Annotated in this window: 90 protein-coding genes, 7 pseudogenes and 1 riboswitch; of the genes and pseudogenes, 57 read left to right on the top strand and 40 right to left on the bottom strand. The window is 65.3% G+C overall.

The features are described 5' to 3' along the window. The 4 genes and pseudogenes from BLU17_RS25395 to BLU17_RS25380 form a co-directional block, all read right to left on the bottom strand. A pseudogene (locus BLU17_RS25395) lies at nt 1–203 on the bottom strand (hypothetical protein); the annotation flags it as partial. Nucleotides 204–709: 506 nt separating this feature from the next. Beyond that, nucleotides 710–1732, bottom strand: a complete 1023-nt coding sequence (locus tag BLU17_RS25390; protein ID WP_092003052.1) for a ParB/RepB/Spo0J family partition protein — start codon at nt 1730–1732, stop codon at nt 710–712. Further along, on the bottom strand, nt 1722–2408 hold the full coding sequence (gene parA / locus BLU17_RS25385) for a ParA family partition ATPase (protein WP_092003049.1): 687 nt from the start codon (nt 2406–2408) through the stop codon (nt 1722–1724). The genes BLU17_RS25390 and parA overlap by 11 nt, the downstream gene beginning before the upstream one ends. 959 nt (nt 2409–3367) lie before the next feature. Further along, nucleotides 3368–4741 carry a replication initiation protein gene (locus BLU17_RS25380; protein WP_092003046.1) on the bottom strand — a complete coding sequence of 458 codons (1374 nt, stop codon included), beginning with the start codon at nt 4739–4741 and terminating at the stop codon, nt 3368–3370. 2118 nt (nt 4742–6859) lie between these two features. Between BLU17_RS25380 and BLU17_RS33320 the strand changes: the two genes are divergently transcribed. Beyond that, the gene (locus BLU17_RS33320) at nt 6860–7021 is read left to right on the top strand and encodes a hypothetical protein (RefSeq protein ID WP_176929197.1); all 162 of its coding nucleotides are present in this window, start codon (nt 6860–6862) and stop codon (nt 7019–7021) included. Between the two features lie 41 nt (nt 7022–7062). On the opposite strand, the gene BLU17_RS34625 is transcribed toward BLU17_RS33320, so the two are convergent. The 3 genes from BLU17_RS34625 to BLU17_RS33955 all read right to left on the bottom strand — a co-directional run bounded on the left by BLU17_RS34625 (nt 7063) and on the right by BLU17_RS33955 (nt 9863). Next, nucleotides 7063–7458 carry a hypothetical protein gene (locus BLU17_RS34625; RefSeq protein WP_176929196.1) on the bottom strand — a complete coding sequence of 132 codons (396 nt, stop codon included), beginning with the start codon at nt 7456–7458 and terminating at the stop codon, nt 7063–7065. A 614-nt stretch (nt 7459–8072) separates the two neighbouring features. Beyond that, entirely contained in the window at nt 8073–9071 is a 999-nt protein-coding gene (locus BLU17_RS25365; RefSeq protein WP_092003038.1) for a sodium:calcium antiporter, read from the bottom strand. A gap of 71 nt (nt 9072–9142) precedes the next feature. Next, a riboswitch (yybP-ykoY riboswitch) is annotated at nt 9143–9330 on the bottom strand. Between the two features lie 314 nt (nt 9331–9644). Next, nucleotides 9645–9863, bottom strand: coding sequence for a hypothetical protein (locus BLU17_RS33955; protein WP_092003035.1), 219 nt, complete (start codon nt 9861–9863; stop codon nt 9645–9647). A 195-nt stretch (nt 9864–10058) separates the two neighbouring features. Between BLU17_RS33955 and BLU17_RS25355 the strand changes: the two genes are divergently transcribed. From BLU17_RS25355 to ugpB, 5 genes and pseudogenes are all read left to right on the top strand, one after another. Beyond that, entirely contained in the window at nt 10059–10739 is a 681-nt protein-coding gene (locus BLU17_RS25355; RefSeq protein WP_092003033.1) for an H-NS family nucleoid-associated regulatory protein, read from the top strand. Then, nucleotides 10739–11404, top strand: a complete 666-nt coding sequence (locus BLU17_RS25350) for a cysteine hydrolase family protein (protein WP_092003029.1) — start codon at nt 10739–10741, stop codon at nt 11402–11404. Before BLU17_RS25355 ends, BLU17_RS25350 begins: the two co-directional genes overlap by 1 nt. 109 nt (nt 11405–11513) lie before the next feature. After that, complete coding sequence (locus BLU17_RS25345) at nt 11514–12218, top strand: RraA family protein (RefSeq protein ID WP_092003026.1); 705 nt, start codon at nt 11514–11516, stop codon at nt 12216–12218. Between the two features lie 179 nt (nt 12219–12397). Next, nucleotides 12398–13519: an acyltransferase family protein gene (locus tag BLU17_RS25340; RefSeq protein ID WP_092003023.1), complete on the top strand. Its 1122-nt coding sequence runs from the start codon at nt 12398–12400 to the stop codon at nt 13517–13519. 411 nt (nt 13520–13930) lie between these two features. Beyond that, a pseudogene (gene ugpB / locus BLU17_RS25335) lies at nt 13931–15223 on the top strand (sn-glycerol-3-phosphate ABC transporter substrate-binding protein UgpB). Nucleotides 15224–15371: 148 nt separating this feature from the next. Here the strand turns inward: ugpB and BLU17_RS25330 are convergent. Continuing rightward, the gene (locus BLU17_RS25330; protein ID WP_092003020.1) at nt 15372–16091 is read right to left on the bottom strand and encodes a MotA/TolQ/ExbB proton channel family protein; all 720 of its coding nucleotides are present in this window, start codon (nt 16089–16091) and stop codon (nt 15372–15374) included. A 242-nt stretch (nt 16092–16333) separates the two neighbouring features. Beyond that, nucleotides 16334–16720, bottom strand: a complete 387-nt coding sequence (locus tag BLU17_RS25325) for a DUF2946 domain-containing protein (RefSeq protein WP_092003017.1) — start codon at nt 16718–16720, stop codon at nt 16334–16336. A 154-nt stretch (nt 16721–16874) separates the two neighbouring features. Between BLU17_RS25325 and BLU17_RS25320 the strand changes: the two are divergent. The 7 genes and pseudogenes from BLU17_RS25320 to BLU17_RS25290 form a co-directional block, all read left to right on the top strand. Further along, a pseudogene (locus BLU17_RS25320) lies at nt 16875–17084 on the top strand (aldo/keto reductase); the annotation flags it as partial. A gap of 1 nt (nt 17085) precedes the next feature. Continuing rightward, nucleotides 17086–17276 (top strand): annotated as a pseudogene (locus BLU17_RS34620) (SDR family oxidoreductase); the annotation flags it as partial. Nucleotides 17277–17675: 399 nt separating this feature from the next. After that, the gene (locus BLU17_RS25310) at nt 17676–18920 is read left to right on the top strand and encodes a branched-chain amino acid ABC transporter substrate-binding protein (RefSeq protein ID WP_092003014.1); all 1245 of its coding nucleotides are present in this window, start codon (nt 17676–17678) and stop codon (nt 18918–18920) included. Nucleotides 18921–18959: 39 nt separating this feature from the next. Next, the gene (locus BLU17_RS25305; RefSeq protein ID WP_092003011.1) at nt 18960–19907 is read left to right on the top strand and encodes a branched-chain amino acid ABC transporter permease; all 948 of its coding nucleotides are present in this window, start codon (nt 18960–18962) and stop codon (nt 19905–19907) included. Between the two features lie 39 nt (nt 19908–19946). After that, nucleotides 19947–21221 (top strand): branched-chain amino acid ABC transporter permease, encoded by a 1275-nt coding sequence (locus BLU17_RS25300; protein ID WP_245747012.1) that lies wholly within the window; start codon nt 19947–19949, stop codon nt 21219–21221. Continuing rightward, the gene (locus BLU17_RS25295; protein ID WP_092003008.1) at nt 21218–21985 is read left to right on the top strand and encodes an ABC transporter ATP-binding protein; all 768 of its coding nucleotides are present in this window, start codon (nt 21218–21220) and stop codon (nt 21983–21985) included. The genes BLU17_RS25300 and BLU17_RS25295 overlap by 4 nt, the downstream gene beginning before the upstream one ends. Beyond that, nucleotides 21985–22704 (top strand): ABC transporter ATP-binding protein, encoded by a 720-nt coding sequence (locus tag BLU17_RS25290; RefSeq protein ID WP_425434140.1) that lies wholly within the window; start codon nt 21985–21987, stop codon nt 22702–22704. The genes BLU17_RS25295 and BLU17_RS25290 overlap by 1 nt, the downstream gene beginning before the upstream one ends. Before the next feature lie 50 nt (nt 22705–22754). Here BLU17_RS25290 and BLU17_RS25285 read toward each other — a convergent pair whose 3' ends face one another. Then, nucleotides 22755–24602 (bottom strand): acyl-CoA dehydrogenase, encoded by a 1848-nt coding sequence (locus BLU17_RS25285; RefSeq protein WP_092003005.1) that lies wholly within the window; start codon nt 24600–24602, stop codon nt 22755–22757. 171 nt (nt 24603–24773) lie between these two features. Between BLU17_RS25285 and BLU17_RS25280 the strand changes: the two genes are divergently transcribed. Then, on the top strand, nt 24774–25679 hold the full coding sequence (locus BLU17_RS25280) for a LysR family transcriptional regulator (protein WP_092003002.1): 906 nt from the start codon (nt 24774–24776) through the stop codon (nt 25677–25679). 74 nt (nt 25680–25753) lie between these two features. Here BLU17_RS25280 and BLU17_RS25275 read toward each other — a convergent pair. The 3 genes and pseudogenes from BLU17_RS25275 to BLU17_RS25265 all read right to left on the bottom strand — a co-directional run. Next, nucleotides 25754–25981: pseudogene (locus tag BLU17_RS25275) on the bottom strand (class II aldolase/adducin family protein); the annotation flags it as partial. Between the two features lie 21 nt (nt 25982–26002). Then, on the bottom strand, nt 26003–27550 hold the full coding sequence (locus BLU17_RS25270) for a methyl-accepting chemotaxis protein (RefSeq protein ID WP_092002998.1): 1548 nt from the start codon (nt 27548–27550) through the stop codon (nt 26003–26005). A gap of 168 nt (nt 27551–27718) precedes the next feature. Next, nucleotides 27719–29713, bottom strand: coding sequence for a putative bifunctional diguanylate cyclase/phosphodiesterase (locus tag BLU17_RS25265; RefSeq protein WP_092002995.1), 1995 nt, complete (start codon nt 29711–29713; stop codon nt 27719–27721). 152 nt (nt 29714–29865) lie between these two features. Between BLU17_RS25265 and BLU17_RS32635 the strand changes: the two genes are divergently transcribed. Then, complete coding sequence (locus BLU17_RS32635; protein WP_143189334.1) at nt 29866–30186, top strand: hypothetical protein; 321 nt, start codon at nt 29866–29868, stop codon at nt 30184–30186. A gap of 36 nt (nt 30187–30222) precedes the next feature. Here BLU17_RS32635 and BLU17_RS33310 read toward each other — a convergent pair whose 3' ends face one another. The 3 genes from BLU17_RS33310 to BLU17_RS25250 all read right to left on the bottom strand — a co-directional run bounded on the left by BLU17_RS33310 (nt 30223) and on the right by BLU17_RS25250 (nt 34444). Further along, entirely contained in the window at nt 30223–30366 is a 144-nt protein-coding gene (locus BLU17_RS33310) for a hypothetical protein (RefSeq protein WP_176929194.1), read from the bottom strand. 51 nt (nt 30367–30417) lie between these two features. Further along, entirely contained in the window at nt 30418–31737 is a 1320-nt protein-coding gene (locus BLU17_RS25255; RefSeq protein ID WP_092002989.1) for a cytochrome-c peroxidase, read from the bottom strand. A 76-nt stretch (nt 31738–31813) separates the two neighbouring features. Continuing rightward, complete coding sequence (locus tag BLU17_RS25250) at nt 31814–34444, bottom strand: alkaline phosphatase family protein (RefSeq protein ID WP_092002987.1); 2631 nt, start codon at nt 34442–34444, stop codon at nt 31814–31816. A gap of 367 nt (nt 34445–34811) precedes the next feature. Here BLU17_RS25250 and BLU17_RS33305 point away from each other — a divergent pair, with 367 nt between their 5' ends. The 11 genes from BLU17_RS33305 to BLU17_RS25200 all read left to right on the top strand — a co-directional run bounded on the left by BLU17_RS33305 (nt 34812) and on the right by BLU17_RS25200 (nt 45719). Further along, a complete protein-coding gene (locus tag BLU17_RS33305) occupies nt 34812–34979 on the top strand; it encodes a hypothetical protein (protein WP_176929193.1) in 168 nt (55 codons plus the stop codon). 280 nt (nt 34980–35259) lie between these two features. Further along, nucleotides 35260–36633 (top strand): DNA-binding protein, encoded by a 1374-nt coding sequence (locus BLU17_RS25240; protein WP_092002981.1) that lies wholly within the window; start codon nt 35260–35262, stop codon nt 36631–36633. Nucleotides 36634–37158: 525 nt separating this feature from the next. After that, nucleotides 37159–38421 (top strand): ABC transporter substrate-binding protein, encoded by a 1263-nt coding sequence (locus BLU17_RS25235; protein ID WP_092002978.1) that lies wholly within the window; start codon nt 37159–37161, stop codon nt 38419–38421. Nucleotides 38422–38548: 127 nt separating this feature from the next. Next, nucleotides 38549–39760, top strand: coding sequence for an ABC transporter substrate-binding protein (locus tag BLU17_RS25230; protein WP_092002974.1), 1212 nt, complete (start codon nt 38549–38551; stop codon nt 39758–39760). A gap of 28 nt (nt 39761–39788) precedes the next feature. Beyond that, nucleotides 39789–40661 carry a branched-chain amino acid ABC transporter permease gene (locus BLU17_RS25225; RefSeq protein WP_092002971.1) on the top strand — a complete coding sequence of 291 codons (873 nt, stop codon included), beginning with the start codon at nt 39789–39791 and terminating at the stop codon, nt 40659–40661. 5 nt (nt 40662–40666) lie between these two features. Then, nucleotides 40667–41674, top strand: a complete 1008-nt coding sequence (locus BLU17_RS25220) for a branched-chain amino acid ABC transporter permease (protein WP_245747011.1) — start codon at nt 40667–40669, stop codon at nt 41672–41674. Further along, a complete protein-coding gene (locus BLU17_RS25215) occupies nt 41661–42401 on the top strand; it encodes an ABC transporter ATP-binding protein (RefSeq protein WP_092002968.1) in 741 nt (246 codons plus the stop codon). The genes BLU17_RS25220 and BLU17_RS25215 overlap by 14 nt, the downstream gene beginning before the upstream one ends. Then, the gene (locus BLU17_RS25210; protein WP_092002965.1) at nt 42394–43095 is read left to right on the top strand and encodes an ABC transporter ATP-binding protein; all 702 of its coding nucleotides are present in this window, start codon (nt 42394–42396) and stop codon (nt 43093–43095) included. Before BLU17_RS25215 ends, BLU17_RS25210 begins: the two co-directional genes overlap by 8 nt. A gap of 320 nt (nt 43096–43415) precedes the next feature. Beyond that, nucleotides 43416–43601: a hypothetical protein gene (locus BLU17_RS33300; protein ID WP_176929191.1), complete on the top strand. Its 186-nt coding sequence runs from the start codon at nt 43416–43418 to the stop codon at nt 43599–43601. After that, on the top strand, nt 43582–44328 hold the full coding sequence (locus BLU17_RS25205; RefSeq protein WP_245747010.1) for a type IV pili methyl-accepting chemotaxis transducer N-terminal domain-containing protein: 747 nt from the start codon (nt 43582–43584) through the stop codon (nt 44326–44328). Before BLU17_RS33300 ends, BLU17_RS25205 begins: the two co-directional genes overlap by 20 nt. Further along, entirely contained in the window at nt 44325–45719 is a 1395-nt protein-coding gene (locus tag BLU17_RS25200) for an MFS transporter (protein ID WP_092002958.1), read from the top strand. Before BLU17_RS25205 ends, BLU17_RS25200 begins: the two co-directional genes overlap by 4 nt. 215 nt (nt 45720–45934) lie before the next feature. On the opposite strand, the gene cobA is transcribed toward BLU17_RS25200, so the two are convergent. Next, nucleotides 45935–46711, bottom strand: coding sequence for a uroporphyrinogen-III C-methyltransferase (gene cobA, locus BLU17_RS25195; RefSeq protein ID WP_092003075.1), 777 nt, complete (start codon nt 46709–46711; stop codon nt 45935–45937). A 631-nt stretch (nt 46712–47342) separates the two neighbouring features. Here cobA and nirB point away from each other — a divergent pair. The 3 genes from nirB (at nt 47343) to BLU17_RS25180 (ending at nt 54559) form a co-directional block, all read left to right on the top strand. Further along, on the top strand, nt 47343–49901 hold the full coding sequence (nirB, locus tag BLU17_RS25190; RefSeq protein WP_092003072.1) for a nitrite reductase large subunit NirB: 2559 nt from the start codon (nt 47343–47345) through the stop codon (nt 49899–49901). A 28-nt stretch (nt 49902–49929) separates the two neighbouring features. After that, nucleotides 49930–50277 carry a nitrite reductase small subunit NirD gene (gene nirD, locus BLU17_RS25185; RefSeq protein ID WP_092002955.1) on the top strand — a complete coding sequence of 116 codons (348 nt, stop codon included), beginning with the start codon at nt 49930–49932 and terminating at the stop codon, nt 50275–50277. Between the two features lie 85 nt (nt 50278–50362). Further along, a complete protein-coding gene (locus BLU17_RS25180; protein ID WP_092003069.1) occupies nt 50363–54559 on the top strand; it encodes a bifunctional nitrate reductase/sulfite reductase flavoprotein subunit alpha in 4197 nt (1398 codons plus the stop codon). On the opposite strand, the gene BLU17_RS25175 is transcribed toward BLU17_RS25180, so the two are convergent. Then, nucleotides 54513–54812: a hypothetical protein gene (locus BLU17_RS25175; RefSeq protein ID WP_092002951.1), complete on the bottom strand. Its 300-nt coding sequence runs from the start codon at nt 54810–54812 to the stop codon at nt 54513–54515. The two genes, BLU17_RS25180 and BLU17_RS25175, sit on opposite strands and share 47 nt — an antisense overlap. Before the next feature lie 204 nt (nt 54813–55016). Here BLU17_RS25175 and cynR point away from each other — a divergent pair, with 204 nt between their 5' ends. After that, complete coding sequence (gene cynR / locus BLU17_RS25170) at nt 55017–55925, top strand: transcriptional regulator CynR (protein ID WP_092002948.1); 909 nt, start codon at nt 55017–55019, stop codon at nt 55923–55925. A 17-nt stretch (nt 55926–55942) separates the two neighbouring features. On the opposite strand, the gene BLU17_RS25165 is transcribed toward cynR, so the two are convergent. After that, complete coding sequence (locus BLU17_RS25165; protein ID WP_092002945.1) at nt 55943–57331, bottom strand: alkaline phosphatase family protein; 1389 nt, start codon at nt 57329–57331, stop codon at nt 55943–55945. A 265-nt stretch (nt 57332–57596) separates the two neighbouring features. Here BLU17_RS25165 and ilvD point away from each other — a divergent pair, with 265 nt between their 5' ends. Continuing rightward, entirely contained in the window at nt 57597–59456 is a 1860-nt protein-coding gene (ilvD, locus tag BLU17_RS25160) for a dihydroxy-acid dehydratase (RefSeq protein WP_092002942.1), read from the top strand. Between the two features lie 147 nt (nt 59457–59603). On the opposite strand, the gene BLU17_RS25155 is transcribed toward ilvD, so the two are convergent. Next, entirely contained in the window at nt 59604–61847 is a 2244-nt protein-coding gene (locus BLU17_RS25155; protein WP_092003066.1) for an NADP-dependent isocitrate dehydrogenase, read from the bottom strand. A gap of 495 nt (nt 61848–62342) precedes the next feature. Here BLU17_RS25155 and BLU17_RS25150 point away from each other — a divergent pair, with 495 nt between their 5' ends. Next, nucleotides 62343–62759 (top strand): MarR family winged helix-turn-helix transcriptional regulator, encoded by a 417-nt coding sequence (locus BLU17_RS25150; RefSeq protein WP_092002939.1) that lies wholly within the window; start codon nt 62343–62345, stop codon nt 62757–62759. Between the two features lie 60 nt (nt 62760–62819). Beyond that, nucleotides 62820–63068 (top strand): hypothetical protein, encoded by a 249-nt coding sequence (locus BLU17_RS25145; RefSeq protein ID WP_092002936.1) that lies wholly within the window; start codon nt 62820–62822, stop codon nt 63066–63068. Nucleotides 63069–63089: 21 nt separating this feature from the next. On the opposite strand, the gene BLU17_RS25140 is transcribed toward BLU17_RS25145, so the two are convergent. Then, the gene (locus tag BLU17_RS25140) at nt 63090–63914 is read right to left on the bottom strand and encodes an alpha/beta fold hydrolase (RefSeq protein WP_092002934.1); all 825 of its coding nucleotides are present in this window, start codon (nt 63912–63914) and stop codon (nt 63090–63092) included. 341 nt (nt 63915–64255) lie between these two features. Here BLU17_RS25140 and BLU17_RS25135 point away from each other — a divergent pair, with 341 nt between their 5' ends. Further along, nucleotides 64256–65446, top strand: coding sequence for a sugar transporter (locus BLU17_RS25135; RefSeq protein WP_092002931.1), 1191 nt, complete (start codon nt 64256–64258; stop codon nt 65444–65446). Between the two features lie 272 nt (nt 65447–65718). After that, nucleotides 65719–66015 (top strand): hypothetical protein, encoded by a 297-nt coding sequence (locus BLU17_RS25130; protein ID WP_092002928.1) that lies wholly within the window; start codon nt 65719–65721, stop codon nt 66013–66015. Nucleotides 66016–66027: 12 nt separating this feature from the next. On the opposite strand, the gene BLU17_RS33945 is transcribed toward BLU17_RS25130, so the two are convergent. Beyond that, a complete protein-coding gene (locus BLU17_RS33945) occupies nt 66028–66495 on the bottom strand; it encodes a hypothetical protein (protein WP_245747009.1) in 468 nt (155 codons plus the stop codon). 66 nt (nt 66496–66561) lie between these two features. Beyond that, a complete protein-coding gene (locus BLU17_RS25120; RefSeq protein WP_176929192.1) occupies nt 66562–67458 on the bottom strand; it encodes a LysR family transcriptional regulator in 897 nt (298 codons plus the stop codon). A gap of 78 nt (nt 67459–67536) precedes the next feature. Here BLU17_RS25120 and BLU17_RS25115 point away from each other — a divergent pair, with 78 nt between their 5' ends. Then, nucleotides 67537–68838, top strand: coding sequence for an aspartate aminotransferase family protein (locus BLU17_RS25115; protein ID WP_092002921.1), 1302 nt, complete (start codon nt 67537–67539; stop codon nt 68836–68838). A 65-nt stretch (nt 68839–68903) separates the two neighbouring features. On the opposite strand, the gene BLU17_RS25110 is transcribed toward BLU17_RS25115, so the two are convergent. Next, nucleotides 68904–69341, bottom strand: a complete 438-nt coding sequence (locus tag BLU17_RS25110; protein WP_092002918.1) for an Lrp/AsnC family transcriptional regulator — start codon at nt 69339–69341, stop codon at nt 68904–68906. 116 nt (nt 69342–69457) lie between these two features. On the opposite strand from BLU17_RS25110, the gene BLU17_RS25105 reads away from it, so the two are divergent. Then, nucleotides 69458–70108 carry a LysE family transporter gene (locus BLU17_RS25105; protein WP_092002916.1) on the top strand — a complete coding sequence of 217 codons (651 nt, stop codon included), beginning with the start codon at nt 69458–69460 and terminating at the stop codon, nt 70106–70108. On the opposite strand, the gene BLU17_RS25100 is transcribed toward BLU17_RS25105, so the two are convergent. The 4 genes from BLU17_RS25100 to qhpG all read right to left on the bottom strand — a co-directional run bounded on the left by BLU17_RS25100 (nt 70105) and on the right by qhpG (nt 75012). Continuing rightward, the gene (locus BLU17_RS25100; RefSeq protein ID WP_092002913.1) at nt 70105–70767 is read right to left on the bottom strand and encodes a gamma-glutamylcyclotransferase; all 663 of its coding nucleotides are present in this window, start codon (nt 70765–70767) and stop codon (nt 70105–70107) included. The two genes, BLU17_RS25105 and BLU17_RS25100, sit on opposite strands and share 4 nt — an antisense overlap. 414 nt (nt 70768–71181) lie before the next feature. Next, on the bottom strand, nt 71182–72204 hold the full coding sequence (locus BLU17_RS25095) for an SGNH/GDSL hydrolase family protein (RefSeq protein ID WP_092002910.1): 1023 nt from the start codon (nt 72202–72204) through the stop codon (nt 71182–71184). 115 nt (nt 72205–72319) lie between these two features. After that, complete coding sequence (locus tag BLU17_RS25090; RefSeq protein ID WP_092002907.1) at nt 72320–73474, bottom strand: GGDEF domain-containing protein; 1155 nt, start codon at nt 73472–73474, stop codon at nt 72320–72322. 221 nt (nt 73475–73695) lie between these two features. Further along, nucleotides 73696–75012, bottom strand: a complete 1317-nt coding sequence (qhpG, locus tag BLU17_RS25085; protein WP_092002904.1) for a flavin-dependent monooxygenase QhpG — start codon at nt 75010–75012, stop codon at nt 73696–73698. Between the two features lie 665 nt (nt 75013–75677). Here qhpG and BLU17_RS25080 point away from each other — a divergent pair. From BLU17_RS25080 to BLU17_RS25055, 6 genes are all read left to right on the top strand, one after another. Beyond that, nucleotides 75678–77603 (top strand): potassium transporter Kup, encoded by a 1926-nt coding sequence (locus BLU17_RS25080; protein WP_092002901.1) that lies wholly within the window; start codon nt 75678–75680, stop codon nt 77601–77603. A gap of 217 nt (nt 77604–77820) precedes the next feature. Next, entirely contained in the window at nt 77821–78330 is a 510-nt protein-coding gene (locus BLU17_RS25075; protein ID WP_092002898.1) for a DUF1269 domain-containing protein, read from the top strand. A gap of 340 nt (nt 78331–78670) precedes the next feature. Continuing rightward, nucleotides 78671–79264, top strand: a complete 594-nt coding sequence (locus BLU17_RS25070) for a DUF2760 domain-containing protein (protein ID WP_092002895.1) — start codon at nt 78671–78673, stop codon at nt 79262–79264. After that, a complete protein-coding gene (locus tag BLU17_RS25065) occupies nt 79261–81105 on the top strand; it encodes an Hsp70 family protein (RefSeq protein WP_092002892.1) in 1845 nt (614 codons plus the stop codon). The genes BLU17_RS25070 and BLU17_RS25065 overlap by 4 nt, the downstream gene beginning before the upstream one ends. Nucleotides 81106–81110: 5 nt before the next feature. Continuing rightward, nucleotides 81111–83912: an Hsp70 family protein gene (locus tag BLU17_RS25060; RefSeq protein ID WP_092002888.1), complete on the top strand. Its 2802-nt coding sequence runs from the start codon at nt 81111–81113 to the stop codon at nt 83910–83912. A gap of 97 nt (nt 83913–84009) precedes the next feature. Beyond that, the gene (locus tag BLU17_RS25055) at nt 84010–84738 is read left to right on the top strand and encodes a YceH family protein (protein WP_092003061.1); all 729 of its coding nucleotides are present in this window, start codon (nt 84010–84012) and stop codon (nt 84736–84738) included. 112 nt (nt 84739–84850) lie between these two features. Here BLU17_RS25055 and BLU17_RS25050 read toward each other — a convergent pair whose 3' ends face one another. Further along, entirely contained in the window at nt 84851–85432 is a 582-nt protein-coding gene (locus BLU17_RS25050; protein ID WP_092002885.1) for a hemerythrin domain-containing protein, read from the bottom strand. A gap of 458 nt (nt 85433–85890) precedes the next feature. Between BLU17_RS25050 and BLU17_RS25045 the strand changes: the two genes are divergently transcribed. Then, nucleotides 85891–86670 carry an ABC transporter substrate-binding protein gene (locus tag BLU17_RS25045; protein ID WP_092002882.1) on the top strand — a complete coding sequence of 260 codons (780 nt, stop codon included), beginning with the start codon at nt 85891–85893 and terminating at the stop codon, nt 86668–86670. Between the two features lie 141 nt (nt 86671–86811). On the opposite strand, the gene BLU17_RS25040 is transcribed toward BLU17_RS25045, so the two are convergent. Then, nucleotides 86812–87531, bottom strand: coding sequence for a TetR/AcrR family transcriptional regulator (locus tag BLU17_RS25040; protein ID WP_092003058.1), 720 nt, complete (start codon nt 87529–87531; stop codon nt 86812–86814). A 348-nt stretch (nt 87532–87879) separates the two neighbouring features. Here BLU17_RS25040 and BLU17_RS25035 point away from each other — a divergent pair, with 348 nt between their 5' ends. From BLU17_RS25035 to hydA, 5 genes are all read left to right on the top strand, one after another. Beyond that, the gene (locus BLU17_RS25035) at nt 87880–89145 is read left to right on the top strand and encodes a Zn-dependent hydrolase (RefSeq protein ID WP_092002877.1); all 1266 of its coding nucleotides are present in this window, start codon (nt 87880–87882) and stop codon (nt 89143–89145) included. A 115-nt stretch (nt 89146–89260) separates the two neighbouring features. Next, entirely contained in the window at nt 89261–90646 is a 1386-nt protein-coding gene (locus BLU17_RS25030) for an NAD(P)-dependent oxidoreductase (protein ID WP_092002873.1), read from the top strand. Nucleotides 90647–90696: 50 nt separating this feature from the next. Beyond that, a complete protein-coding gene (gene preA / locus BLU17_RS25025; protein ID WP_092002870.1) occupies nt 90697–91974 on the top strand; it encodes an NAD-dependent dihydropyrimidine dehydrogenase subunit PreA in 1278 nt (425 codons plus the stop codon). A gap of 65 nt (nt 91975–92039) precedes the next feature. Beyond that, nucleotides 92040–93542, top strand: a complete 1503-nt coding sequence (locus BLU17_RS25020) for an NCS1 family nucleobase:cation symporter-1 (RefSeq protein WP_092002867.1) — start codon at nt 92040–92042, stop codon at nt 93540–93542. 39 nt (nt 93543–93581) lie between these two features. Continuing rightward, the gene (hydA, locus tag BLU17_RS25015) at nt 93582–95039 is read left to right on the top strand and encodes a dihydropyrimidinase (protein ID WP_092002864.1); all 1458 of its coding nucleotides are present in this window, start codon (nt 93582–93584) and stop codon (nt 95037–95039) included. 42 nt (nt 95040–95081) lie between these two features. Here hydA and BLU17_RS25010 read toward each other — a convergent pair whose 3' ends face one another. From BLU17_RS25010 to BLU17_RS24995, 4 genes are all read right to left on the bottom strand, one after another. Further along, complete coding sequence (locus tag BLU17_RS25010; protein WP_092002861.1) at nt 95082–95936, bottom strand: alpha/beta fold hydrolase; 855 nt, start codon at nt 95934–95936, stop codon at nt 95082–95084. A gap of 118 nt (nt 95937–96054) precedes the next feature. Next, the gene (locus BLU17_RS25005; protein WP_092002858.1) at nt 96055–96441 is read right to left on the bottom strand and encodes an SgcJ/EcaC family oxidoreductase; all 387 of its coding nucleotides are present in this window, start codon (nt 96439–96441) and stop codon (nt 96055–96057) included. 78 nt (nt 96442–96519) lie between these two features. Then, nucleotides 96520–97314, bottom strand: coding sequence for a hypothetical protein (locus tag BLU17_RS25000; protein WP_092002855.1), 795 nt, complete (start codon nt 97312–97314; stop codon nt 96520–96522). 143 nt (nt 97315–97457) lie between these two features. Next, nucleotides 97458–98498: a D-cysteine desulfhydrase family protein gene (locus BLU17_RS24995; RefSeq protein ID WP_425434139.1), complete on the bottom strand. Its 1041-nt coding sequence runs from the start codon at nt 98496–98498 to the stop codon at nt 97458–97460. A gap of 199 nt (nt 98499–98697) precedes the next feature. On the opposite strand from BLU17_RS24995, the gene BLU17_RS24990 reads away from it, so the two are divergent. The 3 genes from BLU17_RS24990 to ubiM all read left to right on the top strand — a co-directional run bounded on the left by BLU17_RS24990 (nt 98698) and on the right by ubiM (nt 100888). Beyond that, nucleotides 98698–98907, top strand: a complete 210-nt coding sequence (locus BLU17_RS24990) for a hypothetical protein (RefSeq protein WP_092002852.1) — start codon at nt 98698–98700, stop codon at nt 98905–98907. Nucleotides 98908–99245: 338 nt separating this feature from the next. Beyond that, a complete protein-coding gene (locus BLU17_RS24985) occupies nt 99246–99668 on the top strand; it encodes a hemerythrin domain-containing protein (protein ID WP_092002849.1) in 423 nt (140 codons plus the stop codon). A 23-nt stretch (nt 99669–99691) separates the two neighbouring features. Continuing rightward, the gene (gene ubiM / locus BLU17_RS24980; protein WP_092002847.1) at nt 99692–100888 is read left to right on the top strand and encodes a 5-demethoxyubiquinol-8 5-hydroxylase UbiM; all 1197 of its coding nucleotides are present in this window, start codon (nt 99692–99694) and stop codon (nt 100886–100888) included. Nucleotides 100889–101087: 199 nt separating this feature from the next. Here ubiM and chrA read toward each other — a convergent pair whose 3' ends face one another. The 5 genes from chrA to BLU17_RS24945 form a co-directional block, all read right to left on the bottom strand. Continuing rightward, nucleotides 101088–102323: a chromate efflux transporter gene (gene chrA, locus BLU17_RS24970; RefSeq protein WP_092002840.1), complete on the bottom strand. Its 1236-nt coding sequence runs from the start codon at nt 102321–102323 to the stop codon at nt 101088–101090. 226 nt (nt 102324–102549) lie between these two features. Next, a complete protein-coding gene (locus BLU17_RS24965; protein WP_092002837.1) occupies nt 102550–103542 on the bottom strand; it encodes a hypothetical protein in 993 nt (330 codons plus the stop codon). Nucleotides 103543–104235: 693 nt separating this feature from the next. Beyond that, a complete protein-coding gene (locus BLU17_RS24955; RefSeq protein WP_092002831.1) occupies nt 104236–104628 on the bottom strand; it encodes an NUDIX hydrolase in 393 nt (130 codons plus the stop codon). 212 nt (nt 104629–104840) lie between these two features. Further along, nucleotides 104841–106247: a 3-deoxy-D-arabino-heptulosonate 7-phosphate synthase gene (locus BLU17_RS24950; RefSeq protein WP_425434141.1), complete on the bottom strand. Its 1407-nt coding sequence runs from the start codon at nt 106245–106247 to the stop codon at nt 104841–104843. 113 nt (nt 106248–106360) lie between these two features. Then, on the bottom strand, nt 106361–106888 hold the full coding sequence (locus BLU17_RS24945; protein ID WP_092002825.1) for a DUF6496 domain-containing protein: 528 nt from the start codon (nt 106886–106888) through the stop codon (nt 106361–106363). 122 nt (nt 106889–107010) lie between these two features. On the opposite strand from BLU17_RS24945, the pseudogene BLU17_RS24940 reads away from it, so the two are divergent. After that, nucleotides 107011–107502, top strand: a pseudogene (locus tag BLU17_RS24940) (alcohol dehydrogenase catalytic domain-containing protein); the annotation flags it as partial. 199 nt (nt 107503–107701) lie between these two features. On the opposite strand, the gene BLU17_RS24935 reads toward BLU17_RS24940, so the two are convergent. Then, entirely contained in the window at nt 107702–108622 is a 921-nt protein-coding gene (locus tag BLU17_RS24935) for a DUF72 domain-containing protein (protein WP_092002822.1), read from the bottom strand. Nucleotides 108623–108763: 141 nt separating this feature from the next. On the opposite strand from BLU17_RS24935, the gene BLU17_RS24930 reads away from it, so the two are divergent. The 4 genes and pseudogenes from BLU17_RS24930 to BLU17_RS32630 all read left to right on the top strand — a co-directional run. Beyond that, on the top strand, nt 108764–108967 hold the full coding sequence (locus BLU17_RS24930; protein ID WP_092002817.1) for a CsbD family protein: 204 nt from the start codon (nt 108764–108766) through the stop codon (nt 108965–108967). 376 nt (nt 108968–109343) lie between these two features. Further along, nucleotides 109344–109727 carry a hypothetical protein gene (locus BLU17_RS24925; protein WP_092002813.1) on the top strand — a complete coding sequence of 128 codons (384 nt, stop codon included), beginning with the start codon at nt 109344–109346 and terminating at the stop codon, nt 109725–109727. A 29-nt stretch (nt 109728–109756) separates the two neighbouring features. Next, on the top strand, nt 109757–110311 hold the full coding sequence (locus BLU17_RS24920; protein WP_092002809.1) for a PilZ domain-containing protein: 555 nt from the start codon (nt 109757–109759) through the stop codon (nt 110309–110311). Between the two features lie 285 nt (nt 110312–110596). Continuing rightward, nucleotides 110597–110757: pseudogene (locus tag BLU17_RS32630) on the top strand (AMP-binding protein); the annotation flags it as partial.

Raw genomic sequence — 110757 nt, 5'->3', positions numbered from 1 at the left:
TCGCGCTTGAGGAAGACGGGGTTGCGCAGGCGCGCCGAGAGGTTCGGCGCGCGCTCGAGCTCGGTCTCGCGGGCCACGTCGTAGACGCGGGCGGTCAGAATCTCCCTGAGATAGTCGTTCTCGTCGCGTCGCGTCTGCGCGGCTGCGGTTTCTTCTAATGCTTCAGTTGTTTGGTCGGCGGGAAGATTTTGATGCACCTGCATGACGGCTCCTGTACTCACTTTCATTTGGCCAGGAGGCGGAAACAAAAAACCCGCCTCTTGGGGGCGGGTTGTTGTCACTGTTGCAAGACGTACGCTAACCCACCATTCGTTGAATGGTGCGAATAATCAGCGCAATCGTGAAGGGGCGACAGTTCATTCAACAAGAATGACCTGGAATAGTGGGTTCTGTCAATTGCGCGGACTCTCGCCGTGAGAAATGAATTACAAATTACGTATTATTTGCTACTTTTTAGAGTGGAACTCGATAACGGCATGATCGGAGGTATCCAAGTCACGATTTAACCCTCATTTGCCCACCAGTTTTCGTGAAACATTCTAGGAAATTGACAGTAATCATTTGTTTTTAAAGCACTATCCCGCTTCTTCCGCCATCTCATCGCTGTTTCACGGTTTCGACCCTGCCCTCCGCCATGTGCCGATGGGCTCGCACACGGCAACAAAAAGAGCGTCCGAAGACGCCCCCGTCTCACCACGATCCGCGAGGTTCAGGCCGTGTCTGATCCATCCATTTCGGAGGCCCACTGCTCGACTACAGCCTTTACGCGCTCAGCCAACCGCTGCTGATCGGCGGGAGCGATACCCTTCAGACTCAGCTCCGCTCTACCGTCGCCGAACAGCTTCAACTCGCCCAGTGCTACGCCGTCTGGACGATTGAACTGAACGCGCGACTGGTAATGCGTGCGGCGCGGCCCAACACGACGCGCCCCCGCTTCCGCCGAAGCCGCCGCCTCGAGCTTGCGCACACTCGCCTTTCCTTCTATCGCCTGCTGGAGCCAATGCTCGGCGACCGTTGCGCCAGCGCGGTCGAAAATCAGCTTGATGTTGTAGGCATGTCCGAGGCCGATATCCCTGCCGTTCTGCGCCATTCGCTGGAGCAGATACGGGGGCAGCGACGTAAGCGAAATCACCTTGCTGATGTGCTTCGGATCTTCCCCGACTGCGACACCCAGTTCCACCTGATCGACATAGACGCGATCGTCGAGCAGCTTTTTCCACGCGAGCGCGTCGTCGAATACCGTCTGCTCCTCACGCTCCTTGTTGGCGTGATAGGCACGCAGGTACAGATTCTGGTTGTCGAGACCCTCGCGGATATCGGCATCGATGAATTTGTCGCCGCGCGAGCGAGCAGCGCGAATGCGCCGCTCGCCGTCGACGATCACATATTGGCCGGGAAAGGCCGCGAGCTTCGTAACAAGGATCGGGGTGATCTGCCCTTGCGTGGCAAAGCTCCCAGCAAGTTCGTCGATCGTCTCGGCGCTGTAGAACGCACGCGGGTTGTACGGATTGGAAACGACGTCTTCGACGGGAATTTTTCGAACGGCATGCAGGGACAGCGGCGCTTCGCTTTCCGTCGGCGCGACGGCCGGGCTGACTGCGGCGCCTGGCGCCCCAGCGTCGCGGTGCGCGATATTGACGACATCGGCTTCGGCAAGCCGCTCGCCTGCCGAAACACGCTCGGCAGCCATGCCTGCGCGGACCTTGCTGGTGAAATTGAGCTTAGCGGCCATCGACGATCTCCTCTTCTTCCTGAACCAGCGCAATGATCTCGTTGTAAACCGCGCTGATCTCGTCCTTCGCGATCTTCGCCCCGCGGATACCGCGTACGTCGAAAACCGTGCGGCCGAGCGCCGCCGTCTGGCGATAGAGTTCGCGTTGCTTGATGGCAGATGCGAATACGCGGACGTTGCTCTCCGCGAGGATGGCGCTCATCTGCGTATGCAGCAAGGTCTTCGAATTAGACTTATTTAGCAAAATCGCAAACTTTCCGGCTGGATTAGCAACCCGGGTGCGCTCGACCAGTTCCATCATCCCTTCGCTACTCCAGATGTCGATAGGCGATGCATCGGTCGGTATAACGGTGGCGTCGGCAACGGCGAGGACGCGGGCGGTAGTAAGATCGTTAATGTTGGGAGGACAGTCGACGATCACGACGTCATAGTCATTGGCCAGTGCCGCGATCTCCGGCCCGATCATTTTCTCAAGCTTGTGAATACTGCCGACCCGGAACGGCAGGGGCGTTTCGGGACCCGATGCTGCGCACCAGCTCATACATGATTGCTGGCCATCGGCGTCGGCGACATAGACCTTATAGCCTTCAGCCTGAAATGCCCCAGCCAGATTCATGCTGGTGGTTGTTTTGCCAACCCCACCCTTTTGGTTCGCTACGGCTATCACGAGTCCCATTCGTTTCTCCATGCAATGTTCAACAGCGGATGAGTCTCCGGCACTCTCCACGTGGAGACTTCAGCAAGTCACTCGGCAGTCTAGCGGTAACTTAAAGTAAATTCTAGGATTTCTGTCACAGACGTTGTCTGTTCACAACCAGATGACCGAACGGATAAGAACTGAGTAGTGGAGTGCAACGCTTTATTGCGACTGGGACTGCCCCCCTTGTTCCCGTCAGCGTTCGCGGAAGAACACGTAATCTCCACGTGGAGATTACGTGCGTCGTGCAAGGTCAGAAAATGCTGACCCAGTATTCAAGCTGGATCGTCATCCTTGTGATGATGTTTGAGGCGTGTATGACTACAAGAGATGCATTAGCGTTACCAGATAGTCGCGAAAGGGAATGATGTGTGCTGAAGTCGCCGAGGCTAACGCCGCCGCCTCAACGAATCTCCACGTGGAGATTCACTGGTTCAATGCTTCCGTCTCCGACGATCTGGAAGCTTGCCAGACGATGCTCCGGCAATCTCCACGTGAAGATTCGTCGGCGGCCATTTGAATTTATCTCTTGAGCGAACTGAATGAAACCTGTGAAAGGGGCGATGACGCGTAGGGAGAGGCGTTCCATGTCGCGCTTACGACGGCGGAATGCTGCATTCTTGCCGAGGCGAACCGGTGATTCGTACCATGCGCCGACTCTCCACGTGGAGAGACTACAGCCATCGTCCCATGCAAAGTTTACCTCCGCAAATTCGGACATCCGCCATTGAGTCGTCGCGAACAGGGGAGCCGTCTGAATTCACAAGTCGCAGCAGAACTGAAAATCGGCTAAAGCCATATAGTCGGGAATTTATTTTTACCCATAATTGCTTTATCGTTATATTTGGATAAATCCCCAAGTATTTTTGGTCGAATCCTAAAGGAATCGCTCCTCAAAAAAAAGCGGCCGAAGCCGCTGTTTCTTTCGGTCATCAATCTCACTCGTCCCGCGCCTTCAATGCGAACTCGACTTCCGCAGCCGGCAGACCTTCACTCCCCGCCGGCGCCTGTTGACCACTCAACAGGAATTCGAGCAGATCGGCAGCGGTCGGCTGACCCCACGTATCGAGCACCACCCAGCGGAAGAAGTTCGTCGACGCCATCTTGCTCGGCACTTTAGCAGTCGACACCTTGAGCTTGTCCATGCCGACCGTGTCGTTGTAACGCTTGATCAGCGCCGTCTGATCGTCGTATTCGAGTTCATTGAAGTAGGCACGCGCCTCGCTGATCTTCGCGGCAATGTAGCGGTCCTTGACCTGATCCTGGCTTTCGCGTGCGCGGCCCGCATCGGCGGCCGGAGCGGCGGCATTCGCACCAGGCAACTGATAGCCCTGCATAAGGGCCTTGCGGAAATACGCCGCTACATTCGCAAGCGGAGCAGCATTTTTTTGTGCCACGCGCGCCGCCGTATAGGCAACTGCCGTGCGAATCTTCTCGTCGCCGTATTGCTTGAGCAGGCGGCGCGCCTCGGAAACTGGAACGCTGAACTTCGACATCTCGCCGATAAGCAGTGTCTCGCTTGCTCGCAACTCCTGCGAGGGATCCGTCTCCGGCTTGCGGGTCACACGGAATTGAAGGGCGACGACCGAGCGTCCCACCTTGTGCTCGATTAGCTCGAACGTGTGATCCGATATTTCGTTCACTTCCTTGATGCACGGCACCAGTACGCGGCTCTTGAACTGCTTGTAGAGCTTGTAAGACTGCGCCGAGGTATCTTGCCCAAGGATCAGATCGCGCAGGGTCGCAAGCGGAAAGCGCGCGGTCATGCCCACGGCCTCGTAGCGGACAACGTTCTCCCATAGCGCGAGCGAATGAGCCTTCCTGAACTGACGCGTGATACGCATGTCGATCATCGCGTAAATTTCGGGATTCAGCAGTTCGCCGCGAATCTGCTCGGAGAAGGTGTAACGTAATACCGATCGCTCGAGTTCGGCGCCGGCGAGCAAACCGGACGCTTTCCAGATGCTCCGTTTGTCCTGCGTGAGGTAGTCCCAGTTGACGACCGTGCTGATGAGCGAGTTGATCGTTTCCTTGACGTATTCGGTGTTGTTGCTGTTCAGATCGACGTCCTGGGAAAGGGCCGAAATCGTGATCTCGAACGACGACCGGCCGGCTTCGAGAGAATCCTGACGAATGGCGTTCTTGATCAGCGAGCTGAACATCTTGCGCTGCTGCAGGCTAATCGACCCGGACTTCGGTGCGATGTGAATTGCGGGGACGGCCTTGCGGAACAGGTCAGGCGGCTGGCCTTGCTGAAATACGAGTGCACCTTGTTTGTCGGCGTCGCCGCCGTCGGCCTTTTTTCTTGCCATATGAGCCACGTTGAAAGGAAACCTGGTCGGTTGGTAACTGTATACCAACCGACCAGGTGACTCAAGACCGGGAACACAATTGTGGCGCGACACGACACGCAAGCCCGAAGAGCATTGACATACTGACCTTTCCTTCCAGGCGGAGCACCTCGCAATCCCTTGAGGCAGTCGTCGCAAACATGACGGCAATTCCCATAGCCGGAGACCTTTACCTGTCACCGCGATCGAATTCATCCCATAAGCGGCAACCATTAGCACCAATGTGAGTACTCACTTAGAAAGATGCACGCCAATAGGTACCCGGCAATGGGAAATTACCCCGTCTTGCCCGGATTGCACCGGAGTGCCCGCCGCCGTGATTCTGATCGCTACAACCTCCCATAAATGGTGACCTGTAGGGTTTCCCAAAACTAGCTACCTTCAGAAGGACAAAATACGACAACGCAAATCGAGATGGTCCTCGTATCTCCCCATAACAGGTAACCCATGCTCGATCCCATAGAGAGTTACCTTCTTCAGGGCCCCGCTCGGAAAGCGAGAGTCCTCGTAGAGGTCCCGGCCCGGCGACTGAATGAGCCGGGCATCCACCGGATACAGACCCACCATAGCCGGTTACCCAAGCTATTTCCCATAACTGGAGACCTCAATCAACCAGAGAAGTGGACTCGAAAGGCTCCAGGTCTGAGAAACATCCCATAACTGGAGACCTTCGATGCCCCCCATAAACGGCTACCCGTGAGCAAATTCGCGTTTTTCCCATAGAGAGCAACCGTCTCCCCATATCCACAACCTGTGTACCCCATGCCTGGCTACCGATTCCCCATATCCACAGCCCAGACCTCCCATACCCGGTGCCGCAAATCCCATAACAAGCCACCAAATCGGCCGCAAAGCCTTATCTGATAAGGGTTTGAGACTCCTAAAGGTTTACTAAAGATGTTAAAGCGTAAAAGGTAAACACTAAAACAGCGTTCGATGAAAAAGAGGTCTCCCAAAAACGGGGACCTTGTTCGATGTGAGTGATCACCAACCTCGATACCCCATTCCTGGTTACCTTAGCCGTTTTCCAAGGCTTGGACGGCACCATAAACCGTCACCTGGATTAGCGGTTTCTAATATTCAACATTCAGTTACAGCTCTAATACCATAATTTTAAAGGAATAATCCCTCTCTGGTCTCCAGATATGGGACCTGGCCAAAATCACAGGTAGCTATTTATGGGATCGCCCGCGCTCTTGACGGCCGGAGGAGATGGCACCTCGAATCTTCCCTTGCCCCGTGGCCGCTTGGGCTCCCAGAAAAAAGAGCCCATGGTTCGAGGTTATCTCCCATTTCCGGTTACCCATCTCAGGTCACCCGATATGGGAGCAAGGGATGGTTCACACGCGTCGTGGTCTCTTAAGGTGCACCGCACAAAACATGATGGTGACCTGCTGGTCAGGCGTGAGCCGGTTTCAGTCACTATCCGGAGCAAGGTCACCTCGGTTACCTATGTTGGGGCTGGCAATTGTGCTGATATTTCGCCGCGAAAACGCCGCTGGGCAGCCATCGTACCGATGGATAGCTATTGCCTTAGGTACGCAGGTCCACGCCTTCCCATTCCAGTTCTTTTAGGTCACGCGCCTCCATCTGCGCGCGTGACCTGACGGGGTGCCTCCTGAACGAACGGGTAGCAGCGCCCACGCAAACATCGGCCATAGCCTCACGACGACCTTGTTCTTTTAATGAACGCGCAACATGAAAGACGCCAAGGCGCGAAAAAAAGGATTCGAAAATGAGGACGTGTCGGGGTCGCATTGCACCCAATGAAATATCGGGAGGTTCGCCGGTCCGGCGCAAGGGGGGGACACGCGGTTTCACCTGCGTCCAGACTGAGGACGTATGTCCTGTGCCAGCGGGAATACCCCCCCTCTCCATCGCCGTGACGCCGTTGGATTACCGGAAGAATGTCGGGCAGACTATTCATTGCCATCGGGGGAGCCATAGCAGTCGGCGGGCTCGGCACGTGTCAGATCGCGGGCGAGCGCTACGCCGAACTCAAACGCCGCGAGTGCCCGCTCGTCGAATACATGCTGCTGCGTACTTCACGAGACGAATACGCCTGCGTCGCGCGACTAGATGATTCGGCACGCGCGGTCCGGGAAGGACAGCATCATCGCACCGACCGTCAACCTTGTCGTTTCGTGGCCGCGGCGCAAGCTCGAACGCCAGGCTATCGAGGCGTACATCAAGATCATTAGCCGCTATGGCAATCAGCTGACAATTCCCGCCCTCGACTGATTCTGGCGCCGAGGTAACCGTTTGTGGGAACTGGTTACCTGTCAGATCGAGTACCGGCTAATACGAGTGACGTGTTCTCCGCTCGCGTCAGGTCCCGCGAGCGCAAAGAAGAGACCGTCGGGCACCGCGACGACGAGCGCGGCGCTCACCTGCAAAACCGAGCGGACGAACTCAGCCGCGAGGCCCGACCAGCAGCGATCAATGCGTTCGACGTTGCGCCTTAGGAGTGCGGGCAACGCCACGCCCTGACCGAAGCCGATCAGAAAGAGCGATACGCCCAGCGCATGCAGCTCAGCGTGATGGACACGGAAACAGTCCGGCCATCTGCACGATGTTCCTGTGCCGTTGCTTGCATGCACCGTCAGGCGCCGTCGCGCTGACCGCCATGCATGCGTTGGGCTTTCACTTTGTGCTTGCGCCAATTGCGTCTCAGCCATCGTCTTGCTGGGTGTCGCCCTGGCGTTCCACGGGCTCACAGGCCATCGCTATCCGCGCACCGCAGTTCGTCCAGCGCCAGAGGCTGCGTCGCTTGCCGCGCTCGCACAGTATTGACTGGAACCGGCCGTCATTTCTCCCAAATCGTTCGACGAACTAACTTGTCAGGAGATCATGCCGATGGTGTGTCCTGCGATACCCGTGACGATGGATATGCATGCGGCACGCGAAATGTTCGGCCGCCATGGCGCCTCGACGCTGCCGGTGATCGACGCCATGGACCGCGTGGTCGGCAGGGGGGTGCACCACGCGCCCGGCGATCTGCCGCCCGCCGGCCCCGAGCGTTTGTGGGGGCCGCTGTGCCGCGCGAGACGGCGCGCATGGAGGAAACGGTTGAGGCCGTGATGGAGGCCCGCTGGCGGCCGGAGTGCATGCGGTCCATCGGGCGACGCCGCTCGCGCATCTCGTGCCGATCTTCACCCGGCACGCCTGCCACGACATCCCGAGGATGGACGATGCGCGGCGGCTGGTCGCCATGGTGAGGCATTCGGAAATGATCCGCTGGCGGCATCACCACGCGGGCACGCGGGCGGCCGCCTTGGCTGGCCAGGTCGCGTTACACCACGAACAGCAGCGCCGCGAACACGGCATAAAGCCAGCCGACATGCGTGAGCTGACGGCTGCGCACGCTCGGCGCGCGAAACGTCCACTGCAGGAAAAGGATGGCGGCCATGGTCGTTGCGGCCGCGAGAATCGACGGCGCGCCGAGATGCCACGGCGTGAAGAAGAGGCCGAACGCGGTAGGAATGGTGGCCTGAATCATCATTGCGCCGCTGATGTTCGCGAGCGCGAGCCGCTCCTTGCCTTGGCGCACCCAGATGATTGCGTTCATGATTTCGGGCAGCTCCGTCGCGATCGGGCTGAACAGCAGCGCGGTCAGTTGCGGGCTCAGGCCGAGCCACGGCCCTACCGCGCCGATCTGCTGCACGAACAGATGCGAGGCGACGAAGATGACGACGAGCGCACCCACCGTCTGGAGCAGAATCCAGACCATGCCGGGATTCGCGTCGCGCGGTCGCAGCTTCAGCGGTTCGAGGTCGCCTTCCACTTCGCCGCTGTCCTCGGCAGAGAGTTCCTTCCAGCAGTAGAACGCGTACGCCGCGAGGAACGCTACGCCTAACACCGGCTTGAAGCTGAGCACCACGAGTCCGAGCGCGATCTTCGCGACGAAGATCGCGAGGAACCATAGCTGGTCGCGACGCAGGCGGCGGGTATTCACGTCGACCGTGGCCGCGCGCTCGCGGCCCACGCGCGCCGCCGTGGCAAGCAGCGCGACGCCCACCACGGCATACGCGATCGTGCTGAGCGCAAGCGGGCCGCCAATCGCCGCGCCAACGCCAATTTCCTTGTGCGCAGGACTGCCCCCGAAGGCCACGGCGACGAGCGTCACTACGCTCTCGGGCAGCGCCGTGCCGAATGCTGCGAGGATCGTTCCGGTAGCGGTTTGCGTGACCTTGAGCTTGTGGCCGAGCCACTCGACGCTATTGACGAAGGTCTCGCAGGACAAATAGATAATGCCGGCCGCGGCAATGAGCAGGGCGAACGTCAAGATCATGACGTTTGCTCCGTGGCGCAAATGCGGGGGTGATGTGGGGCGAGACGAGTCATTTTTTGCCGTTATTTTGCGAGCCGGGCACCGAAACCATGACGCTTCCCTTCGCCCGGCCCGGGTGAAAGGGAAAACGTCATAGGTCTCGTCAGGCCGCGTATTCGCACGATACGGCTGCCGGCGCCATGGTGAACTCGCACCAATTATGTTGACGGCGGCGCTTCGCCGGGGCCGGCGAAGCAGACTACTCCCCTAAGACAGGGGGCGATTATAGCTGAAGTTCGCGGCCGCGAGCGTTTTTGCGTAACGCTCCCCATTCCAGAATCGGGATCATGGTCAAAACCCATGGCGCAGACCGACCATCGTCGCCGGCTGCGTGTGGCGCGCGCGGATTTTTCGGCACGCTGCCGAATTGATAAGAATGACTAACTAAAAGATGTGGGGGTTAGGTCGTCAATGTGATTATGCTTTTTCATTGTCAGGCGGATATTCGGCGAACGTCGTGCGGTCCCGGCGATTGCGCCGGGACGATTTTGTGCGTATCTGGGTCCACGATTTGGGATGCCTTTAACGACAGCGCTAACCGTGAGTGTCCACCCATGCTCGCGCCCAGGCTAATCCGGCTTTCTGCGCGTCATCTTCAGAATTAAACAAATCCAGAACGCCTGAAGCGTCAATGAGTTTGTTGTCCCGGGTTACCGTACCACTCCCGGCATAGTGCTCGGGAGTGAGGATCCCCGCCTGTTGTGCAATGGCGTGGCCCCATAAAACGTATCCCTTGTATGTCTCTCGTTCCATGTGTTGTCCAAACGCGGGAGCAGGACCCTTTCTCTTCGTCAGCGCGATTCGAATGTTGTGTTGCACGAATCGCCTGGAAATGGAGAGCGACGTTCCTCGCATTGCCCGGTGAAAACTAAATCGACAGTTAACGTTGTGGTTGCTGCACGATGTGGCATAGTGCGACGAAGTATCTTATCAAAGGAAAAACCGCGAATGGCGACGCTCGAATCGATTCAGGCAAGAATCGCAAAGCTCCAGGACCAGGCAGAAGCGCTGACGACAAAGAAGTCGACGGCAGTGCTCGAGAAGATTCGCAGCCTGATGGAAGCGCATTCGGTAACTGTCGCCGATATTGAAGCATTCGTTGGTAAACGGTTTGGTCGCAAAGCAGGAACGATTGCAGCGGCAAGGCAGGGTGCCTCGATTGCGAAATATCTCGATCCCAAAACTGGTGCGACCTGGACCGGGCATGGTCGGGCACCAGCGTGGATTGCGAATGCAAGGGACCGAAGCAAGTTCCTGATTGCGGGCGCGACGCCGAAAGCCGCTACTGCAGTGAAAACGCCAAAGGCAGGTAACTACGTGCGTGGGCCGCAGCCGCCGAAGTATCGCGACCCGAAAACCGGAGCGACCTGGTCCGGTCGTGGTACCGCGCCGGGATGGCTCGCGGGCGCCAGGGACCGCACCGCATTCCTGATTGACGGCGTGGCCACATACGTGATGAAGGAAACTGGCGCCAGGAAATCTTCGCTGAAGAAAGTCACTGCGAAGAGTGCTGTCACGAGGAAGTCCACGGCCAGGAAAGCCAGTGCGAGGACGACGGCTACGCGGAATATCGCGGCTGCAAAGAGGCCACTCATGAAAAAGGCCGCAGCCGGGGAAACGGCGGGGTGATGGAAACCGGCGTGAATTCCAGCGGCAGCGGAAACGACGGGATCGGCGGCCGGCCCGGGCAGCACGTGAGTTCGCAGATTCCGGCAATCATCCCGGCGCAAACCGCGCTTGTCGTCATGCATTATCAGACCGATATTCTCGGGCTCTTTCCATCGGTCGCGCCGGCCTTGCTCGCCAATACGCGCAAGCTATGCGACGCAGCGCGGACCAGGGGCGTCGGCGTGTATTTCGCCAACCTCCGGTTCAGTCCGGGCTATCCGGAAGTCAGCCCATTGAACAAGAATGGGCAGGGAATCAAGCAACTTGGCCTTTTTGTCGATGATCGGACTGCGCCCGAGTTAGGCCAGCAGGCCAATGAACCGCTCATCGTCGCGCATCGCGCCAGAGTGTTCTTTGGCACCGATCTGGAGGCGCGCCTTTGTGCGCAAGGTGTCGATTCGCTGATTCTGGTTGGTATTGCTTCGACCGGTGTCGTGCTGTCGTCGGTCGCGTATGCGAGTGACGCGGATTTCCGCTTGTACACGGTGAAGGATTGTTGTTACGACCCGGACCACGTGGTACACGAGCATTTGTTTTCCACCGCATTCGATTCGCGCACGACGGTGCTGTCGCTCGCAGATGCCTTGCGGTTGCTCACCTGGACGCCTGCCGTCGGACGTGCTTGACCACGGGCGGAACTTGAACGCCATCGCGTAAGCATGTCGGCAGTCCGATGAGTGTCGCTCCGAGGCTGCACTATGATTCAGAGGTGACGAGTCTGCGGCGGAGGTTGCCATGAACTTACCATCCATCACGCGTCCTTCCGGCGAGGTCATGCGGCGATATCGGGCACTGCTTGCGTCATACGAATCCGTAACGTGTGCGTTGTCCGATTGCATGGGACGGTTCGGAGCAATGTCCGTTCAGATGCGGCCGGTCTTCGAACCTGTCGCCTTCGTTGGCACTGCCGTGACGGCCCGAACCCTGGCTTCGGATCTTGCCGCGCCCTTCAAGGCGATCGATGTCAGCGAGCCCGGCGACGTGGTCGTCATCGATGCACACACCGCAGCCAGCACGGCATTCTGGGGCGAGAACATGACGCTGTCGGCGCTGAATCGCGGGGTCGTGGCTGCGGTCATCGACGGCGCCTGCCGCGACGTGTCGGAGATACGACGTCTACGATTTCCCGTGGTGTGCCGCGGAATCGTGCCGAACGTCGCGGCCATCGCAGGGTATGGCGAGGTCAACGCGACGGTCCAGTGCGGCGGCGTTGTCGTCTCGCCCGGCGACATTGTCGTGGGCGACGATAACGGAGTCGTGGTGGTGCCATTGGCCCAATGCGAAGGGATTCTGAAGCGAGCCGAGCAGTTATTGGACGCCGAGCACGTTCTTCAAGACAGGTTGCGGGGCGGCGGCACCATTGGACAGTTCGTCAATATAGACGCCGTGTTTGCCACCACGTTCTCCTATCAGCAACGTGCACTGGACAATGGCGAGTAAGGTGAGCAATCGCTCGCTTTCGAGGGCTCAGGAAATCCGTGCCCGTTGCGACCAGGGGATTCCCTTAAATCCGAACTCGGGATTTATCTCGAGAGTTATGTCTGTCAACACACCAACGTGTCACCATTGCGCAGGGTACCTTTCCAGCGGAAGCCGCCATAAACGCGGCCGGAGGGGCCATGCGACAGCCGAATACGGACTCGAGATACGCTACGCTAGACGGCCTGCGCGGCGCGGCGGCAATGGTCGTCGTCTTCGTGCACTTCCACGCGCTGTACCACCTGCCTGAGATCGAACACGGTTATCTGGCAGTCGATCTCTTCTTCGCGATGAGCGGCTTCGTCATTGCAAACGCTTACGACAGAAAGCTTTCATCAGGCGAATTGAACTGGCAGAAGTATTTCGTACTGCGATTGTTTCGCCTGTATCCGCTCTATTTCGCCGGTCTCGCGCTCGGCGTAGCTGCTCTCGCGTACCGTCTTCCCGCATCCGACTGGCATCAAATCGCTTCTGCGGTCCCGGGCAGTTTGCTGATGATGCCGTCGCATGCTCCCCTGCGGACGTTCTATCCGCTCCCCGAAAAACTCGACCTGATCTATCCGCTTGATTTTCCCGCGTGGTCGTTGTTCTTCGAACTGACCGCGAGCCTGGCCTACGGCCTGTTCTTTCGCCACCTGACGACACGGGTGCTCGTTTTCATCATGTGCGCGTCGGGCGTTTTACTCGGCATAGCGGCCTATACGTCGGGCCTCAGCAATGGTGTTTCGTGGCCGACGTTCTATGTGGGGTTTGCACGCCTCGGCTATGCGTTTCCCGCCGGTCTGCTGCTCTATCGGTTCCACCGGCCCGCTCGCAGGCGCGGATCGCTTTCGGCGATCGTCATCGTCGTGCTGGCGGTCGGCCTGCTCTTCATGCCCTGGTCGACGGTCCATCAACCCGCAGTCGATCTGTTGATCGCGCTCATCGCCCTTCCCGCCATCGTCTGGGCGGCATGCCGGGTGGAGCCTCCCGCGCGCCTGCTGTCCCTCTTCGCTTTTTCGGGGGCGATTTCGTATGCCGTCTACGTTCTTCACGTGCCGTTCGCGTTCATGGTGCAGGATTTCGCCTACCGCAGCCATTTGCTTCAGCATCCGTCCGGCGTGAGCGCCGTGATCCTGCTGCCCGGCATCGTGCTACTCACGTGGAGCGTCGACCGGTACTACGACACGCCCGTGCGGCGTGCGTTGCTCGCGCGCTCGCGCGGCTGGCTCGCGGCGCATCCGAAGCGCGCCGCCGCCGCGGACGCGACCATGCCGCAATAAGCCGGGGTTCCAACCCAGGACGCGGACGGGATAAGCGTGCTCCGAGGGCATCCGTAATCCACGCCTTGGCATTGAATGCACAACCGGCCGGCCTGCATGTGTGCGCCCACGTGGCACGCATTGCCTGCATCGGTGCGATGCCCGATCCGAAAAACGCACCATCACACGGGCGCCCCATACGCTGTGCTACCCTTGCCCTGCTCTCGGCCCAAGCTTGCTTGCGATGCGGTTGCGCCTGCAACCGGCGATGGACGTGCGGCCCGGTGTATCGAAGTCCAAAATCGAAGTCCTGAAGCAAAGTCCTGAGCGAGATCCCATCGAAGCCGGGACAACGATCGATAACAGGAAAAGACCCAGATGAAAAAGAACGAGATACGACGCGCAGGTTCGCGCGGCCGCTTGCGCACGCTGATGGCCGCCGTGCTGCTCGCAGGCGGCGCACAGGCGGTTCACGCTGCCACCGAAATCCAGTTCTGGCACGCCATGGAGTCCCAGCTCGGCGAGCGCGTGAACGAGATTGCCCAGCAGTTCAACGCGTCGCAGAGCGAATACAAGATCGTGCCCGTCTTCAAGGGGACCTATGACCAGACGCTCGCCGCCGGCATCGCGGCCTACCGCAGCGGCGATGCGCCGGCCATCCTTCAGGTGTACGAAGTTGGCACCGCCACGATGATGAACGCGAAGAAGGCCGTGCTGCCGGTGTCGGACGTCATGAAGAGCGCCGGCGTGCCGCTCGAAGAAAAGGCATTCGTACCGACCATCGCGAGTTATTACAGCGACGCGAAGACTGGCCATCTGGTGTCGATGCCGTTCAACAGCTCCACGCCCGTGCTCTACTACAATCGCGACGCCTTCAAGAAGGCCGGCTTGCCCGATGCGCCGCCGAAGACCTGGCCCGAAGTCGCCGCCGCCGCCGCGAAGCTCAAGGCATCAGGCATGGCCTGCGGCTTCACGACAGGCTGGCAGGGCTGGATCTAGATCGAGAATTACAGCGCGTGGCAAGGCGCACCGATCGCAACGCGCAACAACGGCTTCGACGGTCTCGACGCGCAGCTCGAAATCAACAAGCCGCTGCAGGTCGCGCACATCGCCTTCCTGCAGAACATGGCGAAGCAAGGCACCTTCACCTATGTCGGCCGCAAGGACGAAGCCACCGCCAAGTTCTATAGCGGCGACTGCGGCATCATGATGGGATCGTCGGGTGCGCTCGCGAACGTGCAGCAGTACGCGAAGTTCAAGTTCGGTACCGGCATGATGTCGTACGACCCGGGCGTGAAGGGCGCGCCGCAGAACGCCATCATCGGCGGGGCGAGCCTGTGGGTGCTGGGCGGCAAGACTCCCGAGGTCTACAGGGGCGTGGCGAAATTCCTCGCGTATCTGAGCTCGCCGGCGGTTGCGGCGAAGTGGCATCAGGACACGGGCTATCTGCCGGTCACGAAGGCCGCCTACGAACTCACGCAGCAGCAGGGCTTCTACGCGTCGCACCCCGGCGCCGACACGGCGACGAAGCAGATGCTCAACAAGCCGCCGCTACCGTGGACCAAGGGCCTGCGCCTCGGCAACATGCCGCAGATTCGCACGATCATGGACGAAGAGCTCGAACAGGTCTGGACGGGCGCCAAGACGCCGCAGCAGGCGCTCGATTCCGCCAATTCGCGCGGTAACGACCTGCTGAGGCGCTTCGAACAGCAGGCGGCGAACTGAAGACTGGCTGCTCCTGACGTGAACCATGAACACGATCAGCAAACCCAGCATGATCGACGAGCGGTGGCATGTTGATTTCACTCATCAAGCCGTCGTCTTCGTCGCCGATATAGGGATGGGTTGCCATTGAAGACGGCAGCCTTTGTCGTCACTGGTTGCGCGCGGCCACGCGCAGGCCGCTCTTTGTCGGCGACAGTTCCTCGCCCGTCACGAAAAATGCATGCAGGCTGTGCGCAAACCGGTTCAGCCGGAACACGATGCTCTGGTTTGCGCGCGTGAGCGCGTTGTATCCGAGCACGGCCGGGATTGCGACGAAGAGTCCGAAGGCCGTCATGATCAGCGCTTCTCCGACCGGTCCGGCGACCGTGCCAATCGACGTCTGTCCGGTCTCGCCGATGGTCAGCAGTGCGTGATAGATGCCCCATACCGTGCCGAACAGGCCGACGAACGGGGCAATACTGCCGATGGAGGCGAGAACGGCGAGACCGCTCTGCATTTTGGCGACGCAGTCGTCCATGGTGTCCTTGAGGCAGCGCGCTATCCACTCCGATACGCCGATGCGATCGCGCAACTGCTGCTGTGTCTGGCGATGATGTTTCGCCGCTTCCTGGCCGGATAGCGCCAGGGCAAGGAAAGGGTTCTCGCCGCGCGCGCCCTTGGGGAGTTTTCCGATGCTTTCGGCGAGGTTATCCGAATACCGGAACGATTGCTCTGCACTCCTTGTCATGCGCTTCAGCGCAACGACATTCCACCCTTTTACGGCGATCACGCTCCACGAAAGAATCGACATGATCGTGAGCGCGAGCGCGATGGCACGCGTCACGAGATCGCCTTGCGTCCATAAATGGGCAATCCCATAGTTTTGCATTGCAACTCCTTTTGCCAGCGGCTCTGCGGGTTTCAACCACCCAACGCCCACAGGCGGCTCGTACGCCGGCAAAGGCCACGCCTGGCCGCGAAAGCCGGCCGCGCGGGCAGCGTCGACGCCGCCTGGATGGCGGGCAGAGCAGGTGTCATTTCTTGCGTTTTCTCGAGTCGTGATTGCTCGCGCCGCATAAGCGGCTCGATGTGCCCACGACGCGCCGACCGGGCATCGCGTGGGGCTGGTAATTACGATCGGGAAAAGGCAGGAGGCGCGCGCGGCCTTCCGGACGGAAAGGCCCCCAGCGGCGTAAAACGGATGGACAGAACAGGCGGCGCGGCGATCGTCACGAACATGACGAGAACCGGAAGCGGCGAAGCAACGGCGGGGAGGGCGGCGTGAGTCGCCAGCAGATCGCAATAGGAGCAGGCGATCGTTCCATTGTCATGCGCTCGATGCGCTTGATGCTTCTGATGCGCACCGGCGGATGGCGCAGTCACCGTGCATACCGCCGCGACAGGTTCCCCGATTCTGGCCGGGACAACGAGTTGACTGATGACGGGCATCAGCACGATCAGCCATATGGCGATCATGCCCGGCAAGGCAACCAGTCGACGGAGGGCGTGCGGATTCATCCGGGGTTTGCGAAAATTTCGAAGGGGAGTTTAGCGGTTTTGCCCGCTGCGCGGCGTGACGTGCCGTCGCATGGGCAAGCGCCGATTTTCGAGGGCGCGTCGTTCCGGGCCTGCGCGGTCTTCCGGCCGCGGCCCGCCCGCTTGCTGCACTATTTTCAGGCAGGCGCAAAAGAAACCCGTTGCGGTCATCGCGCGGGTGCCGCTGGCGAGCGGCATGTTGACGGGCAAGTGGTCCGCGGATTCGGTGTTCGCGTCAGACGACCATCGTGCTTTCAACCGTCACGGCGAGGCGTTCGACGTCGGCGAGACGTTCTCGGGCGTGTCCTATGACGTCGCGTTGAAGGCCGTCGACAAACTGCGCGGCGCGCGTGGCCGACGAGGCGGCGGGCGTGCTCGGCGGGCTTGACGTGCTCGTCAACAACGTGCGGGCATTGCGGGGCCGACGGGTGGCGTCGAGGAGCTCGATCCCGAGCAGTGGGAACGCGCGATATCGACCAATCTCGACAGACAGTTCTGCTTTCTCCGGCGCGCCGTGCCGGTGCTCGGTCGATCCCCCGATCGTTCACTTCAGGGAAAGCACTGGGACGTCGTCTTGCGTCGCCTCGAATCCGCGCCGAAGCAAGCCCGTGTGCGGGGAGTGTGAAGGCGTGTCCGCCGCATGGGGGCTTTCTGTCCGAATTTGACCTCGCGAGGCGCTCGCCTGGTTTCTACTATCCAAGCGGCCGGACATGAGGGCTGCAACCGCGAGCGGGCACAAGCGGCTCACAAGCGGCTCGCAAGCGAGGTGAATGGCGGGAGCGGGTTGCGCTCGCGCAAGGCGCCAGGCCTGGCGGCGTCAGCGATTTCCCTGGAGTGCTGTTATTGGCGCCTGGAATGTGTTGAGATACTGAAAATCGCACGGTCGGACAGAAATTTTTCCGCACGATAAGGAATGCATACATAAAGGAGACAGTCCATGAGGATGTTGCGCTCGTTGCTGGTTGGTGCGGCGGTATGTTCAGCATGGGTAGTGGGGGCCGCGCAAGCGGAAACTGTCAAGATTGCCTTTATCGATCCGCTGTCCGGCCTGATGGCCTCGCTCGGAACGAACCAGCTGCATAGCTGGCAATACACGGCGGAATTCGCCAACGCGCACAACTGGGCAAACGACACGAAGTTCGAGGTGGTCGGGTTCGACAACAAGCTCTCGCCGCAGGAAAGCCTGACCTTGCTGAACCAGGCGGCCGACCAGGGCATTCGCTATATCGTGCAGGGTAACGGTTCTTCGGTGGGCATCGCGCTGGAGGATGCGGTCGCGAAATACAACTCGCGCAATCCTGGCAAGGAGATCGTCTACCTGAACTACGCCGCCGTGGACCCGTCCATGACCAACGCGCGGTGCGACTACTGGCACTTCCGCCTCGACGCGAACGCGGACATGAAGATGGATGCGCTTACGACATTTCTCGCGCGCGACAAGGACATCAAGAAGGTCTACCTGATCAATCAGGATTACGCGTTTGGCCACGACGTCTCGCGCGTGGCACGCGAGGACCTGAAGGCCAGGCGGCCGGATATCGCGATCGTCGGCGACGATTTCCATCCGCTCGCACGTGTCAAGGACTTCTCGCCTTACGCAACCAAGATCAAGGCGTCCGGCGCCGATACGGTGATCTCGGGCAACTGGGGCAGCGACCTCGCGTTGCTCGTGAAGGCCAGCAAGGACGCGGGCGTGACGGCCAACTTCTACACCTATTACGGCGGCACCACCGGCGTGCCCACCGCCATGGGCGCGGCCGGCGCCGATCACGTCAAGTATGTGGGGGTGTTCGGCCCGAACACGACGAGCAACCCGCAGGTGGTCGGGCAGGTCATCGAAGGCTACAAGAAGAAGTACAACGACGATTACTATCTCGCTACGGCCTACGCCGGCATCGCCATGTTGAGCAAGGCGATGAGCCAGACGAAGTCGACCGATCCCGTCAAGGTGGCCAAGGCCCTCGAGGGCATGACGGTCGGCGGCATGAACGGTCCTGTGACGATGCGCGCCGCCGATCATCAGGCGCAGCAATCGCTCGTGATCGCGACCTGGACCAAGGTGGACGGCAAGACCGTGAAGTACGATCAGGAAAACACGGGCTACGGCTGGCGCACCGACGTCCAGCTCGGGCCGACCGCGGCGACGCAGCCCACCACCTGCCAGATGAAGCGGCCGGGCTGAACGCTCTCCTGCCACGCATTTCACAAGGATCACCGGGCGGTGGAATTTCTGACCATCTCTCTCTTGAACGGCATCAGCTATGGGCTGCTGCTGTTCATGCTCTCGTCGGGCCTCACGCTGATTTTCAGCATGATGGGCGTGCTCAACTTCGCGCACGCGAGCTTTTACATGCTCGGGGCGTACTTCGCCTACACCATTGCCAGCAGGATCGGGTTCTGGCCGGCGCTGGTGGCGGCGCCGCTGCTCGTCGCGTGTGTCGGGGCGCTCGTCGAGCGTTTCGGCCTGCGTACCGTGCACAAGTTCGGGCACGTCGCCGAACTGCTGTTCACCTTCGGCCTCTCTTACCTGATCGTGGAGGGCGTCAAGCTGGTCTGGGGCCTGGCTGCGGTGCCGTACGCCATTCCGCCCGAACTGAACGGGGCGCTGTTCAAGGTCTTCACCTCGGACTTCCCCAAGTATCGCGCCTTCATGATGCTGATATCGATCTCGATGCTCGCGGCGCTCTATCTCGTGTTGACGCGCACGCGCATCGGTCTCGTCATTCAGGCCTCGCTGACGCACCCGGAAATGGTCGAGGCGCTGGGGCACAACGTGCAGCGCGTGTTCATGCTGGTGTTCGGCGCAGGTGCCGCGCTGGCGGGCCTGGCCGGCGTGATCGGCGGCAATGCGTTCGTCACGTCGCCGTCGATGGCCGAGTCGGTGGGGACCATCGTGTTCGTCGTCGCCGTGGTCGGCGGCATGTGCTCGCTGCCGGGCGCGTTCATCGCATCGCTGCTGATCGGCATCATGCAGACGTTTGCGGTCACGATGGATGCTTCGCTCTCCGATCTGTTCTCGCTCGTTGGCGTGACGGTGACGGACGGCACGACGCTGTCATCGCTGTGGCGCATGCCGCTGTCTCAGGTCGCGCCGATTCTGCCCTACCTGCTGATGGTGCTCATGATGATCCTGCGACCGCGCGGGTTGCTCGGCAAGCGGGAGGGCTGAGCGATGAAACCGTTCATTCAGGCCACGGCCGGCGCGGTCATGCAACGTCACGGACTGCTGCGTTCCGCCCGCTTGCTGCGCTGGGTCATCTGGGGCATCACGGCGCTCGTGATGCTCGCGATGCCGCTCGTGTTTTCCAGCGGCTTCGCGATCGCGCTGCTTTCGCAGATGGGCATCATGATCATCTTCGCGCTGTCGTACAACATGCTGCTCGGACAGACCGGCATGTTGTCGTTCGGCCACGCGGTGTACTCCGGGCTCGGCGCATTCGTGGCTGCGCATGTGCTCAACATGATCGGTGCGGGCAAGTTCCCGTTGCCGGTCTCGCTGCTGCCGCTGGCCGGCGGGTTCGGCGGGATGCTGTTCGGCATGCTGTTCGGCTACGTGACCACGCGCAAGTCGGGCACCACCTTCGCGATGATCACGCTCGGCATCGGCGAAATGGTGGCGGCCAGTTCGCTCATGTTTCCCGCGTTTTTCGGCGGCGAGGGCGGGGTGCCGACCAACCGCACCGTCGGCCACGCGGTGCTCGGCATTACCTATGGTCCGGCGATCCAGGTCTACTACCTGATCGCGTTCTGGTGTCTCGTGTCGATGATCGCGATGTACGCGTGGACGCACACGCCGCTTGGCCGCATCGCCAACGCCGTGCGCGACAACCCCGAGCGTGCCGGATTCGTGGGGTACAACACACAGCGCGTGCGCTTTCTCGTGATGGTTCTCTCGGCGTTCTTCGCGGGCATCGCGGGCGGGTTGTCGGCGATCGACTTCGAGATCGTGACGGCGGAAAACGTCGGCGCCGCGCAGTCCGGCGGCGTGCTGCTGGCGACGTTCATCGGCGGCGGCGCGTTCTTCTTCGGGCCGGTCATCGGCTCCGTCCTGTTCGTGCTGTTCGCGGTCGCGTTGTCCAGTCTCACGCCGGCATGGTTGCTGTACCTCGGGCTGTTCTTCGTGCTGATGGTGATGTACGTGCCCGGCGGCGTATCGAGCCTGCTGATGAAGCAGATGCCGCTGATCGCCGCGCGCAGGCTGCACCGCATGCTGCCGTCCTATGCGACGGCGCTCGGCGCTGGGCTGATCGTCCTGGCCGCGCTCGTGCTGACGGTCGAACTCGTCTACAAGCTGCAGATCGATAGCGACAACGGCACTGCCATGGCGCTCCTCGGCTTGAACTTCGACGCCGGGTCGTGGAAACCGTGGGCCGTTGCCGTGGCGCTGTGGGTGCCGGGCGCACTGGCTTCGCGTTTCGCGGCCGCGCGCGTGCGCGAGGCGTGGGATCGCGTGCAACGGGAAATCACAGGAGGCAACGCATGACGGCCGCGCTGGAGTTGCGTGATGTGCGCAAGCAGTTCGGGCGCACAGAGATCATTCGCGGTGTCGATCTGGAAGTCGCACGGGGCGAACGTCATGCGCTGATCGGCCCCAACGGCGCCGGCAAGTCGACGACGTTCAACCTGATTTCGGGCCGCCTCTCACCGAGTTCCGGCACGGTGAGACTCAACGGCGTCGAGATCGGCGGGCTGCCGCCGTACAAGATCAACCGCATGGGCCTGTCGCGCAGCTTCCAGGTGACGAATATCTTCCATCGCCTTTCGGTGTTCGAGAATCTGCGCTGCTCGGTGCTGTGGGCGCTCGGCTACCGGTATTCGTTCTGGCATCGGCTCTCGCAGTTGCGCGACGCGCGCGAGCGCGCCGACGAGGTGCTCGAACTGATCGGCCTGCAGGGCCGGCGCGACACGCTCGCCGGGCTGCTGACCTATGCCGAGCAGCGCGCGCTCGAAATCGGCATCACGATAGCCGGCGGCGCCGAGGTCATCCTGCTCGACGAACCGACGGCGGGCATGAGCCGGTCGGAGTCGGATCACGCGGTGGAACTGATCCGCAGGGTCACGGCCGGCAAGACGCTGGTGATGGTCGAGCATGACATGAGCGTCGTGTTCGGGCTCGCCGACCGCATCTCGGTGCTGGTCTATGGCGAGGTGATCGCCACGGACACGCCGGAAGCCATCCGCAACAACCGCCGCGTGAAGGAGGCCTATCTGGGCACCACGCTGGACGAATCCGAGGGCACACATTGATGGCGCCTCCCGATGCCATGCTCGAGGTGCGCGACCTGCATGCGTACTACGGCAAGAGCCATATCCTCCACGGCGTCGAGATGCAGGTGGGCGAGGGCGAGATCGTCGCCCTGCTCGGGCGCAACGGCGTGGGCCGCTCGACGCTGGCCAAGGCCATCATGGGGCTGGTGCGGTGCGAGGGGCAAATCCTGCTGCGCGGCAAGGATGTGCGTGGACTGCGCACCTTCGAGGTCGCGCAAGCGGGCATAGGCTACGTGCCGGAGAACCGCGACATCTTCCCGACGCTGACCGTACGGCAGAACCTCGTGCTCGGCGAGAAGCGCAGCCGGTCGCGACAGAAGCCGCGCTGGCGGCTCGACGACATGTATCGGATGTTCCCGCGCCTGAAGGAGCGCGAGGACACGGCCGCCGGTCTGCTGTCCGGCGGCGAGCAGCAGATGCTGACGCTGTGCCGCACGCTGATGGGCGACCCCGACCTCATCATCATCGACGAGCCCACCGAAGGGCTCGCGCCGCTCGTCGTCGCCCAGGTGGGCGAGTATCTGAAGACGCTGAAGGCGCGCGGCATTTCGGTGCTGCTCGTCGAGCAGAAGCAGGCGATCGCGCTCGACATCTCGCAGCGCGTCTACGTGATGGGGCACGGCCAGATCGTGTTCGAAGGGACGCCGCAGCAGCTCAGGGCCGACGCCCGTGTCAGGCAGGAATGGCTGGAAGTGTAGGGCGCGAACGTGAGCGGGACGTCTGTCCGGATCCGGCCGCCGTCGATCGTTCAGAACCAGGCGTCCTGCATGTCGAGCGTGGTGCGATCGAGCGAAGCGAGCAGATCGAACTGCGCGCCGGTCTTCGGTAATTCCCACGCGAAGAAATAGGCGGCGGCGGCGAGCTTGCCGCGATAGAAGTCCGCCTCGCCGCCGCTTGCCTTCGCCAGGGCCGCGCGCGCCACGAGCGCCTGTTCGAGCCACACCCACGCCATGACCACGTGACCGAACGCTTCCAGGTACACCGAAGCATTGGCGAGCGTCACCGCCGGATCGCCCGCGGCCCAAAGCTGACGCGTGACGTCTTCGAGCCGCATCAGCGCGGCTTCGAGTGCGCGCGCCTGGGCGGCGGCCTCGAGCGCGCCCGAAGCATGCGCACGAACGAGCGTGGCCTGCACGCGCGCCGCGAAGATTGCGAGCGCCGCACCGTCCTTGACGACCACCTTGCGGCCGAGCAGGTCGAGCCCCTGAATGCCGTGCGTGCCTTCGTGGATCGGATTGAGGCGATTGTCGCGATAGAACTGCTCCACGTTGTACTCGCGCGTGTAGCCATAGCCGCCATGCACCTGAATGGCAAGATCGTTGGCCGCGAGACACCATTGCGAGGGCCAGCTCTTCGCGATCGGCGTGAGCAGGTCGAGCAGCAGCGCGAGCGGCTCGCGCGCCTCGCCGCCCGCGGCGCTCGCTTCGTCCACGAGCTTCGCGCACCAGAGGTTGAGCGCGAGCGCGCCTTCCACGTAGCTCTTTTGCGCGAGCAGCATGCGGCGCACGTCGGCATGTTCGACGAGCTTCACCTGCGCCGACGCGGGGTTCTTGCCCGCCGCGCCCACGGGACGCCCCTGCGGCCGGTTGCGCGCGTAGTCGAGCGCATGCAGGTAACCGGTATAGCCGAGCATCGTCGCGCCGAGCCCCACGCCGATGCGCGCCTCGTTCATCATGTGGAACATGTACGCGAGCCCGTGATGCGGCTCGCCCACGAGATAGCCGATCGCGCCCGCCCGGCCGCCCGGCGTGTACTTCGTGCCTTCGCCAAAGTTCAGCAGACAGTTCGTCGTGCCGCGATAGCCCATCTTGTGATTGAGGCCCGCGAGCACGACGTCGTTGTGCTCGCCGCGCGAGCCGTCCTCGTTCACGAGGAATTTGGGCACGACGAACAGCGAGATGCCCTTCACGCCGGGAATGAGCTTGCCGTCGGGGCCGGGAATCTTCGCGAGCACGAGATGCACGATGTTTTCGGACAGCTCGTGCTCGCCGCCCGAGATCCACATCTTGTTGCCGCGCAGGCGATACTGCGCGCCGAGCGGCGAGTCGCATTCGAAGTCGGCGCGCGTGGCGATATCCGACAGCGACGAGCCCGCCTGCGGCTCGGAAAGGCACATCGTGCCGAAGTAGCGGCCTTCCAGTTCGGGGCGCACGAAGGTGTCGATCTGTTTTGCGCTGCCGTGCGCGAGCAGCAGGTTGGCGTTGCCGATGGTGAGGAACGGATAGGCGCTCGTGCCCACGTTCGCGCCCTTGAACCACGCGAACCCCGCCTTCTCGACGACGAGCGGCAACTGCATGCCGCCGTATGCGTAGTCCTGGCCCGCGGCCATGAGGCCGGCCTCGCTGAACGCGCTGAGCGCCGTCTTCACCTCGGGGATGATCGAGACCGTCTCGCCGTCGAAGTGCGGCTCGTGCTGGTCGTTCTTCTTGTTGTGCGGCGCGAACAGGTTGGTGGCGATCTTCTCGCAGGTATCGAGCGCGGCGTCGAAGGTTTCGCGCGTGTGGTCGGCGTAGCGCGCAATGCGCGTGAGGCTTTCCACATCGAGCCATTCGTAGAGCAGGAAGTGGAGATCGCGGCGGGAAAGGATCAGCGACATGGCGAAGGGGCTCTCATCGGGGGAGAAGAAGACGCCCAGCCTACCTAAAATAGAACGACCGTGCTATTGGTAATTTCTCCAGCCGCGCACGGGGAGCCGTGGAGGCTGCCTTTCGATTCGGCGAAGAATCGGTCATGATCGGGCTTCATCTTTCCGGAAAGCGAGAATGCGATGGATCGGCTCGACGCCATGACCGTGCTCATCGCCGTGGTGGACGCCGGCAGCCTTTCGGCTGCGGCCCGGCGTCTCGGCATGCCGCTCGCCACCGTGAGCCGCAAGGTCGGCGACCTTGAGGCGCACCTCGGGACTCGCCTGCTCGCACGCACGACGCGCCAGCTTTCGCTGACCGAAGCGGGACGGTCGTATGTGGCGGCGTGCCGGCGCATCCTCGAAGACGTCGGCGAGGCCGAGCGCGCCGCCACGGGCGAGTACAGCGCACCCAGGGGCGAACTCGTGGTCACCGCGCCCGTCGTGTTCGGAAGGCTGCACGTGTTGCCGGTGGTTGCCGGATTTCTCGCGCTCTATCCCGAGATCAGCGTGCGCCTCATGCTCGCCGACAGCATCGTCAACCTGCTTGAGGAACATGTCGATCTCGCCGTGCGCATTGGCGAGCTGCCCGACAGCGCGCTCGTTGCGACGCGCGTAGGCGCGATACGGCGGGTGGTGTGCGCGAGCCCCGCGTATCTCGCGGCGCATGGCGTGCCCGCGCACCCGCGCGAGCTGGCGGGGCACGCGTGCATCACGTCGGAAGGGCTCTCGTCCGCGCGCGCCTGGGGCTTCTGGCTCGGCAAGGAGCCGGTCTCGCTGCCGGTGCGTTCGCGGCTCGTGCTCAATACGGCCGAGGCGGCCATCGATGCGGCGATGCTCGGCGTCGGGTTCACGCGCGTGCTTTCGTATCAGGTGGCGAGTGCCGTGCGCGAAGGGACACTCGATGTGGTGCTCGAGGCTTTCGAGCCGCCGCCGTGGCCCGTGAGTCTCGTGCATGGGGGCCAGGCGCCGTTGCCGCTCAAGCTGCGCGCGTTTCTGGACTTTGCCGCGCCGCGTCTGCGCGCGCGGCTGGAGGGCGCGCGGCTGTAAGCTGTAAGGCGGCGCGATCGTTACGCGTGCGTCAGCGTTCTTCTCAACGCCGCGAAGAACAACTCCGACTGCGGTCGCTCGCCTTCCTCGGGCCCGGGTGCGAGCCCGTTGTCCTCGCGGTCAAGCGCGGCGCGGCCGTGATAGCGCATGGCGTTCGGCGACAAGGTCGTGTCGAGCCCGCCGTCCTCCGTGAGCGTGAGCGCGCTCGCGTACGGCATGTGGGCATGCCGCACGCAGGCCTTGTTTGCGATGCGGCGAATGGCGGCATGGATGCGCATCGCGGCGGGTTCCACGGGGTGCCGGACCGGGCCGGCTACGGCCTGCTAAAGGTGGAAGGCGCGAACCGCCGAGCGCAACGTTTCCGCCTGGGTCCTCAGTGCCCCGGCGGCTTCGACGCCATCCTGCACGAACGCGGCGTTTTGCTGCGTGACGCGATCCATGACGGCGACGGAGGTGTTGACCTCGTCGATGCCGGCACGCTGCTCCTGAGAGGCATCGGCGATCGAATCGACGAGCCCGGCGACGCCTCTGACCGCACCGAGCAGGTCGACGATGGTGGTCGCGGCGGCTTCGACGGCGTGGCTACTTTGATCCACCTCGGCCGTCATTTCCTTGATGAGCGTGTCGATTTCCTTCGCCGCTCCCGAACTGCGCTCGGCGAGCGCGCGGACTTCCTGCGCGACGACAGCGAAGCCGCGTCCCTGACTGCCCGCGCGAGCGGCTTCCACCGCGGCGTTTAGCGCCAGCAGATTCGTCTGGAACGAGATGCCGTCGATCACCGAGGTGATTTCCTGAATGCGCGCCGAGCGCTGCGCGAGCGCCCGCATGCGCTCGCCCGCGTCGCGCGCGGCACGGTCGCCGTCTCCGGCTTTCGCCGACGCGATGCCGGCGAGCGTGCGTGCCTGCGTCGCGTGCCCGGCGTTCGATCGCACCATCGTGGCGAGCTGCTCCATGCTCGTGGAGGTTTGCTGAATGGTGGCCGCATGCTGCTCGGTGCGTTGGGCGAGCGTGCCATTGCCCGATGCGATGTGCGCGGTCGCCTCCGCGATCGCTTCCGCCGAATCGCGGATGCCACCGATGATCGAGGCGAGCCGCTGCTGCATGGCCTTCATGGCGTAGAGCACGCTGTGCGTGTCGCCGGGCCTGACCGCCACCTCGACCGACAGGTCGCCCGACGCCACGCGATTGGCGAGCTGCGCGGCCACGAACGGCTCCGCGCCCAGGTCGCGAAAGAGGCTGCGCGCAATCGACGCGCAGAGGGCGGCGATTCCCGCAACCCCGGCGAAGATGAGCCCGACCACGAGCCATTCGACCACACGTCCCGTCTTGCATGCCTGCGCATATTCCGATTGCGCATCGGCGAGTTCGAGCGTGCGCAATTGCGCGCCCTGGGTTTTTACCGTTTTCGAAACGGGATCGATGGTCTGCGTCTGTATCCACTGCGCTTCGGAAAGGTTGTTCTGCCCGAGCAGTTGCACCGCGGGGCGCAGGCCCTTGTCCCGTAACGTGGCCCAGTTCGCGGAGAACGCTTGCGCGCGGCTGCGGCCGTCCGTCGAATCCGTGCGGGACAACCAGCCTTGCATGAGGGCGTCGATGCGCGCAATGCGGCTCGACGTGCCTTCGACGACGAGCTGGGTCTTTTGCGCCGACGGGTCGAGAATCGCGTCGCTTACCGAAAAGCTCGCTTCAGTGACCAGTTCGTCGATCGTCGAGATCGCCTGGAGCGCCTGCACGCGGCCCTCGAACATGGTCTGGAGCGTGGTGATCGACGTCGATACGCCAAACAGGCCTACGGCGCCGATACAAAGCGAAACGAAAACGACGGCCGTGCTCAGCAAAACGAGCCGGGCTTTGATGGTGAGCTTGCGCATGAAAAACTCGTGAAGGCGCGCCCCGTGAAGAAGGCGAAAGTCGGGGGGAGGAACAGGCCGCCATAACAGTGGCGCGTCTTTTTACGGCAGATTCGCTAAAACATTCAGTGAATTTTTTGTGACACGGCCGGGCCGCCGACCCTCGGCTGCCGCGCGCCGAGGGCTTCATCAAGCGGGTGGCGTGGCCGCGCGGGCCGCCCCATTGGCGGCGATATCGGCGATCGTGCCCGCGCTGACTGCGCGGCTGTAGAGGAAACCTTGCGCCTGCGTGCAGCCGTTCTGCAGCAGGAAATCGCGATGCCCGCTGGTTTCGACGCCTTCGGCGATCAGTTCGAAATTGAGCGCCTTCGCCACGGCGATGACGGCGAGCGTGATCGCTTCCGTTTCCGCGTCCTGACCGATTTCCCGCACGAATTCGCGGTCGATCTTGAGGCGATCGACACGAAAGCGCTTCAGATACCCGAGGCTCGAATAACCGGTGCCGAAATCGTCGATGGCGATGCGCACGCCCATTTCCCGCAGACAGGCCAGTGTCCGCGCAGCAAGCTCGGGACTGTGCATGAGCGCGCCCTCGGTCACCTCGAGCTCGAGCAGCTCGGGCGGAAGGCCCGAGTCGCGCAGCGCCTGCCGGACCTGGCCGATGAGGTCGCCATGCTCGAGCTGCAACGGCGAGACGTTGACCGACACGCGAATCTGCCGCGTGCGCTGCAGATTCCAGCGCGCCGCTTCGTGGCACGCCTCGCGCAGCACCCATGCGCCGATGCCGCGAATCAGTCCGGTTTCCTCCGCGATCGGGATGAACACCGCCGGAGAGACGCTGCCGAGCTCCGCGTCGGTCCATCGCAGCAGCGCTTCGGCGCCGATCATCTCTCCCGAAGCCATATCGAATTGAGGCTGATAGAGCACGCTCAGCGCGCCGTTTCTGAACGCCTGGCGCAGGCGCGTCGAAACGCGCAGGCGCGAGGTGGCCGCTTCGCTCAGCTCGGGGCGATAGAACTGGTACTGGTTGCGGCCGTTCTGCTTCGCGAGGTACATGGCGGCGTCGGCGTTGCGCACCAGCGTGTCGGCGTCGCCGCCGTCGACGGGATAGATGCTGATGCCGATGCTGGCCTCGATGAAGAGCTCGTGGCCCGACACCTGCACCGGTTCCGTCATCGCGGCGAGCAGCGAGTCGAGCAGCGGCACGAGCAAAGGAGTTGCGCCGTTGGAGACAAACATGAATTCGTCGCCACCGTAGCGCGCCACCGTGCCGCTCTCGCCGACGACATGCTCGATTCGCCTCGCGATGTGCGCGAGCAGCGCATCGCCAACCCGATGGCCGAGCGAATCGTTGACTTCCTTGAAATTGTCGAGATCGAGGAAAATCACGGCGAGCGTTTTGCCCGTTCGCCTGGCCTCCTGCAGCTCCAGGGTGATGCGTTCGTCGAAATGTTTGCGGTTCGAGAGGCCGGTAAGCGCGTCGTACTCGGCGCGATGCCTGAGTTCAGCCTGGGCGGCCAGTTGCGTCGTGACGTCCTCCATGACGCAAAGCGTCGCGCTGCGGCCGTCGAAAGCGGTTTGCAGCTGGAACACGTTCATCGAGCGCAACTCGCCGCTTTTCGTCCTGTGCTCCCAGATGGCGGTGCCGCCGTCCTGTGCGCGCGAGCGTGCGAGCGACGTGCCGAGCAGCGCCGTTTCGTCCGTTCGCAGATCGGCGAGCCGCAGTTCGAGCATGTCGCTGGCGCGATAGCCCATCGCTTTCGCCGCCATGTCGTTGACGGCGACGAGGCGCGTGGACGCGTCGTCGACGATCCAGATCGGCAGCGGGTTCAGCTGGAACAGGCGCTGATACTTCTTGCGGTTGACGTCGGCCGTATGGAGCGCTTCGCGCAACGATTTCGTGATGCGCGCGTTGCGGTGAAGGAGGGCAATCAGCAGGCATGCCGCCGCCAGTCCCGACCCGAGCAGTAGCGCGGAGGCCATCTGCGAATCATGGGAGGCCCTCGTGACCGACTGTTCGAGATGTGCGTCTTCGTCCATGCGGATCTCGCCGATCTTCTGCATGGTCTGGAAAAAGCGCGCATCGAGTTCGCCGAGCGACGGCGTGTCCATTTTCACGCTGCCCGGCCTGAGCATGGAAAACATCGCGAGCCGGTTGCTCAGCCCGCCCAGATGGCGAATCATGTCCTTCAACTCGTCCAGCAGGGCGATGCAGCGCGAGCGGCCTTCGCAGGTCTGCTGCGCCGCGCTGGCGTTGTCGATGAGCGCGGGAAGCGGATAGATGTAGGCGCGCGGCGATAGAACGGCCGCGTGCCGATCACGGTGTAGAGCTGCTCATGTTCGTCGAGCAGGGCGTTCTGCAGTTCGTCCAGATTCTTCTTGATCGATTCGACCGCATGCTGCTGTTCGAGCGCATGCCGTTGCTCCTGCGATTGCCGGATGGCGATCGCGGTATTCAACGCAATGGCGGACAGGATCGTCACCAGCGCAAGCGGCGCGACCAGTCGCGCTCGCACCGCGCGCAACCGCTCGACGACCGCTGGTTTCCCGTCCGGACGTTGTTCCGCCCCCGTCTGCCTGTTCCTTCCCTGATTGCTCATCGCGTCGCGCCCGCCATCAATGCATTCGGCATATCGACACCAATCCGGGTAACTTGAGGGCAAACACCGGCCAGAGCCCGGGGCGATCGCGCGTCAGACGCGTCCCGACCTGCTGTGCGGCTGCGCCGTGATATCAGGCGGATCAGGCGGTGCGTGGCGCGCGCCCGGACGTGGGGCGCGCAGATGGAACAGCGTGCCCGCAATGCACGACGTCATGATGCGGGTCGTGCCGGCCATGCGCCGCCTCGAGGCCGCGCCCGCTGCCCGCGCCCAACGGGCGCGTGGACTTCAATGCGCGCCACCGGCCTTCTGGCCGCCGGGCGAGTCCGAATACCCGTCGTTCAGGGTCTTGAGGAAAGCGACCAGATCGCGAATGTCCGCTTCGCTCAACGCAGGCTTCCTGCCCGGCCTCTGGCCGAAGAACGGCGGATCGAGACGATCGACGTCGTCGCGATACGCCGGCGGCAGATCGTCGTAGACGACGAGCTTGCCGTTGCGGCGCGGATACGATTTCTCCGGATGGATATCGCGCTCGAAATAGAAGTGCAGTACGTCCTCGATCGAATGGAAACGGCCATTGTGGAAGAACACGTGGCGCGTCGTGACGTTGCGCAAGGTCGGGTCCTTGAACAGGCCGCACAGGTTCGTCTGCTTCGCGAGATCCTTGCGATACGGTCCGCACAGACCCATGTCGAAGTAACGCGGGTCACGGTTCGCCGGAATCTCGGGATTGCGGGGCACGCCAAGCGCAATGTACTGGTAGTCGGTGAACTGCGCGGGACGGCCGTCCGGTCCGGGCTGGTCGAAGTGGCACTTCGCGCAGTTCCCGCGCATTGGATCGTTGTAGAGCGCGTAACCGCGCAGCTCCTGCGGCGTGAAATCCGCATGGCCCGACATCACCGCATCGAATTTGCTCGTATAGGGGTGGAAGCTCATGTCCTCGGTCTCGAACGCCTCGATCGCCAGGCCGACGCTGTCGAACGCCTTGTTCGGGTCGTCGAACACACCTTCGCCGAACACCTGCCGGAACGTGGCGGCATAGGCGCTGCGTCGCACCTTGCCCGCGACCTCGGCGCGCGTCGTGTTGGCCATCTCGTTCGGATCGAGCATCGGATGCGCGGCTTGCTCGTGCAGCGATGCGACCGAGCCGTCGCGCAGGAAGCCGCCCGCCGGTCCTTCGTCCTCCGAATTTTCCGAGCTCGGGAAAAAGTAATCCGTCGTGAAATGCGGGGTGTAGGCCATATAGCGCAGCGAGGGTACGGCGCGCACGCCGGACCGCTTGAGGTCAGGGCCGCCCAGTTGCACGGCCAGGCCGTTGGGCGGGCCGTAAGCATGCTCGGGGCTATGGCACGACGCGCACGACATCTTGCCCGAGCCCGACAGCGTCGCATCGAAGAATATCTGCTTGCCCAGCATGGCCTGCGGGCTCAACGGCTTTGGCGCCGCCGGATATTTGATCCACTTCTGCAGGGACGGCCTGGGCGGCACGGGAGCGGGAACGACGGGCAACGTCTGCGAAGCCTGCGCATATGCGAGGGAAACGGCGAACGCGCCAGCCAGCAGGCTCGCCGCATGGCGCGCGGCGGTTCGGATGAAGCACGGGATCATGACGAATCGGATCGGATCTACTCAATCAAGAGGCGGGGCACGTGGCCCCGCCTTTCTATGCCAAGGGACGTTTCGTTCAGAAGTTGAACATCGTCATGAGGTCGCCGATCGTCGGCGTCTGGTTCGCCGGCAGATACGAACTGGCCTGCATCGCCGGATTCGGCAGACGGTCGCGGCTGCGCGGCGACAGCGGCGCGAGACGCCAGTTGCGCTCGATGAACTTCAGGATCGACGCGTGATCGTTGTACGTGTGGTCGATCACGTTGGTCTTCGCCCACGGCGAAAGCACGATCAGCGGGATACGCGGACCGTCGCCGAAGAAGTCGACGTTCTGGATCGGGCCCGTGTCGAAGTGGCCGCCGCCTTCGTCGGTCGTGATGATGACGGCCGTGTTGGCCCACTGCGCCTTGTTCGATTGCACGGCCGCCAACACCTGCTGGAGCCAGCCTTCGAACGCCGCCGGCGAGGAGAAGCCCGGGTGGCCGCTATACGTGTTGGGCGGAACGACGAACGACACGGCCGGCAGCTTGCCGGATGCGGCCGCCGTGATGAAGGCCGTCTGGTCCTGCAGGTTGGCGCTCATCGCCGGACTGGTCATGACGTTCCGCGAGGCCACCAGCGGGTCGCCGATGTTGTTGTACTCGGCCGACTGCAGCAGGCCGGCAATCGAAGACGACAGCGACGACGGAAGCCCCAGCGCGCTCACGAGCTTCGACGCTTGCCCGGTCGTGTCGGCCGTATCGCGCGCGGACGTGTACCAGCCCCAGCTCACGCCCTTCGCGTTGAGCGCTTCGGCGATCGTCGGCACGGTCTGCGGCGGGTAGTTGTAGTCGTTCGCGCCGATCGGCTGCGTCGTGCCGGCCGTGGTGTAGCCGGGGTTGTAGTTGTTGACCAGGTAGTACTTGCCGGCGTCGCAATTGCTCGCCACATGCTTCGACGCAAGGAAGCCGAGGATCGCCGCCACGCCCGGCTGCGCGCTGTCCGAGCAGTTCACGTACGAGCCGCCTTCGTAGCCGTCCTGCGTGTAGAAGTTGGGGTTCGCGCTGCCTTGCACCGGGTTCGGGTTCTCGATCTGGTTCGACGGCGGCGTCGCGACCGCGCCGTTGCTGTTGAACCACGGCAGGTCGCCGGTGGCGATCGAGAAGAAGTTCATGCCGGTGCCGCCCATCACCGCCTGGTGATAGTTGTCGCTGAGCGCGCCTTGCTTCGCGAGAGACGCCCAGAACGGCGCGTCGCCGGCCGCCATGTTCATGAAGCCCATCAGCTCGCCGCCCTGGCCCGGCGTGGCCGCCGTGACCTGATTGCTGCCCGGGGCGTTCTCGACCGTGCTGCCGCCCTGGCCGGCCGTTGCGGCGACCCAGGTGTAGAGATCGAGTTTGGAGTTGTCGCCGCCCGTCTGCTGCCACATCTGGAAGAAGCGGTGCACCGGATCGCCGGTGGTCGCCACGAGGCCGAGCGCGGCATAGATCGGTGCGGCGGCCGTATAGGCCGCGCTGCCCGCCGCCGCGCCCACCGCCGTGCCCGACGGCGCGCTATAGCTGACGAGCGAGCCGTTCGACGCGTTGGCCGTGATCTGGAACGGACCGGCCGGCAGCGACTGGGGGAAGTCCGCGTCGGCGAGGCCGAACAGATAGGACGTCGGCGAGACGGTCGGCGCCTGTTGGCTCGCGACTTCGCTCAGGTAGGTCTGGAGGCCCGCGACGGTGAGGATGCCGGTGTTCTGGGGCGGCAGCAGCGTGGCATACGAGCCGGTACGCGCCGGATTGATCGAATAGGTCGAGCCGCCGGCGGCCTGGTTCTGCTGCGCGAGCGCGAAGTTCGGACCCGGCGTGCCGTCGGCGTTGACGATGCCTTCGGACAGCAGGTTCTTGACGCTCTGGCCCGAAGGCGCCTGATAGGTGCCGAACAGCCCGTCGAAGGTCTGGTTCTCGCCGATGATCACGACCACGTGCTGGATCGGCGTGGTGGTCGCGCCCGTGGCGAACTGCGGGTTGCCGTTCGCGGCCGTCTGCACCTGCGACTGCTCGGCGGCGACCTGCGAATCCGACTGCGACGGAGCCAGATTCAGCGCGACGTTGCTGCCGGCCGTTATCGAAGGCAAGTGGACCGTTCCGGTGTGCACCACGATCGGCAGCGTATCGAACAGGTTGTCGAGCGGGTTGCTCGAATTCGCGACATAGCTGCCGCCGAGCGGATTCGTCACCGTCACGCCCGCCGCCGCGAACAGCGGCTGCAGCACGTTGAGCACCACGGTCGTTTCCTGGGCAATGCTGCTGGACGAGAGCTTCGCGGAGGCGATCTGCGTGCCCGTGGGCGCGGCGGTCAGCGTCGTGCCGAGCGCACGCTGTGTGATCAGCGACGTCAGCGGGTTCAGGTTCGCGACGGCGGAGCCCGAATTCGACGCGTCGAGCACGGACGAGAGCACGGCCGGCGTGCCGTCGGCATCGGTGATCGGCGCGGTCAGCACATAGGGCGCCTTGCCCGAGAGCGTGGCGGTGAAATTGCCGTTTGCGTCGGTCACGGACGACTGCGTGGTCGCACCCGTGCTGTCGGTCGCGGTGACCGTCACGCCGACGAGCGGTGCGCCCTGTGCGGCAACGCCCGAAACCTTCAGGCTGGAGGGCGCGGAGTTGCCGCTCGAGCCGCCGCAGCCATACAGGCTGGCGAGCGCGGCCGCGCAGGCGAGCGCGGAAAGACGCCATTTCATAGGGGACCCCATCGACTATATGTACGTGTTGTGGCGCGGTCGTTTTGTGACACTTTCGGGAAAGCACGACGCAACGAGCGCAGCGCGATTTTTTCGGAACCATGAAACAGGTCGATGACAACGCAACGAATTAGAGGGGATCGTCAAGTTACGAAAAATTCTGCATGGCGTTCGCTGGCCCGCCGGCCTGGAAGCCGGGGGGCGCAGGAGACACCGAAGCGATCGCGCAACAGGCGGGCGCGATGCCGGATCGCGCTGGCCTCGTGAAGCGGGCCGCATCGCGAAGAGCGACGGGACGATTCGTTATCCGTATCAATTGGCGGGGCGCGCGTGGGTGCGAATCCTGTCGCCGTCGCGTCGCCCATGCGTGCTCGCCCCGAGCCTTGCGTTCGTGGCCGTAGCGGCGAAGTCCGGACGCAACGTGGCGGCATTGCGCCGCACAGCGCCGGGCTCCGATTTCGACGACATCCTGGTGAGCCTGGTGAGCGGCGCCCGCTACTTCGCGGGAAAAAACGCGCGGCGCGAATCGGGCTGAACGGCGAACTGCCGCGCAGGCAACGGCGGCAGCCTTGTCGCGTATTCGCCATGGAGAATGGATATTGTCTGCAGAATCGCGAGCCGTCACGACCGGTCCCGGCGGTACGCCCGACAGACGCAATCTCGTGAATACCTCCTGCTAACCCCGGCTTTTCGAAGGATTAACCGCCGCGCCGGTACCCGACAATCTGGAGAAACGCGAGGTGGGCGGCAGAGCGCGCCTGGCGACCGAACGACGAACCGGCATTCGTCACCATCCGCACTTTCTCGAGGCAGATATGTCAAGCAGCATCACGATCACGGACGAACTGGTTGCTGAAATCGCGAACCGGATGGCCGACGAGGGCCAGAAGGTAACGCCCATGGCCATCTGGTCCGAAGTCCATACGGGTTCGGTGGTTTCGGTGGCGGCGTCGTTGCGCAAGTGGCGCGAGGAGCGCGGGCCGCGGGTCCCGCAGGTCGTGGAGCGTCCGGCGTTGCCGCAGGCCGTCACGGACACGATGCGCGATGCGCTCGACCGGCTTTGGACCTCGGCGCAGGACGAGGCCGAACGGGCGGTGGCGCGGCGGCTACTCGCGATGCGCGAGCGGGTCGAGGACGCTAGCGGCGAGCGCGATCTCGCGCTCGAGGAACTGCAAACCACCGTCCAGGAACTCGATGCGCTGCAAGGCAGGCTCGACCAGATGACGAGCGCCTACGAGCAGAAGGCCGATGCGGTGGCGGGTCTGGAGGAGGACATCGCGCTTGCGATGCAGCGGAGCGACGCCGCGGAAAAGCGCGCCGCGGAGCTTGCGGAGCGCGTTTCGACCCTCGAAGCGGAGCTGGCGGGCGCGATGTCGGAACTGGCGGCGCACCGCGAAGCGGCCTCGCGGGCGGCGGAAGACGCAAACGAGAGCGCGCAGGCGGAGCCGGTCGCGGCAAGCGGGGACGACGCATCGGTGCGCGCGGCGCAGGAGTCTGCCCATGCGGAAGCGGTCGCGCGGCTCGAGGGCGAGCTGGAGGCGATTCGCGCGGCGCTGCGGGCCGAACAGGACGCGCACGCTGCCCAGCGGGAAGAGGCCGCGGCGGTGCACGCCGAACGGGATGCCGCCGCGCTCGAACTGCAAAACGCCCAGGCGCAGCTCGCCAGTCTGACCGATGAGCGCGATGCCGGCACATCGGAAATCGCCAGGCTCTCGGCCAGCCTGGCGGAAGCGCAGCAGCGCGCAGCCGAACTCGCCGGGAGCGCGGTGGCGAACGAAGCGGCAGAGGGCGCCGATGCGGCTTCGGCGCAGGGTGCCGACGCGCAGGAAATCGAGGTGTTGAAGGCGCAGATCGCGCGCGACGCGCAAACGCATGCGGCTGCCGTCGCCGAAGCCCGCGAGACCGTCAAGAAGTGGTCCGAATACGCGAACGGACTGAAGCAGCAACTGACGCAGGCCAGCGAGAAGGCGCTCGTCGGCCATGCCCGCAGCGCAGGCGAGGCCACCTTGAATCGCCGGCTCGCCGCCGAGTTGGGCCAGGTTCAGCCTGAGCACGAATTGCTGCGCAAGGAGATTCAGCAGCAGGTGGTCGCCGAAGCGGTCAGCGCCCAGCTCGAGCAGCAAGGCTACCACTACGACGCGGCGACGGGCGTGGTGTCGAAGCTGAACACCGAAGCCTCGCCGGCGTGACGTCGGGGTGGACGGCGCATCGCGAGCACGACGACGCGAGACGGACTTTGCACCCGGTATGAAGGAATGTTCCGCGAAGTCCGGCGCCGGACGATGAATTTTCGCCCTGCACATGCCGGTCGATCGGCGTTTTTCTCGCCGCAGCGCTGGCGTCGAAACCGCATTCGAACGGTGGCGCGCGACGCGCCACGTTGAAGAACGCGCCACGGCGGCGCTTGCACGCCGGGTCCGCAAACCCGGCTCCGACTCCGGCGCCGCGGCGCACCGCTCCTGATCCGCTCCCCGCACACCTGACGCCGCCGCCCTCCTGCTCGCGACGCGGCACCGCTTCGTCAACGCCGCGCGCCCCCCACGCATCGGGACAAATGCCGACTTCCAGTCAGCCGAACGCCTGCTTTCCCGAAAACGAATTGTTGGCCTCGCGCGCCTCCACCACACTGGCACCTGTCCAGCGGCGCACCTCGCGCGCGCCGCGCAGCAAAACGCCAAGGCACACACAAGCCCCCGAAAGGCGAAGGAGGAGACATGACGCGACTCAAGGCTCGCGAGCAGCACGCGTGCATCACAGCTTCCGCGCGGTGGCGCGCGCCGCGCCGCCGGCCCGTTTGCGCGGGTCTGCACGGCGGGCTGGCGGTGGCGCTGACGGTGGCGCTGGCCACTGCCCTCACGCCGTCGCTCGCGCACGCCGCCGAGTGGCGCGTGGGCGTGGAGCTGCCGCTGACCGGCGCGCTCGCGCAGGCGGGCACGGAGATGTATCGCGGCATCCAGGTGGCGGCCGACATTTACAACCGCCGCCATCCGCAGGACAAGATCACACTGGTGACCGTCGACGACGAGTCGAACCCCGCCAAGGCCGTCGCCGCCGTCGAGCAGCTTGCCTCCCGGCACGTGCTCGCGATAGCGGGCGCGGCCAATTCGAACTGCGCCGGACCGGCGTCGGAAGCAGCGAACAAGGCGGGCCTCGTCTACGTGACGTCAGGCGGCACCAGCGACGACATGGTCTCGCGCGGCCTGAAGAACTTCTTTCGCGTGAGCAACACGCCCGGCTACACGAAGGGCATGGTGGGGCTCTTTAACGCGCTGGGCGTGAAGTCGGTGGCGATCGTCTATTCGACGAAGGACGCGACGAGCGATCTCGCGAAGCAGCTCGACGCGGCGCTCAAGGCGCAGGGCGTGAAGACCGTGCTGCACGCCTACGACCCCTCGATCAGCGACTTCAAGCCGCTCATCAACAAGGTCAAGCTGCAGGACAAGCCCGACGCGATGGCCATGCTCGGCTACGAGAACGACTACGTGGGCATCCTGCGCGCCTCGCGCGTGCTCAAGCCCGACCTCAAGGCGATCGCGGCGCCGTGGGCTTTCGCGAGTCCGAAAATGGCCCAGTCCTTCCCCGACCTCGTGCCGAACGTGTACGGCGCGACCGTGCTGTCCTCGCCGGCCGACTATCGCTCGTCCGACCAGCGCGATTTCTCCGACACGTACCAGCGGCTCTTCAAGACGACGTCGAACTATCAGTCGCAGACCTCGTTCGTCTATGCGCAACTGCTCTTCGAAGCCATTGCGAGCGCGCAGAAGGCCGGCACGCTCGAAAAGGGCGGCCTCGCCGACACGCTGCGCGCCACGCACCGCGACGACACTTTTCTCGGCAAGGTGGCCTTCGACGCGCGCGGCGACAACACGAACTACGTCGCGCACATGGGGCAGTTCGCTCGCGACGGCAAGCTCGCACTCGTGTGGCCCGCGAACTACGCGACGGCGAAGCCGGTGTATCCGGGCGTGCCCTGGTGAGCTGACGCGTATGCGGGGAAATCGCATCGCGCGTGACGAAGCAAACACATAGAACAACGAAGCAAACCGCGAGCACCGCGATCGACGGCGCCGCGCCACCTCATTGAGACAACGGTTTGGAGGTCCGATGGTTCGCATCGCTACTCGCAGCAAGCCGCGCGCGCTCGTGCGAGCGCTTTCCCGCCTCGGCGCGGGCGCGGCATGTGCCTGCGCGCTGCTCGCACACACGCCCGCCGCGTTTGCCGACGTGCTGCCCGTGGGCGTGGAGTTGCCGCTCACCGGCTCGATGGCGCGCGCAGGCAACGCGCAGCTCGAAGGCATCAAGCTCGCCGCCGATCTTTTCAACCGGGGCGAGGGCAAGCACAAGGTCGCGCTCACCGTGATCGACGACGAGGCGCAGCCGGCGAAAGCCGTCTCCGCGGTCGAGAAGCTCGCGTCGCAGGGCGTGCTCGCCATCACGGGCGGCTACGGCTCGAATTCGGTGAGCCCGGCTTCCGAGGCGGCGGACAGGGCCGGCATCGTCTACATCACCTCGGGCGCGGTGGACAGCGCGATGACCACGCGCGGCCTGAAGCACTTTTTCCGCATCGGGCCCGCTTCGGGCTACTCGAAGGCCGTGGTGGGCCAGTTGAATGCCATGGGCGTGAAGTCGGTTTCGATTCTCGTCTCGACGAAGCAGGCCACCAGCGACCTCAGCAACGAAGTCTCCACGCAATTGCGCGCGCAGGGCGTGACGGTGACCGTGCATGCGTTCGACCCCACGATGACGGACTTCAAGCCGCTCGTGAACAAGGTGCGCCTGCAGGACAAGCCCGAAGTCCTGCTGATGATCGCCTACGAGAACGACTATCTCGGCATTCTGCGCGCCGCCAGGGTGTTGCGGCCGCAACTGAAGGCCGTGATGGGCGCATGGTCGATCGTCACGCCGAAAATGGCGGCCGATTTTCCCGATCTCGTGAACAACGTGATCGGTTGTGCAATGCTGCCGTATCCCGCACAGCTCGGCTCCGCCGAAGGCAAGTCCTTCGTGGACGCCTACCAGGCCGCGTATCACAAGGAACCCGACTATCTGGCCGAGTTCGCGTACGTGCAGTCGCGCCTCCTGTTCGACGCCATGGCGCGCGCTGCCGACGCGGGCACGCTCGGGCAGGACGGCATCGCCACGGCGCTGCGCGCAAAGCCGCACGACACGCTGATCGGCAAGGTGGCCTTCGCGCCGAATGGCGACAACCCCGCGTTCCTCAACAACATGGCGCAGATCCAGGGCGGCCGCATCGTGCTCGTGTGGCCGAAGGAGCGCGCCACGGGCAAGCTCGATTACCCCGCGTTGCCGTGGTGAGCCGAGGCGCCGCAAAGGAGAAGCCGCAATGACCGACCTGTTGCTGCAATCGCTGTATTCCGGCGTGCTCGTGGGCGGCGCCTACGCGCTCGTCGCGCTCGGGCTCGCGCTGGTGTTCGGCTCGATGCGCATCATCAATCTCGCGCACGGCGAACTGGTGCTGCTCGCCGCCTATATCGCCTGCACGTTCGAGACGAAGCTCGGCCTCAATCCCGTGTTCGCGATTCCCGTGGCGATTCCCGTGGTGTGCGCGGCCGCGGCGGCGGCGTGGTATCTCGTGAGCCGCATCAAGCGCGACCGCGAGCTGAACTCGCTGATCCTCACCTACGGTATCGGCATCGTGCTCACCAATGCGGTGCTGCTGGGCTGGGGCGCCGACGTGCGCTCGACTGGCAACGCGTGGCTGCAGGACAGCGTGATGCTCGGCGACCTGCTTTCCATGCGCAGCGAAGTGCTCTCGTTCGGCATCAGCGTGCTGCTGATGCTGGCGCTCTGGTGGTGGCTTTCGCGCTCGTGGTATGGCCGCGCCGTGCGCGCCATTTCCAGCAACCGCGACGCGGCGCGCCTGATGGGCATCGACCCGCGCAAGACCGAGCGGATCTCGTTCGTCGTGGCCGGGCTGCTCGCCTCGTGCGCGGGCGTGTCCATTTACGCCTCGAGCGCGATCCAGCCGTCTATCGGCGAGGCGCTCACGGTGAAGGCGTTCGTCATCACGGTGCTGGCGGGCGTGGGCTCCATTCCGGGCGTGCTGGCCGGTGCGATGCTGCTCGGCATCACCGAGGCGCTCACGGTCACGCTCGCGAGCTCGGCGCTGCAGGAGCTCGCGGGCATGCTGCTGTTCCTGCTCGTGCTCTACGTGCTGCCGAACGGCCTGTTCGGCGTGGCGAAAAGAAGAGGATGAGACCGATGGACATGATGCATTCGACACATTCCACGAAGGCGGCAACGGCCCGCTCCGCCCCGCGCCTCGCCGCGCTCGCCGGCGTGCTGGCCGTGCTCTATGCGGGGGTGCCGCTCATGTTCGGCCAGAACCTCTATCTGATGAGCCTGGCGGTGGCCTCGCTCACGATTGCGGGCGTGGCGCTTGCGTGGGCGCTGCTCGGCAATCTCGGCGGCATGGTGAGCTTCGGGCACGCGGCGTTCTTCGGCGTCGGTTCGTATATTTCGGCGCTTCTCACGCTCAAGGCCGGCTGGCCCGTGTTTCCCGCGATACTCGCGGGCGGCGTGGGCGCGGCGCTCGCCTCGCTCGCAATGGCGCCTGCACTGCGCCTGAAGGGACCGTACTTCGCGCTCGCGATTCTCGCCTACGCGCAAATCTTCCGTATCGTCGCCACCGAATGGTCGGGCCTCACGGGCGGCGCGAGCGGCCTTTCCAGTATTCCGGGCCTGCCGAAGGTCGCGGGATTCGACTTCGGCAGCAAGAGCGGCGGCTACCTCGTGGTGCTCACACTCGTGCTCGCGTTCGCCGCCGTCTATGCGCGGCTGCGCGGCGGCTACGTAGGCCTCGCGCTGCGCGCGATGCACGAATCGGAGGACGCCACGCGCGTGGTGGGCGTGAACAGCGTGATGCTCAAGCTTGCCATGCTGATGCTCTCCGCGCTGATGACGGGACTGGTCGGCGCGTTCAACGCGCACTACATCAACTTTCTCGAACCCGATTACGCGTTCAACGCGAGCTGGGCCGTCGTGCCGATCATCGCGGCGATCTGCGGCGGCTATCGCACCATACTCGGGCCGCTGGTGGGCGCCGTGACCGTGTATCTCGCCGATCAACTCGTGCTCAAGAGCCTCTTGCCGACGGGCCACCAGATCGTGCTGGGCATGCTGCTCGTGGCGATGATTATCGTGAGCCCGGCGGGCCTGACCGCGCTGCGCTTCAAACGTATCCGTCGAGGTGTCCATGCAGCAAGCTGAACAAGCGGCACAACTGCGCCTGCAGGACGTATCGATCCGTTTTGGCGGCATCACGGCGGTGAACGGCGTTTCGCTATCGCTCGGCACGCGCGACGTGGTCGGGCTCGTCGGGCCGAACGGGGCAGGCAAGACCACGCTTTTCAATGCGATTTCGGGCCTCGCGCGGCCCACTGGAGGCTCGATCCGCTTCGGCGACGTGGACCTCCTGAAAGCGCCGCTCTACAGGCGTGCGCGCCTCGGCATCGGCCGTACGTTCCAGGTGCCGCAGCCCATGCACGAGCTCACCGTGCGCGAGAACCTCGTCGTCGCGCAGCGCTTCGGCGCGGGGCGCGTGGACGAGGCGCGCATCGACGAAATCCTCGCGTTCCTCGGCCTCGAAGGCAAGGCGGAGCGCGACGCCGCCACGGAGCTCGCGCTCACGGAACTGAAGGCGCTCGAAGTGGCGAAGGCGCTCGCGACGGCGCCGAGGCTCCTGCTGCTCGACGAAGTGCTGGGCGGCCTCGAAACGGCCACCAAGCGCCGCTTCATGCAAACGCTGCTGGCCGTGCACGAGCGCTACAACGTAGGCATCCTGATTATCGAGCACGACATCGAGACCGTGATGAACCTGTGCCGCCGCGTGTGCGTGCTGAACTTCGGCAAGCTGATCGCCGACGGTCCGCCCGCCGAAGTCTTCCGCGATCCCGAAGTCGTGCGCAGCTATACGGGAGAGGCCGCCCATGCTTGAAATCAACAGTGCCCGCGCCGGCTATGGCGCGATCAACGTGTTATGGGACGTTTCGCTCGATGTCGCGAGCGGCGAGGTCACGACCATCGTCGGCCCGAACGGCGCGGGCAAGACCACGCTGCTGCGCGCGATCATGGGGCTCGTGCCGCTGGAGCGCGGGCAGATCGCCTTCGACGGCGACGCGCTCGCTGGCGTGCCGACCTGGGACATGGCGCGGCGCGGCATTGCGATGGTGCCCGAAGGCCGCATGATCTTCCGTGACATGACGATCGAGGAGAACCTCATGCTGGGCGCGTTCGCGAAAACGCGCCGCGCCGGGGCGAAGGCGCAACTGGAGGAGGTCTATGCGCTCTTCCCGTTGCTCAAGGAGCGCCGCGCGTTGCCGGCGGGCACGCTCTCGGGCGGCCAGGCGCAGATGCTGGCGCTGGGGCGCGGGCTGATGTCCTCGCCGCAGCTCATGCTGATCGACGAGCCTTCGCTCGGTCTCGCGCCGGTGATGGTGCAGGAAGTGTTCGCAATCCTCGAACGCCTCAAGACGGCCGGGCGCACCATCGTGCTGGTAGAGCAGAATACCGGCATGGCGCTGCGGCTTGCCGACCAGGTGTACCTCATGCAGGGAGGCAAGGTCACGTTTGCCGCGCGCGCGAAGGACGTGAACGTGGACGAGCTTCACGACATGTACTTCGCGCGCTAGTGCGCTGGCGCAGGGCGCCGCGCCAGCGCCCGATTCTTCGGTCCTCTGGGCGCCACCTCACGCCGCGCCCGCGCGTGACCGTCGAGCCGGGCACCGGCCTGCGCAAGGCAAGCCGGTGCCCGGCCTTGGTGCGAGCCTTCGCTGCGGTGCACCAGTAGCAGTCACCTGACGCACACGAATGGCGGCGCGCCGCGCTGTCCGCGGCTCGATCCGGACCGGCGCAAATCCGCTCGCGCGGCTTTGCGCGCGGTTCCATCCGGTTTCCCCCTCTGAATGGCATGGCTATTGCTTTGTAGCTGCCGGGGCCAACGCAGGCCCCGATGAATTGCATTGTTCCGCCCTTGTGCGGGAAAAGTTCGATCAAGCGGGGCAACGGCGTCCCGAAGCGACAACCCATCGGCAAAATGTGCCTGACGGGGTGCGCTTCGGGACGCTTTTTTTTTGTGCGCGTGCGCCGCAAGGCCATTCGCATTACTAAAGATGAAAATGCGGCCAACAACACCTGACGTCTCCGCGGAAATCGTCGGCGAGCTCATCAACCTGGCTGGGCGTCAACGCATGCTTTCGCAGCGCATCGTCCTCCATGCGTTGCTCGGCTCGCGCGGCGACAGCGCCGCCATCGCCGTTGCGCGGGCGTGCCTCGAAACGTTCGCGGTGTCGCACGCGCGGCTCGTCGAGGGCGACGAACGCTTTCCCGGCGTATTTTCGATCGCGCTGCGCGAACTCTACTTCGGCGCGCGCAAGGCCGATGAGCGCATTCGCGCCTTCATGAAACTGGCCACGCAGGCATTCGACTGCCTCGAGCGCGGCTCGCATGACGAAGCCGCCCGCGCCGCCGCCATCTCGCGCCTCACGGCTGAAGCCACGCCGCTGCTCGACCTGCTGCAGGCGCTCACGCAGGCATACCAGGACGAAATGCGCGGCGTCGAGGCCGCTGCGGCGAAGCGTCAGACAGGCCTGATCGAGGAGCTTGCCGCCATTTCGATGCGCGCGACCATAGTCGCGCTCAATGCACGCGTAGCCGCAGCGCGCGCCGGCCCGTCCGGGCGCGAATTCGCCGTCATAACGGCGGAGCTTGCCGATGTGATCGGCGAAATGGACCGGCTCGTGCAAGGCGTCGTCGGAAAGCGGGAAGTCAGCGCGGGCACGCCCGAGAGAAATTCTGGAGTCCGAATTCAACGGATGCATGCCCGCGCCGCGGGTGGAAATCCACTACTGGGGAGAACCTCGTGAAAGACCTGGCAAGTTCGCTCAAGAGCGGTAACTGGCGCGCGCTGATTGCGTGCTTCCTGTACTTCGACACCGGATTCACGGTCTGGGTCATGTTCGGCCCGCTCGCGCCCTTCATCCAGAAGGACATTCCAATGACGCCGGCGGAACTCGGGCTGCTCGTGGCCGTGCCCGTGCTCGGCGCGGCGATCCTGCGCGTGACGCTCGGCAATCTGTACCAGGCTTACGACGGCCGCCGCGTCGCGCTGCTCGGCATCGCGCTCTCGGCGATTCCCTCCGCCGTGCTGCTGCTGATGCCAGGCACGCCGTCCTATACGCTGCTGCTCGTGCTTGGCGTGCTGCTTGGCGTGGGCGGCGCGAGTTTTGCCGTGGCGCTGCCGATGGCCGGCAGCAACTATCCGCCGAAGGTGCAGGGTCTCGTGCTCGGGCTCGCCGCAGCCGGCAATATCGGCGCGGTGCTCGACGGTTTTCTCTTCCCGGGGCTTGCCGCCCACTACGGCTGGGCGCGCGCGACGGGCGCGGCGCTCCCGCTGCTCGCGCTTGCCGCGACGGCGGTGACTTTCTGGGCTCGCGATCTCGGGCAGAAGTCGGGTAGCGCCGCGCAGGCGCTGCGCGCGTTCTGCATGACGCTGGCGGGCCTCGTCGCGCTCGTGCTCGCCGTGCATGCAGGGGTGTTCGGCGCCGGCAAGACCGGGGTGCTGCTGTTGCCCGTGCTCGGCGCGCTGCTCGCCATCGTGGTGTTGCCGCGTCACTATCGCGCGGTGCTCGCGCAGGGCGACACATGGGTGGTGATGCTCGTGTACAGCATCACGTTCGGCGGCTTCGTCGGCATGTCGTCGTATATTTCGACGCTTCTTATTTCGCTCTACCAGGTACCGAAGCTCGAAGCGGGTGTGGTGATGTCGCTGCTTGCCCTGACGGGCGCGATGGTGCGTCCGCTCGGCGGCCTGGTTGCCGACCGCATTTCGGGCGTGCGTGCGCTCGTGGTGCTGCTCGCGGCGATCTCGGCGTGCGACTTCGCATTCGCGCTGTGGATGCCGCCGTTCGCCGCCGGCATCGCGCTGCTCGCGTTCACCTACGTGTGCTTCGGTCTTGGCAACGGCGCGACGTTCCAGCTCGTTCCGCGCCGCTGGCAGGGGCGCACCGGCCTGATGTCGGGCATCATCGGTGCGGCGGGCGGCATCGGGGGCTTCTATCTGCCGGTCATCATGGGCATCGCCAAGGAAAGCACCGGCAGCTATCAAATGGGCTTCGCGACGTTCGGCGTCATCGCGGCGGCGGCGTTCGGCCTCGTGGTGCTGCACCGGGCACGCTGGCTCGAGTGGGCGCTGCCCCAGGAACCGACTCTGGCGCCCGCCATCGTGCAGGGCGCGCAGGCGAGCGCAGGCAACTGAGGACGGTTGCGCCGCTGTCTGCGGCTTGTGCCGGATGCGCCCGAAACGGCGTTGGCCGTAGCGGGCGCAGCGCGCGTTACGCGGGTGTTGCCATGAAGCGATGGCCCGAAGTCGGTTCGCGCGACGCGGCATCCTGGGCCAGGGAATCGGACCTGGGAAAGCACCTTGCCGCCAACGCAAGAGGGTGCCCCTGCTTCAGAAAGTCGTCATGCCTTTCATGCGCTTCGCCGCAGCGCCTCGCTTCCCGCATCGTTCGAATCCATGTCGAATGAAGCCGCTTCGCCCATCGCGTTGCCGACGAGAATGATGGCGGGACTGCCGAGACCGGCCGCCCGGGCGCGCGCCGCGAGGGTGCCGAGCCTGCCGGTTACGCGCCGTTCGTTCGCGCTGCCGGCCCATTGCACGACGGCGGCCGGCGTGGCGTCGGCGAGCGCGCGGGCGAGCGTCGCGCAAAGCGAGTCGATCCGGCTCATGCCCATATAGATGGCGAGCGTCATGCCTGTCGCGGCGAGCGCCGCCCAGTCGGGTTCGCTGTGGTCGCGCAGATGCGCCGTCACGAATATCACGCCCTGGCAATGATCGCGGTGCGTGAGCGAGACGCCGAGCCCGGCCGCCGCCGCGAACGCCGACGAAACCCCGTTCACGATATCCACCGTCACATCCGCGCGGCGCAGCGCCGCGAGTTCTTCCCCGGCGCGGCCGAACAGCAACGCGTCGCCGCCCTTGACGCGGACCACGTGCAGGCCGCGGCGCGCGTAGCGCTGCATCAGGCGCTCGATGAAGGCCTGCGGCGTCGAGCGGCAGCCTCCGCGCTTGCCTACGCGAATCACGCGGGCACGTGGCGCGAACGCGACGATCTCGGGATTCACGAGATCGTCGAGCAGCACGACGTCGGCGCTCGCGAGCACCTTTGCCGCTTTCAGGGTGAGCAAATCGGGATCGCCCGGACCTGCGCTCACCAGCGTCACCTTGCCCTGCTTGCCCGTCGCCATCGTCTTTATCCTTTCGCGTTGCGCGCCCTGCAGCGCGCGCGTCATAAAGAAAATGGCGTCCGCTCGCCGCTTGCGACGAGGGGACGCCATTGTCCGGTTGTGCCTGAATCGCGGCGCACGAAGCGGCCGCCCAGGACGGTTCGAATGAGATTGCATCGCGCGGCATCGTTGCCGGCGCACTGGCTCACGCAAGTTACAGACCAGCTTGTGCGTGATCGGATCGCGTGAGCTCCGGCGCGGCGCGCCCCCGATTCATTGCGCTTCGCCATATACCCGCGGGCGCACAGCGAATGTGCTGCGCGGCACCATTGTTGTGCCCGCCTGCCTCGCGATGCGCGCTCGCGTGGCGCGGCCAGCGCGTCGCGTAAAGACCGCAAACGCAGGGTGGAAAGGGCTTCGCGCGCTGTGCTAGCAAACTGGCATGGTGCTTGCGTATTGCTTCGCGACAAGTGCCACGGCGGATCAACGGCGATCCGGCTGCAACGTAGCAACGCAACGCACGAGAGATTTTCGTAATCAGGGCAACGGCGTCCCCCGAATCTGGCTTTATACAAGCTGGAATCGCGGGACGCTTTTTTATTTGCAGGGGCGCATGATGCAAGCATCGAACGCAGTGAACAGCGCAGCCGCGATGGAGATCGTCGTCGTCGGCCATGGCATGGTGGGCCACAAATTCCTCGAATGCATCCTCGCGGACGGCGCGCCCAATGCGCGCGTGACCGTGCTCTGCGAAGAACCGCGTCCCGCCTATGATCGCGTGCATCTCTCCGAATTCTTCGCGGGCAAGTCGGCCGACGATCTTTCGCTCGTCGCGCCTGGCTTCTTCGATCGCGAGAACGTGCGCCTCGTGCTCGATGCGAAGGCCGTGGCGATCGACCGCGCGGCGCGCACCGTAACGGTGTCCAGCGGCGAGACGCTTGCGTATGACAAGCTCGTGCTCGCCACCGGTTCTTCGGCGTTCGTGCCGCCGATCGCCGGCAACGACCGCGCCGACTGCTTCGTATACCGAACCATTTCCGACCTCGAAGCGATGCAGGCGCGCGGCGCGCGCGCAAGATCGGGCGTGGTGGTGGGGGGCGGCCTGCTCGGCCTCGAATGTGCGAAGGCGCTGCGCGACATGGGACTCGAGACGCACGTCGTGGAGTTCGCCCCGCGCCTCATGGCGGTGCAGGTGGACGACGATGGCGGCCGCATGCTGCGCGGCAAGATCGAGGAACTCGGCGTGCGCGTACATACGCAGAAGAACACCACGTCGATCGTAGACGGCGAAACGGCCGCGAACCGCATGCAATTCGCCGACGGCACGCATCTCGACGCCGACATGATCGTGTTTTCGGCGGGTATTCGCCCGCGCGACGAGATCGCGCGCGCAAGCGGCCTCGATATCGGCGCGCGTGGCGGCATCGTGATCGACGACCAGTGCCGCACGAGCGATGCGAACATCTACGCCATCGGCGAATGCGCGCTCTGGCAAGGCCAGATCTTCGGCCTCGTCGCCCCCGGCTACGAGATGGCGCGGATTGCGGCCAGGGCGATAGCGGGCGAGGCGCCGGCCTTCGCAGGCGCCGACATGAGCACGAAGCTCAAGCTCATGGGCGTGGACGTGGCAAGTATCGGCGACGCGCACGGCAAGACGCCGGGTAGCCGCTCGTATCGTTATGCCGACGAACGCCGCCAGGTCTACAAGAAGATCGTGGTCTCCGATTGCGGCAAGAAGCTGCTCGGCGCGGTGATGGTGGGCGATGCGAATGAATACGGCACGTTGCTGCAGATGATGCTCAACGGTATCGACTTGCCCGAGTCGCCCGAATTCATGATCCTGCCGCAGGCCGACGGCAAGGCCCGCCCCGCGCTCGGCGTGGAGGCGCTGCCCGATGCCGCGCAGATCTGTTCGTGCAACAACGTCTCCAAGGCGCAAATCTGCGCTGCCGTGCGCGAAGGCGCGACGACCGTCGCCGCGGTGAAAGGCGCATGCGGCGCGGGGACGTCGTGCGGCGGCTGCGTGCCGCTCGTCACGCAGGTGATGAAGTCGGAGATGAAGCGCCAGGGGCTCACCGTCAACAATCACCTGTGCGAGCACTTTCGCTATTCGCGCCAGGAGCTCTATCACATCGTCCGCGTGGAGGGCATCAAGACCTTCGGCGAACTGCTCGCAAAGCATGGGCACGGCCTTGGCTGCGATATCTGCAAGCCCGCCGTGGGCGGCATTCTTGCGTCGTGCTGGAACGAATTCGTGCTGAAGAAGGAGCACGCGAGCCTGCAGGACTCGAACGACTACTACCTCGCGAACATCCAGCGCGACGGCACCTATTCGGTCGTGCCGCGCATGCCCGGCGGCGAGGTCACGCCCGAGGGGCTGATCGCCGTGGGGCAAGTCGCGAAGAAGTATGGGCTCTACACGAAGATCACGGGCGGCCAGCGCGTGGACCTTTTCGGCGCGCGCGTCGAGCAACTGCCGTTCATCTGGGAAGAACTGATCGCAGCGGGCTTCGAGTCGGGGCATGCCTACGGCAAGGCCTTGCGCACGGTGAAGTCGTGCGTGGGCTCGACGTGGTGCCGCTATGGCGTGGGCGACTCGGTGGGGTTCGCGATCGAACTCGAAAACCGCTACAAGGGCCTGCGCGCGCCGCACAAAATCAAGTTCGGCGTATCGGGCTGCACGCGCGAATGCGCGGAGGCGCAAGGCAAGGACATCGGCATTATCGCCACGGAGAAGGGCTGGAACCTCTACGTGTGCGGGAACGGCGGCATGAAGCCCCGCCATGCCGAACTGCTCGCCGCAGACCTCGACAGGGAAACGCTCGTGCGCTACGTCGACCGCTTCCTCATGTTCTACGTGCGCACGGCCGACCGTCTGCAGCGCACGAGCGTGTGGCGCGACAACCTCGAAGGCGGCCTCGACTATCTGATCGACGTGGTCGTGCACGACAAGCTGGGCCTTGCGGCCGAGCTCGAAGCGGAAATGCAGCTTGTTGTGGACACCTACGAATGCGAATGGAAGAAGGCCGTGACCGATCCGCAAACGCGTCGCCGCTTCCGTCACTTCGTCAACAGCGACGAAGGCGATCAGCATGTCGCCTTCGTCGAGGCGCGCGGCCAGATTCGCCCGGCCACGCTCGAAGAGCGCGCGTCGAAACCGGCGCGGTACGAAGCGTTGAGCGGGATTCCCGTGGTGCTCGAAACCGTCTGATTCTTTCCTTCTAACCGAGGAGTGCGAAATGAATAACGAATGCAAGCCGAACACCTGGATTCCCGTCTGCGCGCTCGACGATATCGTGCCGAACACCGGCGTGTGCGCGCTCGTGAAAGGCGAGCAGGTCGCCGTGTTTCATGTCGATGACGGCGGCGCGCGCGTGTTCGCCATCGGCAACTACGATCCGAACTCGCATGCGGCGGTGCTCTCGCGCGGGCTCGTCGGCAGCTTCGGCGAGCGCGTCGTGGTGGCCTCGCCCATCTACAAGCATCACTTCGATCTCAGCACTGGCGAGTGCATCGAAGCGCCGCAGCATTCGGTCAACGCGTTCCCGGCGCGGGTGGAGAACGGCCAGGTCTGGGTGGCCGCCTGACACGAAGAAACGTGCGCGGCGAATGCGGCGCGGCGCATGCTGCGCCGCGCGTCCTGAATTCTATTTGCTGATATCGATCGACCGCATGAGCAGCGAGAGCGTAAAGAGCGTGTGTCCGTATTGCGGCGTGGGTTGCGGGATGATCCTGCACGTCGAGGACGGACAGGTCGTGAAGATCTCGGGCGATACCGAACATCCGACCAACTTCGGCCGTCTTTGCACGAAGGGATCGTCGGCGCACGTGGCGCTGCGCAAATCGGGGCGGCTCGAACGCGCTTTCGTGCGGCGCGCGCGCGACGAAGACCTGGTGCCGCTGCCGCTCGCGCAGGCGATCGCGGACACGGCGCACCGCCTGCGCGCGACGCTCGACGCGCACGGTCCCGACGCCCTCTCGTTCTACGTGTCGGGCCAGATGTCGATCGAGGCGCAATACCTCGTGAACAAGCTCGCCAAAGGCTTCGTGCGCACCAGCAACATCGAGTCGAATTCGCGCCTGTGCATGGCGAGCGCGGGTAGCGGCTACAAGCTTTCGCTTGGCGCAGACGGGCCGCCAGGCTCGTATCAGGATTTCGACAAGGCGGACCTGTTCTTCGTGATCGGCGCGAACATGGCGGACTGCCATCCCATCCTGTTCCTGCGCATGATGGACCGCGTGAAGGCGGGTGCGAAGCTCATCGTCGTGGACCCGCGCCGCAATGCGACCGCGGAGAAGGCGTCGCTTTTCCTGCAGATCGCGCCAGGCACCGATCTCGCGCTGCTCAACGGTCTGCTTTACCTGCTGCACGAGAGCGGCCATACCGATCCTGCGTTCATTGCCCAGTACACCGAAGGATGGGACGCGATGCCCGCGTTCCTCGAAGACTACCCGCCGGAAAAGGTCGCGCAGATCACGGGCCTCGCCGAAGGCGACATTCGGCTCGCCGCGCAGATGATCGGCGCGGCGCCCGAGTGGATGAGCTGCTGGACCATGGGCCTGAACCAGAGCACGCATGGCACGTGGAGCACCAACGCGATCTGCAACCTGCACCTCGCGACGGGCAGGATATGCCGACCGGGCAGCGGCCCGTTCTCGCTTACGGGGCAGCCCAACGCGATGGGCGGACGCGAAATGGGCTACATGGGGCCGGGCTTGCCCGGCCAGCGCACCGTGCTCGCGGAAGACGACCGCGCGTTCGTCGAAGCGGCCTGGGGCCTCGCGCCCGGCACGCTGCCCGTCACGGTGGGCGGCGGCACCATCGACATGTTCTCGCGCATGGCGGCGGGCGAGATCAAGGCGTGCTGGATCATTTGCACGAATCCCGTGGCGAGCGTCGCGAACCGGCAGACCGTGGTGGCCGGTCTGAAGGCCGCCGAGCTCGTGATCGCCCAGGACGCCTTTCTGGACACCGAAACAAATCAGTACGCCGACGTGCTGCTGCCCGGTGCACTCTGGGCCGAGGCCGAGGGCGTGATGGTCAATTCCGAGCGCAACATGACGCTCATGCAGCGAGCCGTCGAACCGCCCGGCGAAGCGCTGCCCGACTGGCAGATCATCGCGCGCGTGGCGTGCGGGATGGGCTACGCCGACGCCTTCAGCTACGACAGCGCCGCCGAAGTGTTCGACGAGATCACGCGCTTCGCGAACCCGAAGACGGGCTACGATCTGCGCGGCGCAAGTCACGCGAAGCTGCGCGAAACGCCGCTGCAATGGCCCGTCGCGCCCGGGGCGGCGAGCGATCGCCATCCGCTGCGTTATCTGAACGACGGCGTGAGCCAGACGCTCAAGGAGAACGCCGACGGCTCGCATCCGCGCATCGCATTCGCCACGCCCAACGGCAAAGGCGTCTTCTTCGCGCGGCCGCACGTCGCGCCGGCCGAGTTGCCCGACGGCACGTTCCCCATGGTGTTCAACACGGGCCGGCTCCAGCATCAGTGGCACACCATGACGAAGACCGGCAAGGTGCCGATGCTCAACAAGCTCAATCCCGGTCCTTTCGTCGAGATTCATCCCGAGGACGCCGCCGCGCTCGGTATCGCCGCGAAGGACCGTGTGGAAGTGCGTTCGCGCCGCGGCCGCGTCGTGCTGCCCGCCGTGGTGAGCGAGCGCGTGCGCCCCGGCAACTGCTTCGCGCCGATGCACTGGAACGACGTGTACGGCGAAGACCTCTGCGTGAACGCCGTCACGAGCGACGCAATCGACCCGGTTTCCCAGCAGCCCGAACTGAAATTTTGCGCGGTCGCGCTCGCGCGCGTCGGCTCCGGGTCCGCGCCGCGCGAAAACGCGGGCGCGCCGGAGGCCGCCGATGCGCCTGCCGCAGCGCAGGCGAGCACGCCGCAAGCCGACAACCCGTCTCAGGAACACGACATGTCCCGTATCGATGCCTTTTCGACGCTACTCGGTCTCGACGACGTCGCCGCGCCGCAACTGGGCGACATGGAACGCCAGTACCTCGCGGGTTTTGTCGGCGGCCTGCGCGCTTCGAGGGCGGGCGAAACCGTCGGCGTGCCGATGCTGCCCGCGCATGCGCCGTTGTCCGTCGGCACGCGCGTCTGGCTCGACGGTCTGCTCGCGGGTCTCTTCAGTCGCGGCGAGCCCGCGCCTGCCGCACGCGCCGTCTCGCTGGCCGGCGCGCCGGCAGAGCCCGGGGAAGCGCCGCACGGCGTGCGCATCGCGCATACGCGGCCGAAGGTCGTGCTGCTGTGGGCGTCGCAAACGGGCAACGTCGAATCGCTCGTCGAGCGCTACGCGACGCAGCTGATGGAGTCGGGCTTCGAGATCCGCACGGCCTGCATGGCCGACTACCCGCTCGCGAGCCTCGAAAAGGCACAGTACGCACTCCTGATGACGAGCACGTTCGGCGACGGCGACGCGCCCGACAACGGCGAAGGGTTCTGGAGCGCGCTCGCGGCGGAGCACGCACCGCGTCTCGCGGCGCTGCGCTTTGCGGTGCTCGCATTCGGCGACCGCAATTACGACCAGTTCTGCGGGCATGGACGCCGGCTCGACGCGCGGCTCGACGCGCTGGGCGCGACGCGCCTCCTGACGCGCGTGGATTGCGACACCGGGTTCCAGGCGGCGGCCGATGCATGGCTGGAGCGTGTCGTCGCGCGAATCAAGGAGGACGACGCGGCGCAGCACGCGGTGCCCGCCGGGGGCTCGATTCCCGAAGCGCTGCCCGGCTGCGCGGCGACGAGGGCGCGCCCGGCCGCTTCACGGCTCCTGAAGAACGTGCGCCTGAACATGAATGGCGCGACGAAGGACACGCGCTACTTCTCGCTCGCAACGGGCGAGGCGGGCCTCGACTACGAGGCGGGCGACGCGCTCGGCGTGTGGCCGACCAACTGCCCGGCGCTCGTGGACGAATTGCTGGGACTCACGCGCCTTGCCGCCGACACGCCGGTTGCCGTGAGCGGTCACGGCGAGATGCGCCTCGGCGAGGCGCTCAGCAAGCACTACGAGATCGCTCGCCCCAATCCCGACGCGCTCGCCTTCATCGCCGCGCGCACGCCGTCGCGCACGCTGGCAGACCTGCTCGACGAATCGCGCAGGAGCGATCTGCGCAACTGGCTCTGGGGCCAGCAACTTGCCGACGTGCTGCACGAGTACCCCGTCGACGTGACCGCGCCCGAACTGCTCGCCATGCTCAAGCGCCTGCAGCCGCGGCTCTATTCGATTTCGTCGAGCCCGAAGGCGCACGCGGGCGAAGTGCATCTGACCGTTTCCGCCGTGCGCTACAACAACGGCCGCCGCGAGCGCAAGGGCGTGGCCTCGACGTTCCTCGCCGATCGCGCCGAGGCGGGCAGCGTGCCCGTGTTCGTGCAGAAGAGCACGCATTTCCGGCCGCCCCGTAACGGCGACACGCCGATGATCATGATCGGCCCGGGCACCGGCGTGGCGCCGTTCCGGGCGTTCCTGCACGAGCGGCGGGCGCGCGGCGACAGCGGGCGCAACTGGCTCTTCTTCGGCGAGCAGCACGCGGCCACGGACTTCTACTATCGCGACGAACTGGAGCAGATGCATAAGGACGGCCACCTCGACCGGCTCGACCTGGCGTTTTCTCGCGACCAGAGCGAGAAGGTCTACGTGCAGGACCGCATGCGCGAGCAGGGCGCGCAGCTATGGGCGTGGCTGCAGGAAGGCGCGCACCTCTACGTGTGCGGCGACGCGAGCCGGATGGCAAAGGACGTGGACAAGGCGATCAGGGACGTGGCGCGCGGCCACGGCGGCTTGAGCGACGAGGCCGCGCACGACTACGTCAACGCACTCGCACGGGACAAGCGCTATCTGCGCGACGTCTATTGAGTGGGCGCGGCGCCGCTTCGGGTGCGCGCCTCGCCGGGCCCACGCCGGCGCGCCACGTCTGCAGCGCGCGCAGGCGGCGCGTGCGCGCACGGCTCGCGCGCCCGACGTTTTCATCGGCATTGCCGGGTTCGGCAAAGCGTCCGCCGCTCGCGCCTTTGGCCACGACGGGTTCGGGCAGCAGGATGGCCAGGAGGAACGTCAGGCTCGAGCCCGCGAACACGGCCACCACGCTCATCGAGATCGACTCGAACATCCGCTTTCTCCCCGGTAGAATGATGCCCGGCGGCCGACGCGGCGCATCCCGCCCGCCGCGCCTCGCTCGCCCCGATCAGAAGCTATTCTGCGCAGGCCGCGCGCCGTCGTCCAAGACGATATTCGGATCGGCATGATAAGCGCGCCTTATGGAAAAATTCGCGGAAAAAATCGCGCAGTCGGAGACATTCGGGAGGCAGCCACCTTGACGCTTCGCTCGATACGCTACGTGCTCACCGTGGCGGAGTTGAAGAATTTCACGCGCGCAGCCGAAGTGCTGCACGTCTCGCAACCGGCGCTCTCGCAGCAAATCCGCCAGCTGGAAAACGATCTCGGCGGCGCGCTGTTCGACCGTAGCGGTCGCGCCATCAGCCTCACGGAATTCGGCCGCGTATACATCGAGCACGCGCGCGAGGCGCTCGCGCTGCTCGACGCGGGCAAGCGCGCGCTGCACGAGGTGCGTGGCCTCACGCGTGGCCTGCTGCGGCTCGCCTACACGCCCACTTTCGCCGAATATCTGGTCGGGCCCGCGCTGCGGCGCTTTCGCGAGGCGTACCCGGCCATCGCGCTCGAAGTGAGCGAGCGGCCGCTAGAAGATATCGAAGGCGGGCTCGAACGCGACGAACTCGATCTCGGTATCGGCTTTACCGACGTGCGCTCCGACGAAATCGAGGTGCGCCCGCTCTTCGGCGAGCAGATGGGGCTGCTCGTGGCTACGCGCCATCCGCTTGCGCGCCGTCGCGCCGAGGTCGCCGCGCGGCAGCTCGAGACGATGCCGCTCGCGCTGCTGAGCTCCGACTTCGTGGTGCGCCGCTTCGCCGACGCCTACTTCCGCGCGCACCAGTTGAGTCCGCGCGTGATGCTGCAGGCCAACTCGGTGGGCACGGTGCTCAAGCTCGTGAAGGACGGCACGCTCGCTACGCTGCTGCCTTCGGCGGTATTGCGCGAGCATCGCGGGCTCGTTGCGCTGCCGGTGATCCCGGCGCTGCCGCAACGCACCGTCGCGTTGCTCACGCGGCGGCGCGCATCGACCACGCTCGCCGCGAATGCGTTTTCGGACGTGCTGCTCGGTCTGATCGCGGACGCAGGCCTCGGCGAGGCCTGCGGCGGCTGAAGCGGCGCATCGCGCACTCAGGGCTGCGGCGACGACAACATCCTGTTGAAGAAGTCCACCGCGTGCTGGCGGGTCGGCATCGAATCGACCGTGGCGGCCGGGTCGAGGCCCGAGCGCCGCGCGGTGCCGCTCACGAGGCTCTTTTGCAGATCGTTGAGCGGGCGGGCGAGATTCGTCGCGATGAAGCCCGAGGCCGGCGGCGCGGCGATGGCCGGCAGGTCGGTGCGCGGCGTGTCGAGCGTGAGCAGCGGGGCCAGCGTGGGCGCCGCCGCCACGCGCTGGCTCGCCAGCATGGCGGCGGGCGCGATATCGAGCCAGTCGCGCAGCGTGGCGAGGATCGACGTATGGTCGTAGGGCGTGGCCCCGGGCGAGCGGAACACGGTTCCCGGCGCGATATACGGCGAGACCACCACGACCGGCACGCGCACGCCGAAACTGTCGAAGCCGAAGTTCTGGTCGCCGGGATTGCTCGCGGCGTCGGGCGGTACGGCGGTGGCGGGCGGCAGCACGTGGTCGTAGGTGCCGCCGTGCTCGTCATAGGTGACGACGAGCAGCGTGTCGGGCCACGCGGGCGACGTGCTCACGGCGTGCCAGATGTCGTAGAGAAAGCTTTCGCCCGCGTAGACATCGTGCGGCGGGTGCTGGTCGTTGGGGGCGAGCAGAAAGCGCGGCTCGATGAACGAGTACTGCGGCAGCGTATTGTTCTTGCAGGCGCTGACGAACGCGCCGAAGCGCTGGAAGTTCGGCTTGTACTTCGCATCCCAAAGCGTCAGAAACATCGTGAGCGTGAGCGACGGCGCGACGAACGCAGCGCTGTACACGGCCCAGCTCGCGCCCACGTCGCTCAGCACGTTGAAGATGGTGCGCACCTTCCATTCGAACGGGTCGGGCGGTGAGCCGTTGTCGACGTGGCCGTTCGACGTGCCTGCGTGGGCGAACGCGCGGTTCGGCCAGGTCTGGCTCGGCACGGAGGCGAACCAGGCGTCCGAGACGGCGTAGGCGCGCGCGAGCGTCGAGAGCACCTTTAGCTGATCGGGGCTGTGGCACTGCATGACCTGGCTTGCGTCCGTCGTCGAGGTCGTTTCGTAGTCTTGCACGAAGCCCGACATGGGCACGGCGCCTTGCGCGTTGCCGAGCAATTGAATGCGCACGTTCGCGAACGTTTCCTGCGGGTCGGGATCGGGCAGCGTGGCCGTGGATGCCGGCGTGGTCGCGGCAATCGTGCCGCCCGCTCTGGTGGGATTGCACAAGCCCGCTTTCAGCCCGTCGAACGGCCGTTGCGCGCTCTCGGCGGGCAGGAAATGCGCGGGGCCGGCGCCGTTTGCATAGAGGCCGCCGAGCATCGTATCGAACGACCGGTTTTCGAACATCACGACGACTACGTGCTTGATGTTCCGCATGGGCATGGGGCGCTCCGTCACGCGAGTCTGACGAGAGAGTATTGGTGCAGGCGCGCGCTTTCGGCAAGGTCCGGCAACCCTGGGGCAGCGCGCGTTCCGTCCGGAGGGAGGCGGGCGCAGGCCCCGCCGCGCAGCGCGCGGCCCCCATGCCTGTGGGATAATTACCGGGTTTGCCCAGAGCCGCAGCTCAAGAGGTTGTTCGCAAGGGCGCGCGTGGGGCCGTTATTCCCGTGGCCCGCTTCCTTTCCGCGATTTTTCTTCTCAAGCACAAATGCCCGCATACCGTTCCAAAACCTCCACCGCCGGCCGCAACATGGCGGGTGCGCGCTCCCTGTGGCGCGCCACCGGCATGAAAGACGAAGACTTTGCCAAGCCGATCATCGCGGTCGTCAATTCGTTCACCCAGTTCGTGCCAGGCCATGTGCACCTGAAAGACCTCGGTCAGCTCGTTGCGCGCGAAATCGAAGCCGCCGGCGGCGTGGCCAAGGAATTCAACACGATCGCCGTGGATGACGGCATTGCCATGGGCCACGACGGCATGCTCTATTCGCTGCCGAGCCGCGACATCATTGCGGATTCGGTCGAATACATGGTCAACGCGCACTGCGCCGACGCCATGGTCTGCATCTCGAACTGCGACAAGATCACCCCTGGCATGCTCATGGCCGCCATGCGCCTGAACATTCCGGTGATTTTCGTCTCGGGCGGCCCGATGGAAGCGGGCAAGACGCGTCTCGCGAACCCCGTCACCAAGGCCATCGAGGTCAAGAAGCTCGACCTGATCGACGCCATGGTGATCGCGGCCGACAGCAAGTACTCCGACGCCGAAGTGGCCGAAGTGGAGCGCTCCGCCTGCCCGACCTGCGGGTCGTGCTCGGGCATGTTCACGGCCAACTCCATGAACTGCCTGACCGAGGCGCTGGGCCTCTCGCTGCCCGGCAACGGCACGGTGGTCGCCACGCACGCGGACCGCGAGCAGCTCTTCAGGCGCGCGGGCCGGCGCATCGTGGAACTGGCCCGCCAGTATTACGAGCAGGAAGACGAACGCGTGCTACCGCGCTCGGTGGGCTTCAAGGCGTTCGAAAACGCCATGACGCTCGACATCGCGATGGGCGGCTCGACCAACACCATCCTGCACTTGCTGGCCATTGCGCAGGAAGCGGGCATCGACTTCACAATGGGCGACATCGACCGTCTTTCGCGCGTCGTACCGCAGCTGTGCAAGGTCGCGCCGAACACGAACAAGTATCACATCGAGGACGTGCACCGCGCGGGCGGCATCATGGCGATCCTCGGCGAACTGGAGCGCGCGGGCAAGCTGCATACCGACGTGCCCACCGTGCACGCGCCGACGCTCAAGGAAGCGCTGGAGCAGTGGGACATCACGCGCACGCAGGACGAAGCCGTGAAGACGTTCTACATGGCGGGTCCCGCCGGCATTCCCTCGCAGGTGGCGTTCAGCCAGAACACGCGCTGGCCGGACCTCGACTCGGACCGCGCAGAAGGCTGCATTCGCTCCTATGAGCACGCGTTCTCGAAAGAGGGCGGGCTTGCCGTGCTGACGGGCAATATCGCGCTCAATGGCTGTGTGGTGAAGACGGCAGGCGTGGACGACAGCATCCTCGTGTTCGAGGGTACGGCTCACGTGACCGAATCGCAGGACGAGGCCGTGGAAAACATCCTCGCCGACAAGGTCAAGGCCGGCGACGTGGTGATCGTGCGCTACGAGGGTCCGCGCGGCGGTCCCGGCATGCAGGAAATGCTCTACCCGACGAGCTACATCAAGTCGAAGGGGCTCGGCAAGGCGTGCGCGCTGCTGACCGACGGCCGTTTCTCCGGCGGCACCTCGGGCCTCTCGATCGGCCACTGCTCGCCCGAAGCGGCGGCGGGCGGCGCGATCGGCCTCGTGCGCGACGGCGACAAGATCCGCATCGACATTCCCAACCGCACGATCAACGTGCTGGTCTCCGACGAGGAGCTGGCGCGCCGCCGCGAAGAGCAGAACGCCAGGGGCTGGAAGCCGGCGAAGGCGCGTCCGCGCAAGGTGTCGGCGGCGCTCAAGGCCTATGCGAAGCTCGTGATGTCGGCCGACAAGGGCGCCGTGCGCGACCTCTCGCTGCTGGACGACTGAGCCTGACGCGCGGGGCGGGCCGCCAGGCTCGTCTCGACGAAGCCGGACAAACCGCGTAGGGCAAAAAAAATCGAGCCTCCCATGGGAGGCTCGATTCATTTGCGGAGCGACGTTCCCCGCGCGACGCGCGGGGAAGGGTTCCAGCACTTACTTCGCTACGGCTTCGAGCGCGGCGTTGAACGTCTTGCTCGGGCGCATGACTTCGGCGAGCTTCGCGAAGTCCGGCTTGTAGTAGCCGCCGATATCGGCCGGCTTGCCCTGCACCGCAGCCAGCTCGGCGACGATCTTCTGCTCGTTTTCGGCCAGCGCCTTCGCCAGCGGTGCGAAGTGGGCCGCGAGTTCCGCGTCCTCCTTCTGCGCGGCCAGCTCTTGCGCCCAGTACATCGCGAGGTAGAACTGGCTGCCGCGGTTGTCCAGTTCGCCGGTTTTCGGCGACGGACCCTTCGCGTTGTCGAGCAGCGTGCCGGTAGCGGCGTCGAGCGTCTTCGCGAGCAGCTTGGCGCGCGCGTTGTTCGTCTTGATGCCGAGGTCTTCCAGCGATACGGCCAGCGCGAGGAATTCGCCGAGCGAGTCCCAGCGCAGGTGGTCTTCCTGAACGAGCTGCTGCACGTGCTTCGGCGCCGAACCGCCCGCGCCCGTTTCGTACATGCCGCCGCCGGCCATCAGCGGAACGATCGAGAGCATCTTCGCCGAGGTGCCCAGTTCCATGATCGGGAACAGGTCGGTGAGGTAGTCGCGCAGGATGTTGCCCGTGACCGAAATCGTGTCCAGGCCGCGGATCACGCGCTCGAGCGTGTAACGCATGGCGCGGACCTGCGACATGATATGGATGTCGAGGCCGTTCGTGTCGTAGTCCTTCAGGTAGGCTTCGACTTTCTTGATGAGCTCGTTTTCGTGCGGACGGTACGGGTCGAGCCAGAACACGGCCGGCATGCCCGAGTTGCGCGCGCGCGTGACGGCGAGCTTGACCCAGTCGCGGATCGGCGCGTCCTTCACGAGGCACATGCGCCAGATGTCGCCTTGCTCGACTTCCTGCGTGAGCGCGTCGAGCACTTCGCCCGTGGCGTTGTCGACGATGCGCGCCGTGCCGTCTTGCGGGATCTCGTAGGTCTTGTCGTGCGAACCGTACTCCTCGGCCTTCTGCGCCATCAGGCCGACGTTCGGCACCGTGCCCATCGTGCGCGGGTCGAATGCGCCGTTGGTCTTGCAGAAGTTGATGATTTCCTGGTAGATGCGCGCGAACGTGCTTTCCGGAATCAGGCACTTCGTGTCGGCCGGACGGCCGTCGGCGCCCCACATCTTGCCGCCTGCGCGGATCATGGCCGGCATCGACGCGTCGACGATCACGTCGTTCGGTGCGTGCAGGTTCGAGATGCCCTTGGCCGAGTCGACCATGGCGAGCGCCGGACGGTGCTCGTGGCACGCGTGCATGTCGCGGATGACTTCTTCGCGCTGCGATTCCGGCAGCTTCTCGATCTTCGTGTAGAGATCGACGAGGCCGTTGTTCACGTTCACGCCGAGCTCTTCGAAGAGCTTGGCGTGCTTGGCGAACGCGTCTTTATAGAACGTGCGCACGGCGTGGCCGAACACGATGGGGTGCGAAACCTTCATCATGGTCGCCTTCACGTGCAGCGAGAGCATGATGCCGGTCTTGCGCGCGTCTTCCATCTGGTCTTCGTAGAAGGCGAGCAGCGCCTTCTTGCTCATGAACATGCTGTCCACGATTTCGCCGTCCAGCAGCGAGACCTTCGGCTTCAGCACGATGGTTTCGCCGCTCTTCGTCACGAGCTCCATGCGCACTTCGCGCGCGCGGTCGAGCGTGATCGACTTTTCGCCGTGATAGAAGTCGCCGTGCTTCATGTGCGCGACGTGGGTGCGCGAAGCCATGCTCCACTCGCCCATGCTGTGCGGGTGCTTCTTCGCGTAGTTCTTGACGGCGGCCGGCGCGCGGCGGTCCGAGTTGCCTTCGCGCAGCACCGGGTTCACGGCCGAGCCGAGGCACTTCGAATAGCGCTTCTGGATGGCCTTTTCTTCGTCGGTCTTCGGATCTTCCGGGAAGTCGGGGATCTTGTAGCCCTTGCCCTGGAGTTCCTTGATCGCGGCGATCAGCTGCGGCACCGATGCGCTGATGTTCGGCAGCTTGATGATGTTCGTTTCCGGCAACTGCGTGAGACGGCCCAGTTCGGCCAGATTGTCCGGCACGCGCTGAGCTTCCGTGAGGAATTCCGGGAACTCGCCGAGAATGCGGGCCGCAACGGAAATGTCGCTGGTTTCGACGTTCACGCCGGCCGGGGCAGCGAAGGTGCGGATGATCGGCAGAAACGCGCTGGTGGCAAGCAGCGGCGCTTCATCGGTCAGGGTGTAGATGATGGTGGGTTGCTGGGTACTCATCGGCTTCTTGGCGGGATCCAAAAACGGGGTGGTAACACCACCGGCTGCACGCAGTCGGCGTAACACCGCAATTTTGCCTGAATTCGAGGCGGACCGGGGCCCAACTGTCCATGAATTTCATATCATGGAATGCCGTTGCGCGAATCGGATTGGCCCCGAAGTCGGCTCTTTTTCCCCGATCCGGTGGCTATGTGCCGAAAACGTTTCCGCGTCGGAGCCCCGCCGTACAAGGCTTGGCGGGGCATTGGCGGCGATGCCGGCGTGCCGCACGCGTTTTGGTGCTCGTGCCCCTGATTATTTGTCAAGCTGGCAAAGACCCTTGTAAAACGGTGGGTGAATCGGCCAGTCTTATAGAAGAGTTTTGCCGGTTGCAACCCGGTTTTTGGGGATTTTCCTGGCCGTGAGAAGACGATCGAGGCTGGCCCGATGGACCGATTGGCGTAGAAGTTCGCCAATACGATTGCTTTGCTAATCAATTCGTGGTCTCATCGCTCCATGTTCGATCACTGCCTTTACTTCAATTCGGCGGCGCTCGCGCGTCTCGTCGAGCGCGAATGGACCGCCGTCTACGCGCCGTTCGGCCTCACGCCCGCGCAGGGTTTCGTGCTGCGCGTCGTGCTCGCGAAACCGGGGTGCCTCGCGAGCGATGTCGCGCAGACGCTCGGCATTGCGCGGCCCACGGCCACGCGCCTCGTCGACGGCCTGTGCGACAAGGGCTTGCTGGAGCGCCGCCAGGGCGACGCCGACGGTCGGGAATGGGGGCTCTTTCCCACGGCGGACGGTGCGGCGCTCGACGGCCCGATCAACGGTGCGAGCGCCGATATCGCGCGGCGCCTGCGTGCGCAGGTGGGCCCGGATCTGTTCGAATCGACGGTTACGGGCATGCGCAAGATACGCAAAGGACTGGCTTGAGGCGTTCGCGCCTTTTTTAACGCCCTAATGATTGTCTTGCTAATCAAAAGGAGAAATGCGATGAACGAAGCGGCGCTGAAAAGCGCGGAAGGGGACGGGTGGCGCTGGGTGATCGGCCTCGCAATCACCGCGCTCGTGGTGGGCGGTGTGACTGCGTCGATCCTCGTGATGCCGCGCGCCGTGGAAGCGAACAGCCGCGCCTGCATGGCGGCGTATGCCAGCGATCTGCACGCGGATCTCGCGGAGTTCGGGCAAGACCCGGCATGGCAAACCCGGTACGTCGAGGCGTTGCAGGCGTGCTCGCATTGAGCGGGCACGCCGCAAGCCGCGTTACTTGCGGTTCAGGAATGCGAGCAGATCGGCGTTGACCTGGTCGGCCATCGTCGTGCACATGCCGTGCGGGCCGCCCGGGTAAATCTTGAGCGTCGCGTCCTTGACGATCTTCGCGGAGAGCTTGCCCGAGTCGTCGATCGGCACGATCTGGTCGTCGTCGCCGTGCAGGATCAGCGTGGGCACGTCGATCTTCTTCAGGTCTTCCGTGTAGTCGACTTCGGAGAACTCGTGCACGCACTCATGAAGCGCGAGGATGCCGCCGGCCATGCCCTGCAGCCAGAACGAGTCGATCGTGCCCTGCGAAACCTTCGCGCCGCTGCGGTTGAAGCCATAGAACGGCACGGCGAGGTCCTTGAAGAACTGCGAGCGATCGTCGATCACGCCCTTGCGGATGCCGTCGAACACGTCCCTCGGCAAGCCGCCCGGATTCTTTTCGCTTTTGATCATGACGGGCGGCACCGCGCCGATCAGCACCGCGCCCGACACGCGCTTCGTGCCGTGACGGCCGATATAGTGCGCGACTTCGCCGCCGCCTGTGGAGTGGCCGACGAGCGTGGCGTCTTTCACGTCGAGCTTGTCGAGCAGATCGGCGAGATCGTCGGCCCAGGTGTCCATGTCGTTGCCTTTGGCGGGCTGGTCCGAGCGGCCATGGCCGCGGCGGTCGTGCGCGATCGTGCGAAAGCCCTTTTGCACGAGAAAGAGCATTTGGGCGTCCCAGGCATCGGCGGTAAGCGGCCAGCCGTGGCTGAAGACGACGGGCTTGCCGCTGCCCCAGTCCTTGTAGTAGATCGACGTGCCATCGCGGGTAGTGAAGGTGCTCATCAGAAGCTCTCCGGTTTCGAACTACGGATTCACGATGCGGACAGACGCCGGCGCGGCTTGCGCGCGGACGTTCGCGACAGCGTCCGGATGAACAATGCGGGTACGGAACGTGCCGGCACCTGCTTGTAGGGAAAGAGGCAGGGCGAACACGCGGGCCAGTATAAAGAGAACACCTGCGCGATGACGCGAGGATGCGCGGGTCCCGCGTGCAGCGGAGGGGACGGACTTTCGATTCATATGAACATACCCCGCCTCTACCTCGTCGCGCGCCTGGATGCCCTGCGGGTCCGTTCCACGGGGCGATACGCGATAATCGCCCTTTATCGATTCCCGCTTCGATTATGGCAACGCCTGAACCGGTCTGCACGGGGCACTCGTGGTGGGGAGTGCTCGTATTGGCGCTCTCGGCCTTCATCTTCAACACGACCGAATTCGTGCCCGTTGCGCTGCTGAGCGCAATTGGCGAGAGCCTGCACATGAAGCCGACCGACGTCGGCCTCATGCTGACGATCTACGCGTGGACGGTGGCGGTGGCGTCGCTGCCCCTGATGCTGCTGACGCGCAACGTCGAGCGCCGCAAGCTGCTCACAGGCGTATTCGTGCTCTTCGTCGTCAGCCATGTCGTGACGGGCATGGCGTGGAACTTTACGGTGCTGATGGCGGGCCGAATCGGCATTGCGTTTGCGCATGCCATATTCTGGTCGATCTCGGTTTCGCTGGTGGTGAGGCTCGCGCCGCCCGGAAACAGGAGCCGCGCGCTCGCGATGCTTGGCATGGGGACGTCGATCGCCATGGTGGCGGGCATTCCGCTCGGGCGCGTGATCGGCGAAACGCTGGGCTGGCGGCAGACTTTTCTCCTCATTGCGGGCGCCGCCGCTGTTGCGCTGCTCGTCTTGCGCATTGCGCTGCCGACGTTGCCAAGTCATCAGGCGGGCTCGTTCGGGAGCCTGCCCGTGCTCTTCAGAAAGCCCATGCTGGCGTCGCTCTACCTGCTCACGATACTCGTCGTTTCCGCGCACTTTACGTCGTACACGTATATCGAGCCTTTCATTCAGGCTGTCGGCCATGAAAGCAGTCGACGGATCACGTACGTCCTGATTCTGTTCGGCGGTGCCGGCATTCCCGCGGCCGTCTGCTTCAATCGCCTCTACCCGAAGCAGCCTGGCCAGTTCCTGCAGGCCTCGGTCGTTGCCTTGTGCGGGTGCCTCTTCGTGCTGTTTCCCTGCGTGCTCAACATCGTCACGCTGTCCCTTCAGACGCTCGTGTGGGGCGGCGCGGTCGTCTGCTTCGGTCTTGCCATGCAGGCGTGGGTGCTCAAGCTGGCGCCCGAAGCCGCGGACCTTGCCGTGTCGATCTATTCCGGCTTGTATAACGTGGGGATCGGCGCGGGCGCGCTGCTGGGCAACCATATCGCCAACGGTTTCGGCGTGTCGTGGGTCGGCACCTTTGGCGGCGTGGTCGGAGGACTGGGGGCCGCGATAGGCTGGCTGGCGTTGCGCATGTACGGCAGGGCGCATCCTTCCGCCCGGTGAGGCGCCATTGCGCCCGGTCGCCGGGCGATCGAATTCCGGGTTCTTTCTGCGGGCGCGGCCGCGCGAATACGTCCTGTGTTTCGGGCGCGCTTCTCGCGCAGTCCGATTGTCTATTTAAGCGCAATACTGAATTCAGTTCATCGGCATAGATTTTCGATGGAACGGCCCTAAACTCCTCGTCCATACGTAAGCGTGTCTGCTTGTTTATGAGGTGGAGTTGTGGTGCGAATTATCGAAGAGGCCGCGAAGGGCGGCGCGGCGGGGCTGTATTCATGAGCGCGGGGAGAGTGTTCGCTTCGCTCGCAGCCGTTTGCGCTGTCCTCGCGGGTTGTGCGTCGGCTGGCAACGTCACCGCGGCGGACAAGCAAGGCACGTTCGTCGCTTCGGCGTCTGCAACGGGCGGGCGCCTCGCGTGGGCGCGCGCCCACAAACGCGCGGTGAGCGAAGCCACCGATTACTGCGACAGCCGCGGTATGCAGGCGAGCCTGGGCATCGAGCACACCGAAGGTCTCGAGGCGATGCAGCAGCACGATTCCATCATCCGCTTCGAATGCCATCCCAGGCTTTGAGGCACGCACGCTTCAGTGAATCACGAACGTTTCCTTGCGGGAGCCGTGCCACTTCGTGACTTCCGAATGGCTCGTGATTCTGGACGATTTCAAAACAGGGCTCGTGACTCGATATAACCGATCGGGATCGGGGCCGTACATGTACAGATAACCGTCGTTGCCGTCGATGTGATATTCGGTTTCGCCGAGTTCGCCCGCATCCGCGCGTCTGATCGCGTTCGCCAGCCGATGTTCGAGCGCATGAATCTCGGGGCGCTCATTCGGGTAGTAGTCGAAATGGACCATCATGGCGGGTCCCGGCGGCCGCGCGGCTTGTTCCGAAGCAGCGGCGTTTCCGGAGAACAGGACAAGCAACGGGGCGATCAGGAGAAAGGCGGGGATCGCTTTTTTCTTCGTCATGGGGCGATATCGTTTCGGGAACATGGAGTCATTCATCGGCGTCGGTGTTTCGGCTGTGTGGCGCAGCAGCGCGGCAATCATATCGGTAGTCCGAACGATTCGCGGAATGGAATATATCCGCCTCGGCAAGCGAAATCCCTCCACGGTTCACAGCAGCGGCAGAGTGAGCCGGATATGCTCCGCGAATGCCGAGGTAAGGTGCGAGGGCCGCTTGCGCTCGAACTTCAGCGCGATGCCGACCGCAGGCAAGGGCGGCAGCGCCGGATCGCCATTGAGGATCGCCAGATCGGTCGGCACGGCCGTCTGGGTCATGACGGCGAAGGCCTGCCCCGAGCGCACGAGCGCGGTGAGACCGGCGAGACTGCTGCTCGCGTACGCGACGCGGTAGGCCCTTCCCGCGCGCCGCAGCGCTTCGCAGGCGGCGATGTGGTCGAGCGTATCCGGATCGGAGAGCGCGAGCGGCAGCGGATCGAAGTGCGCCGAATCGAGCTCCGGCGAGCCGATCCACACGAGTGGCTCGCGGCGGATGATGTCGTCATCCGGACCGGTCTGCGCGGCGTCTTCGGGCAGCGAAACCATGGCGAGATCCACTGCGCGCTTTTCCAGTTGTTCGACGAGGCGCGGCGTGGGTCCGCACACCACCTCGACGAGCGCATGCGGATGCTGGCTCGCAAACTGGCGCAGCAACGAGGGCAGGAACACGGCGGCATAGTCGTCCGGGCAGCCGAAGCGAATGGTGCCCGACAGGCCCTTGCCGCAAAGATCGGCCATTGCTTCGTCGTGCAACCGCAGAATGCGCTGTGCGTGGAGCAGCAGGCGCTCGCCGGGATTCGTCAGCACCACGCCGCGCCCGGTACGCTGGAAAAGCGGCTGATCGACGATCTCCTCGAGCCGCTTCATTTGCTGGCTCAGCGCCGACTGGGTGCGGCCCACGCGCTCGGCCGCGCGGCTGAGCGAACGCACCTCGGCAATGACCGCAAACGAGCGCAGCAAATCGATTTCGAGTGGACGGCTCAAGGTATTAGCCTCTCTTCTGGCTTGCATGAAAACTATTCGATTCTATAAAACCAGAGCGCCGGCTAGACTGCAAGGAAAACCCGCCACCCGAAGAGGAGAAGCACGGTGTCCAGGAACGACGACGAACTATTCTGGCGCAACGCCAGGCAGCATCTCATCCGCTATGGCGGCACGTTCGAGCCGATGATCGTCGAGCGCGCCAGGGGCAGTTTCGTCTACGACGCGGATGATCGCCCGATCCTCGATTTCACCTCGGGGCAGATGAGCGCGGTGCTCGGCCACAGCCACCCCGACATCGTCTCGGTCATCAGCGAATACGCGGGCAAGCTCGATCACCTGTTCAGCGGCATGCTCTCGCGGCCGGTGGTCGACCTCGCGACGCGCCTCGCGCAGATCACGCCCGCGGGGCTCGACAGGACGCTTTTGCTCAGCACGGGCGCGGAATCGAACGAGGCCGCCATTCGCATGGCGAAGCTCGTGACCGGCAAATATGAAATCGTCGGCTTTGCGCAGTCCTGGCACGGCATGACGGGCGGCGCCGCATCGGCGACCTACAGCGCCGGCCGCAAGGGCGTGGGGCCCGCGGCGGTCGGGTCGTTCGCGATTCCCGCGCCGTTCGCATACCGGCCGCGATTCGAGCGCGACGGACAATACGACTACCTCGCGGAACTGGACTATGCGTTCGACCTTGTCGATCGACAGTCGAGCGGCAACCTCGCGGCGTTCATTGCGGAGCCGATTCTCAGCTCGGGCGGCATCATCGAGCTTCCGCAAGGCTACATGGCGGCGCTCAAGCGCAAATGCGAAGAGCGCGGCATGCTGCTGATCCTCGACGAGGCGCAAACGGGCATCGGCCGCACGGGCACGATGTTCGCGTGCCAGCGCGACGGCGTCACGCCCGACATGCTCACGCTTTCGAAGACACTGGGCGCGGGTCTGCCGCTCGCGGCCGTCGTCACTTCCGCGCAGATCGAGGAAGAGGCGCACGAACGCGGCTTCCTGTTCTATACGACCCACGTGTCCGATCCGCTTCCCGCCGCAGTGGGCCTGCGGGTGCTGGACGTGGTCGAGCGCGAGGGACTCGTTGCGCGCGCAAACGTCATGGGCGAGCGGCTGCGCCGCGGTCTGCTCGACTTGATGGAGCGCTTCGACTGCATCGGCGACATTCGCGGCCGGGGCCTGCTGCTCGGCATGGAGGTCGTCAAGGACCGCCGCACGAAGGAGCCAGCCGATGGCCTGGGCGCCAGGATCACGCGCGAATGCATGAAGCTCGGCCTCAGCATGAACATCGTGCAACTGCCCGGCATGGGGGGCGTATTCCGGATCGCGCCGCCGCTGACCGTCAGCGAGGCGGAAATCGACCTCGGCGTCGAGTTGCTGGGGCAGGCGATCGCGCGCTCGCTTTGAGCGACCCGGAGCGACCCGGGCCGCCGCGGCCAATGCCTTGTGTCCGGGCCCGGCGGCGGGGCCGCTCAACGCGGCCGTTGCAGCGCACGCGCGGCCAACGGCGTGGACATGACGATGGACGTGCGCGTTTCGCCGTAAAGGTTGATCCGCTGGATCAAGCGTTCCAGGTCGGCCACGCTCGTTGCGACGAGGCGAATGACATAAGAGTCCGCGCCCGTGACGTGATGGCATTCGAGCACTTCGGCGATCGTGCCGAGCAGCTTGAGAAACTTCGTCTTCGCCGACTGCGGCACCGTAATGCCGATCAGCGCCGAGATCGGATAGCCGGCGGCGGCCGGATTGATGCGCGCCGTGTAGCCTTCGATGACCCCGGCGTCTTCCAGTCGCCTGACCCGCTCCGTTACGGCCGGCACGGACAGATGCACCTGGCGCGCAAGCTCCGTGTAGGTCATGCGGCCGTTGTGCTGCAACAGCGAGAGTACTTTCCAGTCCAGATCGTCCATTGTGGCAAGTTTTTTTAAGGTGAAATGCTGATTCTCCCTTAAAGACCGGCTTCTGCGGCACGTCTTCGGCGTCTACGATGTCCCCTGGACGACACGGATTGCGGGGGAGAGGGGAAATGTTGTTCGTCAAAGCCGCGGCAATGGGGTTTTGCATCGCCGCGCCGGTCGGGGCTATCGGCATGCTGTGCATCCAGCGGAGTTTGAGCCGGGGTTTTTGCTCCGGCTTCGCTACCGGCATAGGCGCGGCATGCGCCGACGCGGTTTATGGGCTGCTCGGAGCGCTCGGCGTTGCGGGCGTCGTGACTGCGCTGCCAATGCTGACGGTGGTGCTCAAAGCGGCTGGCGGCGCGTTTCTGGTGTGGATGGCGTGGACGATCGCACGCGAGGCGCCTGCCGCGCCGGCCGCCGCCCGGGAGACTGCGCGCGCACCGGTCACGCGCGACTTCCTGACGACGTTCGCGCTCACGCTCTCGAACCCTCTGACCATTTTGTCGTTTATCGCGGCATTTGCCGCGCTCGGGCCGATGTCGGTCCCGCAGGGCGAATATGCGCCGACGGGCTGGCTCGTCGTCGCGCCGATGGCGACGGGCGTGTTCGCCGGTTCAGCCGTGTGGTGGCTGTTCTTGAGCGGCGTGACGGCGGCGCTGCGCACGAAGCTGCCGGCGGCGTTCACACGCGGCATCTCCCTGCTCTCGGCCGTTGCGATCGCGGCGTTTGGCGTGGTTCAGATGGTCACGGGGCTCGCGCGGCTCGCGCGGCTCGTTTAGCCGGCTGTTTCCAGATCGGCGAGCGTCTGCGCTACTTCCTCGATATAGGCATCGGTCAGCGCGCTATCGGCCAGCGCCTGCCGAAGCCGGAACACATATTCGGCGTTGGTGCCGAGCGGACCCTGCGCCTGAGCGATCTGGCGCGCGATCGTCGCAGGGCTCGAATCGGCCTCGTATTGCTGCGGGCACCCGCTCGCCACGAAAGCCAGGGCATGCTGCGTTTCGCCCGAGGCGAGCGTGACGGTAATCCATGTTGGGGTGTAGGCGCCCGTGAGCATCTCGCGAGTCCAGAGAATGCGAAGCTCCTCTTCCAGCGTGGCGGCGGAAAGCCGTAGCGCCACGCCTTCCGTGTGACCGCCCGGCTCGAGCGCGAGCATGCGGCCCGGGCACTGCGGCGTGCCGCGCCCGGCGACGAGGCGAATGCAAAAGCTCCGGCGCCAGCCGTGCAGCGTGGCGCCCACGCGCTCGTCGTAGCGCGAGAGCGGATTCCACATGAGCGAACCGTATGCGAACACCCAGACGTGCGCGTCCGCGGGGCGTTTTGCCATCGTCTCGGCGAGCGAGTGGTCGATCTGGGCCTGCGTCCAGAGAAGTCCCGGCGGGAGGAAACTGAAGCTCTTGAGAAACGCACCGGAGCGTATCGCGTCTCGGTTCAACATGGGCTTGGCGTGGTCGTGGAGTTTACGACGGGAAGTATGCGGTCGCCGCAAGCGCGGATAAAGTGGGCTGGACGCGACGCAGCGTTCAGCTGAGGGCGACAATCGGGCGATGGAACGGAGCGGTCAGCCGCCCGGCGGCGCATGGCCGGGTTCGCGTCGAGGGGGCCGTCATCGCGTCGTCAGACTGGTCCGCTATCGCGTTCGCGCATAATTCGACGATGCGATTTGGCCAGCCGCCGTCATGTTCTCGAAACGGGGACCTGCGCCTGGCTTTGGGTCTCCCTCAATGAGCGTCATGATGGCCGCGGCTAACCGTCTTCCAATCTTCTAATAGGGATGGCTAAATAAAAAATGCGCGTGCAAGAATGGCGCTAGCCGCGGCGAACACGACGCGGCACGCAAGCATGCCGTCAGTCAGTGTCCCACGCCGCTGGCCGCGATCTGCTGCTCGACGTACTGCGCGAAAAGGGCGTGCGTGTGCGTGGTGGGGTGCAGGTCGTCGGCGAACATATAGGTCTGGTCGGCATCGGGCGCGACGTAGGTGGCCGGTGAGCAGAGCAGCGACGTGTCGTCGGGCGTTTTCGAGGCATCGCAGGCCTGTGCCGTATTGGACACGGCAAAGCCGTTCGCCTTGAAGTTCGCAATGAGTTGCGTGACCCAGCCATAAGCGTCGACTTCGATGACCTTGCCCTGCAGGCCGTTGGCTTGCAGGGCGCCGTTCAACGTGTTGTTGAAGAGCTGCGAGAGCTGGGTCAGGTTTGCGCCGCCGTCGGCTGAGGTAACGCCCTTGGGCGAGAGGCCGACGTTCGGCACGTTGACCACCACGACGTGCGTGGCGCCGCTCTGAACGATCTGGCCGACGATCTGCGCCAGCGTCGATGCGGCGGTCTGCACGGTGGTGTCGGCGGAGGGCGGATTGCCGGCGCGCAGCACGTCGTTGGCGCCTGCCCACACGAGCACGAGCTGGCCGGAGTTGAAGCCGCCGTGCGCCGAAATATAACTCGACACCTGCTGATTGACGGGCATTTCGATATTGCCGATCACATCCGAAAGAAAGTCGTATTGATTGGCCGGCGTGGCGACCGTCGAGCCGCCTTCCGCATAACCGAGTCCGCCTTGCGCGGTCAGCTTGTGATCGAAGCCGATGGTGAAGGCGGCGTTCAGCGTGTCCCCATAATATTGCGCGACTTTCTGCGCCCAGACCTGGCCGGGGTTGGTCGTGAACCGGCCTCCGCCGACGGCGCTCGCGACCGGCGCATAGGTGCCGACATCGGAAAGGCTGTCGCCGAATGACACGATCTGCAGTTTCACGCCGCCCGGCGGCCCGCTCATGCTGCTGCCCGAGCCATTTCCGCCGCCTCCGCCACCACATGCAGCCAGCAGGGCAATCAGACCGGCGGAAATTGCAAGACGAACCCGGTAATCGATCGTAGCCATCGCACCTCCCTCGCCGCTTGGCGCGGTTGCGCCCGCATGGCTGGAGATGGCGGGCCCAAGTGGGGAAGCAAAAAGAGTGCGCGTTGCCTACAAGTTCCTGACGGCGCGTCCCGGCTCAAAGCTGCAGCGATTCGAGCCGGTTGCCGCCCAGCGATTTCGCGCTGTAGAGCGCTGCATCCGCGGCGGCCAGCAGGTCCGAAAGCGTGGATGCCTCGTGTCCGTGCTGCGCGAGGCCGATGCTTACCGTTGCCCGTATGCCCACGCCGTCGATCGCGTGCGTGACGGTCTGCGCGAAACGCTTCGCGATCGCTTCGCCCACCGCCCTCGCGCGGGGGCGATCAAGGCCCGGCAGCAAGGCGGCGAATTCTTCTCCGCCGATGCGGGCAAGAACCGCCTCGGGTCCCATCGCGCTGTGGACGATCTCCGCGAATGCCTTCAGCACTTCGTCGCCCGTCTTGTGGCCGTATCGATCGTTGATCGTCTTGAAGTGGTCGAGGTCGAAGGCAAGAAGCGCAACGGGCCGGCGTACCGCTTCATTGCCTATCACGCGCTCGCCTTCTTCGAAAAACCATCGGCGGTTGCCGAGGCGCGTCAGATAGTCGGTTTGCGATTCGCGCAGAAGCTGCCCATGGGTTTCCTCGCGGATCAGCCTCAGCAGGGCCATGGGCAGCACGACCGAATAGAGCACGCCCTCATACATCGTGATCTTGCTGGCGAGCGCGACGAAGCCTTGCCCGTAGCGGTTTGCGAGCCAGGGGAGAACGAACGCCCTCGACGCGTAGAAAAACGCATGAATGCCCGTCACGATGGCAGCGACGTGGCGCGATTGCACCCCTTTCATGCCGTCGCCGCGCAGCAGTTCGCGCGATGTCATGCCGCTCGCCAGCGCAATGGGAATCGCGCTGGCGTAGTACCACATGGGTTCCGGGTGGCGCGCGCCCCACGTGGCCCACGTCAATGCGAGCACGACGAGCAATGCGATCGAGCCCGCGCGATAGCGCCGGCCGTTCAACGTCGCGACGCCGTGCAGGACCAGCAGATAGCCGGACATGATGACGAGGTTGCTCAAGGCGGCGCCCGCCACGCCGGGCAGGTTGCCGCGCACGATTACCGCGGCGCAGCCAGCCGCGAGAGTGGCGTATCCCGCGGCCAGTATCCTCAGTTCCTTGCTGCGCGCGGGATGCGTTCGATGCTCCCAGAGGGTGATTCCGGAACTGGCGAGAAGGGTTCCGATCAGGAGAAAATAAATAGTAAGCAGATCGACGTGCATCGCGGGCGTGGCTTCTACGCCGGTACATCGCGGCGAACGGCGCATTTTACGCCGAAACCCGGTAGCGGGATGAACGCGCCCCGAATTGCCGGCCCGCGGTTTTACGCGTTGCGTCAGGCCTCGATGCGCGCCGTATCGAGGTCCGATGTATCGAGGTCCGATGGGGCGGACGCGGTCGTGAACCGCTCGTCAGCAGTGCTATGGAATGCCCCGGGAATGGCTCAGACGTAACGCTCGGGGTAGTCCTGCATCGCGAGCCAGTGACGGATCAGGCGCGCCTCTTCGGCGCCCAGCGACTTGAGCACCTGCTCGGCTGGCTCGCGGCGCAGCGCCTCGACCGCGGGCGCGAGCGACGCGTCGCACAGATGCCAGATGCCGAGCGGCTGGTCCGGGCTTGCCACCACATCCGCTTCCGCGATCATGCTGCCGTCGATCACGGGTGCGCGCCCCACGTTGAGTTCGTTGAAGTCGGCGCTCACGCGGGCAGGGCGGTCGTCGGGCCAGGCGCGTCGCGCTTGCCAGAATGGCTGCGTGCTCCAGCGCTGCTCCAGCGCGTAGACATCGCGCCCGGTGCGGGCAAAACGCATGAACAACTGCTCGATGCGCTGCTGGTGAAAGCGCAGCGCGAGCGGCGCGCGCTCAGGACGCGCGAGCAACGTATGGACCACGGCGGGCGCCTGCAACGCCGAGGTGAGCGACTGGAAAACGCCGTTGCCCGCGAGCGGGTCGACGGCCATGGCGGCGTCGCCCACGCGCAGCCAGTTGTGCCCGCCGGTACGGCCGCATAGCGTGGCGGTGCTGCTGCGCGCATAGAGGCGCGCGTCGTTGGCGGCGTCGCCGGCGAAGAAGTCGCTTGCGAGCGGCGAGTACCGCATGCGTTCGCAAAACGCGAGCAGTTCATCGCGCTGCGGCAACTCGGGGTTCGCTACGTCCAGCGTCAATTGCCAGTAACAGCGGCCGTCGCCCAGCCGGGCCATCCACGCCCAGCCGGCCGCGAGGCTTTCGACCGCCGTGGCGGGCGTGCCGGGACGGCCCGACCATACGTTCAGCAGGCTCAGCGTTTGCGGCCCGCGCGTCGCGTCGCGCAACAGCGGCGCAAGGCGGCCGCGCGCCTCGACGAGAAAGTCCGCGCGCAAGGTGAGCGGCCCGTCGGCGGCCTCGATCATGAGATCGTGACCGGCCGACGACGATTGCAGCGAGCGCACGTTCGCCTCGATCACGTCCACATCCGCGCTGTACAGGTCCTCGCGCAATGCCGCATCGAACACGCGGCGGTCCACGAGGAATTCGGCGTCGAGCGTTTGCTGCGCGCCATTCCAGAGCGTCGTGCGCACGCATGGCCCTTCGCCGCAACTGGCCGCGCGATGCAGACCGGCGCGGCGCAGCGCTTCGATCACGCGCGCCGAAAGCGCTTCGGCCGCGTCGAAGCGGCGCCAGTCGCTCACCACCTGCACGCCATAGCCGAGCCCGGCGAGCGAGCGCGCAACGGCAGCGCCCGCCGGTCCTGCGCCGAGCACGACGATGCTGGCGGCGCTCATCGCGCGCGTGCCCGCAAGCGCATGCCGTCGGGGATGGCGCGCGTGGCAGCATGGAGGGGAGGAAACGAATCGTGCAAGCGGTCCCCCTTGGAATCATGGCGCATCGCTTCGCGACCCCGGCGCTGCGCATTGGATGATCGAAGCCTAATCTGGCATAGATGCCGCGATAAATCTATCCGGTCAAAGGCGCATTTCGACGGCGCGGGTCCCGCGTTTCGATGCGCGATGCGTATGAACGATCGTGCCCGGTAATTGCTTTGCGAATTGGCGAGGCTCGCCGGGTAGCAGCACGCATCTTAGGTATTCCTGACGAGTATGTGTCGACACGGCAAGGAGCGTGCCGCCCGGACGGAATTCAGCGTGATCCCGTGCATGGAACGGGGACCGGGCGCGGACGAGGCGCGGGCGCGCTGTTCCGGATGCGAGACCGTCTTTCGCGAACCGGTCACCTTCGCGTCATGCGGGTCGAATCGATCGGCGGGGTAAAGCAGGATGCCGTTCAAATGCGGCGCTCCTGCCACGGCCCGGCTGGAAATTCCTATACTTTCCTTGGCACGCCGATCAGCAACGCCGCGCCGACAAGTCGAACGAATGCGCGTGCAAGAAACGAAACGATGAAGCCGCGTGGTCTTCGCGGCCGGCACGCAGAACACGAGGAGCGAGACATGGGACACTCCGCATCCGCCGCGTCCGCGCACGGGCGGCTCGGCGACTCCGGCCCGCATCGTCCGGCTTTGCCCGCGCTCGCGCTGGCGGCCCTCGGCGTGGTCTACGGCGACATCGGCACGAGCCCGCTCTATACGCTCGCCACCGTGTTCGATCCCGGCAATGGCCTCGCGCTCAACGCTTTCAATATTGTCGGCATCGTCTCGCTGATCTTCTGGTCGCTGATGGTCGTCGTCTCGCTCAAATACGTCGCGCTGATCCTGCGCGCGAACAATCATGGCGAGGGCGGCATCATGGCGCTGCTCGCGCTCGCGGCGTCCTCGGTCGCGTCGCGGCCGCACCTGCATCGCGCGTTGCTCGTGGCTGGGGTGATGGGCGCGGCGCTCTTCTTCGGCGATAGCGTGATTACGCCCGCCATCTCGGTGCTGAGCGCGGTGGAGGGCCTCGAAGTGGCCGAGCCTGCGCTCAGGACCTACGTGATTCCGGTGACGCTCACGGCGCTTGTCGTGCTGTTCGTCACGCAAAAGCGTGGCACGGGCGGCATCGGCGCCGTGTTCGGCCCCGTGATGGTGCTGTGGTTCGTCGTGCTCGGGGTAGCGGGCGTTGCCAACATCGCCGCCGCGCCGGTCGTGCTGGTCGCGCTCGATCCGCTGCAGGGCCTCGCGTTCTGCCTGCATCATCGCTGGCTGGCCTTCGTCGCGCTCGGCGCGGTCGTGCTCTCGCTCACGGGCGCCGAGGCGCTCTATGCCGACATGGGCCACTTCGGCAAACAGCCGATCCGCCTTACCTGGTTCGGCGTCGTGTTTCCGGCGCTGGCGCTCAACTACCTCGGACAGGGCGCGCTGCTGCTGGCGAATCCCGGCGCCGTGCAGAACCCGTTCTACCGGCTCTTCCCGCAATGGTCCATCCTGCCGATGATCGTGCTCGCGACCGTCGCCACCGTCATTGCCTCGCAGGCCGTTATTTCGGGAACCTACTCAATGGCGATGCAGGCCATGCAGCTCTCCTTGTTGCCGCGCATGAACATCGTGCATACCTCGGAGCGCGAGATCGGCCAGATCTATGTGCCCGGCATCAACTGGATCCTGCTCGTCGCCGTGGTCGCGGCGGTGCTCGGCTTCCGTTCCTCCACCGCGCTCGGCTCCGCTTACGGCATCGCCGTGACCGGCACGATGCTCATCACGACGTTCCTCACGTTCTTCGTGGTCCGCTATGCGTGGCACTACAACTGGGCGTTGTGCGTGTTCGCCACGGCGTTCTTCTTCGTGATCGACGCCATGTTCTTCTCGGCCAACCTGCTCAAGATCGTGGACGGCGGCTGGTTCCCGCTCGTGGTCGGTGCGCTCATGTTCACCGTCATGGCGACCTGGGGCCGCGGCTGGGAAATGATGCTGGCCGAAGCGCGCGTGCGCGCAGACAAAAAGCCGCTGAGGCCCTGGCTCGCGGCGCTGCTGGAGAGCGCGCCCGTGCGCGTGGGCGGCACGGCGATTTTCCTCACGCCGGGCGCCGACGCGGTGCCGCACGCGCTTGTCAACAATCTCAGGCATAACCGCGTGCTGCACGAACGCATAGTATTCCTGAGCGTAGTGACGAAGGACGTGCCCTGGGTGGCCGAAAGTGCGCGCGTCGAGGTCGAGTCGCTGGGCCCGGGCTGCTATTACGTGATCGTCAACTACGGATTCAAGGACGACGTGGACTTGCCGCGCACGCTCGCGGCATATAAATCGGCGGAGCTTGCCTTCGATCTCGACGAAATTTCGTGGTTCCTGAGCCGCGCCGTGGTGGTGCCCACGCGCGGGCATGGCATGGCGCTATGGCGCGAGCGCCTGTTCGCGGTGATGCTGCACAACGTCGGCAACATCGCCGCGTTCTTCAAGCTGCCGGCCAATCGCGTGATCGAGGTTGGGGCGCGCGTCGAGATCTAGCGGAACCTCGCCGCGCGTAATGTGGCCATGCATGCGTTTTCCGCGCGCACGGGTCCACGCCCGCCACGCCGGCTGCGCCCGCCGGGATGGCCCGGTTCGCCCGGCGTGCCGGACAGTCTCATGGCGCGTTTCAGGCTGTCGCATCGGCAGGAAGTCAGGCGTAGGATTGGCAGAAGCACGCGGTAGTAGACGACCGCCTGACCGAAGGAGGGCCATCATGAGACGCCTCTATTTCCTCGCTCCCGACACGACCACGGCGCAGGCGATCGTCGACGATCTGCTGCGCGCCCGGATCACGTGGGGGCATATCCATGTGCTCGCCAATCACAGCGTGGGGCTCGAACGCCTGCCCGAGGCGTCGCTGCTGCAGCGCAGCGACGTGGTCCATGCGCTGGAGCGCGGCGTGACGTTCGGCGGCGCGACCGGCGCGCTCGTCGGCCTCGTGGCGTTGGCGTTTGCGCCCGCGAGCTTCGCGATCGCGGGCGGGGCCGTCGTCGCGCTGACGCTGGCGGGCGCGGCGTTCGGTGCCTGGACGGCCGCGATGATCGGCGTGGACGAGCCGAATACGCGGCTCGCGCGGTTTAGCGGCCCGATTCAGGATGGCCAGCTGCTCGTCATGGCCGACGTGCCGGGCTCGCGCGAAGCGGAGATCGGGCAGAACGTCGCCCGGCACGTTCCGCGTGCCGACGCGGAAGGCGCGGAAGCGACGACGCCGATCTTTCCCTGAAATGCCGGCCGCGAATCGATCGGCAACCGGCCGCCAGGGGCGCGCGCGTCGGTCCCGCCAGCCCCGCCCCATTTACGCGACCTGGTACGTGTCCTGACACGCCGCGCGGGCAGCCCCGGGGCTGCCTGCGCCCGCCGCCGGGCACGCCAATTCCCCGCCAAATCCCGCATTTTGACCGGCTTGCGCCCGCGACAAGGCAAAATACGGGTTTTGAGCCCGCGCCGGGCTCGAGTTTCCCTGCTGGCCGCCTCCTTCCTGGCATCGACTGGGCCTCGTCGCGAGCCCGGCAGGTCGGCTCGCGTTTTCCGCGAGCCCCAAGCGAGATATTGGAGTCGTCTTTATGCCCGAATCGAATCTGTCTTTCTTCGGCCGGCTTTCGGTCGCGCTGGGATCGTTCTTCGCGATCCTCGGCGACGGCGAGCTTGCCGCCAACGTGCGCCGTCTGCGTGAAGGGGGGCTCGCGCCGACACCCGCAGCCGTACCCGCGGTCACGCCGGCCCCGGCCCCGGCCCCTGCGCCCGCTCCGGCCGCGGCGCCGACGGTCATCAAGGAAGCGACCCCCGACGCCGCGCTCCAGCTGCTCGGCCTGCTGCAGCGCAATGCGCGCTTCGTCGATTTCGTCGAGGAAGACATCGCCGGCTATGCCGATGCGGAGATCGGCGCGGCCGCGCGCATCGTCCATGAAGGCTGCCGCGCGACGCTGCGCGACCATTTCGCGATCCGTCCCGTGCGCAGCGAGTCCGAAGGCGCGCGCGTGACGCTTCCCGCCGGCTTCGACGCCGCCGCCGTGCGCCTCACCGGCAACGTGGTCGGCGAGGCGCCGTTCAGCGGCAGCCTTACGCATCGCGGCTGGCGCGTCGAGGAAGTCAAGCTGCCGCAACTCGTCAAGACGCACGACGCGCGCATCATCGCGCCGGCCGAGGTGGAACTGTGAGCGATCCGCGTTATTCGATCGGCGTCGATCTCGGTACGACGCACTGCGCGCTGTCCTACGTGGACCTCGCCGCCAGCGACGGCGAAAAGACCCAGCAGGGCGTGCTGGCCGTCACCCAGCTCACGGCGCCGGGCACGCTGGAGTCGCCCGAGCTGCTGCCGTCGTTTCTCTACCTGCCGCACGCGGGCGAGCTGACGCCGGGCGACCTCACGCTGCCGTGGACCGCCACGCGCGAGTACGCCGTGGGCGAGCTGGCGCGCAGCCGCGGCGCGGGTACGCCGATCCGCCTCGTTTCGAGCGCGAAGAGCTGGCTGTGCCACCCCGGCGTGGACCGCCGCGCGGCCATCCTCCCGAACGACGCGCCGCCCGAAGTGACGCGCGTCTCGCCGCTAGAAAGCTCGGTGCGCTATCTCACACACCTGCGCGAGGCCTGGGACCACGCGCACCCCGAGGCGCCGTTCGGCGAGCAGGAGATCACGGTCACGATTCCGGCCTCGTTCGATCCGGCCGCGCGCGAACTGACGGCCGAAGCCGCACAGGCGGCCGGCTACGCCAACATGACGCTGCTGGAAGAGCCGCAGGCCGCGCTCTATAGCTGGATCCAGAAGAGCGGCGGCGCATGGCGCAAGGAAGTGAAGGTCGGCGACATCATTCTCGTGGTCGACGTGGGCGGCGGCACGACCGACCTTTCGCTGATCGCCGTGGTCGAGCGCGAGGGCAACCTCGAACTGCACCGCGTGGCCGTGGGCGAGCACATCCTGCTCGGCGGCGACAACATGGACCTCGCGCTCGCGCACGTGGTCGCCCGCAAGCTGGCTGCCCAAGGCACGCAGGCCGACCCGTGGCAGTTGCGCGCGCTGACCTATGCGTGCCGCTCGGCCAAGGAAACGCTGCTGAGCGACGCTTCCGTCGACACGGTGCCGATCGTCGTGCCGAGCCGCGGCTCGAAGCTGATCGGCGGCTCGATCCGCACCGAACTCACGCGCGCGGAACTCACGCAGATCATCCTCGATGGCTTCTTCCCGCAGGTGGACGCCGCAGCGCGGCCGGCCGTGCGCGCGCGCGCGGGCCTCACGCAGCTCGGCCTGCCGTACGCGCAGGACGCGGGCGTGACGCGCCATCTCGCGGCCTTCCTCGGCCGCCAGGTGCAGGCGCTCGCGGAACTCGAAGGCTTTGGCGCGCCGCCTGCCGGCGCGACGTTCCTGCATCCCACGGCGGTCCTCTTCAACGGTGGCGTGTTCAAGTCGCCGCTGCTTTCGCAACGCGTGCTCGACATCCTCAACGGCTGGCTCGCGGCCGAGGGTGCCGCGCCCGCGCGGCTCCTGGGCGGCGCGGACCTCGACCTCGCGGTGGCCCGCGGCGCTGCCTATTACGGCTACGTGAAGCGCGGCAAGGGCGTGCGCATTCGCGGCGGCACGGCACGCGCGTACTACGTGGCCGTCGAATCCGCCATGCCGGCCGTGCCGGGACTCGAGCCGCCGGTCTCGGCGCTCTGCGTCGCGCCGTTCGGCATGGAAGAAGGCACGGAAGCGGCGCTGCCGCCGCAGGAATTCGGCCTCGTGGTGGGCGAGCCCGTGCACTTCCGCTTTTTCGGTTCGTCGGTGCGGCGTCAGGATCAGGTCGGCACGATGCTCGACTACTGGTCGCCCGAAGAGCTGCAGGAGCTCGAAGAAATTCAGGCCACGCTGCCCACCGAAGGCCGCACGCCTGGCGAGGTCGTGCCGGTGAAGCTGCACGCGCGCGTGACGGAAGCGGGGACGCTGGAACTCGAAGCCATGCCGGGCGGGACGAACGAGCGCTGGAAGGTCGAGTTCGACGTGCGCGGCGGAGCAGGCGACTGACGCCGATGAAGCAATACGTCGTCGGCATCGACCTCGGCACGAGCAACACGGTCGTGGCGTATGTGGAGAACGCGCAGGAGGGCGGCGACGCGATCCGCGTGTTCGACGTCGAGCAGCTCACGGGGCTCGGGGAAGTGGGCGCGGAAACGATGCTGCCTTCCGCGCGCTATCACCCGGCGCCGGGCGAACTGGCGGCCGGCGACCTGCGTTTGCCGTGGGGTGCGTCCTCGCAAGGCGGCGACGCCGTGATCGGGCGCCTCGCGCGCACGCTCGGCGCGCAGGTGCCGGGGCGGCTCGTGGCGAGCGCGAAAAGCTGGCTTTCGCACGCGGCGGTCGACCGCCTCGCACCGATCCTGCCATGGGGCGCGCCCGACGACGTCGCCAGGGTTTCGCCGGTGGCGGCGAGCGCGAGCTATCTCGCGCACGTGCGCGCCGCGTGGAACCATCGGTTCCCGCATGCGCCGCTCGAAGATCAGGATGTCGTGCTCACCGTGCCCGCCTCGTTCGACGACGGCGCACGCGCGCTTACGCTCGAAGCGGCGCGTCTTGCGCGGCTGCCCGCGCTGCGGCTGCTGGAAGAGCCGCAGGCCGCGTTCTACGACTGGCTCTTCCACCATCGCGCGACGCTGGACGCCGGGCTTGGCGAGTCGCGCCTCGTGCTCGTCTGCGACGTGGGCGGCGGCACGACGGACCTCACGCTCATCAAGGTGCAGTTCGAGAACGGCGAACCGCAACTCACGCGCATCGGCGTGGGCAATCATCTGATGCTGGGCGGCGACAACATGGACCTCGCGCTCGCGCATCTGGCCGAGAGCCGCCTGGCCGGCGCGCAAGCCCGTTTGAGCGCGGCGAGCCTTTCGCAACTGGTCGAGCGCTGCCGCGTGGCGAAGGAGCAGTTGCTCGACGCCAACGCGCCCGACGCCGTGCCGATCACGCTGCTTGGCGCCGGTGCGCGCCTCGTGGGCGGGGCGCGCACGACCCAGCTCGGCCGCGAGGAAGTCGCGCAGATCGTGGTGGACGGCTTCTTCCCGATGGGCGCCGCCGGCGACCTGCCGCGGCGCTCGCGTGCGGCGATCGTGGAGTTTGGCTTGCCCTATGCCGCCGATCCGGCCATCACGCGCCATATCGCGGCGTTCCTGCAGCGCTTCGCCGCGCAATCGCGCGAGGCGCTGGGCGATGCGTCGAGCCGTGCGGGCGCACCGGACGCCGCGCCGCCCATGCCCGACGCGCTGCTGCTCAACGGCGGCGTGTTCCGCGCCCGCTCGCTCGCGCGGCGCCTCGCCGATACGCTCGGCGCCTGGCGCGGCGAGCCGCTGAACGTGCTGCAAAACGATCAACCCGACGTGGCCGTCGCGCGCGGCGCCGTTGCTTACGCGCTCGCGCGCGCGGGCCATGCGCCGCGCATCGGCGGCGGCTCGCCGCGCAGCTATTTTCTCGTCCTCGACGAAGGTCGGGGCGACGCCGCGCGCGGCGTGTGCGTCCTGCCGCGCGGTACGGAAGAAGGGCACGCGCTGCATCTGGACGACCGCACGTTCGCGTTGCAGCTCGGCCAGCCGGTGCAGTTCCACCTTGCCTCGACCGTCGCCGACACCGCCTGGCAACCCGGCGAACTGGCCGAACTCGCCACGGGCGACTTCGTGCGCCTGCCTCCGCTCGCCACGGTGGTGCCTGGCGGCGCCGACGCGAAAGCCGCGCGCGAGCGGCCCGTCAAGCTCACGACCGCGCTGACCGAAGTCGGCACGCTGGAGATGCACTGCATCGCCACCGACGACGCCTCGCAACGCTGGCGGCTCGAATTCGAACTGCGCCGCGCCGAGCACGAGGGCGGCGCGGGCGCGGCGGGCGATCAGGCGCGCCACGCGGGGCTCGACGAAGCCATCGAAGCGATCGAGCGCGTGTTCGGCGCGCGCTCGTCGAAGGTCGATGCGAAAGAGGTCAAGCGCCTGCGCGCGCATCTCGAGGAGCGGCTCGGCCCGCGCCAGAACTGGGACGGCCCGCTTTTGCGCGAGCTGTTCGGCGCGCTATGGGAACGCGCGGGCAAGCGCCGGCGCTCGGCCGACCACGAACGCCTGTGGCTCAACCTGGCGGGGTTCAGTTTGCGTCCGGGGTTTGGTTATCCGCTGGACGAGTGGCGCGTCGAACAGCTATGGACGCTTTTTGACGACGGCATCCAGCACGTCAACGAGAGCCAGGTCTGGTCGGAATGGTGGACGCTCTGGCGGCGCGCGGCGGGCGGCCTGAACGAGGCGCAGCAGCACGAGGTGCTCGAGGCCATGACCTGGCTCGAAGAGGCGGCCGGCTCGAAGCGCCACAAGCTGCCCTTCGATCCCGCGAAGCTCGCGCATGCGGACATGATCCGGCTCTACGCTTCGCTCGAACAGATCGCGGCCGCGCGCAAGGTCGAGATCGGCGAGCGCTTGTTGCAGCGGCTCCGGAAGCCCTCGGAGAACCATCAGACCTGGTGGGCCGTGGGCCGCATCGGCGCCCGCCAGCCGTTCTACGGCAGCGCGCACGGCGTGGTGCCGCCGCAGACGGCCGCGCAATGGCTCGACGCGATTCTGGCGCTCGACTGGAAGAAGGTCGAGCCGGCGATGTTTGCTGCCGCGCAGATCGCGCGCATGACGGGCGACCGCTCGCGCGACCTGCCGCCGGCGCTGCGCGAGACCGTGGTGCGCCGGCTGGAATCGGCCAACGCGCCGCCGACGTGGGTGACGATGGTGCGCGAAGTCGTCGTGCTGGACACGGCGGACACGGGCCGCGTGTTCGGCGAGGCGCTGCCGGCGGGGTTGAAGCTCATCGCAGGCTGATTGACGCGCCGACTTCTGCCGGAGGCACGGCGCGCGTATGATCGAACGCCTGATTTCCTCCTGCTTCCAGTTGACTCTCAGCGAACCTGATCTGCCCATGAATTCTCCTGCCGATGCCTCCTCGCCGCGCGCGTTGCGCGCGCTCTCGCCGATCGAGGCGCGTATCGTCGGCGTGCTGGTCGAAAAGCAGCACACGGTGCCCGACACCTATCCGCTCTCGCTCAATGCGCTCACGCTCGGCTGCAACCAGAAAACCGCGCGCTCGCCGGTCATGAACGTGAGCGAAGCCGACGTGCTGGCCGCGATCGAAGACCTCAAGCTGCTGAGCCTCGTGTTCGAAGGCAGCAGCAGCCGCGTGCCGCGCTTCGAGCACAACCTCAATCGCGTGCTCGGCGTGCCGAGCCAGGCCGTGGCGCTGCTGACCGTGCTGTTGCTGCGCGGCGCGCAGACCGCCGCGGAACTGCGCCTGAACTCGTCGCGCCTGCACGGGTTCGCCGATGTGTCGTCGGTCGAGGGCTTTCTCGATGAACTGGCCGGGCGCGAGCCGCCGCTCGTCGTCAAGCTGCCGCGCGCGCCCGGCGAGCGCGAAAGCCGCTGGATGCACTTGCTGTGCGGTGAGGTGAGCGCCGCGAGCCTGGCCGGCGCGGGCGCCACCACGCCCGGCGAGCGCGAGGACGCGGGAGAGACCGTCTCGCTGGCGGACTTCGAGGCGGTGCGCGCCGAACAGCAGCGCCTCGCCGACGAAGTCGGGCGCTTGCAGACGCTCGTCGAGCGCATGGCCGCGGAACTGGGGATCTCGCTCGACGTTCTCTCGCGTCCTTCCTGACGCGATGGGCGACGCCGCGCGTCGTTACGCGTTGGCGTTGGCGCGGCGGCGAACGGCATCGCGCGGGATCGCCGCGCCCCGGGAGCGCGGCGCGGCGGCCCGCGAGATGCGCTCAGGAACGCGCGTCGGGCATCGTCTGGACGATCAACGTATAGAGGTCGTCGAGATTGTCCTCGGTCTCGAGACTCTCGAACGGATCGCGATTCGCGCCGAAAGCCTCGTCGATTTCCACCCAGTCCGCCAGCGTCAGGTAGCGCCGTGCGCCAGGCAGGATCAGCGACTCCTCGAGGTGCTTGTGGTTGGCGTAAAAGTCGGCGTAGCCGTTCACCTCGTCACGCAATGCGGGCAGCATGCCGGGCCCCGCCAGTTCATACCGCGTGAGCGCGTGTTCGAGCGCGCGAATGCGCCGCGCGCCTTCTTCATGCTGGCGTCCGAGTTCCTCGATGACGGCGTCGAATTCGTCGGTGCGCTCGCGCAGTCGTGCAAACAGATACCGTTCCTCCTTCGGATGATGAATTTGCTCGGGGAATTCCTGAATGTAGTAGAGCATGGCGCGCAGAAGCATGGCGTTGGATGAGACGGCACTGCGTGCCATCCTGTCGACCACGCGCAGCATGCCGCTCATGATGCTGGTCAGGCGCCGGTGTTCGCTCAATATCACCTCTATCGCGCTGCGTCGCGTGGCAAGTTCCATGACGGCCTCCATGTCGGGCTCCGCGACAGACCCGGCGGCCCGGGGCAACGGGGAGACGTTGAGCGCGCACGCACGACGCCTCGTGCGCCGCCGCGGCCGGATTACTATGCCCCTCGCGCTACAGGCTGCATTGATTTTTGTCAGTTTTCGCGGGTAATCGACGCGCCTGGCGAGACTTCGGCGCGGCCGGAACCTGGGCCGGAAGGTGGGCCGGAAGTTGGGCCGGAAGTTGGGCCGGACGTTGGGTCCGACGTTGGGTCCGACGTTGGGTATTACCCGCGTGGTTTTGAAAACTCGACGCGCGTATTCTGGACTGCTACCTTGCGCGGCGCAGGTGCATTCGCTCGCGGCGTCGATCACGCCCGCGGAGTGCCGCGCGCGGGGCGCCGTCCATACCACAACAGTGCGGGCGATGTCCACGTCTTTACCACCCGATACCCAGAACCCAGGGGGACTCCATGAAAAAGCTGTTTGCCGCGGCGTCTGTCGCCTTGTTCGCCGCCGTGGCTTCTGCCGGCGCATTCGCGCAGGACACCATTCGCTTTGGCGTAGACGCGAGCTATCCGCCGTTCGAATCGAAAGCGTCGGACGGCAAGCTCGTCGGCTTCGACATCGATCTCGGCAACGAGATTTGCCGCCGTCTGAATGCGAAGTGCGTGTGGATCGAGAACGACTTCGACGGCATGATTCCGGCGCTGAAGGCGCGCAAGTTCGACGGCGTGCTCTCTTCCATGTCGATGACCCCGGCGCGCGCGGAGCAGATCGCGTTCTCGGCGAAGCTCTTCAACACGCCGACGCGCCTCGTCGCCAAGTCGGGTTCCGGCATCATGCCCACGGCGCAATCGCTCAAGGGTAAGCGCGTGGGCGTCGAGCAGGGCACGATTCAGGAAGCCTACGCGAAGGCGCATTGGGCATCGGCTGGCGTCGAGGTGGTCCCGTACCAGAACCAGGATCAGGTCTATCAGGACCTGCTGGCGGGCCGCGTCGACGCGGCGCTGCAAGATGCCGTGCAGGCCGACATCGGCTTTCTGAAGACGCCGCGCGGCGCGGGATACAGCTTCGCGGGCGGCGACCTCGACGACCCGGTCACGCTCGGCAACGGTGCCGGCATCGGCCTGCGCAAGGAAGACACCGCGCTGAAGACGAAAATCGACGGGGCGATCGCGGGCATCCTGAAGGACGGCACGTACCAGAAGATCGAGAAGAAGTACTTCGACTTCGACGTCTACGGCAAGTGACCCGCGCACGGCGCGAGCGTCAATGCATCGCGCTCGCGCCGTGCTGCGCCGTACCGTGACGGCCGAAGAAATCGCTAGCGAAGAATTGCCCGTGAATGCGGCCGGCGCGAAAACTTCGGATAACTGAGTTCCTGCAACGCCTCATTGCGCCGGCGAACGTGCGCCGCTCGCACGCAAAATCAACCGCACCACTTCTTCGGTGCTCGCCTCGAACCCCGCCGCCGAAAGCGCGCGCTTGCCCGAGAGCGCGCGAATCTGCGCCTCGAAATCGGCGTAATGCTGCGTGGTCGCCCAGATCATGAACAGCAGCGTTTTGGGATCGACGGGCGCAAGCAGCCCTTCGCCGATCCAGCGTTCGATCAGCTTTACGCGCGTTTCCATCCACGGCTTCACGCGCTTGAGCAGGATGTCCTGCATGTGCGTCGCGCCGCTGATGATCTCGTTCGCCCACACCTTCGAACCGAGCGGCCTGCGCTTCGAGAGTTCCATCTTCGCGCGCACGTAGCCGCCAATCGCCTGGACCGGATCGTCGCTCGCGTCGAACGTGTTGGCGGCCGCGTTCCATTCCTCGAAGAGATCGTCGAGCACGCGCCAGTAGAGCACCAGCTTGGTCGGGAAGTAGTAGTGCAGATTCGCCTTCGGCAAGCCCGCGCGCTCGGCGATCAGCGCGGTGCTTGCGCCCTCGAAACCGCGCTCGGCGAACACGGCCTCTGCGCAGGCCAGCAGATGCGATTCGTTCGACGCCCGAATGGAGGCCTTGCGCCGGCGTGGCTTGTGCGCTGCGTCAGCGGCTTCCTGCGCTTGCGCGCTGCCGCGCGTCGCGAGGGTCGCGGCTCGCGTGGTGGGTTCGTCGTCGCGCATGATGTCCGGTCCGTTCACAAGGGATGAGGCAGCGCGCGGCGTTCGCGCGCTTGCCGGCTTCATTGTAGTCACGATGTAAGCGACTCGCGCATTCGCCGGCCTCGGGGAAAACGCGCGGGCGCTCACGTGCGTTTTCGCGCACTGCAACATCGATGGCACGCTTCTCGCTCGTAACACCGCATTGAATTCGCGAAGTTTATCGCCTACAACCTGTCCAATCGGACAGGATTCGCAGAGCGGGGTTTCGCGAGCCGCAGCGCGTCTTCGGGGCGCGCACCGCTGTGGCGCTTTCGCGCCCCGGACGGTGGCATGGATGCACTTTCGACGAACACGGACAGGAGGACACGCATGAACGCAGTAAGCGACGCCGCGCTGACGACCGCGATCCACGTGAACGGCCAGCGCTTGTGGGACAGCCTGATGGAGATGGCGAAGATCGGCGCGACACCCAAGGGCGGCGTGTGCCGTCTCGCGCTCACCGACCTCGATAAGGCGGGCCGCGATCTCATCGTGCAGTGGGCGAAGGAGGCCGGCTGCACGGTCAGCATCGACCAGATGGGCAACGTGTTCATGCGCCGCGCGGGGCGCAACAACGATCTGCCGCCCGTGATGACCGGCTCGCACGCCGACTCGCAGCCCACGGGCGGGCGTTTCGACGGCATCTACGGCGTGCTCGGCGGGCTCGAGGTGATCCGCTCGCTCAACGATCACGGCATGGAAACGGAGCGTCCCGTCGAGGTTGTGATCTGGACCAACGAGGAAGGCTCGCGATTCGCGCCCGCGATGGTCGCTTCCGGCGTGTTCGCGGGCGTCTTCACGCTCGACTACGGGCTCTCGCGCAAGGACGTCGACGGCAAGACCCTCGGCGAGGAACTGCAGCGCATCGGCTACGCGGGCGAGCTGTCATGCGGCGGACGCAAGATTCACGCGGCGTTCGAACTGCATATCGAGCAGGGGCCGATACTCGAAGCCGAGAACAAGACTATCGGCGTGGTCACCGACGCGCAGGGGCAGCGCTGGTACGAAGTCGTGCTCACGGGTCAGGAGGCACACGCGGGACCGACGCCCATGCCGCGCCGCCGCGACGCGCTGCTGGGCGCCTCGCGCGTGGTGCAGCTCGTGAACGAGATCGGCCTGCGTTACGCGCCGCTCGCCTGCGCCACCGTGGGCATGATGCAGGTGCACCCGAACTCGCGCAACGTGATTCCGGGGCGCGTGTTCTTCACTGTCGATTTCCGCCATCCGCAGGACGACGTGCTCGCGAAGATGGATGCGGCGCTGCGCGAAGGCATCGCGAAGATCGCGGAGCAAGGCAAGCTCGAAACCGAGGTCGAGCAGATTTTCTACTACGCGCCGGTGCCGTTCGACAAAGCCTGCGTGAACTCCGTGCGCGCGGCGGCGGAACGCTTTGGCTATTCGAATCGCGACATCGTTTCGGGCGCGGGCCACGACGCCTGCTATCTCGCGACCGTGGCGCCGACCTCGATGGTGTTCGTGCCGTGCATCGACGGCATCAGTCATAACGAAGTCGAGGACGCGACGATCGACTGGATCGAGGCCGGCGCGAACGTGCTGCTCCACGCCATGCTCGAACGCGCGAACGAGCCGGGCTGACGCCTTTGACGCAAACGCAGGCGGACTGAGCGCCGCGCCGTATCCCCGCTTTCCCCACGTACCGGCTGCGCATGCAGCCGGCGGACCCGTGTTTTGCCTCGCAAGGAGCATCGGGATGTCCCAGCCCACTTCGACTGCCGCCGGCGGCATCGCCGCAGGCCGCCTCACCGCCGAGCAGCTCGGCTGCAACTTTGCCGACGTCGCGCCGCCGCTTTCCGCCAACGCAGCCGTCATCGCCGCCGACCGTTGCCACTACTGCTACGACGCGCCGTGCGTCGCGGCGTGCCCGACCGGCATCGACATTCCGGGTTTCATCCGCAAGATCGGCAACGGCAATCTCAGGGGCGCGGCGCGCGACATCCTCGGCGCGAACCCGTTGGGCGGCATGTGCGCGCGCGTGTGCCCGACCGAGATTCTTTGCGAAGGCGCCTGCGTGAGAAATCATCAGGATGGCGAACCAGTCCGGATCGGCGCATTGCAGCGCCATGCCACCGACTTCCAGATGGCGCGCGAGGCGGACGGCGCGCCCGCGCTCTTCAAACGCGCCGGCGAGACAGGCCGTCGCGTTGCCGTGATCGGAGCCGGGCCGGCAGGCCTCGCGTGCGCGCACACGCTGGCGCTCGCCGGACATCGCGTGAGCGTGTTCGATGCGCATGAAAAGCCGGGCGGTCTCAACGAATTCGGCATCGCGGCGTATAAAACCGTTGACGACTACGCGCAACGCGAAGTGCAGTGGCTGCTTTCCATCGGCGGAATCGAGCTGCGCCAGGGCCAGCGTGTCGGCCGCGACGTCGATCTCGAGCAGTTGCGCGCCGCGTATGACGCCGTGTTTGTCGGCGTGGGCCTCGGCGGTACGCATGCGCTCGCCATCGAAGGCGAAGCGCTCGACGGCGTGCTCGATGCCGTCGATTTCATTGCGCGCCTGCGCGAAGCGGACGATCTCTCCGCGCTGCCGGTGGGCCGCAAGGTGGTGGTGATCGGCGGCGGCAACACGGCGATCGACGCCGCCGTGCAAAGCCGCAAGCTGGGCGCGGAGCAGGTGACGCTCGCGTACCGGCGCGGCGCGGCGCAGATGAGCGCCACCTGGGCCGAACAGGAATTCGCGCGCGCCCAGGGCGTGACGCTCGTCGAATGGATGAAGCCGCTGCGCATCGCGGGCGAGTCGCGTGCGCAGGCCGTGGAGTTCGAGCGCACCGCGCTCGATGCGAACGGTGCGCTGCGTGGCACCGGCGAGATCGTGCGGGTGGAAGCCGACATGGTGTTGAAGGCGATTGGCCAGAAGCTCGCGCCCGAAGGCATGGACGGGCTGCAACTCACGGCGGGCGGTGCGCGCATCGCAGTGGACGCGGACGGCGCGACGTCGCTTGCGGGCGTTTTCGCAGGCGGCGACTGCGCGGGACACGGCGCGACCGATCTCACCGTCCAGGCGGTACAGGACGGCAAGCTCGCCGCGCGCGCAATCGACCGCTACCTCGCCAATCAGTCCGCCAGGGCTGCCTGAGCCTTCGCGCGAACACACACCGGATCCGGATAAAACCAAGGAGTCGCATCATGGCCGACCTGCGCTGCACGATTGCCGGCATCGAATCGCCCAACCCGTTCTGGCTTGCTTCCGCGCCGCCCACCGACAAGGCGTACAACGTCAACCGCGCCTTCGAGGCGGGCTGGGGCGGCGTGGTCTGGAAAACGCTCGGGCTCGACCCGCACGTGGTGAACGTGAGTTCGCGCTATGGCGCGACCACCTGGCGAGGCCAGCGCATCGCGGGCCTGAACAACATCGAGCTCATCACCGACCGGCCGCTCGACGTGAACCTCAAGGAAATCGCCCAGGTCAAGCGCGACTGGCCCGAACGCGCGCTCATCGTCTCGCTGATGGTGCCGTGCACCGAGCAGGACTGGAAATGGATTCTGCCGCAGGTGGAGGACACGGGCGCTGACGCCGTGGAGCTCAACTTCGGCTGCCCGCACGGCATGAGCGAGCGCGGCATGGGGGCGGCCGTGGGCCAGGTGCCCGAGTACATCGAAATGGTTACGCGCTGGGTGAAGGAAGGCACGCGCCTGCCTTGCCTCGTGAAGCTCACGCCCAACGTCACCGACATTCGCCACGGCGCGCGCGCGGCCGCGAAGGGCGGGGCCGACGGCGTCTCGCTCATCAACACGATCAACTCGATCGTGGGTGTCGATCTCGACGTAATGGCGCCGCTGCCCACCGTGGACGGCAAGGGCACGCACGGCGGCTACTGCGGCCCCGCCGCGAAACCGGTTGCGCTGCACATGGTTGCCGAAATCGCGCGCGACCCGCAAACGCATGGCTTGCCCATTTCCGGCATAGGCGGTATCTCCGACTGGCGCGACGCCGCGGAATTCATCGTGCTCGGGGCGGCGAGCGTGCAGGTTTGCACCGCCGCGATGCATTACGGATTCCGAATCGTCGGCGACATGATCGACGGCCTCTCCAACTGGATGGACGACAAGGGCTACGCGAACCTCGACGCCATTCGCGGCCGCGCCGTCGCCAACGTCACCGACTGGCAGTACCTGAACCTCAACTACGACATCAAGGCGCGCATCGATCAGGACCGCTGCATCCAGTGCGGCCTGTGCCATATCGCCTGCGAGGACACCTCGCATCAGGCCATTACCGCGACGCGTGACGGCAAGCGCCACTTCGAAGTGGTCGATGCGAACTGCGTCGGGTGCAATTTATGCATGCATGTTTGCCCGGTCGACCAATGCATCACGATGGAGCGCGTCGATTCGGACCGTTACGCGAACTGGACCACGCATCCGAACAACCCGGCGCGCGTGGCGGACCCGAAAGCCGCCTGACGCCTCGAAGCCCGATCCGGAACGAACCGCACCAGACCAACGACAAGCCACGGAGAATCCGAAACATGAGCCAGCCATTGACAGGCGACGCCAGCGTGCGCCGCGCCGAAAGCGAGCTATACAACGACGACCTCGCGCCGACCGGCACGGCGCAGCGCACGTGGCGCTGGTTCCACTTCGCGGCGCTCTGGGTGGGCATGGTGATGAACATTGCCTCGTATATGCTCGCGGCCGGGCTCACCGAGCAGGGCATGTCGCCGTGGCAGGCGGTGCTCACGGTACTGCTGGGCAATCTGATCGTACTCGTGCCGATGCTGCTGATCGGCCACGCCGGCGCGAAATACGGCATTCCCTACGCAGTGCTCGTGCGTTCGTCGTTCGGCACCCAGGGCGCGAAGCTGCCCGCCATGCTGCGCGCGATCGTGGCGTGCGGCTGGTACGGCATCCAGTCGTGGCTTGGCGGGAGCGCCATCTACACGCTCGTCAACATCCTCACGCACAACGCGCTCGTGGGGGAGGCGCTGCCCTTTCTCGGCATCTCGATCGGGCAGGGCGCGTGCTTCCTGGTCTTCTGGGTGCTGCAGCTCTATTTCATCCTGCACGGCACCGATTCGATCCGCTGGCTCGAAAGCTGGTCCGCGCCCATCAAGGTCGTGATGTGCGCGGTGCTCGTGTGGTGGGCCTGTTCGAAGGCGGGCGGCGCGGGGTCGATGCTCTCGCAACCCTCGCAGTTCGCGGCGGGCGGCAAGAAGGCGGGCCTCTTCTGGGCGGCCTTCTGGCCGAGCCTCACCGCCATGGTGGGCTTCTGGGCCACGCTCGCGCTCAACATCCCCGACTTCACGCGCTTCGCGAAAACGCAAAAAGACCAGTTCGTGGGCCAGGCCATCGGTCTGCCCATTCCGATGGCGTTGCTCTCGGTGGTCTCCGTGGTCGTGACTTCGGCAACGGTGGTGATCTACGGCAAGGCGATCTGGGACCCCATCGATCTCACGAGCCGCATGGAAGGCGTGGGCGTGGGCATCGCGCTCGTCATCCTCACGCTGGACACGATGTGCTGCAATCTCGCGGCGAATCTCGTCGGCCCGGCCTACGACTTTTCGAGCCTCTGGCCCAAGGCCATTTCGTACAAGGCGGGCGGCCTCATCACCGCGGGCATCGCGGTCGTGATGATGCCGTGGAAGATTCTCGCCACCACGCAGGGCTATATCTTTACGTGGCTCGTCGGCTATTCGGCGCTGCTCGGGCCCGTGGCCGGCATTCTCATCGTCGATTACTTTTTCGTTCGCGGCACGCGCCTCGACACGGCCCAGCTCTTCGACGAAAACGGCGAATATGCATACGCCAACGGCTGGAATCCGGCTGCCGTCGTCGCGCTGGTCGCGGGCGTGCTGCCGAACCTGCCAGGCTTCCTGAACGTCGCATTCCCGAACGCGTTTCCCTCCGTGCCCGACGCATTCAAGAGCATTTACACCTATGCGTGGTTCGTGGGGCTCGCTATCGCGGCACTCGTCTACGGCGTGCTGATGAAGCTCGGCAAGAGCCGCAGGCCGAGTGTCGCGAGCGCGTGAGCCGTTCCGGCGCATTTCATTCGAAGGAGACAGAACATCATGGCGATCCTGATTCGAGGCGGCACCATCGTCGACGCGGACAAGAGCTGGCGTGCGGACGTGCTCTGCGAAAACGGCGTGATCCAGAGCGTCGGCGAGAACCTCGACGCGCCCGCGGGCGCGACCGTGGTCGATGCGGGCGGCCAGTACGTGATGCCGGGCGGCATCGACCCGCACACGCACATGGAGCTGCCCTTCATGGGCACGACCGCAAGCGACGACTTCTACACGGGCACGGCGGCGGGGCTCGCGGGCGGCACGACGTCGATCATCGACTTCGTGATTCCGGATCCGAAGCAGCCGCTCATGGACGCCTTTCGCGAGTGGCGCGGCTGGGCGGAAAAGGCCGCCGCCGATTACGGCTTTCACGTGGCGGTGACGTGGTGGGACGAAAGCGTGCATCGCGACATGGGCCTGCTCGTGAACGAGCATGGCGTATCGAGCTTCAAGCACTTCATGGCGTACAAGAACGCCATCATGGCCGACGACGAGATTCTCGTGAACAGCTTTGCGCGTTCGCTGGAGCTGGGCGCGCTACCCACCGTGCATGCGGAAAACGGCGAACTCGTGTTCCAGTTGCAACGCCAGCTGCTTGCGCGCGGCTTCACGGGGCCGGAGGCGCATCCGCTGTCGCGTCCGCCCGAGGTCGAAGGCGAGGCGGCGAACCGCGCGATTCGCATTGCGCAGGTGCTTGGCGTGCCGGTGTACATCGTGCACGTCTCGGCCAAGGACGCGCTCGAAGCCATCGCGCGCGCGCGCGGCGAAGGGCAGCGCGTGTTCGGCGAAGTGCTGGCCGGGCATCTCGTGATCGACGAGGCCGTTTATCGCGACCCGGACTGGACGCGCGCCGCGGCCCACGTGATGAGCCCGCCGTTCCGCGCAAAGGAGCATCGCGACGCGCTCTGGCGCGGCCTGCAAGGCGGCCTGCTGCACACCACGGCAACGGATCACTGCGTGTTCTGCGCTTCGCAGAAGGCCATGGGCCGCAACGATTTCACGAGGATTCCGAACGGTTGCGGAGGTGTGGAAGACCGCATGGCGGTGCTGTGGGACCAAGGCGTGAACACGGGCCGTCTCACGCCGAATGAATTCGTTCGCGTGACCTCGACCAATGCCGCGCAGATCTTCAACCTCTACCCGCGCAAGGGCACGGTGGCCGTGGGTGCCGACGCCGATCTCGTCGTCTGGGACCCGCAGGCCACGCGCACGATCTCGGTGAAGACGCATCATCAAAACGTCGACTTCAACGTGTTCGAAGGCATGACCGTGCGCGGCGTGCCCACGCATACGGTTTCGCAGGGCGAGCTCGTGTGGGCGGACGGCGATCTGCGCGCGCGGCGCGGCGCCGGGCGTTACCTGAAGCGGCCGGCGAATCCGGGCTACCTGCAGGCGTCGCGTCTCGCGAAGAGCCTGAAGGAGCAACAGCCCGTGCATCGGGAGGGCGATGCGTCTCGCTAAGCCCGCCAGGCCCGCCAGAGGCTGCGCGGGCCGGGGAAAATCTCAGCCCTGCGTGATGAAAGTGTGTACGTGGGTGTTGAAGAGGTCCGGATGCGTGCCGTTCATGCCGTGCGTGGCGCCCTTGATCGTCACGCGCCGCGCGAACGCGATCCATTCGGACAGCGCTTCCACGTTGTTGCGGAACATGAGCGGACTGCGCTGTCCGTCGATGAGCAGCGTGCGGCACTTGATCTCGCTGGCGGCGCGAGGCGCATAAGGCGGCAGCGGGTCCTGCAACTGCTTGGGCAGCGTCGTGGCGTTGGCGATGGCCATCTGGCGAAAGCCCGCCGGGCTCTTTTTCCAGGCGCCCGGCATGCTCACGGAATCCACGAACAACTCGAGCCCCGCTTCGACCTCGCCGCCGTGGATGAGGTCGGCGGCGCGCGTGCGCAGCGTGTTGGTGGCGGGCGGCAGCGCGGCTTCGTCGTCGTCCACGCGGGAGAGCGGGCCGCCCGGGTCGGCGAGCACCAGCGTGCGCACGAGGCGCGGATAGCGGCGCGCGAGATGCCAGGCAATGCAGCCGCCGCGCGAATGGCCCACGAGGTGCACCGATTCGAGGCCCAGCGCGGCAATGAAGTCCGCCAGTTCGGTCACGTGGCTCTCCCAGCCGAAGTCGCCCTGGATGCAGGCGTCCGCGGCGGGCCAGTAATGGCTCAGGCTCGGCGCGATGCAGCGGAAATGGTCGGCCAGACCGTTCAGCTGCGGCATCCAGTAACGGTAGTCGCACAGCGATCCGTGGACGAACAGCAGCGGCTCGCCTTCGCCGCGTTCGAGGAACGGCAGGGCAATGCCCGAATGCAACGTTGCATACGAAAGGTCGGGCGCGGCAAACAGGGATGGATCGATGCGTTGGTTCAAGGAGAGACTCCGGGCGTAGAGCGTCACTTTGCCGCAAGCGCATGATTAAGGGAAACTCAATAAACTGAAGGAATCGATAAGATTTTCTGATTCCAGATTCGCCGGCGGCCTGGGCGCCCTAGCCCTTCGGGGCCGCGAGATTGGCGTCGCGCGCAAGCAGCCATCGCCCGCTCGCCTCCTTGCGCACGAGCGTGAGCGTGTAGCCCGCGCGGCGCTCGGCCTGCGTCGCCCCAGGCGGTGTGATCGAAACATCGATGCGGTTGCGCAGAAACGCCCAGTCGCCCAGCACCTGCAACTCGACGATCTCGGCCGTGCCCTCCACGCGCACGCCTTGCTGCGCCCTGGAAGCCTCGGCGAACGCCGCCTTGCCGAACGGCTCCTGGCCCGGCACCGTGAACACGACGTCGTCGGTCATGAGGCTCAGGATTTTCGCGGTATCGCCGGCGCGGCTCGCATCCATCCAGCTCCGCACCAGTTCGCGTATCGCGCGTTCGTCATCGGTCATTTCGGGCTCCTTCGCAGTCCGCTCAAGCGAGCGTAGTAATGCGCCGTGCAGCGCCTTTCCGTGCGTTCTGTTGCCTGTTCAATCCGCCTGCACCGCGCTTTGCTGCGCGCCTTCGGCACGCTGGCTCATGGCAAGCTGCTTCGTGAGCCACTGAACCAGCATGGCGAGCGCCGCGGCTTCGGCAAAGGCCGCCCATGCGGGCTGCGTACGCAGCGAGAACGCGAGGGCGAGGCAAAACGCGGCGAACGAGAAGCGCCCGAGGACCATGCCGCGCACGAGCGAGACGACGAATGCCGCACCGTGCGCGCGCTGCGACGATACGCAAAGAATCGTGCCGAGCAGCGGGAACACGGCGAGCAGCCCGCTCCACGAAGCGCCGACGCGGCTCGAAATCGTCGTCACCACGATCGTGAGCGCGGCGCCCGCCGCCATGCGGCCGGTCAGATCCGCTCGCGTGAGCGGCGCACCGGCCGCGAGCGCCGTGCTGCGCGGCAGGAACGATTGACCGAAACCCACGGCCGCGAGCGCGACGAAGGCGGACCATACAGGTGTTGCCGGCAGCCAGGAAAGTCCGAAGGCGCTCGCAAGCCACGCGCCAAGGCCCGCAGCGAGCGCGATGGGCCAGGGGTGCGCGCGGCAGGTCCATGCATAGGCGAAATTGAAGGCCTCGGAAGCGAGGGTGGCCGAGAGCGAGAGCAGCGCGGCGTGGGCGCCGAAGGCGGCGCCGTGTGCGAGCACGAGCAGGAAGAGAATCGGCCCGGCGACGACGGGCAGGCCGGCCAGCCATCCCGCGACGGCGGGTCCCCACCACTTGCCCGACATCGAAACGATCAGCAGGAAAAGCGGAACGAGCGTGAGCTTGAGCGCAAGCATGGCGGCAGCGGAGTCTTAAAAGGCGATGGTAGCAGGCGGCGTCCCGGGCGCTTCGTCGCGTGGTGCGATGACCTCTTGGCGGAGGCCCCGAAGGCGACGCTCGCCGCAGCATTGCGCGTGGCGCATGAGAAAAACGCAGCGCGTCAGAACGCGCTGCGATACGCGAACAGCCCCGGCAACCCGCCAGTCATGATGAACAGGACGTTTTCGCCGGGCGCGTGGCGGCCCGAGCGCACGTCTTGCAGGAGACCGGCGAACGCCTTGCCGCTGTACACCGGGTCGAGCAGCAGGCCTGCTTTCGATGCCATGAGGCGCACGGCTTCGCGCATGGCGTCGGTGGGAATGCCGTAGCCCTCGCCGAGTTGCGTTTCGTCGATCACGATGGACGGACCCTCGATGCGCAGCGCCGGATCGATCAGCGCAAGCGTCTGGTTCGCCTTTTCCAGCGTCGCGGCATGCGCCTGCTGTGCGTTCGCAAGGACCGTATGCGCCAGGACGAGCCTCGGGTCGATGCCGAGCGCCGCGAATCCGGCCGCGAGCCCGGCATGCATGCCGCCGCTGCCGTTGGGCACGACGATGCGCGAGAAGCGCAACCCCTGTGCGTGCGCTTGCGCCATGATCTCGGCCGCGCAAGCCGCATAGCCGAGACATCCCACCGGGCTCGATCCGCCCAGCGGGCAGACATAGACGTTGCGGCCCTGGCCGCGCAGTTCGTCGGCGCGCGACTGGGCGAACGCGAGCGCATTGGCCGTGCCGGGCAGATCGTGCACGCGGGCGCCGAGCAGGTCGTCGAGCAGGATATTGCCGTTTTCCAGATACTCGCGGTCCTCGCGCGGCACGGCGCGCGTGAGCACCAGCTCGCACCGCAGGCCCGCTTGCGCGGCCGCGGCCGCCGTCAGGCGCGCATGATTCGACTGCCGGGCGCCCACGGTGATGATGGTGTCCGCCCCCATGGCCAGTGCCTCGCCGACGAGGAACTCGAGCTTGCGCAGCTTGTTCCCGCCGCCGCCCAGACCGGTCAGATCGTCGCGCTTGACATAGATGTTTACGCCTCCCGATCCGGCGCCTGGCCAGGGCAGCGGCTGGATCGGCGTGGGCCCTTCCAGCAGCGGGCGGCGAGCGTACGCGGTGAGATCGAGCCGATACGGGGACGCGGAATGCGCCGGGGAATTCATGGTGGTCATCGGGGTCTCGCGGTCGTGAAAGGTCGGCGTTGTCGGTGACGCGGCAATGCGTCGCATGAAAACCAGGGGGCTCATGGTGCGCCGCGCCTCAGGGTTCTCACGTCCACGTTAATCCGTATTGCGTCGCAGCAACGCCGTTTTAAACTGGATTCATCCAGGCAATCGTCCACGACGATATTCCCACGACGGGAGGCTTCACATGAGCATATTTCAATCGATGAGCCAGCCATCGAGTCCGACGTTGCATGTCTTCGAGCAGGAAGGCGGCTGGCACTGGGGCATCACTATCGAGCGTTCGGCGGGCGGCGGGTTCAAGGTCATCGCATATAGCGAAAAGACATTCCGCGCCGAAAACGAAGCCCAATCCGACGGCGACCGCGCCCTCGTCAATCTCGCCGAAATGGCTTGAGCCGCGCGTCGCGCGGCTCGGCATTCGCGGCACCTCTCCCCTACGTCATGCAATGCTTTCGGCCCGCATGCCGGCTGTGCGCCCGAATCAGCGTTTTCTTTTCGTTTTCCGCGTTCGTGCGCCAATTGGCGCGCACGTCGTCATTTTCCCGACCGCCTCTCAGCGTTAGCGGGCGAACCGGGGGGCGACCAACGGTCTCAGTGGCCGGTCGCGCGAGATTTGCTCGAAATCAGCGCGCGAACCGGGGCCGCCCGGTATCTTGAAAATTTGTCCGCAAGAGCCTGACGGCCACACTTTGGTCCTGTCGGCCACTCCCGCCATTTCGCATTTCCCCCCTCATGACGTCATCCGAACCGCACTGCCCAACTCCCCTTGCCCCCGATCTTCGACTGGGCGAGCCCATGACCGATGCGCTGCATGCCGGGTTCGTCGAGCTGCTCGACGCGGCGGCGTCCGCTCCCGACGAAACGTTCGTCGCGGCGCTCGACGTCTGGGCCGCTCACACGCAGCAGCACTTCGCGCAGGAAGAATCGTGGATGGAAGCGATGGCCTTCGGCCCGCGCCATTGTCATGCGGGCCAGCACCGGCATGTCCTGCAGGTGGTGGACGAGGTGCGCAGGCAGATCGTCGACGAGGGGCGTTTCGACACGGGGCGGCAATTGGTGGGCGAATTGCGCGACTGGTTCGCCTGGCACGTGAAGACGATGGACTCGCTCATGGTGGAATCCCTGCGCGAATGCGGTATCGCTCAGGCCGTTTGAGTCGTGCACGGAGCAGTCGAATCATGGAAGCAGACATCGTAATCGTGGGCGCCGGGCCGGTGGGGCTCAGCCTCGCGCGCTCGCTCAGTGGCGCCGGCCTGCGGATCGTCGTCGTCGAGCAGCAGCGCCTTGCCGACATCGGCGAGCCGCAGTTCGACGGGCGCGAGATCGCGCTGACGCAGAAATCGGTCCGCCTGATGCGCAAGCTCGGCCTTTGGGATTTCATCGACCCGGACGCGCGTGCTCCGCTGTGCCGCGCGAAAGTGCTCAACGGCGCCTCGCCCGGTGCGCTGGAGATCGGGCACGAGCTGAGCGGCCATTCGGAGCTGGGCTGGCTCGTCTCCAATCACCTGATCCGCAAGGCCGCTTACGATGCGCTGCAGGGCAGCGTGGCGCAGCATGACGACGTGACGCTGCTCGCGGCCGAAAAGGTGAGCGGCGTGAGAACCGATGACGCGTTCGCGAGCGTGACACTGGAAAGCGGCAAGGTGCTTGCGGCCAGGCTGGTCGTCGCGGCCGACAGCCGCTTTTCGTCGACGCGCAAGATGATGGGCATTTCGGCCGACATGCACGATTTCGGCAAGGCCATGCTGGTTTGCCGCATGACGCATGAAACGCCTCACGGGCACACCGCATGGGAATGGTTCGGCTACGCGCAGACGCTTGCCTTGCTGCCCATGAACGCCGACCCGGCGACGAACGCGCCGCAGTCGTCGGTCGTGCTCACGTTGCCCGTGGGTGAAGTAAACGAGATCGCCGCGCTGGACCCCGACGCGTTCGCAAGACATATCGAGCGGCGATTCATGCGGCGGCTGGGCGCGATGAAGCTCGCCAGCACGCGGCATGTCTATCCGCTCGTTTCCGTTTATCCGCAGCGCTTCGTCGCGAAGCGCTTCGCGGCTGTCGGGGACGCCGCGGTCGGCATGCATCCGGTGACCGCGCACGGGTTCAATTTCGGGCTGCTCGGCTTGGAAACGTTAGGTAACCAAATCATCGAGGCTCAACGCAGCGGCATCGACATCGGCGCGGCGTCCGTGTTGCGCCGGTATGAAGACCAGCACCGCAGGGCGACCAGGCCGCTTTATCTCGCGACGCGATTCATCACCGACGTCTATACGAACAACACCGCGCCCGCGAGACTGGCGCGCGGCATCATGCTGCGCGCCGCTTCACGTCTGATGCCGTTTAGAAGGGCGATCGCGGCTTCGTTGACCGGCTAGCTTCGCAGGCTGCCTGCGCGCCAACCGGAAACGATACGTTCGAGGACGGTCGCGGCTCGGGCCATGCCGCTTTCCGCGCGCATCGTCTCGTCGAGGACACGGGCGCGGTTTCGCACCGCTCGGATCGAGGTCGCCGCGTATTTCTCCTTGCGCCCGCGCGCTCGTTCGCGGAGCGCCGGCAAGCGCGTGCGCGGATCGTTCAACGAAAGACGCTGGACGCGACTGCGGCCGCGACGCAGAAAACGACGACGGCCAGCGCGGGCGCTCGCCAACGCGTCAACAGGAAGAAGCCGAGGCACGCGATGGCGAAATCGGTCATCGACTGGACGGCGCTCGTCCACACGGGCGAGTAGAGCGCGGCAGCCAGCAAGCCGACCACGGCCGCGTTGACGCCCGCGAGCGCCGAAGCCATGGCCGGACGAGCGCGCAGCGCCTGCCACCACGGCAACGCGGCGACGACGAGCAACAGCCCCGGCAGAAAGATGCCCGCGGTGGCGAGCAGCGCGCCGGCCCAATGCGAGGGCGGCGCGGCCATGAGCCAGCCGAGATAGGCGGCAAACGTGAAGAGCGGGCCCGGCATCGCCTGGGCCGCACCATAGCCCGCGAGGAAGGCGTTCGGCGCCACCCAGCCGGTGGCTACCGTTTCCCGCTGCAGCAACGGCAGCACCACGTGTCCGCCGCCGAACACCAGCGCGCCGGACCGATAGAACGCCTCGAATTCGCGCACGCCCTGCGCCGCGACACTCGTACCCGACACGGGAAGACCGAAAAGCAGCACACAGAAGACGATCAGAGCCGCGATACCCGTCGCGCGCGTCACCTGGAATTCCCCGCCGTTGCGGGCTGCGGCGAACGCCGGGTCGACAGCGTCGGCGCGACATAGCGCGAGGCCGAGCAACGCGCCGGCGCCGATGGCGAGGAGCTGCGCGAACGCGGTAGTCAAAAGGCTCAGCAGGACGAGGGAGGCAAGGGCGATCGCCGCGCGCCGGCGGTCGGGACACAGGCGCCGCGCCATGTCCCAGACCGCCTGGGCGACGACGGCCACCGCGACGAGCTTGAGCCCGTGAACGACGCCTGCGCCGACCGGGCCGCCGAGATTCGGCGCGATGACCGCGAAGGCCAGCATCAGGAACACGGAGGGCAGCGTGAAGCCGCACCATGCGGCCAGTCCTCCGGCCCAGCCCGCTCGCAGCCATCCGATCGAGAAGCCGGCCTGACTGCTCGCCGGGCCAGGCAGGAACTGGCAGAGGCCGACCAGATCGGTGAAGGCCCTGTCGTCCAGCCAGCGGCGTCGTTCCACGAACTCGCGGCGAAAATAGCCAATGTGGGCGACCGGGCCGCCAAAGCTTGTCATGCCAAGCCGGAGGAAAACGGCGAGAACCTCGAAGACGCGGCCAACGCGAGACGCGTGCAGTGACGGCATGTCGGTATTCATGGAGGGGGAGGATTTGGGCGACGCACGATGTTAGCGTGAGAATCCGCGCCCGGCTATCGCATGCGGGGGCGAAAGACGGGTTCGGCGGATCGCGCGGCAAAACCGCGGTCGTCGGCTACGCACTCGCGCAGAAGCGTGCGCGGGAAGCGCCATGAGGGCGGCGGACTTCAAGCAGGTGACGCGGCGGGAAATTTCGGGGGCGCCGCTTTCGGGTGGAGAAAAATCGTTAGTGATGCCAAAAAAGCGCATCCTGGCGTGAACGCGCATCTCCGGCTTGCGCATACGTCTGGCTTTCCCATGGCCAGGTCCAGCCGTTGTGTTTCCCCGCACCGGCTTTGTGCTCGCCGCTCGCCAGCACGAGCAGATGCTTCGCTTCGCGGCTCGATGCGTCGACGCTCGCGGCGTGCCCGGCGTCTTGCCGCACGCAAGCCCATTGCCGCTCGTGCGCGCATAGCCTTGCGCGGCCGATCAGGACGTCGCGCTGCTGTTCGCGCGCGACCAGCTCGGCTCGCATCTGCTGCGCGTCGGCGTTGCCGGGTTGCGCGGCGAGCGCATTCATGATCGCCCTGCGCGCGGGCCAAAGGTTGTTCCTGTCGAGGCTGGTCCGGGCGATGGCGAGGCTTCTGGCGACGTCCGGGAGTGCGTTCGCATAGGCCGGCGAGGCGGGCGCACGTTCGCTGGATACCGCCTTCTGCAGCGCGACGCCTGGCCGTATCGCATTCGCGTGCGCCGTACCGGCCTTCGCCGCCGGGCCGTGGCGCGGCAGCGCGGCCATGGCCTGCGCGCTGTGCGATCGCGTGGCCAGCGCCACGTGATTGCCCTTCGAGCCGAGCACGGAGCCGACCACCACCTGTGCGCCGAGTTTCGGCTCCCACCCGCTGTGATGCCAAACCGCATAGCCGGCGAGGGCGATGGCGAGCGCGCCAAAACCGGCCCAGACAGGGAACGGCCGATGCGGCTTTTGACTTATTTGTGCTTCGTCGATTGAGGGATAGTCGCCGCGATATGTGCGCTCGCCGCCCAGGTTTTCACGCAGGCGTTCCGCTACGCCGCGTACCCGTTCGTCCGGCGAGCTTTCGCTTGCCGCCTCCGTCCGGGAGGCGGCGGCCAGTTGATTCGCGCCGCATTCGGGACAGAGTATGAGCGGCGCATTGAGCCCCGTGCCGCAGTAGGGGCACTGCCACGGACCGCAGTCGTCGTGACCAGGTTCGTTGAACATGGAAGGCGCTTCAGCTTCGATTGACGAAGTGCCACGAAATCGGTGCCTGATTTCGTGTACCGGTTTGAATATGGTCCACTTCAAGGCGAAGATCAATCGGCGGATTACGCCAGAATGGCGGATCTGGACAGGCTCCACGTTGTCGTTTCCGTCCACGACATGCACGCCCAGGCTGGCAAATCGCCCACTGGTTCTGCGAGCCGGTCGGGGAAAGCGGTAATCGTCAATCGCTGCCGTTCGCGCGAGGGTCCCTCTTTCCGGGAGGACCTGAAGCGGAGGCAGTCGGCATCCTCGCGATCGACAGCGGCATCGGCGCGCTTTCGCGGAACTTCATCGTCCGTGTCTGCGGTAGGCATCGTCCAGACCGTCAACGCCCTGCGTGCGCTGGTGCGCATCGGCGATGCCCACGTCCGGCTCCGGGTTTGGCGGAACATGCGTCCGAGTAGCTGTCGTACACGCCTAACACGATCTGTCTCATGACTGTCTCCCTTCGCTATCGCCCTGCGGCCGTTTCGCTACATGCGAAGGATGGGTGCAACGTTCATGCCCGATTGCGCCGATACGTGCGCGGCCAAAAACCTCTATTCGGGGATTCCGCGATTTATGGCGAGCTTGCCGTAACGATGTCCATGCACGGCAATTCACGCGCCTTGCGCGGAATCCGTCGGCCGTCGGACAGCATTCAGGCAACGATCATCGATCAGGCGAAACCTGCGGGTGTTTAGCCGCCGGTACGCAGAGATGGGTCACGATTTCGCGCGTTGGCACGCTGGTCGTCAGGGTGGCGATGCTGGCCGGCTGGACCCAGCAGCAGCGAACGATTTCGTTGGCGGGTTGCGGTATCGCGTCGTCGGGCAGGTCGAACGCGAATACGTAATGACGTTTGCTGAGCCCGCCGAATGCGAACAGATAAGTCAGCGATTCTGCGACGATCAGCGTTTCCTCGTGCATTTCGCGCCTCGCGGCGTGCAGAGGAGCTTCGTCGCGCCTGATCGTTCCGCCCGGCAGAGTCCAGCGGGAACGGCCGCGCGTAACCAGAAGTATCTGGTCGCCCTTGCGGCAAACAATGGTTGCGCGTTCTTTCATACGAACATACCCATGGACGCTGACCGTGACTTTACGAGGGAAGCGCGCATGCGGGGGGGCAATCGGTCGAGACGGGAAGAGAATGCGGCTCCTGCTCCTGCTCCCGGGCGAGCAATGCCGGTGCCCGGCTGACGCGTGTATTGCGATTTTGGGCAGTGGGCATTCACGGGTCAAGCGAAACGGCGTCAACGGAAGCGTCCGATTGTCGGGCATTACATACGCCCTGATGCGTCTGTCATTGCGGCCATCAGGTCGTCGGGATGAACCATCAATTCGCGTACCAGTTGCAGCGTCGGATATTGATGAAGCACGCCGTGCCACTGCGGGCATCGGGTCAGTTCCCGCCAGACCGGCTCGAGCGCTTCGGGACTTCGCGGCGGCTCGCCGCATGAGGCACGGGCAAATTCCAGGCTGGCCTGCGCCGACAAAAGCCGCGTCCGGCTCGCGGCGCCGAGCAGGCGCGGCTCGCCATCGGCCGGCGCATCGCAACAATAAAGCACGGTTCTGTTCAGACCGGATGGCTCGGTGTTTAGCGCGCGCAGCGAAGCGCCATCGATGTGCACCGTGCCCTGCCGCGTCTCGAACGCATACACGGCGCCTTCCCCGGCATGCGCGAGCAGGCGTATTCCGCGCATGAGCCGGGGAAGATCGGTCGTCGCAGCCTCGATAGATGCCTTTGCCTCTACGAGCAGGCAGACGTTCCATACCGGTGCCGCATCCGCGGCCTGTGTGAGCACGCGCTCCAGCAGGACCGCATCCCACTCCGTTTTGGCGTGCTCGTGGCTGCCGGGTATGGCGGCCGGAACGCGCATCGAGTTCACGGCACGGTACGACGGCCCATGTCGCGGTGTCGCTTCGTTGAGTTGCCGGGCCAACGTTTCGAGTGCCCGTATGGCGAGCGCCTCGACCGCCGCCCCGCGCTGCTGCGACGCCTTGCCTTGTGCACGTGCTTCCGGACTGCCCGGACGTGGGCCATATGCGTCCCATAACGATCGATACTGCTGCACGAGCGGATCGGACTCCAAAGTTTCCAGACGGCAAGCGCGTGCCAGCGCGGCACTGTTCAGCAACCGTGCGACGGCGTGCCCGAATTCGGAACCGCTCACGATCTCCGGTAAATCGAGAACGTTTCGCGCAGTATCGCGGAGTCTTGAGCACGGCGGCGCAGACGCGGACGAGTGCAGCCGCGCGAGCGCTTCGCGTTGCCAGCCTTCCATCGCCCGTTGCTGCTTGGCGGGATGGGCAATGGCATTGACCATCGTGTGGATTTGCCGGCGGTCCTGGTCTGCATGGGCCGAAAGCGAAGCGTACTCGCGGACCTGAACGGCACGGTGCCGCAGAACCATGGCCTGGAATGCGCGGTCGCCGGAATCCGCGCGCATTGCCTCGTGGATCATGGCCGCAAGCGCGTCGATGAAGCGCTGCTTCAACGCTGCATCGGGTGTCTCGCCATGAACCGTTGCTTCACGCGCCGCTTCTATGGCGAACGCCAGCGACGTCGCCGGGCTGGCGCTTCGAATCTCGATTGCAGAAGCCGCGGCGCCTTGCGGCAAGCGATAACGGCGGGTGACGCTGCGCAGGATATTGACGAGCAGAGCAGGTGAGGACATCGAGGAAATCGCGCCATGCGCGCGTGGGGGCACGGGGGCACATGGTCTCACAATCCGCTATGGGCGCGCGGCGCGGCGACGTTGTCCGCCGCGCCGTCTTCGATGCCTGCCGTTTTCCCGCGCTAATGGCGGGCGTGCTGCGCTCGCGTTGCGCGGGTCTTTGCGGCCTTTTTCGCCGCAGCGGAACGGCCCGCCGCGCCCTTGGTCTGCGCAGCCTTCTTCGCCGCCGCCGAGCGGCTTGGCGCGGGGCGGCGCGCCGCTGCGCTCTTCGCCTGTTTCGACACGGCCTGCGGCGAAGCGCCCGCCTTGCTTTCGCGCTTGAGCACGTTCGTAGTCGTGCGCGAGCGTTTGGCCTTCGATTCCGTACTCGCGCTGGCCTCCTTCGTGCCCCGGCCGGCTGCGCTGTCCTTTTGGGCCTTCCTGCGCGTAGCTTCGCTGGTCTTGCCCTTTGCGGGCGGCTTCAATTCGACGCCGGCGCGGCGCGCCCTGGAAAGGCCGATGGCCACCGCCTGCTTGGCGGAGCGCACGCCATGTTTGCCCTCGCGCACGCGATCGAATTCTTCCTTGACGAATTCTCCGGCCTGCGTGCTGGTGGACTTTCCCGCGCGCTTGTCCGCGCGCGCTCGCTCGATCGTTTTCTTTTCGGGCATGTTAGCTCATCCTTGATGAACGGCTCTGCCGTTCCAGCAATCGGCGTACCACGAACGTTCCGGACATCCGCGCAACGTGGCGCGGCGCGGCCTCCGGCCACTCCTGCGGCGAGGAACAAGCTATGAGAGCCGTGGTATTTCGCGACATCGGCGGCATACGGCTAGATACGGTGCCGGATCCGTCCATTCGGCAACCGTCCGACGCGATCGTGCAGATCACGTCCAGTGCGATTCGGTCACGAGGGGGGCTTGTGGAGGAAGTTGGGTGCAACGTCCGTGGCATGTGCTGCGGGTCGCGCGTGCTCATTCCGTCAACGATTTCGTGCGGCGCGTGCTGATATTGCCGCACGGGCGATACGGCGCAATGCGACGACGCCAACCCGAACGGCGCGCAGTCCGGCACGGTGTTCTTCGGTGGCCCGCAAAGCACGGAGCCGTTCGACGGTCTGCCGGCGCAATAGGCGCGCACGCTGCTCGCGAGCACGAGCCTTGTGCCGTTGCCTGGCGAGTTTGACGACGGCCGCGCGACCCTTATCCCGGACATTTTCCCCACCGGCTATTTCGGCACCCGGCTTGCCGAAGTTCGCGCAGGCAACATGGCCGTGTACGGGGCGGTTACGGCATGCCGGGGCTTGTCGAACTCGTTCGCGAACGGCGGTTTCGATTCGCTCGGCGTGCTCACGCAGCGCGAGCCGCTGACTCATATGCTTGAAGCGTACCGGGCCTTCGATGCACGCCAGCCGGGCTGGATCAAGTTGAAGCTGGAGCCGTGAGGCGTTGGCCGCACCGCGCGCGCCCCAACGGCGCAGGCAGTTATCGTGTCGCGCCAAGGCGCGATATCAGGCGCTGGGCGTCGAATGGCGCTTCGGTTTTCTGGTCGTTGTCGAAATAGCAGTAGACGTCTCTCGGCTCGTGAAGAGCGCGCTCCGGCGCGACTAGCCGCGCATGGGCGGCTTGCCTGCCCGCGCGCCAGGCCTTGAACCTGGAAGCCCAATTGTCGAGTGCGTCGTCGCCATAGGCGCCCGCGTATTTCGCGGTCGAGCCGTGTAGCCGCACGTAGGCGAAATCGGCTGTGGCGTCTTCGATACACGGCCACGGTTCTGTGGAGTCCGAAACGACCAGCGCCACGCCGTAGCGCCGAAGCAGCTCGACGAATGCGGGGACAAGAAAACTCGAATGACGGATTTCGATGGCGTGCCGCATCGGTCGGCAGCGATCGATTTCGAGCCACGGCACCGTTACGCGCCCGTCGTGGCGCTTCGCGAGGCGCAATGCGGCTTCGCTGTCGGGCGGCAGGACGGCTAGAAATCGCTCGAAACGCGCGGCATCGAACGGGTACGTCGGCGGGAACTGCCAGAGTAGAGGGCCGAGCTTGTCGTTCAACGCGAGCAGGCCTTGTGCGAAAAAATTGGCGCATGCGATGGTTGCCGTTTCGTCACGAAAGCGCAGCACGTGCGTCAAATAGCGCGCGCCTTTCACGCTGAACACGAACGTTTCGGGCGTGGCGGCGTACCACTGCCGGAACGAGGCTGGCGATTGCAGGCTGTAATGCGTACCGTTGATTTCGATGGTCTGCACCGCGCGGGATGCATACTCCAGCTCCCGCTTTTTCGGCCAGCCTTCAGGATAGAACGTGCCGCGCCAGCCGTCGTAGCGCCAGCCGGAGATGCCGATCCACACCTTGCCGGAAGGCGGCGTCCTTTGTGCGCTTTTCGCGCCTTTCGCAGCGGTCATGGCGTTCCCCTTCGTCGTGCGCGAATACGATGCACACGCCGTGCCGCTGAGTGAAATGGCACGTGCCTTGCGGCACGACGGTCGTCGCAGTACCGGCGGGCGGGCACTATGTCCGCCGTTTTCAGCGTAATGGAGGCAACGATGACCAAGGAAGGACTGCGAGGAATCGGCAAGGAGTTCAAGGGTGTGCTCAAGAAAATGGGAGGCGTGCTGACTGGCAATGAGAACAGGAAACTCGAAGGCGAGTCCGAAATCGTCGAGGGCGACAACCTCAAGGATTACGCCGATCAGCGCGAAAACATCGAAAAGGGGAAAGACAAACCCGGCAATCCCTCGAACATGTAAGGCTCAAGTCAATGCGGAATAACCTGGGCAAGCGAGAAGGGCCGTTGCAAAAGAACGGGCGTGCGGGGACCTTGCGAGTACGTGCGCACATTCAAGCCACAAAGCATATTTCGGGTCACGGCGCTGGAGCAGTGGAGTTCATCTGGCGTTCACCGGTGGAGGTACGGTTCCGCGCCCGCTTTCTTCGTGACCACGAGGTGATGCTTCGGTTGCGTTAAGTCATGTTGAAGATAATTTCAGAATGGCAATATTGGTCGCGGCAAACGGGCGGCCCTGGTTCCTTATATAGGCTGCCCTTCCTCGTTTTCCCGTTGGAGTATGTTCCGGCTCTATCTAAACGGGTGCGGTCAGACTGGATTTCCGACGATTTCGACGTGTGATCGCGCATGCGATTGACCTGTCGTTGCACTGGACCATGCTAATAAAACTCTCAGCAGGCGATATTGGTTTCGATAAGCCGACCGATTTCGCGATCTATAGCAATAGTGGCAGGCTCTTGTTGCAAAGGGGATACGTCATCGATTCGGCCGGACTGCTTGACCGGCTGTATCGCCTGGGATACAGGGACGACACCCCGGCCGGGACGAAAGCGGTCGCGCGCTTCCCGTCCGGCGAAAGAGCGGCGACCAACGACGAATTTCCTCTGTTCTTTAGCGCGTATGGCGCGGACCATATTCGTCGAGAGAGGCAGGTCCGGGCATTAACGAAAAAGGACTTTTTTTACCGAGCCTTCGGCAGAAGGTGGAATTCTTTCATCTGACTCGCGAAGGTAGCGCAGACGTCATTCACATGGACCTCGCGGGCGTCATTCCAGGCGAGGCGCTGATCGCGCGCGGCACGGGTCATGAAGCGCCGGCGCTTGTAAGCGAGATGGTGTACGACGCACGTCTCTTTACCGGTACGAGGTTTTTCCGGTTCTCCACGCGATTGCTCGGAGAGGGTTCGGGTCCGTTGGGATGCCACTATCTGAGCTACCCCGAGGTGGTGGCCCAGGCCATAGTGCGCAGGCATCACAGGGTGCAGACGGCGATCACCGGGAAAATCCGCACGAACGAGTATTTGCGTCTTCCCGTCGCGGTGAACGTCGAAAATCTGAGCGCCTTTGGTGCGGGCATCTCCGCCGGCGAGGACATTCTGGCAGTGGGACAGAGTGCTCGCCTTGCAATGAATTTGCCGACAGGCACGAGCGACGGCGCCAATCGCGCCATTGCCGTGGTTGTCAAGGTTCGCAATTGCCGTCAGGAGGGCATTCGGTTCAGGTACGGCCTCGAATTCGAGCAGGCATCGGACGAGGTCCGTCGGGAAATCAAGGACTATGTTCTCGCGTGCGTCGCGGCAGCATGAAATGGTCCAGGCGAATACGCCGGGGAAATTCGCTGTTGAGGAAAACGAAGAGGCCCTTTGTTATGCGTTCGATGATAAGTGGGGAAATTCGTGCCTGCCACTCGGAGGCGTATGGCGTGTCGAAAATTGATCGCACGCACGAAGGCGTGGATTCCGTTGCGTTGAGGTCAACGGTATCGAGGACAATGCTCGACTGCTGGAGAAGTTTCACAGCTATCGAAAAACGAAGTAATTAAAACGTAGGGTAGACGCAACCTTTGCGTAGCCCGGGATGGAGACAAAAATATGTTGTTGGAGTCGGTGTTGCATGAGGGCCGTACATTCGATCCTCCTGCTGTTCTGCAGGCGAATGCCACGGTGTCCGGCATGGAGGCATACAAGGCGCTCTGCGCCGAAGCCGAACGCGATTACGAAGGCTTCTGGGCGCGTCTCGCGCGCGAAACCCT

The organism is Paraburkholderia lycopersici (assembly GCF_900096975.1).
Lineage (GTDB): Bacteria > Pseudomonadota > Gammaproteobacteria > Burkholderiales > Burkholderiaceae > Paraburkholderia > Paraburkholderia lycopersici.
This window is presented reverse-complemented; position numbering and strand designations above follow the sequence as displayed.

Coding starts and splice junctions, on each gene's coding strand:
- BLU17_RS25280 (WP_092003002.1), top strand. CDS start 24,774: ATGGATCGGCTCGACGCCATGACCGTGCTCATCGCCGTGGTGGACGCC.
- BLU17_RS25045 (WP_092002882.1), top strand. CDS start 85,891: ATGAAAAAGCTGTTTGCCGCGGCGTCTGTCGCCTTGTTCGCCGCCGTG.
- BLU17_RS25345 (WP_092003026.1), top strand. CDS start 11,514: ATGAACTTACCATCCATCACGCGTCCTTCCGGCGAGGTCATGCGGCGA.
- BLU17_RS25300 (WP_245747012.1), top strand. CDS start 19,947: ATGCAACGTCACGGACTGCTGCGTTCCGCCCGCTTGCTGCGCTGGGTC.
- BLU17_RS24920 (WP_092002809.1), top strand. CDS start 109,757: ATGGACCTCGCGGGCGTCATTCCAGGCGAGGCGCTGATCGCGCGCGGC.
- BLU17_RS24930 (WP_092002817.1), top strand. CDS start 108,764: ATGACCAAGGAAGGACTGCGAGGAATCGGCAAGGAGTTCAAGGGTGTG.
- BLU17_RS25215 (WP_092002968.1), top strand. CDS start 41,661: ATGCAGCAAGCTGAACAAGCGGCACAACTGCGCCTGCAGGACGTATCG.
- chrA (WP_092002840.1), bottom strand. CDS start 102,323: ATGAATACCGACATGCCGTCACTGCACGCGTCTCGCGTTGGCCGCGTC.
- BLU17_RS25105 (WP_092002916.1), top strand. CDS start 69,458: ATGTTGTTCGTCAAAGCCGCGGCAATGGGGTTTTGCATCGCCGCGCCG.
- BLU17_RS25330 (WP_092003020.1), bottom strand. CDS start 16,091: ATGCAAAACTATGGGATTGCCCATTTATGGACGCAAGGCGATCTCGTG.
- BLU17_RS25110 (WP_092002918.1), bottom strand. CDS start 69,341: ATGGACGATCTGGACTGGAAAGTACTCTCGCTGTTGCAGCACAACGGC.
- BLU17_RS25220 (WP_245747011.1), top strand. CDS start 40,667: ATGGACATGATGCATTCGACACATTCCACGAAGGCGGCAACGGCCCGC.
- BLU17_RS25310 (WP_092003014.1), top strand. CDS start 17,676: ATGAGGATGTTGCGCTCGTTGCTGGTTGGTGCGGCGGTATGTTCAGCA.
- BLU17_RS25325 (WP_092003017.1), bottom strand. CDS start 16,720: ATGAATCCGCACGCCCTCCGTCGACTGGTTGCCTTGCCGGGCATGATC.
- BLU17_RS24990 (WP_092002852.1), top strand. CDS start 98,698: ATGAGCATATTTCAATCGATGAGCCAGCCATCGAGTCCGACGTTGCAT.
- BLU17_RS25150 (WP_092002939.1), top strand. CDS start 62,343: ATGTTCGATCACTGCCTTTACTTCAATTCGGCGGCGCTCGCGCGTCTC.
- BLU17_RS25165 (WP_092002945.1), bottom strand. CDS start 57,331: ATGCCCATGCGGAACATCAAGCACGTAGTCGTCGTGATGTTCGAAAAC.
- BLU17_RS25005 (WP_092002858.1), bottom strand. CDS start 96,441: ATGACCGATGACGAACGCGCGATACGCGAACTGGTGCGGAGCTGGATG.
- nirD (WP_092002955.1), top strand. CDS start 49,930: ATGAATAACGAATGCAAGCCGAACACCTGGATTCCCGTCTGCGCGCTC.
- parA (WP_092003049.1), bottom strand. CDS start 2,408: ATGGGACTCGTGATAGCCGTAGCGAACCAAAAGGGTGGGGTTGGCAAA.
- BLU17_RS25070 (WP_092002895.1), top strand. CDS start 78,671: ATGCCCGAATCGAATCTGTCTTTCTTCGGCCGGCTTTCGGTCGCGCTG.
- BLU17_RS25155 (WP_092003066.1), bottom strand. CDS start 61,847: ATGAGTACCCAGCAACCCACCATCATCTACACCCTGACCGATGAAGCG.
- BLU17_RS25090 (WP_092002907.1), bottom strand. CDS start 73,474: ATGCACGTCGATCTGCTTACTATTTATTTTCTCCTGATCGGAACCCTT.
- BLU17_RS25020 (WP_092002867.1), top strand. CDS start 92,040: ATGAGCCAGCCATTGACAGGCGACGCCAGCGTGCGCCGCGCCGAAAGC.
- ilvD (WP_092002942.1), top strand. CDS start 57,597: ATGCCCGCATACCGTTCCAAAACCTCCACCGCCGGCCGCAACATGGCG.
- BLU17_RS25180 (WP_092003069.1), top strand. CDS start 50,363: ATGAGCAGCGAGAGCGTAAAGAGCGTGTGTCCGTATTGCGGCGTGGGT.
- BLU17_RS25235 (WP_092002978.1), top strand. CDS start 37,159: ATGACGCGACTCAAGGCTCGCGAGCAGCACGCGTGCATCACAGCTTCC.
- BLU17_RS25350 (WP_092003029.1), top strand. CDS start 10,739: ATGGAAACCGGCGTGAATTCCAGCGGCAGCGGAAACGACGGGATCGGC.
- BLU17_RS25380 (WP_092003046.1), bottom strand. CDS start 4,741: ATGGCAAGAAAAAAGGCCGACGGCGGCGACGCCGACAAACAAGGTGCA.
- BLU17_RS25270 (WP_092002998.1), bottom strand. CDS start 27,550: ATGCGCAAGCTCACCATCAAAGCCCGGCTCGTTTTGCTGAGCACGGCC.
- BLU17_RS25255 (WP_092002989.1), bottom strand. CDS start 31,737: ATGATCCCGTGCTTCATCCGAACCGCCGCGCGCCATGCGGCGAGCCTG.
- BLU17_RS25135 (WP_092002931.1), top strand. CDS start 64,256: ATGGCAACGCCTGAACCGGTCTGCACGGGGCACTCGTGGTGGGGAGTG.
- BLU17_RS33955 (WP_092003035.1), bottom strand. CDS start 9,863: ATGGAACGAGAGACATACAAGGGATACGTTTTATGGGGCCACGCCATT.
- BLU17_RS25285 (WP_092003005.1), bottom strand. CDS start 24,602: ATGTCGCTGATCCTTTCCCGCCGCGATCTCCACTTCCTGCTCTACGAA.
- BLU17_RS25240 (WP_092002981.1), top strand. CDS start 35,260: ATGTCAAGCAGCATCACGATCACGGACGAACTGGTTGCTGAAATCGCG.
- BLU17_RS24945 (WP_092002825.1), bottom strand. CDS start 106,888: ATGCCCGAAAAGAAAACGATCGAGCGAGCGCGCGCGGACAAGCGCGCG.
- BLU17_RS25100 (WP_092002913.1), bottom strand. CDS start 70,767: ATGTTGAACCGAGACGCGATACGCTCCGGTGCGTTTCTCAAGAGCTTC.
- hydA (WP_092002864.1), top strand. CDS start 93,582: ATGGCGATCCTGATTCGAGGCGGCACCATCGTCGACGCGGACAAGAGC.
- BLU17_RS25040 (WP_092003058.1), bottom strand. CDS start 87,531: ATGCGCGACGACGAACCCACCACGCGAGCCGCGACCCTCGCGACGCGC.
- BLU17_RS25035 (WP_092002877.1), top strand. CDS start 87,880: ATGAACGCAGTAAGCGACGCCGCGCTGACGACCGCGATCCACGTGAAC.
- ubiM (WP_092002847.1), top strand. CDS start 99,692: ATGGAAGCAGACATCGTAATCGTGGGCGCCGGGCCGGTGGGGCTCAGC.
- BLU17_RS25365 (WP_092003038.1), bottom strand. CDS start 9,071: ATGATCTTGACGTTCGCCCTGCTCATTGCCGCGGCCGGCATTATCTAT.
- BLU17_RS25145 (WP_092002936.1), top strand. CDS start 62,820: ATGAACGAAGCGGCGCTGAAAAGCGCGGAAGGGGACGGGTGGCGCTGG.
- BLU17_RS25175 (WP_092002951.1), bottom strand. CDS start 54,812: ATGTTCGAGTCGATCTCGATGAGCGTGGTGGCCGTGTTCGCGGGCTCG.
- BLU17_RS25130 (WP_092002928.1), top strand. CDS start 65,719: ATGAGCGCGGGGAGAGTGTTCGCTTCGCTCGCAGCCGTTTGCGCTGTC.
- BLU17_RS25340 (WP_092003023.1), top strand. CDS start 12,398: ATGCGACAGCCGAATACGGACTCGAGATACGCTACGCTAGACGGCCTG.
- BLU17_RS24985 (WP_092002849.1), top strand. CDS start 99,246: ATGACGTCATCCGAACCGCACTGCCCAACTCCCCTTGCCCCCGATCTT.
- BLU17_RS25250 (WP_092002987.1), bottom strand. CDS start 34,444: ATGAAATGGCGTCTTTCCGCGCTCGCCTGCGCGGCCGCGCTCGCCAGC.
- BLU17_RS33300 (WP_176929191.1), top strand. CDS start 43,416: ATGAATTGCATTGTTCCGCCCTTGTGCGGGAAAAGTTCGATCAAGCGG.
- BLU17_RS25075 (WP_092002898.1), top strand. CDS start 77,821: ATGAGACGCCTCTATTTCCTCGCTCCCGACACGACCACGGCGCAGGCG.
- BLU17_RS33310 (WP_176929194.1), bottom strand. CDS start 30,366: ATGGCCGGCACGACCCGCATCATGACGTCGTGCATTGCGGGCACGCTG.
- BLU17_RS25230 (WP_092002974.1), top strand. CDS start 38,549: ATGGTTCGCATCGCTACTCGCAGCAAGCCGCGCGCGCTCGTGCGAGCG.
- preA (WP_092002870.1), top strand. CDS start 90,697: ATGGCCGACCTGCGCTGCACGATTGCCGGCATCGAATCGCCCAACCCG.
- qhpG (WP_092002904.1), bottom strand. CDS start 75,012: ATGAGCGCCGCCAGCATCGTCGTGCTCGGCGCAGGACCGGCGGGCGCT.
- BLU17_RS24935 (WP_092002822.1), bottom strand. CDS start 108,622: ATGACCGCTGCGAAAGGCGCGAAAAGCGCACAAAGGACGCCGCCTTCC.
- BLU17_RS25060 (WP_092002888.1), top strand. CDS start 81,111: ATGAAGCAATACGTCGTCGGCATCGACCTCGGCACGAGCAACACGGTC.
- cobA (WP_092003075.1), bottom strand. CDS start 46,711: ATGGCGACGGGCAAGCAGGGCAAGGTGACGCTGGTGAGCGCAGGTCCG.
- BLU17_RS25095 (WP_092002910.1), bottom strand. CDS start 72,204: ATGGCTACGATCGATTACCGGGTTCGTCTTGCAATTTCCGCCGGTCTG.
- BLU17_RS25000 (WP_092002855.1), bottom strand. CDS start 97,314: ATGCTTGCGCTCAAGCTCACGCTCGTTCCGCTTTTCCTGCTGATCGTT.
- BLU17_RS24965 (WP_092002837.1), bottom strand. CDS start 103,542: ATGTTCAACGAACCTGGTCACGACGACTGCGGTCCGTGGCAGTGCCCC.
- BLU17_RS24955 (WP_092002831.1), bottom strand. CDS start 104,628: ATGAAAGAACGCGCAACCATTGTTTGCCGCAAGGGCGACCAGATACTT.
- BLU17_RS33945 (WP_245747009.1), bottom strand. CDS start 66,495: ATGATTGCCGCGCTGCTGCGCCACACAGCCGAAACACCGACGCCGATG.
- BLU17_RS25390 (WP_092003052.1), bottom strand. CDS start 1,732: ATGGCCGCTAAGCTCAATTTCACCAGCAAGGTCCGCGCAGGCATGGCT.
- BLU17_RS24995 (WP_425434139.1), bottom strand. CDS start 98,498: ATGACCACCATGAATTCCCCGGCGCATTCCGCGTCCCCGTATCGGCTC.
- BLU17_RS25050 (WP_092002885.1), bottom strand. CDS start 85,432: ATGGAACTTGCCACGCGACGCAGCGCGATAGAGGTGATATTGAGCGAA.
- BLU17_RS25120 (WP_176929192.1), bottom strand. CDS start 67,458: ATGCAAGCCAGAAGAGAGGCTAATACCTTGAGCCGTCCACTCGAAATC.
- BLU17_RS25225 (WP_092002971.1), top strand. CDS start 39,789: ATGACCGACCTGTTGCTGCAATCGCTGTATTCCGGCGTGCTCGTGGGC.
- BLU17_RS25290 (WP_425434140.1), top strand. CDS start 21,985: ATGGCGCCTCCCGATGCCATGCTCGAGGTGCGCGACCTGCATGCGTAC.
- BLU17_RS34625 (WP_176929196.1), bottom strand. CDS start 7,458: ATGGCTGAGACGCAATTGGCGCAAGCACAAAGTGAAAGCCCAACGCAT.
- BLU17_RS25205 (WP_245747010.1), top strand. CDS start 43,582: ATGCGGCCAACAACACCTGACGTCTCCGCGGAAATCGTCGGCGAGCTC.
- BLU17_RS25030 (WP_092002873.1), top strand. CDS start 89,261: ATGTCCCAGCCCACTTCGACTGCCGCCGGCGGCATCGCCGCAGGCCGC.
- BLU17_RS32635 (WP_143189334.1), top strand. CDS start 29,866: ATGTTCGTCGAGCAGGGCGTTCTGCAGTTCGTCCAGATTCTTCTTGAT.
- BLU17_RS33320 (WP_176929197.1), top strand. CDS start 6,860: ATGATTCGGCACGCGCGGTCCGGGAAGGACAGCATCATCGCACCGACC.
- BLU17_RS25355 (WP_092003033.1), top strand. CDS start 10,059: ATGGCGACGCTCGAATCGATTCAGGCAAGAATCGCAAAGCTCCAGGAC.
- BLU17_RS25055 (WP_092003061.1), top strand. CDS start 84,010: ATGAATTCTCCTGCCGATGCCTCCTCGCCGCGCGCGTTGCGCGCGCTC.
- BLU17_RS25140 (WP_092002934.1), bottom strand. CDS start 63,914: ATGAGCACCTTCACTACCCGCGATGGCACGTCGATCTACTACAAGGAC.
- BLU17_RS25080 (WP_092002901.1), top strand. CDS start 75,678: ATGGGACACTCCGCATCCGCCGCGTCCGCGCACGGGCGGCTCGGCGAC.
- nirB (WP_092003072.1), top strand. CDS start 47,343: ATGGAGATCGTCGTCGTCGGCCATGGCATGGTGGGCCACAAATTCCTC.
- BLU17_RS25265 (WP_092002995.1), bottom strand. CDS start 29,713: ATGATTCGCCATCTGGGCGGGCTGAGCAACCGGCTCGCGATGTTTTCC.
- BLU17_RS25210 (WP_092002965.1), top strand. CDS start 42,394: ATGCTTGAAATCAACAGTGCCCGCGCCGGCTATGGCGCGATCAACGTG.
- BLU17_RS25295 (WP_092003008.1), top strand. CDS start 21,218: ATGACGGCCGCGCTGGAGTTGCGTGATGTGCGCAAGCAGTTCGGGCGC.